General features: G+C 61.0%; 101 protein-coding genes and 1 tRNA gene (1 of these 102 running past the window's edge). 57 read left to right on the forward strand and 45 right to left on the reverse strand.

Annotated elements, in window-relative coordinates; all coding sequences use genetic code 11:
* Positions 1-475 precede the first annotated feature (475 nt).
* Positions 476-1,675 carry a tyrosine--tRNA ligase gene (tyrS, locus tag BLP99_RS03885; RefSeq protein ID WP_072389616.1) on the reverse strand — a complete coding sequence of 400 codons (1,200 nt, stop codon included), beginning with the start codon at positions 1,673-1,675 and terminating at the stop codon, positions 476-478.
* Between the two features lie 210 nt (positions 1,676-1,885).
* Here tyrS and BLP99_RS03890 point away from each other — a divergent pair, with 210 nt between their 5' ends.
* Both BLP99_RS03890 and BLP99_RS03895 read left to right on the forward strand, forming a co-directional pair.
* A complete protein-coding gene (locus BLP99_RS03890) occupies positions 1,886-3,301 on the forward strand; it encodes a peptidoglycan DD-metalloendopeptidase family protein (RefSeq protein WP_072389619.1) in 1,416 nt (471 codons plus the stop codon).
* A 3-nt stretch (positions 3,302-3,304) separates the two neighbouring features.
* Positions 3,305-4,396, forward strand: coding sequence for an anhydro-N-acetylmuramic acid kinase (locus BLP99_RS03895; RefSeq protein ID WP_092179795.1), 1,092 nt, complete (start codon positions 3,305-3,307; stop codon positions 4,394-4,396).
* A gap of 76 nt (positions 4,397-4,472) precedes the next feature.
* Here the strand turns inward: BLP99_RS03895 and erpA are convergent, their stop codons facing one another.
* Both erpA and argC read right to left on the reverse strand, forming a co-directional pair.
* Positions 4,473-4,823 (reverse strand): iron-sulfur cluster insertion protein ErpA, encoded by a 351-nt coding sequence (gene erpA / locus BLP99_RS03900; protein ID WP_053156455.1) that lies wholly within the window; start codon positions 4,821-4,823, stop codon positions 4,473-4,475.
* 158 nt (positions 4,824-4,981) lie between these two features.
* Positions 4,982-6,016, reverse strand: a complete 1,035-nt coding sequence (argC, locus tag BLP99_RS03905; protein WP_072389623.1) for an N-acetyl-gamma-glutamyl-phosphate reductase — start codon at positions 6,014-6,016, stop codon at positions 4,982-4,984.
* A 132-nt stretch (positions 6,017-6,148) separates the two neighbouring features.
* Between argC and hemJ the strand changes: the two genes are divergently transcribed.
* The 6 genes from hemJ to coq7 all read left to right on the forward strand — a co-directional run bounded on the left by hemJ (position 6,149) and on the right by coq7 (position 10,574).
* A complete protein-coding gene (hemJ, locus tag BLP99_RS03910) occupies positions 6,149-6,580 on the forward strand; it encodes a protoporphyrinogen oxidase HemJ (RefSeq protein ID WP_072389625.1) in 432 nt (143 codons plus the stop codon).
* A gap of 36 nt (positions 6,581-6,616) precedes the next feature.
* Positions 6,617-7,585, forward strand: coding sequence for an NAD(P)H-dependent flavin oxidoreductase (locus BLP99_RS03915; protein ID WP_076406107.1), 969 nt, complete (start codon positions 6,617-6,619; stop codon positions 7,583-7,585).
* A gap of 54 nt (positions 7,586-7,639) precedes the next feature.
* Positions 7,640-8,584, forward strand: a complete 945-nt coding sequence (locus BLP99_RS03920) for a DUF805 domain-containing protein (protein ID WP_072389629.1) — start codon at positions 7,640-7,642, stop codon at positions 8,582-8,584.
* A 62-nt stretch (positions 8,585-8,646) separates the two neighbouring features.
* Entirely contained in the window at positions 8,647-9,435 is a 789-nt protein-coding gene (locus BLP99_RS03925) for an SDR family NAD(P)-dependent oxidoreductase (protein ID WP_072389631.1), read from the forward strand.
* Positions 9,436-9,514: 79 nt separating this feature from the next.
* The gene (locus tag BLP99_RS03930; protein WP_072389633.1) at positions 9,515-9,853 is read left to right on the forward strand and encodes a histidine triad nucleotide-binding protein; all 339 of its coding nucleotides are present in this window, start codon (positions 9,515-9,517) and stop codon (positions 9,851-9,853) included.
* Positions 9,854-9,926: 73 nt separating this feature from the next.
* The gene (gene coq7 / locus BLP99_RS03935) at positions 9,927-10,574 is read left to right on the forward strand and encodes a 2-polyprenyl-3-methyl-6-methoxy-1,4-benzoquinone monooxygenase (protein WP_072431971.1); all 648 of its coding nucleotides are present in this window, start codon (positions 9,927-9,929) and stop codon (positions 10,572-10,574) included.
* Between the two features lie 107 nt (positions 10,575-10,681).
* Here coq7 and BLP99_RS03940 read toward each other — a convergent pair whose 3' ends face one another.
* Complete coding sequence (locus BLP99_RS03940; protein ID WP_042730268.1) at positions 10,682-11,104, reverse strand: OsmC family protein; 423 nt, start codon at positions 11,102-11,104, stop codon at positions 10,682-10,684.
* A 245-nt stretch (positions 11,105-11,349) separates the two neighbouring features.
* On the opposite strand from BLP99_RS03940, the gene crp reads away from it, so the two are divergent.
* Positions 11,350-11,994 (forward strand): cAMP-activated global transcriptional regulator CRP, encoded by a 645-nt coding sequence (gene crp, locus BLP99_RS03945; RefSeq protein WP_072389637.1) that lies wholly within the window; start codon positions 11,350-11,352, stop codon positions 11,992-11,994.
* On the opposite strand, the gene BLP99_RS03950 is transcribed toward crp, so the two are convergent.
* The 4 genes from BLP99_RS03950 to BLP99_RS03965 are packed head-to-tail and all read right to left on the reverse strand — an operon-like array spanning position 11,991 to position 15,176.
* Positions 11,991-12,686 (reverse strand): lipoate--protein ligase family protein, encoded by a 696-nt coding sequence (locus tag BLP99_RS03950; protein ID WP_092179797.1) that lies wholly within the window; start codon positions 12,684-12,686, stop codon positions 11,991-11,993. The genes crp and BLP99_RS03950 overlap by 4 nt on opposite strands.
* 4 nt (positions 12,687-12,690) lie before the next feature.
* On the reverse strand, positions 12,691-13,527 hold the full coding sequence (gene trpC / locus BLP99_RS03955; protein ID WP_072389641.1) for an indole-3-glycerol phosphate synthase TrpC: 837 nt from the start codon (positions 13,525-13,527) through the stop codon (positions 12,691-12,693).
* Positions 13,524-14,573 carry an anthranilate phosphoribosyltransferase gene (gene trpD / locus BLP99_RS03960; protein ID WP_092179799.1) on the reverse strand — a complete coding sequence of 350 codons (1,050 nt, stop codon included), beginning with the start codon at positions 14,571-14,573 and terminating at the stop codon, positions 13,524-13,526. The genes trpC and trpD overlap by 4 nt, the downstream gene beginning before the upstream one ends.
* Positions 14,574-14,582: 9 nt before the next feature.
* Positions 14,583-15,176 carry an aminodeoxychorismate/anthranilate synthase component II gene (locus BLP99_RS03965; RefSeq protein ID WP_076406101.1) on the reverse strand — a complete coding sequence of 198 codons (594 nt, stop codon included), beginning with the start codon at positions 15,174-15,176 and terminating at the stop codon, positions 14,583-14,585.
* Between the two features lie 409 nt (positions 15,177-15,585).
* On the opposite strand from BLP99_RS03965, the gene estP reads away from it, so the two are divergent.
* Complete coding sequence (gene estP, locus BLP99_RS03970) at positions 15,586-17,490, forward strand: esterase EstP (protein ID WP_092179801.1); 1,905 nt, start codon at positions 15,586-15,588, stop codon at positions 17,488-17,490.
* 63 nt (positions 17,491-17,553) lie between these two features.
* Here estP and trpE read toward each other — a convergent pair whose 3' ends face one another.
* The 10 genes from trpE to BLP99_RS04025 all read right to left on the reverse strand — a co-directional run bounded on the left by trpE (position 17,554) and on the right by BLP99_RS04025 (position 30,013).
* Positions 17,554-19,035 (reverse strand): anthranilate synthase component I, encoded by a 1,482-nt coding sequence (trpE, locus tag BLP99_RS03975; RefSeq protein ID WP_092179804.1) that lies wholly within the window; start codon positions 19,033-19,035, stop codon positions 17,554-17,556.
* Positions 19,036-19,106: 71 nt separating this feature from the next.
* On the reverse strand, positions 19,107-19,925 hold the full coding sequence (locus BLP99_RS03980; protein ID WP_072389653.1) for a phosphoglycolate phosphatase: 819 nt from the start codon (positions 19,923-19,925) through the stop codon (positions 19,107-19,109).
* A complete protein-coding gene (gene rpe / locus BLP99_RS03985) occupies positions 19,922-20,596 on the reverse strand; it encodes a ribulose-phosphate 3-epimerase (RefSeq protein ID WP_053156412.1) in 675 nt (224 codons plus the stop codon). The genes BLP99_RS03980 and rpe overlap by 4 nt, the downstream gene beginning before the upstream one ends.
* A 78-nt stretch (positions 20,597-20,674) precedes the next feature.
* The gene (locus BLP99_RS03990; RefSeq protein WP_072389655.1) at positions 20,675-21,823 is read right to left on the reverse strand and encodes an iron-containing alcohol dehydrogenase; all 1,149 of its coding nucleotides are present in this window, start codon (positions 21,821-21,823) and stop codon (positions 20,675-20,677) included.
* Positions 21,824-22,025: 202 nt separating this feature from the next.
* A complete protein-coding gene (locus BLP99_RS03995; protein WP_072389658.1) occupies positions 22,026-22,850 on the reverse strand; it encodes an ABC transporter permease in 825 nt (274 codons plus the stop codon).
* Positions 22,851-22,862: 12 nt separating this feature from the next.
* Complete coding sequence (locus tag BLP99_RS04000; RefSeq protein WP_072389660.1) at positions 22,863-24,110, reverse strand: ABC transporter permease; 1,248 nt, start codon at positions 24,108-24,110, stop codon at positions 22,863-22,865.
* Positions 24,111-24,312: 202 nt separating this feature from the next.
* The gene (locus BLP99_RS04005) at positions 24,313-25,356 is read right to left on the reverse strand and encodes an ABC transporter substrate-binding protein (RefSeq protein WP_072431965.1); all 1,044 of its coding nucleotides are present in this window, start codon (positions 25,354-25,356) and stop codon (positions 24,313-24,315) included.
* Between the two features lie 49 nt (positions 25,357-25,405).
* On the reverse strand, positions 25,406-26,530 hold the full coding sequence (locus BLP99_RS04010) for an ABC transporter ATP-binding protein (protein WP_072389664.1): 1,125 nt from the start codon (positions 26,528-26,530) through the stop codon (positions 25,406-25,408).
* A 341-nt stretch (positions 26,531-26,871) separates the two neighbouring features.
* Positions 26,872-27,501, reverse strand: a complete 630-nt coding sequence (locus BLP99_RS04020; RefSeq protein ID WP_072389670.1) for a response regulator — start codon at positions 27,499-27,501, stop codon at positions 26,872-26,874.
* Between the two features lie 115 nt (positions 27,502-27,616).
* Positions 27,617-30,013, reverse strand: a complete 2,397-nt coding sequence (locus BLP99_RS04025) for a PAS domain-containing sensor histidine kinase (protein WP_092179806.1) — start codon at positions 30,011-30,013, stop codon at positions 27,617-27,619.
* A 74-nt stretch (positions 30,014-30,087) separates the two neighbouring features.
* Between BLP99_RS04025 and BLP99_RS04030 the strand changes: the two genes are divergently transcribed.
* Positions 30,088-31,080, forward strand: coding sequence for an alpha/beta hydrolase family protein (locus tag BLP99_RS04030; protein WP_092179808.1), 993 nt, complete (start codon positions 30,088-30,090; stop codon positions 31,078-31,080).
* A gap of 15 nt (positions 31,081-31,095) precedes the next feature.
* Here BLP99_RS04030 and BLP99_RS04035 read toward each other — a convergent pair whose 3' ends face one another.
* The 3 genes from BLP99_RS04035 to BLP99_RS04045 are packed head-to-tail and all read right to left on the reverse strand — an operon-like array spanning position 31,096 to position 33,558.
* Positions 31,096-31,863 carry a TerB family tellurite resistance protein gene (locus tag BLP99_RS04035; RefSeq protein WP_072389689.1) on the reverse strand — a complete coding sequence of 256 codons (768 nt, stop codon included), beginning with the start codon at positions 31,861-31,863 and terminating at the stop codon, positions 31,096-31,098.
* Position 31,864: 1 nt separating this feature from the next.
* Positions 31,865-32,536, reverse strand: a complete 672-nt coding sequence (gene murU, locus BLP99_RS04040) for an N-acetylmuramate alpha-1-phosphate uridylyltransferase MurU (RefSeq protein WP_072389692.1) — start codon at positions 32,534-32,536, stop codon at positions 31,865-31,867.
* On the reverse strand, positions 32,533-33,558 hold the full coding sequence (locus BLP99_RS04045) for an aminoglycoside phosphotransferase family protein (RefSeq protein WP_072389695.1): 1,026 nt from the start codon (positions 33,556-33,558) through the stop codon (positions 32,533-32,535). The genes murU and BLP99_RS04045 overlap by 4 nt, the downstream gene beginning before the upstream one ends.
* Positions 33,559-33,688: 130 nt before the next feature.
* Between BLP99_RS04045 and BLP99_RS04050 the strand changes: the two genes are divergently transcribed.
* From BLP99_RS04050 to BLP99_RS04100, 11 genes are all read left to right on the forward strand, one after another.
* Complete coding sequence (locus tag BLP99_RS04050) at positions 33,689-36,487, forward strand: LPS-assembly protein LptD (RefSeq protein WP_072389698.1); 2,799 nt, start codon at positions 33,689-33,691, stop codon at positions 36,485-36,487.
* On the forward strand, positions 36,468-37,784 hold the full coding sequence (surA, locus tag BLP99_RS04055) for a peptidylprolyl isomerase SurA (protein ID WP_143007929.1): 1,317 nt from the start codon (positions 36,468-36,470) through the stop codon (positions 37,782-37,784). Before BLP99_RS04050 ends, surA begins: the two co-directional genes overlap by 20 nt.
* Positions 37,781-38,770: a 4-hydroxythreonine-4-phosphate dehydrogenase PdxA gene (pdxA, locus tag BLP99_RS04060; RefSeq protein WP_092179810.1), complete on the forward strand. Its 990-nt coding sequence runs from the start codon at positions 37,781-37,783 to the stop codon at positions 38,768-38,770. Before surA ends, pdxA begins: the two co-directional genes overlap by 4 nt.
* Entirely contained in the window at positions 38,767-39,585 is an 819-nt protein-coding gene (gene rsmA, locus BLP99_RS04065; protein ID WP_072389708.1) for a 16S rRNA (adenine(1518)-N(6)/adenine(1519)-N(6))-dimethyltransferase RsmA, read from the forward strand. Before pdxA ends, rsmA begins: the two co-directional genes overlap by 4 nt.
* Before the next feature lie 259 nt (positions 39,586-39,844).
* Positions 39,845-40,225, forward strand: coding sequence for a Co2+/Mg2+ efflux protein ApaG (gene apaG, locus BLP99_RS04070; protein ID WP_072389711.1), 381 nt, complete (start codon positions 39,845-39,847; stop codon positions 40,223-40,225).
* On the forward strand, positions 40,225-41,100 hold the full coding sequence (locus tag BLP99_RS04075; protein ID WP_072389714.1) for a symmetrical bis(5'-nucleosyl)-tetraphosphatase: 876 nt from the start codon (positions 40,225-40,227) through the stop codon (positions 41,098-41,100). The genes apaG and BLP99_RS04075 overlap by 1 nt, the downstream gene beginning before the upstream one ends.
* Positions 41,101-41,133: 33 nt before the next feature.
* On the forward strand, positions 41,134-41,463 hold the full coding sequence (gene glpE / locus BLP99_RS04080) for a thiosulfate sulfurtransferase GlpE (RefSeq protein WP_072389717.1): 330 nt from the start codon (positions 41,134-41,136) through the stop codon (positions 41,461-41,463).
* Between the two features lie 299 nt (positions 41,464-41,762).
* Positions 41,763-43,685, forward strand: a complete 1,923-nt coding sequence (locus BLP99_RS04085) for a PrkA family serine protein kinase (protein ID WP_072389720.1) — start codon at positions 41,763-41,765, stop codon at positions 43,683-43,685.
* Between the two features lie 113 nt (positions 43,686-43,798).
* On the forward strand, positions 43,799-45,070 hold the full coding sequence (locus tag BLP99_RS04090; RefSeq protein ID WP_072389725.1) for a YeaH/YhbH family protein: 1,272 nt from the start codon (positions 43,799-43,801) through the stop codon (positions 45,068-45,070).
* The gene (locus tag BLP99_RS04095; protein WP_072431958.1) at positions 45,067-46,632 is read left to right on the forward strand and encodes a SpoVR family protein; all 1,566 of its coding nucleotides are present in this window, start codon (positions 45,067-45,069) and stop codon (positions 46,630-46,632) included. The genes BLP99_RS04090 and BLP99_RS04095 overlap by 4 nt, the downstream gene beginning before the upstream one ends.
* 64 nt (positions 46,633-46,696) lie before the next feature.
* Positions 46,697-47,923: a multifunctional CCA addition/repair protein gene (locus BLP99_RS04100; RefSeq protein ID WP_072431957.1), complete on the forward strand. Its 1,227-nt coding sequence runs from the start codon at positions 46,697-46,699 to the stop codon at positions 47,921-47,923.
* Positions 47,924-48,074: 151 nt separating this feature from the next.
* Here BLP99_RS04100 and folK read toward each other — a convergent pair whose 3' ends face one another.
* The gene (folK, locus tag BLP99_RS04105) at positions 48,075-48,593 is read right to left on the reverse strand and encodes a 2-amino-4-hydroxy-6-hydroxymethyldihydropteridine diphosphokinase (protein WP_072389736.1); all 519 of its coding nucleotides are present in this window, start codon (positions 48,591-48,593) and stop codon (positions 48,075-48,077) included.
* Positions 48,584-48,937: a dihydroneopterin aldolase gene (gene folB, locus BLP99_RS04110; protein WP_072389739.1), complete on the reverse strand. Its 354-nt coding sequence runs from the start codon at positions 48,935-48,937 to the stop codon at positions 48,584-48,586. The genes folK and folB overlap by 10 nt, the downstream gene beginning before the upstream one ends.
* A 74-nt stretch (positions 48,938-49,011) precedes the next feature.
* On the opposite strand from folB, the gene plsY reads away from it, so the two are divergent.
* Positions 49,012-49,581, forward strand: coding sequence for a glycerol-3-phosphate 1-O-acyltransferase PlsY (gene plsY, locus BLP99_RS04115; protein WP_072389742.1), 570 nt, complete (start codon positions 49,012-49,014; stop codon positions 49,579-49,581).
* An 8-nt stretch (positions 49,582-49,589) separates the two neighbouring features.
* Here the strand turns inward: plsY and tsaD are convergent, their stop codons facing one another.
* Positions 49,590-50,615, reverse strand: coding sequence for a tRNA (adenosine(37)-N6)-threonylcarbamoyltransferase complex transferase subunit TsaD (gene tsaD / locus BLP99_RS04120; RefSeq protein ID WP_072431956.1), 1,026 nt, complete (start codon positions 50,613-50,615; stop codon positions 49,590-49,592).
* A 199-nt stretch (positions 50,616-50,814) separates the two neighbouring features.
* On the opposite strand from tsaD, the gene rpsU reads away from it, so the two are divergent.
* From rpsU to BLP99_RS04200, 16 genes are all read left to right on the forward strand, one after another.
* A complete protein-coding gene (rpsU, locus tag BLP99_RS04125) occupies positions 50,815-51,030 on the forward strand; it encodes a 30S ribosomal protein S21 (RefSeq protein ID WP_002551877.1) in 216 nt (71 codons plus the stop codon).
* Between the two features lie 480 nt (positions 51,031-51,510).
* Entirely contained in the window at positions 51,511-53,469 is a 1,959-nt protein-coding gene (dnaG, locus tag BLP99_RS04130; protein ID WP_076406085.1) for a DNA primase, read from the forward strand.
* Positions 53,470-53,536: 67 nt separating this feature from the next.
* Positions 53,537-55,384, forward strand: coding sequence for an RNA polymerase sigma factor RpoD (gene rpoD, locus BLP99_RS04135; RefSeq protein ID WP_072389752.1), 1,848 nt, complete (start codon positions 53,537-53,539; stop codon positions 55,382-55,384).
* Positions 55,385-55,509: 125 nt separating this feature from the next.
* Positions 55,510-59,253, forward strand: a complete 3,744-nt coding sequence (locus BLP99_RS04140) for a bifunctional diguanylate cyclase/phosphodiesterase (RefSeq protein WP_072389755.1) — start codon at positions 55,510-55,512, stop codon at positions 59,251-59,253.
* 15 nt (positions 59,254-59,268) lie between these two features.
* A tRNA-Ile gene (locus BLP99_RS04145) sits at positions 59,269-59,345 on the forward strand.
* 144 nt (positions 59,346-59,489) lie between these two features.
* A complete protein-coding gene (locus tag BLP99_RS04150; RefSeq protein ID WP_305367268.1) occupies positions 59,490-61,970 on the forward strand; it encodes a YciC family protein in 2,481 nt (826 codons plus the stop codon).
* A gap of 35 nt (positions 61,971-62,005) precedes the next feature.
* Positions 62,006-62,467: an Lrp/AsnC family transcriptional regulator gene (locus BLP99_RS04155; RefSeq protein WP_072389758.1), complete on the forward strand. Its 462-nt coding sequence runs from the start codon at positions 62,006-62,008 to the stop codon at positions 62,465-62,467.
* A 180-nt stretch (positions 62,468-62,647) separates the two neighbouring features.
* On the forward strand, positions 62,648-64,330 hold the full coding sequence (locus tag BLP99_RS04160) for a flavin monoamine oxidase family protein (protein WP_072431941.1): 1,683 nt from the start codon (positions 62,648-62,650) through the stop codon (positions 64,328-64,330).
* Positions 64,331-64,342: 12 nt separating this feature from the next.
* Complete coding sequence (locus tag BLP99_RS04165) at positions 64,343-65,137, forward strand: carbon-nitrogen hydrolase family protein (RefSeq protein WP_072389765.1); 795 nt, start codon at positions 64,343-64,345, stop codon at positions 65,135-65,137.
* Between the two features lie 41 nt (positions 65,138-65,178).
* Positions 65,179-67,620 (forward strand): pyrroloquinoline quinone biosynthesis protein PqqF, encoded by a 2,442-nt coding sequence (pqqF, locus tag BLP99_RS04170; protein WP_072459123.1) that lies wholly within the window; start codon positions 65,179-65,181, stop codon positions 67,618-67,620.
* 157 nt (positions 67,621-67,777) lie between these two features.
* Entirely contained in the window at positions 67,778-67,852 is a 75-nt protein-coding gene (gene pqqA, locus BLP99_RS04175; RefSeq protein WP_053156473.1) for a pyrroloquinoline quinone precursor peptide PqqA, read from the forward strand.
* An 80-nt stretch (positions 67,853-67,932) separates the two neighbouring features.
* Positions 67,933-68,844, forward strand: a complete 912-nt coding sequence (gene pqqB / locus BLP99_RS04180) for a pyrroloquinoline quinone biosynthesis protein PqqB (protein ID WP_072459122.1) — start codon at positions 67,933-67,935, stop codon at positions 68,842-68,844.
* Between the two features lie 202 nt (positions 68,845-69,046).
* On the forward strand, positions 69,047-69,799 hold the full coding sequence (pqqC, locus tag BLP99_RS04185; RefSeq protein ID WP_072431939.1) for a pyrroloquinoline-quinone synthase PqqC: 753 nt from the start codon (positions 69,047-69,049) through the stop codon (positions 69,797-69,799).
* On the forward strand, positions 69,796-70,071 hold the full coding sequence (gene pqqD, locus BLP99_RS04190) for a pyrroloquinoline quinone biosynthesis peptide chaperone PqqD (RefSeq protein ID WP_092179812.1): 276 nt from the start codon (positions 69,796-69,798) through the stop codon (positions 70,069-70,071). The genes pqqC and pqqD overlap by 4 nt, the downstream gene beginning before the upstream one ends.
* Positions 70,043-71,212 (forward strand): pyrroloquinoline quinone biosynthesis protein PqqE, encoded by a 1,170-nt coding sequence (gene pqqE, locus BLP99_RS04195; RefSeq protein ID WP_072389781.1) that lies wholly within the window; start codon positions 70,043-70,045, stop codon positions 71,210-71,212. Before pqqD ends, pqqE begins: the two co-directional genes overlap by 29 nt.
* Positions 71,178-73,004: a S9 family peptidase gene (locus BLP99_RS04200; RefSeq protein ID WP_092179814.1), complete on the forward strand. Its 1,827-nt coding sequence runs from the start codon at positions 71,178-71,180 to the stop codon at positions 73,002-73,004. The genes pqqE and BLP99_RS04200 overlap by 35 nt, the downstream gene beginning before the upstream one ends.
* A 65-nt stretch (positions 73,005-73,069) precedes the next feature.
* Here BLP99_RS04200 and BLP99_RS04205 read toward each other — a convergent pair whose 3' ends face one another.
* The 5 genes from BLP99_RS04205 to BLP99_RS04225 all read right to left on the reverse strand — a co-directional run bounded on the left by BLP99_RS04205 (position 73,070) and on the right by BLP99_RS04225 (position 80,750).
* Positions 73,070-73,228, reverse strand: coding sequence for a YqaE/Pmp3 family membrane protein (locus tag BLP99_RS04205; RefSeq protein ID WP_003177654.1), 159 nt, complete (start codon positions 73,226-73,228; stop codon positions 73,070-73,072).
* Positions 73,229-73,568: 340 nt separating this feature from the next.
* Positions 73,569-75,347 (reverse strand): acyl-CoA dehydrogenase C-terminal domain-containing protein, encoded by a 1,779-nt coding sequence (locus BLP99_RS04210; RefSeq protein ID WP_072389788.1) that lies wholly within the window; start codon positions 75,345-75,347, stop codon positions 73,569-73,571.
* A gap of 195 nt (positions 75,348-75,542) precedes the next feature.
* Positions 75,543-77,339, reverse strand: coding sequence for an acyl-CoA dehydrogenase C-terminal domain-containing protein (locus tag BLP99_RS04215; protein WP_092179816.1), 1,797 nt, complete (start codon positions 77,337-77,339; stop codon positions 75,543-75,545).
* 91 nt (positions 77,340-77,430) lie between these two features.
* On the reverse strand, positions 77,431-78,720 hold the full coding sequence (locus tag BLP99_RS04220) for a GGDEF domain-containing protein (RefSeq protein WP_072389795.1): 1,290 nt from the start codon (positions 78,718-78,720) through the stop codon (positions 77,431-77,433).
* 224 nt (positions 78,721-78,944) lie between these two features.
* A complete protein-coding gene (locus BLP99_RS04225) occupies positions 78,945-80,750 on the reverse strand; it encodes a phenylacyl-CoA dehydrogenase (RefSeq protein WP_072389798.1) in 1,806 nt (601 codons plus the stop codon).
* A 274-nt stretch (positions 80,751-81,024) separates the two neighbouring features.
* On the opposite strand from BLP99_RS04225, the gene BLP99_RS26090 reads away from it, so the two are divergent.
* Positions 81,025-81,417 carry a hypothetical protein gene (locus BLP99_RS26090; protein ID WP_143007930.1) on the forward strand — a complete coding sequence of 131 codons (393 nt, stop codon included), beginning with the start codon at positions 81,025-81,027 and terminating at the stop codon, positions 81,415-81,417.
* A 374-nt stretch (positions 81,418-81,791) separates the two neighbouring features.
* On the opposite strand, the gene BLP99_RS04230 is transcribed toward BLP99_RS26090, so the two are convergent.
* The 6 genes from BLP99_RS04230 to bioB form a co-directional block, all read right to left on the reverse strand.
* Positions 81,792-82,088: a pyrroloquinoline quinone biosynthesis protein PqqE gene (locus BLP99_RS04230; RefSeq protein WP_072431936.1), complete on the reverse strand. Its 297-nt coding sequence runs from the start codon at positions 82,086-82,088 to the stop codon at positions 81,792-81,794.
* Between the two features lie 118 nt (positions 82,089-82,206).
* A complete protein-coding gene (gene bioD, locus BLP99_RS04235; RefSeq protein WP_072389804.1) occupies positions 82,207-82,887 on the reverse strand; it encodes a dethiobiotin synthase in 681 nt (226 codons plus the stop codon).
* Positions 82,884-83,693: a malonyl-ACP O-methyltransferase BioC gene (gene bioC / locus BLP99_RS04240; protein ID WP_092179818.1), complete on the reverse strand. Its 810-nt coding sequence runs from the start codon at positions 83,691-83,693 to the stop codon at positions 82,884-82,886. Before bioC ends, bioD begins: the two co-directional genes overlap by 4 nt.
* Complete coding sequence (locus BLP99_RS04245; protein ID WP_092179820.1) at positions 83,686-84,417, reverse strand: alpha/beta fold hydrolase; 732 nt, start codon at positions 84,415-84,417, stop codon at positions 83,686-83,688. Before BLP99_RS04245 ends, bioC begins: the two co-directional genes overlap by 8 nt.
* Positions 84,410-85,588, reverse strand: coding sequence for an 8-amino-7-oxononanoate synthase (bioF, locus tag BLP99_RS04250; protein WP_092179822.1), 1,179 nt, complete (start codon positions 85,586-85,588; stop codon positions 84,410-84,412). Before bioF ends, BLP99_RS04245 begins: the two co-directional genes overlap by 8 nt.
* 146 nt (positions 85,589-85,734) lie before the next feature.
* Positions 85,735-86,790 (reverse strand): biotin synthase BioB, encoded by a 1,056-nt coding sequence (bioB, locus tag BLP99_RS04255; protein ID WP_072389817.1) that lies wholly within the window; start codon positions 86,788-86,790, stop codon positions 85,735-85,737.
* Between the two features lie 90 nt (positions 86,791-86,880).
* Here bioB and BLP99_RS04260 point away from each other — a divergent pair, with 90 nt between their 5' ends.
* From BLP99_RS04260 to rarD, 5 genes are all read left to right on the forward strand, one after another.
* Entirely contained in the window at positions 86,881-87,621 is a 741-nt protein-coding gene (locus BLP99_RS04260; protein ID WP_092179824.1) for a ComF family protein, read from the forward strand.
* 58 nt (positions 87,622-87,679) lie between these two features.
* A complete protein-coding gene (locus tag BLP99_RS04265) occupies positions 87,680-88,444 on the forward strand; it encodes a TOBE domain-containing protein (protein ID WP_072389824.1) in 765 nt (254 codons plus the stop codon).
* 66 nt (positions 88,445-88,510) lie between these two features.
* Positions 88,511-90,412: a PhoX family protein gene (locus BLP99_RS04270; protein ID WP_072431934.1), complete on the forward strand. Its 1,902-nt coding sequence runs from the start codon at positions 88,511-88,513 to the stop codon at positions 90,410-90,412.
* Positions 90,413-90,574: 162 nt separating this feature from the next.
* Positions 90,575-91,549 (forward strand): serine/threonine protein kinase, encoded by a 975-nt coding sequence (locus BLP99_RS04275; protein WP_092179826.1) that lies wholly within the window; start codon positions 90,575-90,577, stop codon positions 91,547-91,549.
* Positions 91,550-91,753: 204 nt separating this feature from the next.
* Positions 91,754-92,641 carry an EamA family transporter RarD gene (gene rarD, locus BLP99_RS04280; RefSeq protein WP_072430856.1) on the forward strand — a complete coding sequence of 296 codons (888 nt, stop codon included), beginning with the start codon at positions 91,754-91,756 and terminating at the stop codon, positions 92,639-92,641.
* A 217-nt stretch (positions 92,642-92,858) separates the two neighbouring features.
* Here the strand turns inward: rarD and BLP99_RS04285 are convergent, their stop codons facing one another.
* The gene (locus tag BLP99_RS04285) at positions 92,859-93,377 is read right to left on the reverse strand and encodes a glycine cleavage system transcriptional repressor (protein ID WP_072389836.1); all 519 of its coding nucleotides are present in this window, start codon (positions 93,375-93,377) and stop codon (positions 92,859-92,861) included.
* 435 nt (positions 93,378-93,812) lie between these two features.
* Between BLP99_RS04285 and BLP99_RS04290 the strand changes: the two genes are divergently transcribed.
* Positions 93,813-95,990, forward strand: a complete 2,178-nt coding sequence (locus BLP99_RS04290; RefSeq protein WP_072389839.1) for a malate synthase G — start codon at positions 93,813-93,815, stop codon at positions 95,988-95,990.
* A 251-nt stretch (positions 95,991-96,241) separates the two neighbouring features.
* On the opposite strand, the gene BLP99_RS04295 is transcribed toward BLP99_RS04290, so the two are convergent.
* Positions 96,242-96,688 (reverse strand): response regulator, encoded by a 447-nt coding sequence (locus BLP99_RS04295; protein WP_072389842.1) that lies wholly within the window; start codon positions 96,686-96,688, stop codon positions 96,242-96,244.
* Between the two features lie 257 nt (positions 96,689-96,945).
* Between BLP99_RS04295 and BLP99_RS04300 the strand changes: the two genes are divergently transcribed.
* The 8 genes from BLP99_RS04300 (at position 96,946) to BLP99_RS04335 (ending at position 106,045) form a co-directional block, all read left to right on the forward strand.
* Positions 96,946-98,880, forward strand: a complete 1,935-nt coding sequence (locus BLP99_RS04300; RefSeq protein ID WP_305367269.1) for a putative nucleotidyltransferase substrate binding domain-containing protein — start codon at positions 96,946-96,948, stop codon at positions 98,878-98,880.
* Complete coding sequence (locus BLP99_RS04305) at positions 98,877-99,584, forward strand: 3'-5' exonuclease (RefSeq protein WP_072389848.1); 708 nt, start codon at positions 98,877-98,879, stop codon at positions 99,582-99,584. Before BLP99_RS04300 ends, BLP99_RS04305 begins: the two co-directional genes overlap by 4 nt.
* A gap of 147 nt (positions 99,585-99,731) precedes the next feature.
* Positions 99,732-100,250: an RNA polymerase sigma factor gene (locus BLP99_RS04310; RefSeq protein ID WP_072389851.1), complete on the forward strand. Its 519-nt coding sequence runs from the start codon at positions 99,732-99,734 to the stop codon at positions 100,248-100,250.
* Positions 100,247-101,227 carry a FecR domain-containing protein gene (locus tag BLP99_RS04315; RefSeq protein WP_072389854.1) on the forward strand — a complete coding sequence of 327 codons (981 nt, stop codon included), beginning with the start codon at positions 100,247-100,249 and terminating at the stop codon, positions 101,225-101,227. Before BLP99_RS04310 ends, BLP99_RS04315 begins: the two co-directional genes overlap by 4 nt.
* 254 nt (positions 101,228-101,481) lie before the next feature.
* A complete protein-coding gene (locus BLP99_RS04320; RefSeq protein ID WP_076406067.1) occupies positions 101,482-103,920 on the forward strand; it encodes a TonB-dependent siderophore receptor in 2,439 nt (812 codons plus the stop codon).
* Positions 103,921-104,013: 93 nt separating this feature from the next.
* Positions 104,014-105,144 carry a PepSY-associated TM helix domain-containing protein gene (locus BLP99_RS04325; protein WP_072389860.1) on the forward strand — a complete coding sequence of 377 codons (1,131 nt, stop codon included), beginning with the start codon at positions 104,014-104,016 and terminating at the stop codon, positions 105,142-105,144.
* On the forward strand, positions 105,141-105,323 hold the full coding sequence (locus BLP99_RS04330; RefSeq protein ID WP_092179828.1) for a hypothetical protein: 183 nt from the start codon (positions 105,141-105,143) through the stop codon (positions 105,321-105,323). The genes BLP99_RS04325 and BLP99_RS04330 overlap by 4 nt, the downstream gene beginning before the upstream one ends.
* Positions 105,324-105,415: 92 nt before the next feature.
* Positions 105,416-106,045, forward strand: a complete 630-nt coding sequence (locus tag BLP99_RS04335; protein WP_072430861.1) for a glutathione S-transferase family protein — start codon at positions 105,416-105,418, stop codon at positions 106,043-106,045.
* Between the two features lie 22 nt (positions 106,046-106,067).
* Here the strand turns inward: BLP99_RS04335 and BLP99_RS26370 are convergent, their stop codons facing one another.
* From BLP99_RS26370 to rloA2, 5 genes are all read right to left on the reverse strand, one after another.
* The gene (locus tag BLP99_RS26370; RefSeq protein WP_156682190.1) at positions 106,068-106,232 is read right to left on the reverse strand and encodes a hypothetical protein; all 165 of its coding nucleotides are present in this window, start codon (positions 106,230-106,232) and stop codon (positions 106,068-106,070) included.
* Entirely contained in the window at positions 106,229-107,602 is a 1,374-nt protein-coding gene (creD, locus tag BLP99_RS04340; protein WP_072459116.1) for a cell envelope integrity protein CreD, read from the reverse strand. Before creD ends, BLP99_RS26370 begins: the two co-directional genes overlap by 4 nt.
* A 161-nt stretch (positions 107,603-107,763) precedes the next feature.
* Positions 107,764-109,182, reverse strand: coding sequence for a two-component system sensor histidine kinase CreC (gene creC, locus BLP99_RS04345; RefSeq protein WP_072389872.1), 1,419 nt, complete (start codon positions 109,180-109,182; stop codon positions 107,764-107,766).
* On the reverse strand, positions 109,182-109,862 hold the full coding sequence (gene creB, locus BLP99_RS04350; RefSeq protein WP_072389877.1) for a two-component system response regulator CreB: 681 nt from the start codon (positions 109,860-109,862) through the stop codon (positions 109,182-109,184). The genes creC and creB overlap by 1 nt, the downstream gene beginning before the upstream one ends.
* A gap of 69 nt (positions 109,863-109,931) precedes the next feature.
* Complete coding sequence (rloA2, locus tag BLP99_RS04355; RefSeq protein ID WP_072459137.1) at positions 109,932-110,447, reverse strand: retropepsin-like aspartic peptidase RloA2; 516 nt, start codon at positions 110,445-110,447, stop codon at positions 109,932-109,934.
* A 174-nt stretch (positions 110,448-110,621) separates the two neighbouring features.
* Here rloA2 and BLP99_RS04360 point away from each other — a divergent pair, with 174 nt between their 5' ends.
* Complete coding sequence (locus tag BLP99_RS04360) at positions 110,622-111,509, forward strand: acyltransferase (RefSeq protein WP_072389880.1); 888 nt, start codon at positions 110,622-110,624, stop codon at positions 111,507-111,509.
* On the opposite strand, the gene BLP99_RS04365 is transcribed toward BLP99_RS04360, so the two are convergent.
* Positions 111,510-112,088: a DUF2780 domain-containing protein gene (locus BLP99_RS04365; RefSeq protein WP_072430862.1), complete on the reverse strand. Its 579-nt coding sequence runs from the start codon at positions 112,086-112,088 to the stop codon at positions 111,510-111,512.
* A 302-nt stretch (positions 112,089-112,390) separates the two neighbouring features.
* Between BLP99_RS04365 and BLP99_RS04370 the strand changes: the two genes are divergently transcribed.
* Positions 112,391-112,813, forward strand: a complete 423-nt coding sequence (locus BLP99_RS04370) for a DUF3757 domain-containing protein (RefSeq protein ID WP_076406061.1) — start codon at positions 112,391-112,393, stop codon at positions 112,811-112,813.
* A gap of 468 nt (positions 112,814-113,281) precedes the next feature.
* Positions 113,282-113,494, forward strand: coding sequence for a cold-shock protein (locus BLP99_RS04375; RefSeq protein ID WP_072389889.1), 213 nt, complete (start codon positions 113,282-113,284; stop codon positions 113,492-113,494).
* A 96-nt stretch (positions 113,495-113,590) separates the two neighbouring features.
* Here BLP99_RS04375 and fdhA read toward each other — a convergent pair whose 3' ends face one another.
* Both fdhA and purU read right to left on the reverse strand, forming a co-directional pair.
* The gene (gene fdhA, locus BLP99_RS04380; RefSeq protein ID WP_072389892.1) at positions 113,591-114,790 is read right to left on the reverse strand and encodes a formaldehyde dehydrogenase, glutathione-independent; all 1,200 of its coding nucleotides are present in this window, start codon (positions 114,788-114,790) and stop codon (positions 113,591-113,593) included.
* A 175-nt stretch (positions 114,791-114,965) separates the two neighbouring features.
* Positions 114,966-115,343, reverse strand: partial view of a formyltetrahydrofolate deformylase gene (gene purU, locus BLP99_RS04385; RefSeq protein WP_072389895.1) — the end only. It continues 480 nt past the right edge of the window; 378 of the gene's 858 nt are visible here — the last part of the coding sequence; its start codon lies beyond the right edge, outside the window; its stop codon occupies positions 114,966-114,968.

A 115,343-nucleotide genomic window follows, 5' to 3' on the forward strand; every position in this document is an offset into this window, starting at 1 on the left:
AGTAACTTGTGATGCTGATAATCTGTTGACTAGCAGTCTGACTCCACAAGCACCCACACGAATTGCTTGATTCAGTTGTTAAAGAGCGGTGGGTTGAGCCTTTCGTCTCAACCGAGGCGCGCATTCTACAGCGCCCCGTACATCTGTCAAGTGGTTATTTTCAGAAGTTTTCAAAGTTTCCTTTGCAACTTCAACCACTTGCGCTTTCGATCTCTCGTCAGCGGGAGGCGAATTCTACAGCGTTAGCCGCTGCTGTCAACACCTCTTTTCCAGCGTCTTCGATCGCGAAGATCGAAGTGCCGACGGGACTTGACTGCAACCCTGTCGACCCCTTCCGGACTTCGATGACTTGAAGTCCTGCACACCCGAAAACCTCATAACTCATTGAATCTCAAGAAGTTTTCCGTTTCGACTGCGCCGGAAGTGGGGCGAATTATAGAGACTCAGAATCTGCCGTCAACACCTATTTCCAGATTTACTCGGATTTAAGCGTAATGCGTGCAAAAGCCTTCTTTCCGGCCTGACAGACATGCGTGGCGCCCAGCTTATATATAAAGGTGCGATCCACGACCTCCCCATCAACGCGCACCCCACCCGACCCCAGAAGATCTCGCGCCACCGCCGCGTTCTTGACCAGCCCCGCTTTGTTAAGGACAGCAGCAATCGGCATATCCTCACCGGCAGCCAGCTCGATTTCCGGCAAATCATCGGGTAACTCACCATCCTTCATGCGATTGCCTGCCGCACGATGAGCATTGGCAGCCGCCTCCTCACCATGGAAACGGGCAACGATCTCCTCAGCCAACTTGATCTTGATATCCCGCGGATTGGCCCCAGCCTCGACATCAGAACGGAATGCATCGATCTCGCCCATAGAGCGGAAGCTCAGCAATTCAAAGTAACGCCACATTAATGCATCAGGAATGGAAACCAGCTTGCCGTACATAACGCCCGGCGCCTCCTGAATACCGACGTAGTTACCCAGCGACTTGGACATCTTCTTCACGCCATCCAAACCTTCCAGCAAAGGCATGGTTAGGATGCACTGAGCCTCTTGGCCATAACTACGCTGCAGCTCTCGCCCCATCAGCAGGTTGAACTTCTGGTCCGTACCGCCAAGCTCGACATCAGCACGCAACGCAACCGAGTCATAGCCCTGCACAAGCGGGTAGAGAAACTCATGGATAGCAATCGGCTGGTTGGTTGTGTAGCGCTTGTCAAAATCGTCGCGCTCGAGCATGCGCGCAACCGTGTACTGAGAGGTCAGGCGAATGAAGTCCGCAGGCCCCATCTGGTCCATCCAGGTAGAGTTGAATGCGACCTCGGTCCTGGCCGGATCCAGAATCTTGAAAACCTGAGCCTTATAGGTCTCGGCATTCTCGAGCACCTGCTCGCGAGTCAGCGGTGGACGCGTGGCACTCTTCCCACTCGGGTCGCCAATCATCCCGGTGAAATCACCTATAAGGAAGATAACCTGATGCCCCAGTTCCTGAAACTGACGCAGCTTGTTGATCAGTACAGTGTGCCCTAGATGCAGGTCAGGGGCTGTCGGGTCGAAACCAGCCTTGATGCGCAACGGTTGCCCACGCTTGAGCTTTTCGATCAGCTCGGACTCGACCAACAGTTCTTCCGCACCACGTTTGATCAGCGCTAGCTGCTCTTCAACCGACTTCATAACAGACCCGCAAGGCTCAGATTCAAAGGGCCCCAACCATACAAGATCGCACACCAAATACAAAGTTTGACCGGCGCACGACAACCAATCCACGAGCAGAACGCCTGCGGACTTGCTTCGAAGGGGATTTGGTTATATTTTATACAGTTATTTCATCTTCATCATGTCATTCATCTTTTCCAATTCATCTTTTCAAAAGTCAAATTACTCATGACCACAGAACCGTCTAAAGCGCCACCGCTTTACCCAAAGACCCACTTGCTGGCCGCAAGTGGAATCGCCGCCCTCCTTAGCCTGGCGCTCCTGGTATTTCCTTCCAGCGACGTTGAAGCCAAAAAGACGACTCTGAGTCTCGAACTGGAAAGCCCTGCCGAACAACTGACACAAGATCAAGACGCTGCCGAAGCCGTCCAGGCCACAAACGAACAGAGCGCTTCCCCTTTCGCACAGATTGAAGACAGTCCTGAAGACACCGCCGAGACCGCTCAGGTCGAGCCCCCGGTCGTGGAAGAAAAGAAGGAGCCTGGCCATCGTGAGGTGATCGTGGCCAAAGGCGATACCCTTTCCACACTTTTTGAGAAGGTCGGCCTGCCCGCTACCTCGGTCCACGAGATTCTGGCCAGCGACAAGCAAGCCAAGCAGTTCACTCAATTGCAACGGGGCCAGAAACTCGAGTTCGAACTCAATCCGACTGGAGAGCTGACCAGCTTGCACACCAAGCTGAGCGACCTGGAAAGCATTACCCTGACAAAGAGTGACAAGGGTTATGCCTTCAATCGCATTACTGCCAAGCCTACCGTACGCTCGGCCTACGTCCACGGTGTGATCAATAGCTCTCTATCACAATCGGCCGCACGTGCAGGCCTTTCACATAGCCTGACGATGGACATGGCCAACGTATTCGGCTACGACATCGATTTCGCCCAGGATATTCGCCAGGGCGACGAATTCGACGTGATCTACGAGCAGAAAGTGGTCAACGGGAAGGCCGTCGGCAACGGCCCGATTCTCTCCGCGCGCTTCACCAATCGCGGCAAGACTTACACTGCGGTGCGCTACACCAACAAACAAGGCAACAGCAGTTACTACACTGCCGACGGCAACAGCATGCGCAAGGCGTTCATCCGCACGCCGGTTGACTTCGCCCGCATCAGCTCGAAATTTTCCGCAGGCCGCAAACACCCTATCCTGAACAAGATTCGCGCCCATAAAGGTGTCGACTACGCCGCCCCCCGAGGCACCCCAATCAAGGCTGCCGGCGATGGCAAGGTCTTGCTGGCCGGCCGCCGCGGCGGTTACGGCAACACAGTCATCATCCAGCACGGCAATACCTACCGTACGCTGTATGGTCACATGCAAGGTTTTGCCAAAGGCGTGAAGACCGGCGGCAGTGTCAAGCAGGGCCAGGTCATCGGCTATATCGGCACCACGGGGTTGTCGACCGGACCACACCTGCACTATGAGTTCCAGGTCAACGGCGTTCACGTCGATCCGCTTGGCCAGAAGCTGCCTATGGCTGATCCAATCGCAAAATCCGAACGCGCACGCTTCCTGGCGCAAAGCCAGCCCTTGATGGCTCGCATGGACCAGGAAAAGGCCACGATGCTGGCTTCGAGCAAGCGTTAAGCCATGGTGCTTTATATCGGTGTGATGTCCGGGACGAGCCTGGATGGCCTGGATATCGCATTGGTTGAATTGACTCCGGCGATCAGATTGATCGCCACGCACTACATTCCCATGCCCGACTCCCTGCGCAGCGAGTTGTTGGGCCTGTGCACCAGCGGCCCCGATGAGATAGCCCGCTCGGCCATCGCTCAGCAGAACTGGGTACAGCTCGCCGGCCATGGCATCCATGCCCTGCTCGAAAGCCAAAACCTCAAGCCGGAAGATGTAAGAGCAATCGGCAGCCATGGCCAGACCATTCGTCATGAACCGGCCCGCGGCTTTACCGTACAGATCGGCAATCCCGCTCTGCTGAGCGAGCTGACCGGAATTACCATCGTCAGCGACTTCCGCAGTCGCGATGTAGCCGCAGGAGGCCAAGGCGCGCCGCTGGTCCCGGCTTTCCACGAGGCTCTATTCGAGAAACGTGACGGCAACCGTGCCGTACTGAATGTCGGTGGCTTCAGCAACCTCAGCTTGATAGAACCAGGAAAACCGGTCGCAGGCTTCGATTGCGGGCCTGGCAACGTGTTGCTTGATGCCTGGATTCATCAACAACGCAATGAGCAATTCGACCGTGATGGACAATGGGCCGCCAGCGGGACAGTGGAGCCCGCCCTACTCAAGGCAATGCTCAGCGATCCTTTCTTTGTCACCAAGGGACCGAAAAGTACCGGCCGGGAGGTATTCAACCTGCCCTGGCTGACTCGACACCTCTCGCAACTACCCACTCTCGCCGCCGAGAATGTGCAGGCCACGCTGCTTGAACTGACAGCCCTGACTATCGTCGAGTCACTTCAAAATGCCCAGGCGGATACCCGTGAACTGCTGGTATGTGGCGGTGGAGCTCACAACACAGCCCTTATGAAGCGCCTGGCCGACCTCATGCCGAGCACCGAAGTCAGCAGCACAGCAGTCTACGGGGTAGACCCGGACTGGGTCGAAGCGATGGCTTTCGCATGGCTCGCTCATTGCTGCCTTGAATACATTCCAGCGAATCGCCCCAGTGTCACAGGCGCCCGAGGCCTTCGAGTGCTCGGCGCTATCTACCCCGCCTGAGCCAGCCTGATCCCAACAGCAAAAAGCCGCAGTGCCTTGAAGGCTCTGCGGCTTTTTGCTGAAGGTGTCACGACAATCAGATCGAGAAGGATGACCCGCAGCCACAGGTAGTAGTGGCGTTCGGATTCTTGATCACAAAACGCGAGCCTTCCAGACCTTCCTGATAATCCACCTCGGCACCGGCCAGGTATTGGAAGCTCATCGGGTCGACCACCAGGCTGACGCCTTCGCGCTCAACGACTGTGTCATCTTCAGCCACTTCTTCATCGAACGTGAAGCCATACTGAAAACCTGAACAGCCACCGCCCGTCACGAACACGCGCAGCTTCAAACGATCATTCCCCTCTTCGTCGACCAGGCTTTTCACCTTGTGCGCAGCACCGTGGGTGAACTGCAAAGCCGTGGGTGTGAAGGTTTCGACGCTCATGCTGAATATCTCCCGGCGTTGACGCCGCCATAATGCGTGATGGCAGGCATTATCCGCTTCTCCTAGAAAACTGGTCAACTATTTGAAGAGCAGCGGCAGCCACAGGTGTCGAAGCGGACAGCCCGAGTACCAGGCTGGCCGCACATGACAACCACTCCTCAGGGCAACATGCCCGCATGGGAAAGGCCCAGTCGCTCATCCAGCCCAAACAGAATGTTCATGTTCTGCACTGCCTGCCCCGAAGCCCCCTTGACCAGGTTATCGATGACCGACAACACCACGACCAGATCGCCATCCTGTGGACGATGCACGGCGATCCGGCAGACGTTTGCCCCCCGCACGCTACGAGTTTCTGGGTGACTGCCAGCTGGCATCACATCGACGAACGGTTCGTCGGCATAGCGCTTTTCGAACAATGCCTGCAGGTCCACGGAGCGATCAGTCACAGTGGCATAGAGCGTGGAATGAATACCACGGATCATGGGCGTCAGATGCGGCACGAATGTAAGGCCGACCTCCTTGCCTGCAGCCCGGCGCAACCCTTGGCGAATTTCCGGCAGGTGACGGTGCCCTTTCACGGCATACGCCTTGAAGCTCTCCGACGTCTCGCTATACAACGAGCCGACGCTGGCGCCACGACCCGCGCCACTGATACCGGACTTACAGTCAGCGATCAGACGCGAAGCGTCCGCCAGACCGGCTTCGAGCAACGGCAGGAAACCCAATTGCGTCGCAGTCGGATAACATCCCGGGACCGCGATCAGCCGTGCTTGCCTGATTTTTTCGCGATTGACTTCCGGTAGTCCGTAGACCGCTTCGTCCAGCAACTCTGGCGCGCCGTGAGGCTGGCCGTACCACTTGGCCCATTCATCCGCATTCTGCAAGCGGAAGTCAGCTGACAGGTCGATAACCTTGGTTCCGGCGGCCAGCAATTCGCCCGCCAGGGCATGGGCGACGCCATGGGGCGTGGCGAAGAACACCACATCGCAGGCGCCCAGCGTCTTGATGTCGGGAACGCTGAATGCCAGGCCATCGTAATGACCTCGCAGGTTCGGGTACATATCGGCCACGGCCAGGCCCGCCTCGGATCGGGAGGTGATGACCACCACCTCAGCCTGCGGATGTTGTGCCAACAGACGCAGCAGTTCGACACCGGTGTAACCCGTGCCGCCGACGATACCGACCTTGACCATAAACCTGCCCTCAACGAACCACTGGAAAACCGTCGATGATAGGGGCGGCGCGGCGTGGCGACAACCGCCAAGGTGACGTGTGGCGGCTCTAACCTCTACTATCGGGCTACCGTGAATCTGGGAATCGAGAAAATGCTCTATCTTTGGCTCAAAGCGCTTCATATCGTCAGCATGGTCTGCTGGTTCGCCGGCCTGTTCTACCTGCCTCGCCTGTTTGTCTATCACGCTCAGAGCGAAGACAACATCAGCAAGGAGCGCTTCAGCGTCATGGAGCGCAAGTTGTATCGCGGCATCATGGGACCCGCGATGATCGCGACCCTGGTGTTCGGCATCTGGCTGCTCAGCCTCAACGCCAGCGCCTATTTCACCCAAGGCGGCTGGATGCATGCCAAGCTGACACTGGTGGTATTGCTGATTGGCTATCACCATATGTGCGGCGCCCAGCTGAAGCGTTTCGCCCGTGGCGAAAACACCCGCAGCCATGTCTTTTATCGCTGGTTCAATGAAGTGCCGGTTCTGATATTGCTGGCTATCGTAATTCTGGTCGTGGTTCGGCCGTTCTAACTTTCAATCGATGCTTCTTATCCGGGGTACTTCCAGATGTCGCTACCCGCTCTGCTTGAACAACGCCTGCACCTGCCTGTAGTGGCGGCGCCAATGTTCCTGATCTCCAACCCACAGCTGGTACTGGCCTGCTGTCGCAACGGTATCGTCGGCAGCTTCCCCGCGCTGAATCAGCGTGAGAGCAGTGGCTTCAAGGCCTGGCTGGAGGAAATAGAAGCGGGCCTGGCAAGGATGGAGAACCCTGCCCCTTACGCGGTCAACCTGATCGTCCATCAGAGCAACCCGAGGCTCGAGGCCGACCTGGCGATCTGCATCGAACACCAGGTGCCGATCGTCATCACCAGTCTCGGTGCGGTGAAAGAGCTGGTGGACGCGGTCCATGGCTATGGAGGCCTGGTATTTCATGACGTGACCACACGTCGTCATGCCGAGAAAGCAGCCGAAGCCGGTGTCGATGGACTGATCGCCGTGGCTGCGGGGGCCGGAGGGCACGCCGGAACCTGGAGCCCGTTTGCGCTGGTCGCCGAAATCCGGCAGTTCTTCGACAAGACCCTGCTGCTTGCGGGGTGCCTGAACCATGGTCATGAGATTCTGGCCGCTCAATTGCTGGGCGCGGATCTGGCCTACTTCGGAACACGTTTTATCGGTACGACTGAAAGTCATGCGCCTGACGCCTATAAGGAGATGTTGCTCACATCCCGGGCTGCAGACATCGTGCATACTCCCGCAGTTTCCGGCGTACCCGCAAGCTTCATGCGGCAAAGCCTGGAGAAGGCCGGTTTCGATCTGGCCGCTCTGCAACGCAAGGGCGAGGTGGATTTCGGCTCGAAGCTCAAACCGCTCAACGATGAAGCCAAGGCCTGGAAAACCGTATGGTCCGCTGGCCAGGGCGTGGGTGAGATTCATGACTTGCCAAGCGTCGATCAATTGGTCAAGCGCCTGGATGAAGAATATCGCCAGGCACAGGCCCGGGTGGTACAGCTTGGCGGCCAGTGGCCCCGCTGAAACAAACTGATCACGACACAAACACTAAAACTTGAATGACAAGGATGCCCGGCAATGAGCGAACCCCGTTTCAACATCGTATTCGACGGAGCCCTGCTGCCGGGCGTCGATACGACCACAGCCAAGCTCAATCTCGCTGAATTGTTCAAGAGCGACGTCAGCGCCATTGAGCGACTCTTCGGCGGACACAAGGTGGCCCTCAAGAGCAACCTGTCCCAGACCGAGGCGCAGAAATACCTGGAAGCCCTCAACAAAAGCGGAATCGATGCGCGCATCGAAGCAGAGCCTTCTCTGCAACTGAACCTCAGCGAGGTTCAGCATTCGCCCCAGCAGATGCACCCCCAGGAGCCACTCATCGAACCTGCCTCTCCCTATGCGCCACCACGGGCACAGGTTGGAGAGGCCGTTGCCGAGTTCGGCCCGCTCAAGCCGTTCAGCTTCGATGGTCGCATCGGACGGCTGCGATACCTCGCCTGGACCATGTCCCTGACCCTCGTCATGATGCTGGTCATCGGCGTTGGTTTTGCGATTGGCGGAGCATGGTTCTTCACGTCTACCTCAACAGCGGCCATGGTGGTTGGTGGCCTGCTGGCGTTGATCGTTTTCCTCGGCTTTGCCTTTGTCAGCATTCAGTTCAACGTCCAGCGCCTGCATGACCTGGGCTGGTCCGGTTGGCTGTGGCTGCTCACTCTTGTCCCATTCGTGGGCAGCATCTTCCCATTCGTGCTCATCATCGCACCGGGCAACGACGGGCCCAATCGCTACGGTCCACCGCCGCCGCGCAACTCCACTGCAGTCAAGGTCCTGGCGTCGCTCTGGCTGGTGATGATCGTGCTGATTTTCTTCGCTGCGCTGGCTGGTGTCTTCGGCGCTATCGAGGACCAATACGGCAGCAGTTCGCTCAGCAGCTATGAAAGCAGCGAGTACACCGATGACGCTGCTGCAGAACCTGCCGCCGAACCCGCCGAGCCTTCTGTAGACTATGAGGAGGAACAATAAGCGCGCTTCGCGCCGGTGACAGCTCAGTCCACTGGTAGCGGGCCGTTGCGATGGAGAACTGCATGACCCGTTACGCTCTGATCACCGGTGCCTCCAGCGGCATCGGCCTGGCCATGGCCGAAGCCCTGGCCCGGCGAGGCCGCAACCTGATACTGGTAGCGCGCCAGCGTGATCGGCTGGAAAGTATCGCAATAGAACTGACTCAGCGGTTCGGGGTGGAGGTCCTGTTCCGCGCGTGCGATCTGGGGGAGCCACTGAGATTGTCAGGGTTTCTGCTGGAGCTGGAAGAAGGTGAACGGCAGATCGATCTGCTGGTCAACTGCGCCGGCATAGGCACCTGCGGCCCATTCCTGGGTCAGGACTGGATGACTGAACAAGACCTGATCGAAGTCAACATCCTCGCCCTGACACGCCTTTGTCATGCCGTTGGCAATAGCATGGCCCTGCATGGTGGCGGACAGATCCTCAACGTTGCCTCTATCGCGGCGTTCCAACCCGGCCCTTGGATGAGCACCTATTACGCCAGCAAAGCCTATGTCCTGCACTTCTCAGAAGCCCTACGGGTCGAACTGAAGAAATGCGCCATCAAGGTCTCGGTGCTGTGCCCCGGGCCGACCCGGACCGACTTTTTTGCCCGAGCACAACTGGACGAACGGAAACTCATCGACAGTCAGCTACTGATGAGCCCCGAGGAGGTTGCGCTGTATACCGTACGCGCCCTGGACAAGAACCGGGCCATCATCATTCCGGGGCGACGCAATCGCTGGCTGGCCAGGTTGCCACGGCTGGGACCACGTTGGCTGGTCAGGACACTCGCAGGCATGATCAACAAGGCCTACTGCCCCCGCTGATGAAATTTGAAGTGAAGCCGGCCCCGCCAGCCGAACCTTCGGTACACTCGCGTTCCACGACCCCAAGGGAGAAACGACTTTGGATACTCTGTTTTCCAAGATCATCAACCGGGAAATCCCGGCCAAGATCATTTACGAGGATGACCAGGTCCTGGCCTTCCATGACATCGCCCCCCAGGCACCGGTGCATTTCCTGGTCATTCCAAAGAAACCGATCCGCACTCTCAATGACCTGACCGAAGAAGACAAAGGACTGGCCGGGCACATTCTGTTCACTGCCCAGCGCCTGGCGCTTGAACTGGGGTGCGAGGAAGGTTTCCGCGTTGTGATGAATTGCAATGAACTCGGTGGGCAGACCGTCTATCACATCCATATGCATGTGCTGGGACAGCGCCAGATGAACTGGCCACCGGGTTGATACCCTGACTCAACGCAAATCCTGAGCGACCGGTTGGGTTAAACTGGTCGCCATGATTCTTCCGGAGGTAAGCATGACCACCCAACGTCACTACTCGCCGATAGACCGGCTGCTGCTGCAAGCCGATACCGCGATGCGCACGCTGCTGCCCTTCAGTGGCCAGCCATACCGCCCATCACCGGCGATCGTGCAGCCGGACGCGCAACTGAGTGACGAGCAGGCCCGCCACGTTGCCGGGTTGATGCGCATCAATCACACGGGAGAGGTCTGTGCCCAGGCGTTGTACCAAGGCCAGGCCCTGACAGCGAAATTGCCCCAGGTGCGCGAGGCGATGGAGCATGCGGCCGAGGAAGAAATCGATCATCTGGTCTGGTGCGAACAGCGCATTCGCCAGTTGGGCAGCCATACCAGCGTGTTGAATCCACTGTTCTACGGTATGTCATTTGGAATAGGCGCAGTAGCCGGACTGATCAGTGACAAGGTCAGCCTCGGTTTCGTTGCGGCGACAGAACATCAGGTGTGCAAACATCTGAACGAGCATCTCGAACAACTGCCCGCCGAGGATGGAAAGTCCCGGGCGATCCTGGAGCAGATGCGCGAGGATGAAGAACACCATGCCGAAAGCGCCCTCGAGGCCGGCGGTTTCCGCTTCCCGGCACCGGTAAAGTTCGGCATGAGCCTGCTGGCCAAGGTCATGACCAAGAGTACTTATCGGATCTGATCACAGCGTCCCTTTTCAGACCAGGCAGGCCATCAAAAAGGCGACTACCCGGACAGGGCAGTCGCCTTTTTTATCAGGAGCCTGAACACGGCATGTTGCGTACCGCCTCAACCCAACTCGATGATTTCATAGTCGTGGGTGATCTCAACGCCCGCTGCGCCCAACATGATGGACGCCGAGCAGTATTTTTCGGCGGACAGCTCGATGGCTCGCTTGACCTGGGCTTCCTTCAGGGCACGCCCCTTGACCACGAAATGCATGTGGATCTTGGTGAACACCTTCGGATCTTCAGTGGCACGTTCCGCCTCCAGAAAGGCCTCGCAACTTTCGACAGCCTGGCGAGACTTCTTGAGAATGCTGACCACATCGAAGTTACTGCAACCACCCACGCCCAGCAGGAGCATTTCCATGGGCCGGACACCCAGGTTTCGACCACCGGCATCGGGCGGACCATCCATCACGACCACGTGGCCGCTGCCCGACTCACCGAGGAACATGGCTTCGCCAGCCCATTGGATGCGTGCCTTCATCGCCAAGACTCCACTGTCTAAAAAAGGGTCGCCAGCTTAGCACAGCGCTCCCCACGACAGTCTCCAACGTGCGATGCCGGCAAAGCCCCTGCGAAACAGGGCACTAGGTAAATTCTCGAATCAATTTAGAGAGCTCTGTTAAGCTGGCGACCATTCGCTGGCGTATCGCCAGCTTTTAGCGATAGCTATTCGTATCCATAAAAAACCAAACCAACACACACTGCGCCGTCTTTCGGGATACAACCATGGTTGCCATTACTCCCACGTCCAAGATCAAGAATCTCGACAAACTCTTGATGCATTGCCAGCGTCGCCGCTACCCGGCCAAACACAACATCATCTGTGCCGGTGATCGCTCCGATACGCTGTTTTTCATTATCAAGGGGTCGGTCACTATCCTGATCGAGGATGAGGATGGGCGAGAAATGATCATCGCCTATCTCAACTCAGGGGACTTCTTCGGTGAGCTGGGATTATTCGAACAGGCGGGCAAGGAGCAGGAACGCAGCGCCTGGGTGCGGACCAAGATCGAATGCGAAGTTGCGGAAATCAGCTACAGCAAATTCCGGGAGTTGTCCCTCCAGGATCCGGACATTCTTTATGTCCTCGGCGGTCAGATCGCCCAGCGCTTGCGCAATACCACTCGCAAAGTGGGTGACCTCGCCTTCTTTGACGTGACCGGTCGGGTCGCCCGCTGCCTGCTGGATCTGTGCAAGCAACCCGATGCGATGACGCACCCGGACGGCATGCAGATAAAGGTAACCCGGCAAGAGATCGGTCGAATTGTAGGGTGTTCGAGGGAAATGGTCGGTCGCGTACTCAAGGACCTTGAAGAGCGCAACCTGGTAAGCGTGAAAGGCAAGACAATGGTGGTGTTCGGTACGCGCTAGAACAGCTCGTCCGCCAGATTCCGATAAAGCGCCTCAAGCCGCTCCAGCGCATGAGGGTCGGGAAATTTTTCATGCAGGGCGATGTGGCTCTCAGCCCGTACCCGTTGTTCCAGGCCGCAGGCTTCATTGAAGCGGTTGACCGCGGCAACCATCGATTCGCGCTCGTTATCCACTAGCAACGCCCCGTGTACCAGGCCTACGGGGCGCTGTCCGCCCTTGCTCTGGCGCCAGCGTTGAGCGGTGCCAACCATTTTACGGCCGTCGAGATTGACGTTGAACCGACCGTCGCAAAACGCCCCGTCCACCTCCCCTAGCGATGCCACTCCGCCCAGTTCGTCCAACAACTGGCAAATGGGATCACACAACCGACGATAGGCAGTTTCGATCCGGCCATGATCGCCCTCGCTACGTGGAGGTGCATAAACCAGAGCGATATTGACGGTAGCGGCCGACTGCGGCACCGGTTCGCCCCCGGTTTCGCGCAGCAGCACCGGCCAGCCACTGGCAGCCGAGACCTCACAGGCGTACTCGAATCCCGACAAGCGGGCCAGACGGCGCGGCATGACCAACGCGCGGTCGCTGGGCCGCCAGAACAGCAGGCCGAACTCGGCATCGCCGGCACAGACACTGGCCAACAAGTCCTGCTCGGCTTGGAGACCGGCTTCAACGGTCAGGGCGATCACCGGAGCCATCGGCTCAATCAAGCGTCGAGCCGCTCACCGGAACGCCCCGCTCTGGAAAGAACAGGCGTTGCAACTCAGTACCCGGGCTTTCGGCCCGCATGAATGCCTCACCTACCAGGAACGAGTAGACGTCGTTGACTTCCATCAGCTCGACGTCGGCCCGGTTGAGAATACCGCTCTCGGTAATGACCAGCCGATCACGGGGAATGCGGGGCAGCAGGTCCAGGGTCGTTTCCAGGCTGACTTCGAAGGTATGCAGGTTTCGATTGTTCACGCCCACCAGCCTGGTATCCAGGGTTTTCAAGGCCCGCTCCAATTCCTCGCCGTCATGCACCTCTACCAGTACATCCAGCCCCACACCCTTGGCGACAGCCGCCAGTTCGGCCATTTTCACGTCGTCCAGGGCGGAGACGATCAACAGCACGCAATCGGCGCCCAACGCTCGAGCCTCGACGATCTGGTAGGGATCGATCATGAAATCCTTGCGGATGACTGGCAGATTGCACGCAGCACGCGCCTGCTTGAGGTAGTCGTCGGCGCCTTGGAAAAAATCGATATCGGTGAGCACCGAGAGGCAGGTCGCCCCACCCTTCTCGTAGCTTTTGGCGATGTCGGCCGGGACGAAGTGTTCACGGATCACGCCCTTGCTGGGGGACGCCTTCTTGATCTCGGCAATCACCGCCGGCTGCTTTTTCTTCGCCTGGTCGATCAGTGCCTTGGCGAAGCCACGGGGAGCATCAGCCGAACGTGCCAGGTTTTCCAGCTCGGCCAGACTGACCCGGGCACTGCGCTCGGCCACTTCCTCAGCCTTGCGAGCCAGGATTTTTTCCAGAACCGTTGGCACGCTCATCCTTCGTTCTCCACTTTGAATACAGCGGTAAATGCACCCAACTCTTCGAGCTTTTCCCGAGCCAGGCCAGTGTGCAAGGCATCATGGGCCAACTCCACCCCCTGCTTGAGCGTACTGGCGTGGTCGGCGGCGTATAGAGCAGCGCCAGCGTTGAGCACGATCATTTCGGCGGCCTTCTGGCCATTCTCGGTCTTGCGACGTCCCAGGGCATCGCGAATCAGTTCCAGCGACTGCGCCGGCCCATCCACCGCCAGACCGTGCAAGCTCTGGCTCTTCATGCCCAGGTCTTCAGGTTCGACCCAGTATTCGCTGATCTGATCATTCTTTAGTTCAGCCACATAAGTAGGCGCCGCCAGGCTGAACTCATCGAGGCCGTCCTTGGAATGGACCACCAATATGTGCTTGCTGCCCAGACGCTGCAGAACCTCCGCCAACGGCCGGCACAGCGCCTGGCTGAACACTCCGACCACCTGGTGTTTCACGCCGGCCGGATTCGTAAGCGGGCCAAGCATGTTGAACAGGGTGCGCAGGCCCAGGTCACGACGTGGTGCGGCAGCATGTTTCATGGCGCTGTGATGAGTCTGGGCGAACATGAAGCCAATACCGACATTATCGATGCAGCGTGCCACCTGGACCGGCGTGAGGTTCAAGTAAATACCGGCCGCCTCCAACAGATCGGCACTTCCGCTCTTGCCCGAGACCGCACGATTGCCGTGCTTGGCCACGGTGCAGCCGGCGGCCGCGACGACGAACGCCGAGGCAGTGGATACGTTGAAGATATTGGCGCCGTCGCCGCCGGTGCCAACCACATCCACCACGCCATCCAAGGTCTTGAGCTCGACCTTGTCCGCCAGCTCGCGCATGACCGAGACCGCGCCGACGATTTCATCGATGCTCTCGCTCTTCATGCGCATGGCCATCATGAACGCGCCAATCTGTGCGTCGGTGCATTGGCCGGTCATGATTTCGCGCATCACATCACGCATCTCGTCGGTGCTCAGGTCGAGATGACCGACGATACGGCTCAGGGCTGTCTTGATATCCATGAAAAGTCCTTAGCGCGTGCCGCCGGTTTGTTTGAGGAAGTTGGCGAACAGCTCGTGACCCTGTTCGGTGAGAATAGACTCGGGATGAAATTGCACACCCTCTATATTCAATGTCTTGTGGCGCAGCCCCATGATTTCGTCCACCGAACCGTCTTCGAGCTGGGTCCAGGCGGTCACTTCCAGACAGTCGGGCAGCGTTTCGCGCTTGACGATCAGGGAGTGGTAGCGGGTGACGGTGAGCGGCCGGTTCAACCCTTCGAATACACCCTTGTCCTCGTGGAATACCGGGCTAGTCTTACCGTGCATGACTTGCCGGGCACGCACCACGTCGCCACCGAAGGCTTGGCCGATGGACTGATGGCCCAGGCAGACCCCCAGGATGGGCAGCTTGCCGGCGAAATACTTGATGGCTTCGATGGATACACCCGCTTCGGTCGGCGTGCACGGGCCGGGGGATACCACGATCCGTTCGGGTTTGAGCGCTTCGATTTCGGCGATGGTCAGTTCGTCGTTGCGCACGACTCGCACCTCGGAGCCCAGCTCGCCCAGGTATTGCACAACGTTGTAGGTAAAGGAGTCGTAGTTATCGATCATCAGCAACATGGCGTAAGCAACCTTTTGAATTCACTGACTTTTAATTAAAGCCTTCAAGAGAAACCCGCGCGGTGTTGCGCTTGGCGGGCATGTGATGCACCAGCGAAGCGGCTTTCAAGCAGGTAAAGAAGGCAAATCGGTACAGGTCCGGCACAGCCGGCAGGGAATATTCAGGCGCGCCAACGCCAACGGGCGTGTGCCTTGATCATTTGATCCGGAAGCTTGCTGACAATCGACACAGGGGAAGTCTCGTTCATACGTTCCGGCACAGTAGCCTAGCTGAACAGAGCGCGCAATATGACCAACCCCGAAGGGCTTTGAAACAAACGCAATGCCACTGATGGATGGTCGAGCGCCAAGAGTTTTTGGTACTGTCGTTTCGTTTTCTAACAAAAATAAGATCGAAAAGGACCTTCTCATGATCAGGAAAACGCTGTTCGTACCGGTTGCCAGTTGTGTGCTCGCGATGGCCTGCGCCCAGGCGAGTGCCGCTCCAAACCCTTACTCCAGCTTCATTGTCTTTGGCGACAGCCTCAACGACGCAGGCCAGTTCACCGACCCGGATGGACCGGCAGGGTCAACCCAGCGTTTCACCAACCGCACCGGCCCACTCTACCAGGATGGCAGTGGCGAGGCGTATTCCGCCAATTCCACCCAACTGCTGGGCGGCCGCCTGGGCTTCTCCGCCGATGAAACCGCCGCCTCCACCTCCGCGGTGCGTGCCAACGAGGGCTTGGCGGACGGCAACAACTGGGCAGTGGGCGGTTACCGCACCGACCAGATCCTCGATTCGATCACCAGTGTTTCCGACACTGGAGAACGCAGCCGTCCCGGATACCTGGCCAACGGGCGGCGCGCCGATCCGAATGCGCTGTATTACCTCTCCGGTGGCGGCAACGACTTTCTCCAGGGTCTGGTGTTGACCACGGCTCAGGCCCAGGCTGCGGCGGACCGCCTGGCCAACAGCGTCCAGGTGCTGCAAACAGCGGGCGCCCGCTATGTGATGGTCTGGCTGCTGCCGGACTTGGGACTGACCCCCGCCCTCAACGGCACACCTTTGCAGGGCGCCGTGTCGCAACTGAGCAACGACTTCAACCAACAGCTCGTCGCGCGACTGCAAGGTATCGACGCCGAGGTCATTCCGCTGAACATTCCTTTGCTGCTTCGAGAAAGCTTCGCCGATCCCGCGCGTTTCGGCCTCGCCACCGGCGAGAATCTCACGGCAACCTGCTTCAGCGGCAATGGCTGCACGGAAAACCCCACCTACGGCATCAACAGCGCAACACCCGACCCCAGCAAACTGATCTACAACGACTCCGTCCACCCCACCGAGGCCGGGCAGAAGCTGATCGCCGACTACGCCTTCTCCCTACTCGCGGCACCGTGGGAACTGACGCTGCTGCCGGAAATGGCCCATTCGACTCTACGGGCCCACCAGGACGAGCTGCGCAGCCAATGGCAGTCGGATTGGGAAGATTGGCAAGCGGTCGGTCAATGGCGAGCCATCGTCAACGGCGGTGGACAGCATCTCGACGTGGACAGCCAGGGCAGCGGTGCCAGCGCCGACGGCAGCGGCTACAGCCTCAACGTAGGTGGCAGCTATCGCCTCAACGAGGCCTGGCGCGTGGGCATCGCCGCTGGGCTCTACCGCCAGGACATGGAGGCTGGTGACAACGATTCGGACTACAAGCTCAACAGCTACCTGGCCACCGCTTTCGCCCAGTTCCAGCAGAGCCGCTGGTGGGCCGATGCGGCGCTGACCGGTGGCAAGCTCGACTACGACAACCTGGAGCGCAAATTCCAACTGGGCGTCAACGAAGCCCAGGAGAAAGGCGACACCGACGGGCATCTCTGGGCATTCAGTACCCGCGTAGGCTACGACATCGCCCAGCCGGGCAGCGCCTGGCACCTGTCACCCTTCGTCAGTGCCGATTATGCGAGGGTGGAAGTCGACGGCTATTCGGAACAGGGCAGCCGCTCCACGGCCCTGACCTTCGACGACCAGACCCGCGACTCGAAACGCCTGGGCATCGGTCTGCAAGGTAAATACAACTTTACCCGTCAGACCCAGGTGTATGGCGAATACGCCCACGAGCGCGAGTACGAAGACGACATGCAAAAGGTCAATATCGCCCTCAACAGCCTGCCAGCCAATGACTTCACGCTGGAAGGCTATACGCCACAGAGCCACCTGAATCGCCTGAGCCTGGGGGTCAGCCACAAGTTGACCAGCGAGCTGGCGTTGAGAGGGGGTTATACGTTGCGCAAGGATGACGACTTCACCCAGCAAGGGATAAGTCTCGGGGTCAGCCTGGACTTCTGATTCGATGAACCGCAGATGCCTATGGTGAACAAGCTTGTCTGCTCACCATAGGCATGAAGGGTTTCAGTCGTTCGGGGCCTGCTCGGCCAACGCCACCGCGCGGAACATCGCCCGACGCTTGTTCAGCGTTTCTTCCCATTCCAGCGCCGGTACCGAATCGGCAACGATACCTCCTCCGGCCTGTACATGCAGTTCGCCGTTCTTGATGACCGCCGTGCGAATGGCAATGGCAGTGTCCATGTTGCCGTTCCAGGCAAAATAGCCGACGGCTCCGCCGTACACCCCCCGCTTGACCGGCTCCAGCTCATCGATGATTTCCATCGCCCGAATCTTCGGCGCGCCCGACAAGGTGCCTGCGGGCAGGATCGCTCGCAGGGCATCCATTGCCGTCAACCCGGCCTTCAACTGCCCCGTGACGTTGGACACGATGTGCATGACGTTGGAATAGCGCTCGATCACCATTTTCTCGGTGAGCCTCACCGAACCGACTTCCGAGACCCGCCCGGTGTCGTTACGCCCCAGGTCGATCAGCATCAGGTGCTCGGCGATCTCCTTGGCGTCCGACAGCAGGTCCTCTTCCAGGGCGCGGTCAGCCTCTTCCGTGGCACCACGAGGACGCGTGCCGGCAATCGGTCGAACCGTGATCAGGTTGTCCTCGACCCGCACCAATACTTCCGGCGAACTGCCCACGACATGGAAATCGCCAAAATTGAAGAAGTACATGTAGGGCGTCGGATTGAAGCAACGCAGGGCTCTATACAGATCGATAGGCGCTGCCTTGAAGTCGATGGACATTCGTTGCGACGGCACCACCTGCATGCAGTCGCCAGCCAGGATGTATTCCTTGATGGTATCGACCGCTTTTTCATAATCGTCCTGGGTAAAGCTGGAGCGGAATACCGGGTCGGCCGCGGCCTGCTTGCTGAAGTCCAGGCCAGGGCGTGGCGTGATCGGCTGGCGAAGTTTTTCCAACAACGCCTGCAAGCTTTGCAGGCCTTGCTCGTAGGCATCTTCCTGGGACGGGTCGGCCAGCACGATAGCGTGCATTTTACCCGCGAGGTTATCGAAGACCACCACCGCATCGGACACCATCAGCAGGATGTCCGGCACGCCCAATGGATCCGGGTTCGGGCAGGTGCCCAGGCGCTTTTCCACGTAACGCACGCAGTCGTAGCCAAAGTACCCCACCAGGCCACCGTTGAAACGCGGCAGCCCTGGGATGGTGGGTACGTTGTAACGGGCCTTGAAGGTTTCGACGAAGGCCAGCGGGTCCTCGACTTCGAGGCTTTCGATCTCGATGCCGTCATGGGTCACGCTGATGCGATGGTCGTGCACCCGCAGCACTGTGCGGCATGGCAGGCCGATGATGGAATAACGGCCCCACTTCTCCCCGCCCTGTACCGATTCGAGCAGGTAGGAATTGGGCTGGTCGGCCAGCTTGAGGTAGATCGACAGCGGCGTGTCGAAGTCAGCCAGGGTTTCGCAGGCAAGGGGAATGCGGTTATAGCCGGCAGCAGCCAGGCGCAGGAATTCTTCGCGAATCATGAGGGTGCCTCGTGGCAAGAGGAGCTGGAAGTCAGGTATGCAAACACGCCGGATAACCGGCCAGGATCACGTCAGGCGCGCCAACGCCAACGGGCCAGGGCCTTCATGACTTTCATCCAGAGTTTGCGAGTGACCACCACGATGGCGTTCCCAGAAGAGGATTGAACAGCGTCGGGCAACGTTATCTCAGCGGCCGGGTCCAGGCAACCGGGAATTAGCAGTCGCAAATCGTCGATCACCAGGGCGGGGAACTCTTCGGAGATGGGCCGTCCATGATTGTAGCCATAGCTCAGCGCCACGCATTTGACCCCCGCCGCTTTCGCTGCCAGCACATCGCTGCGCGAATCGCCGACGAAGAGCGATTGGGAAGCCGGGATATTGGCCATCTTCATGACGAAAAACAGCGCGGCCGGATCAGGCTTTTTCTGCGGCAGCGTATCGCCGCCAATGATCCAGCGGAAATAGCGGCCGATCTTCATCTGATCCAGTAACGGCGCAACGAAGCGTTCCGGCTTGTTGGTGATCAGCGCCATTTCGACGCCCTGCTTTTGCAGCCACTTGAGAGTGGAGCGCACGCCGGGATAGACCACCGTCAATTCGTGGTTCCCCTCGTAGGCTTCATTGAACAGCTCCAGCGCCTGCTCAGCCTCGGCGTCATCGACACCCTGGGCGTCGATGTGATTGGCCAGGGCCCGGCGCACCAGCATGGGGGCGCCATTACCGACCCACTGGCGCACGGCGTCGATACCGGCTGGCGCGCGCCCCAGTTTGAGCAGCATATGGTCCACGGCTGCCGCCAGGTCTGGAACCGAGTCGACCAGCGTGCCATCGAGGTCGAACATCACCAGACGCGGCAAGCTGCCGGGAAACAACTGCTCGAAGCCGCTCATGGGCGTGCCAGGGCCAGTTCGGCACGCATCTTTTCAATCACCTCTTTGTAGTCCGGCGCATTGAAGATCGCCGATCCTGCGACAAAGGTGTCGGCACCGGCCGCGGCGATTTCGCGGATGTTGCCCACATTCACGCCGCCATCGATTTCCAGGCGGATGTCACGGCCCGAGGCATCGATCAGTGCGCGGGCTTCGCGCAGCTTGTCGAGGGTGGCCGGGATGAACTTCTGCCCGCCGAAGCCTGGGTTGACGCTCATGAGCAGGATCATGTCGACCTTGTCCATCACGTATTTGAGCACGTCCAGGGGCGTGGCCGGGTTGAACACCAGGCCGGCCTTGCAGCCACCTTCACGGATCAACTGCAAGGAGCGGTCGATATGCAGGGTAGCTTCAGGGTGGAAAGTGATGTAGGTAGCGCCGGCCTCGATGAAGTCTCCCACGATGCGATCCACCGGGCTGACCATCAGGTGCGCGTCGATGGGCGCGGTGATGCCGTACTTGCGCAGCGCCGAACAGACCATCGGACCGATGGTCAGGTTAGGCACATAGTGGTTATCCATGACATCGAAGTGAACGATGTCGGCCCCGGCGGCCAGCACGTTGTCCACTTCCTCGCCCAGGCGGGCGAAGTCGGCAGAAAGAATCGACGGAGCAATAGCGAAGGGCTGCATGACGCACCTGTTTTGAGCGAAACCACGATGGCGCGCATTGTATACCTCAAGATTTGGCGCGCCCACCGTGGCCGACGATCAATACGCCGCCAGGTAGATCTTCTCGATATCGGCGGCGCTCAACCTGCGCGGGTTGTTTCGCATCAGCCGCTCGATGCCCGCGGCCTCCGCCGCCATCGAGGGGATCACATCCTCGGTCACGCCCAATCCGCTGAGTCCCTGGGGGATCTCCACGGCGGCACACAAGGCGATCATCGCCTCCACGGCTTCGTCGGCAGCTTCGAGATCGCTCAGGTGTTCGGTCCTGATGCCCATGGCCTGGGCGATGTCCCGCATCCGCTCGACGCAGGCCACCTTGTTCCATGCCATGACATACGGCAGCAGCAAGGCATTGGCGACGCCATGGGACACATGGAAACGGCCGCCCAAGGGATAGGCCAGCGCATGCACCGCTCCGACCCCGGCATTGCCGAACGCCATGCCGGCCATCAGGCTGGCGGTAGCCATGTCTTCACGGGCTTGCAGGTGGGAAGGATTACAGAAGGCCTTGGGCAACGCCCGGGTGATCAGCTTGATAGCTCCGATGGCCAGGGCATCGGTGATCGGCGAGGCGTTGAGGGACAGATACGACTCGATGGCGTGGACCAGCGCATCGACACCACTGGAAGCGGTCACGCTGCGCGGGCACGTGAGGGTCATCTGCGGGCTGACCAGCGCCACGTCCGGCAGCAGGTAGTCGCTGACGATCCCTTTCTTCAATTGAGCGGCCTTGTCGGAAAGGATCGCCACGTTGGTGACTTCCGAACCGGTACCGGCCGTGGTGGGGATGGCGATCATGGGCGGGCCTTTGCGCGGTACCTGGTCGACGCCGAACATGTCCTCCAGTTCGCCGTGATAACCGGCATAGACTCCCACGCACTTAGCGATGTCGATGGCGCTGCCGCCGCCCAGCCCGATCAAGCCGTCATGGCCGCCGTCGCGATAGGCCTGCATGCAGTCTTTGACAATGGCGATTTCCGGGTCCGGCAGCACCCGGTCGAAAATCTCGTAGTCCCGCCCGCCCAGATGCTGCAGCGCCAGCTCCACGGTACCGGACTTGACCAGTGCGGCGTCGGTGACGATCAATGGGTTGTCGACATCCAGCCGTGTCAGCTCGGCCGCCAGTTGCTCGATGGCAGCGGCACCGGTGATCAGTTTGTGGGCGATCTTGAATGAGGAAAGACTCATGTGCGCGGCCTCTTGTTCGAGTGTGGGCTGGCACAAGGATAGCTCGGTATTGAGGGTTGTCTGCCATTCAGCTCATGAATACGCCTCGGGTCGCTGTGGGAGCGAGCTTGCTCGCGATAGCGCACTGACATTCAGCATCGATATTGAATGTTCCACCGCTATCGCGAGCAAGCTCGCTCCCACATTTAAACAACGCTGACCTTCAGACCTGGGTCGTGCGCAGCTTCTCGCTACGCCCGCGCAGCCATTCCAGGGTCAGCAGCAGGATCACCGAGAAGGCAATCAGCAGCGTCGCCGCCGCGGCAATGGTAGGGCTGAGGTTTTCGCGGATGCCGCTGAACATCTGCCGCGGCAGTGTCGCTTGCTCGGGGCCGGCCAGGAACAGGGTCACCACCACTTCATCGAACGACGTCGCGAAAGCGAACAGCGCACCGGAGATAACGCCTGGGGCGATCAACGGCAGCGTCACCCGACGAAACGCCGTCAAAGGCGAAGCCCCAAGACTGGCTGCCGCCCGCACCAGGTTATGGTTGAACCCCTGCAAGGTCGCCGAGACGGTAATGATGACGAACGGTACGCCCAGCACCGCGTGAACCACGATCAGCGAGAAGAAACTGTTCCCCATCCCCAACGGTGCGAAAAACAGATAGCTGGCGACACCGATGATCACCACCGGCACCACCATGGGCGAAATCACCAGGGCCATTACCAGCGACTTGCCCGGGAAGTCCCCGCGGGTCAGGCCAATGGCTGCCAGCGTGCCGAAGACCATGGCCAGCAGTGTCGCGGCCGGCGCCACGATGATGCTGTTCTTCAGTGCCCGCATCCATTCGGCCGAGGCGAAGAAATCGTGGTACCACTGCAGCGAAAAGCCCTGCAACGGATACACCAGGAAACTGCCGGAGTTGAACGACAACGGAACGATCACCAGCACGGGCAGGATCAGGAACAGCAGGATCAGTCCGCAGAGTGTGCGCAAGCAGTAGAACCACACCCGTTCGACGGGGGACATGTAAGGACTAAGCATTTCGATCTCCCCTTAGCTCAGGCGCAGGCGACTGGCGCCCACCAGCCAGCTGTAAATCAGATAAAGCACGATGGTCGCCAGCAACAGCAGCCCACCGAGCGCCGTGGCCATGCCCCAGTTGATGCTGGTGTTGGTATAGAACGCAACGAAGTAGCTGACCATCTGGTCGTTCGGGCTGCCCAGCAACGCCGGGGTGATGTAGTAGCCGATGGCGAGGATGAACACCAGCAGGCAACCAGCACCGACACCGGCATAGGTCTGCGGGAAATACACCCGCCAGAAACTGGCGAACGGATGGCAGCCCAGGGAAATCGCCGCCCGCATGTAGGTTGGCGAGATGCCTTTCATCACGCTGTAGATGGGCAGGATCATGAACGGCAGCAGGATGTGGACCATGGAGATGTAGACACCGGTGCGGTTGAACACCAGCTCCAGGGGCTTATCGATAATGCCCATGGCCAGCAGGGCACTGTTGATCAGGCCGCCCGATTGCAATAGCACGATCCACGCCGCCACTCGCACCAGGATCGAAGTCCAGAACGGCAGGAGCACGAGGATCATCAGCAGGTTGCTCTGGCGCGATGGCAGGTTCGCCAGCAGGTAAGCAAGGGGATAGGCCAGCACCAGGCAGATCGCAGTGATCACCAGGCCCATCCAGAACGTGCGGGCGAAGATATCGAGATAGATCGCCTGGTCGGGCGTAGCCGGCGCCAGTTCACCGAGGTCATCGATGCGGTGATCGACGGCCGCCAGCAGATAATAAGGGGTTACTTCACTGGTGTTGCGACGGATCACCTGCCAGTACGCCGGATCGCCCCAGCGCTCGTCGAGGTTTTCCAACGCCTCTTTATAAGAAGCCGGCTCCGTGGCGAACGGCAACGCCCGGGCGGTCTTGGTCAGCAGGCTGCGATAGCCGGCCAGTTCCATGTTCAGGCGCTTGGACAAATCGCCCAGGGTCTGATTCTTGCGGGCTTCGGCCAGGTCTTCACTGGCGGCCTTGTACACCGGTTCTCCAGGCAGACCACGTCCATCCCACGCCGCGACCGCAGCCACGGTACGCGGCATGGCGCCCACCACCTCCGGGTTGCTGACGCTTTTGAACAACAGCGCCACGATCGGTACCAGGAACACCAGGAGCAGAAACAGAACCAGCGGCGCGATCAAGGCCTGGGCCTTCCAGCGATTGACCCGCTCGGCGTGCTTGAGCCGCTGCTTCAAGGTGGGACTGGTGCCTGCGTTCAGTGGAACGGCGATGGCCATGGCGTACTCCGCAAATCTTCTTGATCGTTACAGGGGCGACGGACCGCCTCTGTTCTGTTGAAACACCCGGTTGGAGCAAGAACCTGCGGGAGTGAGCTCGCTCGCGATGGCTACAGCACATTCAACATTAATGTGTCTGACAAAACGCTATCGCGAGCAAGCTCGATCCCACATGGATCTCATTCAGCCTCAGACAGTCGGGTTACTTGGCCGCCCAGGAGTTGAAACGCTGCTCCAGTTGCTCGCCGTTATCAGCCCAGAAGCTGACATCGATCTGCACCTGGTTGGCGATGTTTTCCGGGGTGGTCGGCATGTCTTTCAGGACATCCTTGGCCAGCAACGGTACGGCCTGGGTATTGGCAGGGCCGTAGGCGATGTTTTCGGAGTAAGTCTTCTGCTGCTGCGGTGCCACCGAGAACGCGATGAACTTCTTCGCCGCTTCAGCCCGAGCCTTGTCCAGGCCACGCGGGATGGCCCAGGCGTCGAAGTCATAGATGCCGCCGTTCCACACCACTTTCAGGTTGCTTTCTTTCTGTACCGCAGCGATCCGGCCGTTGTAGGCCGAGCTCATGACCACGTCACCGGAGGCCAGGTATTGCGGCGGCTGGGCGCCGGCTTCCCACCACTGGATGTTCGGCTTGAGTTCGTCGAGCTTCTTGAACGCCCGATCCTGGCCATCTTTGCCGGCCAGCACCTTGTAGACGTCCTTGGGCGCTACACCGTCGGCCATCAAAGCGAATTCCAGGGTGTATTTGGCGCCCTTGCGCAGACCGCGCTTGCCCGGGAACTGCTTGGTATCCCAGAAATCCGCCCAGCTGGTTGGCGCGGTTTTCAGCTTGTCGGCGTTGTAGGCCAGTACCGTCGACCAGACAAAGAAACCTACGCCGCAAGGCTGGATGGCGCCCTTGACGTAATCTTCGGCCTTGCCGAACAGCGCCGGGTCCAGTTGCTCGAACATGTCTTCGTCGCAACCACGGGACAGCTCCGGAGACTCGACTTCCACCAGGTCCCACGAGACGCTCTTGGTATCGACCATGGCCTTGACCTTGGCCATCTCGCCGTTGTATTCGCCAGCCACGATCTTGCCGTTGCCAGCCGCTTCCCACGGTGCGTAAAAGGCTTTGACCTGAGCCGCCTTGTTCGCCCCGCCAAAAGACACCACGGTCAGGTCCGGGCCCGCCGCCATCGCGTTTGCCGCACCCATCATGCCCAGAGTCAGGGCGGTGAACTTCAGGGATCTCAACATTTATTGTTCTCTCCACGTGCAGGGTTGGTGTTGGTAAAGCAGGGGGCGATCAATTCGCCTCTAGAAGAGGATCGAGCGCACGTACGTGCTCGACCTGCCAGCCAAGCGGAACCACGTCTCCAACCGCCAGCTCGGGATCGAGCTCGGCGATCGGTTGCTTCACGAAGAAGTCGTTCTTGCCGCAGACCTCCAGGCGAACCCGGACGTGGTCGCCCAGATAGATGAATTCCGCCACCCTCCCTGAGAAGCGGTTGACACATTGTTCGCTTGCGCCGTTGAGGCTCACTCGCTCCGGGCGAATCGACAGGGTCACCGGTTCGCCGGGCTTGCCGACATTCACCGCCAGCGCCTCGACCTTCTCCCCGCGCCCCAGCTCTACCAGGCAACGATCGCCGGTCTGGCTGTGCAAGCGGCCACTGAGGCGGTTGTTTTCGCCGATGAAGTTGGCGACAAAGGTATTTTTCGGTTCTTCATAAAGGGTGCGCGGTGGCGCGATCTGCTGGATCTCGCCCTGGTGGAATACCGCCACGCGGTCGGACATGGTCAAGGCCTCGCCCTGGTCATGGGTCACGTAGACCACAGTCACGCCCAGACGCTGGTGCAGATGCTTGATTTCCATCTGCATGTGCTCACGCAATTGCTTGTCCAGCGCACCGAGGGGTTCGTCCATCAGCACCAGCTGCGGCTCGAACACCAGGGCCCGGGCCAAGGCCACCCGCTGCTGCTGGCCACCGGATAATTGCGCCGGGTAACGCTGGGCGAACGTATCCAGCTGGACCATGCTCAAGACCCGCTTGACCCGATCGCTCACGTCGCTTTTGTTCAAGCCACGCACGGTCAACGGGAACGCCAGGTTCTCGGCGACGGTCATGTGGGGGAACAGCGCATAGTTCTGGAACACCATGCCGATGTCGCGCTTATGGGGCGGCACATTGTTGATGGCGCGCCCGGCCAGCTGGATCTCGCCGGCGGTCGGTGTTTCGAACCCGGCGAGCATCATCAGGCTGGTGGTCTTGCCCGAGCCGGACGGTCCGAGCAGGGTCAGGAACTCGCCTTTGCGAATGTCCAGGTTGAGATCCTTGACGATCAGGTTCTCGCCATCGTAGCTCTTCTGCACACCACGAAAGCTGACCAGTACATCACTGGTCCCCGCGCTTGAATCGACCTGGCTCATACCCGCACCTTTTGTATTGATGACTGCTTGTAAATCAAGCCTAGTGGAGCCTCGATCCCACGCAAATCGGGGCGCAGGAGAGAATCGCCTCAGCCGGATGGAAGAGTCGGGGTAGGGATCGCCCTACAAGGATGGCGGGATTGGATAAGGGCAGCGGCACGTTTCAAGCGGCGAGCGGCAGGCAGGGGCAAAAAGCGCTGTTGGGGTGTGTCGCAAATGGATATGCCGAGGAAAAAACCTGTGGGAGCGAGCTTGATCGCGATAGGGAAGTGTCAGCCGACATCAGTCCTGAATGTGCCGCCGTCATCGCGAGCAAGCTCCCACAGAGGACGTGCTGAAGCTCAGAGCAACTTGTGCTCCATCGCATACTTCACCAGCTCGGCCAATGAAGTGACGTTGAGCTTCTGCATCAATCGCGCCTTGTGGGTACTGATGGTCTTGCTGCTCAGGGCCAGTTGCTGGGCGATGTCGTTGACGTTGGCCCCCTGGGCCAGGCGCTCGAACACCGAGAATTCCCGTTCGGACAGCAGCGAGTGCAGCGGCCGGGTGTTGGTCAGGCCGACTTCGAAAACCATGCGGTCGGCCAGATCCGGGTCGATGTAGCGCCCGCCCGCCGCCACCTTGCGAATCGCCATGAGCAGCAAGGCCGGGTCGCTGTCCTTGGTGGCGTAGCCGGCAGCCCCGATCTTCAGGGCCCGGGCGGCCATTTGCGCCTCGTCGTGCATCGACAGGACCAGGATGGCCGGCGGATTGTTCAACGCGCGAATCCGCGGAATCGCCTCCAGGCCGTTGACCCCAGGCATGGAGATGTCCAGCAGTACCACCTCACAGGGCACATGCCGCAAGGTCTCGAGCAACTGCTCGCCGTTGCTCGCCTCTCCGGCCACCACCAGGTCCTTTGCCAGGCCGATCAATTGCTTGATGCCTTCACGGACAATGGTGTGGTCTTCGGCTACCAGTACACGGATCACGTTCTTCTCCAGATTCAGGATTCACCGCCAGCAGGCTCGCTCCCGCGAGGTCATGCGTACATCTCGTCGATTCGGGAGCGAGCCGGCTCACAAAAGGCCTGCCAGGCCGAAACCATCAAGTTTCATTCAACGGCACTCGCACCGACAGGGTCGTCCCCTCCCCCGGCTCACTCTCCAGGGATAACCGCCCCCCCATGATCAACACCCGCTCCCGCATGCCAACCAGGCCAAAGGAGGTCGTTCGTCCGGCAGTGACAATGAATCCTACACCGTCATCGCTGATGGTCAGGCACAATTCATCGCCTTCCCGAGCCAGGGTCAGTTCCACGGTATGCGCCTGGGCATGGCGCATCACGTTGGTCAGCGCTTCCTGGAGAATCCGGAACAGTCCGATGGCCTTGGCATCGCTCAGGGGCGGCAGGTTGTCCGGCACCTGCACCAGGCAAGGGATCTGGGTTCGCGCTTCGAAGCGCCGCGCCTGCCATTCGATGGCAGAGGCGATGCCGGCGTCTAGAATGGGCGGACGCAGCGCCGTCGCCACATCCCGCACCAGCTGGAACAACTGGGCAATCAGGCGCTTCATGCTGTTGAGGCGCTCCTGCAGGCCGGAGTCGAGCTGCGCATAGGCCAGCTCGCACATGGACGTCTCGAGCTTCAATACCGTCAGCATCTGGCCCAGTTCATCGTGGACTTCACGGGCGATCCGGGCCTTCTCCTCCTCCCGCACACTTTCCAGGTGCGCCGACAATTCGCGCAGTTGCTCCCGGGAACTGGCCAGCTCCAACTCGATGCGCTTGCTTTCAGTGATGTCCCAGACGATGCCGTCCCAGACATAGGCGCCGTCCTCGAGACGACGGGTGATGGCCTTGATCTCGGCCCAGCGCTCACGGCCTTCGCGGGTCAGGATACGGCCCTGCCACGACCAGTCACTGTCACTGTCCAGGGCCTGGTCCTGGGTGCGGTGATAATCGGCCTTGTCCTGCGGGTGCACCAGGCTGCGCAAGCCGGTGTCACTGCGCGCAAGGGTCGCGGGGGAGTAACCCACCAGGCTTTCGCTGCCTTCACTGATGTAGGCGAAATCGATCTGCCCGGTCACGGGCGCTCGCTCCAGGCGAAAGACCAGGCCCGGCACGTTGGCGGCGATACCTTGCAGGCGTGCTTCGCTTTCACGCAACGCCGCCAGCGCACGCCGGCGCTCGGTGACGTCGGTGAGGTAGACCACCAGGTACTCGGCGTCGCGAAAGCGCAGGAAGCTCAAGGAAACGTCCGCCGGCAGGATACTGCCATCGGCCCGCACGCATTCGGTTTCGAAACTCTGCGCCCCCTCCTCGCTGGACCTGGCGCGTTTCCACAGGTTGAGCCAGCGGTCCATATGCAGGCCCGGCTCGAAATCGATCAAGGGCCGGTCGATGATCGCCCCTGGCGCATAGCCGAGCATGGTTTCAGCCGCGCGGTTGGCATAACGCACGTGGCTGTCCCAGTTGACCCAGAGGATGCCCACCGTGCTTTGGTCGATGGAAAACTGTGTCAGGCGCAAGGCTTCTTCGCTGGCGGCACGCTGGGCGATGTCTTCGCGCGCGCTACGCAGGCGGCGTTCCAGTTGCCGTTGCTGGCGACGCTGCCAGAACACGATGGCCACACTGCTCAGCAACATGACCAGCATCAACAGCGTCAGGTTCTGCCAGAAACCCGGGGTCTCGGTCAGGCGTGGATACTTGGGCTTGAGCCAGCGACTGTGCAACTGCTCCAGGTCCCTGGCCGGAATGGCCTGCAGCACGTTGTCGACGATGCCGGCCAGTTGCGGCCAATCCCGGCGCGTGGCGACCCGTAGCAGCTGCGGCAGGCCGATATCCCCCACCACCACCAGCCCGGCGAATTCCGGCTCCACCATCAACCGCCCCAGCTCGGCCTCGTCGACCACTGCGTAACGGGCCTGTTGGCTCAACAGCAGCTGCAAGGCCTGGCGCTCCATCGGCACGCCTTGCAGATTCAGCATCGGGTAGTTGCCACGAAGATAGTCAGCCGTGGCACTGGGCATGCGTACGGCGACCCGGGCCTGGGCATCGAGCTTTTCCAGCTCCACCCCTTCGGCTCCCTTCTGTTCGCCAACGATCAGTTGCGGCACGCGCATGTAGGGGTCGGAAAACTGCCAGAGCCTGAGCCCACCGGGCGTCTGGGTCAGGCCCGGGGCAATATCCACCTGGCCGTCGCGCACTGCCGCCTCCAGTTGCGCCAGGTCCTGGAAGTTTCGCCAGGTCAGTTCGACGTTCATCGCCTTGCCCAGCCACTGCATCAGCTCGACGTTGGTCCCGGACAGACGCTGCAGGCGCCGGTCGTACTGCGCATAGGGCGCCTGCAGCACCAGCCCGACACGCAACTGCGGATGTTGCGCCAGCCATTGACGCTGTTCCTGGGTCAATTGCGCGCCATGCGTCGATGGCGCGGGCGCGGCCCACGCCATCAAGGGGAGCCACAAACAGCCGATAACCCACAGGCAGCAAAAACGCATCATTGAAATCTCATGCACTGACAAATACTGACCAACCCATTAGGCTGCCGGAAATACTTCTGGTCATGGAATCTCCAATGTCCTTTGTTTACCGCCTGGCATTGCCAGCATTGTGCCTGTCGCTGATCCTGCCGAGTGCGTTTTCTGCACAGGCTGACGAAACGGCGCCCGCCGCAGCGGATCAACCCGCCGGGAAAAAAACCCTCGAACGCCAACCGTTGCTGGAGCGTAGCCAGGAAGAAGCGGCGGCTCTTGGACGAAAAGTCCCACCACAGGAACAGCAGCAGCTTCAAACCGGCAACGACACCTTCCTGGCTCTCTGGAAACCAGCCAACACCAGCGAACCCAAGGGTGCAGTCATCATAGTCCCCGGCGCTGGCGAAACAGCTGACTGGCCTCAAGTCATTGGCCCTTTGCGCAAGAAATTGCCGGATGTCGAATGGAGCAGCCTGAGTATCACGCTGCCAGACTTGCAAAGCGATGTCATCGCACCACGGGCGGTGGAAACACCAGCCGAGACCAAACCAGCCGATACGGCCGCCGCCGCACCGGACGCCGCCACGGCGGCCCCGATCGAACAGGTGGCGGGTGGCGAGGCGGACGCTGTCGACCCGGTCATGACCGATACGGGCGACGAGCACGACAAGGTCGACGCCGAACGCATCTTCGCCCGCATCGATGCGGCGCTGGCCTATGCCGAGCAGCAGAGCGCTCGCAGTATCGTGCTACTGGGCCACGGCAGCGGAGCTTATTGGGCAGCGCGCTACCTCAGCGAAAAACAGCCTTCGCAGATAGAACGTTTCGTGATGGTTGCCGCGCAGACGCCGGTGACCGCCAAACCCGGGCTGGCCGAACTGACGCCGACGCTGAAACTGGCCACAGCCGACTTCTTCTATCTGGACAAACCCTTGGACCGCAACGCGGCGCTGGAACGCTTGCAGGCGAGCAAACGCTTGAAAGGCTCGACGTTCAGTCAGGTGTCTCTCAAGGCCTTGCCCAATGCATCGGCACAGCAAGAGCAGCTGTTTCGTCGAGTTCGGGGTTGGCTCAATCCACAGAATCCCGACTGAGCCCCGTCAGGGAGCCTAGCGGAAGTCCCGTCGCTCCCTGATCAGCCGATAGGCGTTATGCAGGTCTCGGGTCTTGTCGGTGGCTTCGCGCACCTGCAAGGGCGTCCCACCGCTGCCGGCAATCTTGTCTGGATGATGTCGGCTCAGCAGACGACGGTAAGCCCGCTTGATCTGGGACGGCTCGCTGGTGGGCGAAACCCCCAGCAGGCGCAACGCTTCCTGGTAGCTCACGCCACTGCCGGGCAAGGCTGGTTTCTGCGGTTCGTAATCAACCGCCAGTGCCTGGACCTGTTGCGGTGTCCAACCCAGCCATTTGCCCCATTGAACCAGCAACTCGCGCTCGCTCGTCCCTGCGCGACCGTCAGCCCAGACCATTCGCCAGCAGGCTCGCAGCACGCCTTCAGCCGCATGGGGCTGGGCAGCGAGGCGACGCAGGTAGCCACGCAGACGGTCGTTCCCGGACTTGCCTCGATTGAACGCGGCGATGGCTCGGCGCTGGGCCGATTCGCTCAAGTCCAGCGCACGCATTTCCTGGCGCGCCTGCTGAATATGGCCATCGACCACTCGGCCATCAATCTTCGCCAGACGCCCCAGCAGGACAAACAATAGTTCATCGTTGCGTAACGCCGGACGCCCGCCCAGGCGCTCGCGCAGCTGCGCCCAGCCGTGCAGGTTCAGACGCCTGTCCAGCGCCTGTCCCAGCAATGCCCCCAGCATGGCCCCCGGAATGCTGGCTATGGCAAAGCCCGCTCCGGCTCCGATCAGAGTCCCTGGCCACCACATATCAACGGCTCGCTTCTATCAAGGTTTCGACTTGCGCCAAACGTTCATGAGTTCCAACATCGACCCACTGCCCTTGCAGGCGCTCGCCGCTGACCTGCCCCAGGGCCATGGCCTGTCGGAACAGCGGGGCGAGCTTGAACGCGCCATCCGAGCACCCCTTGAACAGCAAGGGATGCAGGACAGCAATGCCGCTATAAGTCAGTTTGTCGGCAGCCGCGCCGTCATCGTGAATCTTTCCGTGGAGCAGGACAAAATCACCACCCGGATGATGCTCGGGGTTGTCCACCAGCACCAGATGCGCCAAGCCTTGAAGCGGCCGGCGCAAGGCGCTGAAATCGAAATCGGTCCATATATCGCCATTGACCACCACGAACGGCTCGTCCCCCAGCAGCGGTAACGCCCGGAAGATGCCACCACCGGTCTCCAGCGGCTCACCCTCTGGCGAATAACGAATCCGCACGCCAAAACGCGAACCGTCGCCCAGGTGGTCCTCGATCTGCTGACCGAGCCAGGCGTGATTGATCACGATGTCGGTGAAGCCGGCGCTGGCCAGCGCCCGCAGATGGTATTCGATCAAGGGGACACCGCCGACACGAACCAACGGTTTGGGGGTGGTCAGGGTCAGCGGGCGCATGCGTTCCCCCTTGCCCGCCGCCAGGATCATCGCCTTCATGCCATCGCCCCGGCCGGTTGTCGCAGGCTCGAAAGCAGTTCACCCAACGGCGCCAGTTCGGGTCGGCGGGCGACCACTGCATCTATATAGGCAAAGAAGCGCGGCACATCGCCCAGGTAGCGAGGCTTGCCGTCGCGATGGCAGATGCGAGCAAAGATCCCGATGACCTTCAGATGGCGCTGAACCCCCATCAGGTCGCTGGCCCGCAGGAAATCCTCGATATCCGGCTGGACCGCAATGCCAAGTGCCGCAGCCTGGCGCCAGTAGTCTTCCAGCCAACCGCGCACGCGCTCCTCGGGCCAGCTCAGGAACGCATCCTTGAACAGGCAGGTCACGTCGTAGGTCACCGGACCGTAGACCGCATCCTGGAAGTCCAGCACGCCCGGGTTCGGTTCGCTGAGCATCAGGTTGCGTGGCATATAGTCGCGGTGTACCAACACTTTCGGCTGGGCCAGGGCGCTGTCGATCAGCAGCTCGCTGGCCTGCTGCCAGAGCTGCTGCTGTGCCGGATCGAACTCAATCCCCAGTTCACGCTTGACGTACCACTCGGGGAACAACTCGAGTTCGCGACGCAGCAGTGCGACGTCGTAGGAGGGCAGTGGCGCCACCATCGGCAATTGCTGAAAAGCCAGCAGGGCTTGCAGGGCGTCACGGAATAAATCGTCGGCATTTTCGCCATCGATCACGTCCAGATAGGTCCGGTTGCCCAGGTCATTGAGCAAAAGAAAGCCTCGCGCGAGGTCTTCGGCATAAATTTTCGGCACGTTGATTCCGGATTTCGCCAGCAAAAACGCAATGTCCACGAAGGGTTTGCAGTTTTCCTGGGGGGGCGGCGCATCCATCACGATCAGGCTGCGGCCCTCGCCTTCCCAGCGGAAATAGCGACGGAAACTCGCGTCGCTGCTGGCCGCGGTCAATGTGGCCGGGGGCACGGTGCCCCAACCCTGTGCGGCAAAAAGGATCGGGAGTTGCTCATCGAGCCAAACTTTCAGGTGTTGCAGGCGTACATCTTGGTCGGGCATTGCAAGGGTCTCCGACGGCGCTAGCCGTCAAGCGGGTCATGCTTTATTATCCAGCATCTTTTTCAGACCATCGAGAGGCGTGCGGCCCACACCGCGGGCAGATGGCACGCAGGAAGCCCGGACTAATAAGATGGCATTGAAATCCCCCGCGTTTCGTAAAAAATTCCCGTTGCTGGTTACCGGCAGTCTGCTGGCCCTGCAACCCCTGGCCTCTTCATTCGTCGTCGCGGCGCAGCAGTATGACTGCTCCGTCTCCGCAACGGGTGCCTGGGACTGTTCGCCCAAGACGCCGGCCGCAGCCTTGCCGCCACGTCCAGTGCACGACGGCAGTGCGGTTTCCGACAGCAGCGAAGCCCCGGCCGGGAGCACCTCGGTCGAAGAAGCCGGCGACCAGCCGATGCTGGTCACCGAGGCCAAGGGCCGCGGCCTGAAGTCCCGCAGTGAAGACTACAGCCACCTGGACTGGGTTCCACGGGAGAACCTCACACCTGCGCAACTGGCCGAAACCGGTCCTTACTGCTCGGGCGCCTATATCGAGCCGACGCGTCCCGGCATGAACGACAAGACGGCCAAGAGCGATGCCCCGACCTTCCTCGGTGCCAAGGCTTCCCGCTACGAGCAGGAACAACAGGTGGCGACCCTGGCCGGCGACGTGGTCATGCGCCAGGGCAGCATGCAGGTCGAGGCCGACGAAGCCAGCCTGTACCAGGCGGAGAACCGCGGTGAGCTGAGCGGTAACGTGCGGGTTCGCGACAACGGCGCGCTGATCGTCGGCGACCACGCCGATGTCCAGCTGGACACCGGCGAAGCCAAGGTCGACAACGCCGAATACGTGATGCACAAGTCGCGTATCCGCGGTAACGCCCTGTACGCCAAGCGCGCCGAAAACGCGATCATCCGTCTCAAGGACGGTACGTACACTACCTGTGAACCGAACAGCAACGCCTGGACGCTGAAGGGCAACAACATCACCCTGAACCCGGCGACCGGCTTCGGTACCGCGACCAACGTAACGCTGCGGGTCAAGGACTTCCCGGTCCTGTACACCCCCTACATCTATTTCCCGATCGACGACCGACGCCAGTCCGGCTTCCTGCCACCCACCATCGGCAGCGGCAGCGATACTGGCTTCCTGTTGGTCACTCCGTACTACTTCAACCTGGCGCCGAACTACGATGCCACGTTGTACCCGCGCTACATGAGCAAGCGTGGCCTGTTGATGGAAGGCGAATTCCGTTACCTGACCAAGTCCAGCGAAGGTCAGTTCGGTGCCGCGTACCTCAACGATGAAGAAGACGAGCGCGCCAAGCAGTCCGATTACAGCAAGACCCGCTACATGTACAACTGGCAGCACAAGGGCGGCCTCGATTCGCGCGTGCTGACGGAAGTCGACTACACCAAGATCAGCGATCCGTATTACTTCCAGGATCTGCAGACCGACCAGATCGGCGTCGAGTCCAGGGATTACGTGAACCAGCAGGGTGCGGTCAGCTACCGTGGGGATAACTTCACGGCACGGGTGAATGCCCAGGCCTACCAGATGGCGACGATCTCGAAGATCACACCGTACAACCGCCTGCCTCAGATCACCTTCAACGGCACTCTGCCGCAACATCCGTACGGGCTGGATTTCGCCTACAAGACGGAACTGGTGCGGTTTGATCGTGACTTGAGGGATGGCCTCTACAGTGATGAGGATGGGCTCACGACGCCGTGGCTGGATACTCGCGTATGGGGCCTGGCCCGCGCAAACGGCAACCGCATGAACCTGGCCCCGGTCGTCAGCCTGCCGATGAATGCCAGCTACGGCTACATCAAGCCATCGCTCAAGTATCAATACACGCAGTACGACCTCGACCTGGACGGTGAAGGCAAGGCGGATATCGCCTCGCAGTCAGCCGAACAGGACCGTCTGCGAGGCACCTATAGCAGCAACCAGAGCCGCGGCGTTCCTATCGCCAGCATCGACAGCGGGCTGTACTTCGACCGCGACACCCAGTGGTTCGGCACCAATTATCGCCAGACCCTGGAACCACGCCTGTTCTACCTCTACGTACCGGAGAAGGACCAGAGCGACATTCCAGTGTTCGACACCAGTGAGTCGACCTTCAGCTATTCCTCGCTGTTCCGGGATAATCGCTTTACCGGTTCCGACCGTGTCGGTGACGAGAACAAGCTGTCCCTGGGCGTGACCAGCCGCTGGATCGAAGAGAACGGTTTCGAGCGCCAGCGGATCAGTGTCGGCCAGGCCCTGTACTTCAAGGACCGTGAAGTCCAGTTGCCAGGCATCGACTTCAAGACCCGCGAAGACGCCAAGTCGGACGTATCCCCGTATGCGCTGGAATACGAATACCGCTGGAACCGCGACTGGCGCACCACCGCCACCTACAACTGGGACCCGGACACCCACAGCCCGCGCTCGGGTAGTGCGATGTTCCACTACCAGCCGGAAGACAACCCGAACAAGGTCATCAACGCCGGTTATCGTTATCGCAACGACCAGGTCCGTTACGACGAGGCCACCGGTCAGTGGCAAGTGGGGGGTGGCGACTACGGTACGCCGGGCACACCTGGCTACGTGAAGGACTACTACAAGATCAAGCAGCACGACTTCTCCGTCATCTGGCCTGTCGTGCCGCAATGGAACCTCATCAGCCGCTGGCAATATGACTACAACCGCAACCGTACCCTGGAAGCCTTCGGTGGTTTCGAATACGACAATTGCTGCTGGAAACTGCGCCTGATCAACCGTTACTGGGTCGACTATGAAGAATTCAGTCAAGCCGCCCCGGAAAACGAAAAAGGCGACCACGGCGTCTTCCTACAAATTGTCCTGAAGGGACTCGGCGGCCTCACCGGCGCCAAGGTAGAGAGCTTCCTCGACAAAGGCATCCAAGGTTATCGTGAACGTGAAGACCAAGCTTTCTGATTGTCTGCGCCCGCTGATGCTGGGCGCGCTGTTCCTGGGTACCGCGGCCAACGCCGCGGTACAGTCCATCGATAAAGTGGTGGCCATTGTCGATAACGATGTGGTCATGCAGAGCCAACTGGACCAGCGCGTCCATGAAGTGCAGCAAACCATCGCCAAGCGCGGCGGCGGCCTGCCGCCACCGGGCGTGCTGGACCAGCAGGTGCTCGAGCGCCTGATCGTCGAGAACCTGCAACTGCAGATCGGCGAACGCTCTGGCATTCGCATCACCGATGAAGAGCTGAACCAGGCAGTCGGCACCATTGCCCAGCGCAACAACATGACCATCGACCAGTTCCGTGCGGCCCTGGCTCGTGACGGCCTTTCCTACGAGGATGCCCGGGACCAGATCCGTCGCGAGATGATCATCAGCCGCGTACGTCAGCGCCGGGTGGCCGAACGTATCCAGGTTTCGGAGCAGGAAGTGAAGAACTTCCTGGCTTCCGACCTGGGCAAGATGCAGCTCTCCGAAGAGCTGCACCTGGCCAATATTCTGATTCCCACACCTGAAAGCGCCAACTCCGAGGCGATCCAGAGCGCCTATCGCCAGGCCATGGATGTCTACCAGCAGCTCAAGCAAGGAGCAGACTTCGGCCAGATGGCCGTCGCCCGCTCCGGTAGCGAAAACGCCCTGGAAGGTGGTGACATGGGCTGGCGCAAGGCCGCTCAACTGCCACCGCCGTTCGACCGCGAACTGAGCGCCATGGCCGTGGGCGATATCACCCAGCCTGCTCGCACCCCTGGTGGCTTCATCATCCTGAAGCTGCTGGAGAAACGCGGCGGCGGCACCCAAGTCCGCGACGAAGTGCACGTTCGCCACATCCTGATCAAGCCAAGTGAAATCCGCAGCGAAGCCGAGACCCAGCGCCTGGCCGAGAAGCTCTACGACCGCATCGAAGCGGGCGAGGACTTCGCCGAACTGGCGAAGAGCTTTTCGGAAGACCCGGGTTCCGCCCTCAACGGTGGCGATCTGAACTGGGTCGATCCGAACGCACTGGTGCCGGAGTTCCGCCAGGTCATGGCCGAAACGCCGCAAGGCCAGCTGTCCAAGCCATTCAAGAGCCCTTATGGCTGGCATGTACTGGAAGTCCTTGGCCGTCGCGCCACCGACAGCACTACCCAGGCACGCGAACAGCAGGCGATGACGGTATTGCGTAACCGCAAATACGACGAAGAACTGCAGACCTGGCTACGTCAGATCCGCGATGAAGCCTACGTCGAGATCAAACTTCCTGGTGCAGACCAGGCAGCGCAGTGAAACCCAAGCGTTTCGCGCTGACGCCCGGCGAGCCTGCCGGCATCGGTCCCGACCTGTGCCTGCTGCTCGCTGCGCATCCCCAGCCTCATCCGCTGATTGCCATTACCAGCCGCGACCTGCTCCTCGAACGGGCCGCGCAGCTGGGCGTGGCCATCAAGCTGCTCGAGGTCCTGCCGAACGCCTGGCCGGACACGCCAGCACCGGCTGGCAGCCTGTATGTCTGGGATACGCCGTTGGGCGCCCCGGTCGTCACCGGGCAACTGGACAAGGCCAACGCCGGGTTCGTCCTGCAGACCCTGACCCGCGCCGCCCAAGGCTGCCTGGACGGAACGTTTGGCGGCATGATCACCGCACCAGTGCACAAGGGCGTGATCAACGAATCAGGTATCGCCTTTTCCGGACACACCGAGTTCCTCGCTGACCTGACCCATACTCCACAGGTGGTGATGATGCTCGCCACCCGTGGCCTGCGCGTCGCCCTGGTGACCACGCACCTGCCCCTGCGGGACGTGGCCGACGCCATCACCCCGGAACGCCTGGAGCGTGTCACACGAATCCTCCATGCAGACCTGCAAGAGAAATTCGGTATCGCTCATCCTCGCATCCTGGTGTGCGGACTCAACCCCCATGCCGGTGAAGGCGGGCATCTGGGCCGTGAAGAAATCGATATCATCGAACCCACATTGGAGCGCTTGCGCAGCGAAGGCATTGACCTGCATGGCCCGCTGCCCGCCGACACTCTGTTTACCCCCAAATATCTGGAGCACTGCGATGCGGTGCTGGCGATGTACCACGATCAGGGGCTGCCCGTGCTGAAGTACAAGGGCTTCGGCGCTGCGGTCAACGTGACCCTGGGCCTGCCGATCATCCGCACCTCCGTGGACCACGGTACAGCCCTGGACCTGGCCGGCAGCGGCCGGATCGACACCGGCAGCCTGCAAGTCGCACTGGAAACCGCCTACCAGATGGCCGAGACCCATTTATGACCGAGCAATACCAACACCGCGCGCGCAAGCGCTTCGGCCAGAACTTCCTGCATGACGCCGGCGTGATCGATCGCATCCTGCGCTCCATCAATGCCAAGCCCGACGACCGCATGCTGGAAATCGGCCCAGGCCAGGGCGCCTTGACCGAAGGCCTGCTTGGCAGCGGCGCGCAGCTGGACGTGGTGGAACTGGACAAGGACCTGGTTCCGATTCTCAACCAGCAATTTGCCGGCAAGAGCAATTTCAACCTGCACCAGGGCGACGCGCTGAAGTTCGACTTCAATAGCCTCAACGCCGCGCCGAACAGCCTGCGTGTCGTGGGGAACCTGCCGTACAACATCTCCACACCCTTGATTTTCCACCTGCTGAACAATGCCGGCCTGATCCGCGACATGCACTTCATGCTGCAGAAAGAAGTGGTCGAACGCCTTGCCGCCGGTCCTGGCGGCGGTGATTGGGGTCGCCTGTCGATCATGGTCCAGTACCATTGCCGGGTCGAACACCTGTTCAACGTCGGCCCCGGGGCCTTCAATCCGCCACCGAAAGTCGATTCGGCCATTGTCCGCCTGGTTCCTCACGCGGTCCTGCCGCATCCGGCCAAGGATCATCGCCTGCTCGAGCGCGTGGTACGCGAAGCCTTCAACCAGCGCCGCAAGACGCTGCGCAACACCCTGAAGCTATTGCTCGGCAGCGCCGATATCGAAGCTGCCGGCGTCGACGGCAGCCTGCGCCCCGAACAGCTGGACCTGGCGGCGTTCGTGCGCCTGGCCGACAAGCTCAGCGAACAGGCCGCAGCGAAAGCCGACGCCAACTGACGGGCCAAGGACTTCATCGGGTGGATGCCCTCTGGTTTACCACCCGATATTTGGCCTAGACTGACTCCGTCAGCCGCGCCCGCGCCCCACCTTTCCCAGGGTTCACCCGGGATTCACCGAGTGGCGATAAGGCAAAACAGGCATGAGGCATGGAAGTCCCTTTCGACTTCGACGTCCCAAACGAGCATCCCGAGCCTGTTTTCAACGCAGCGTGAGCGGCGCGCAGGCATTTTCCATACGAAGCCCAAGGCCTTTTTGCATGTCCGATCCTCGTTACCAGGTCGACGTCAGCGTCACCACCCGTTTTCTGGCGGAACAATCGCAACCCGAGCACAACCGCTTCGCCTTCGCCTACAGCATTACGGTGCGCAACAATGGCTCGCTGCCAGCCCGGCTGCTATCCAGGCACTGGATCATTACCGACGGCGATGGACAAGTGGAAGAAGTGCGCGGCGAAGGCGTGGTGGGCCAGCAACCGCTGATCGACGCCGGTAAAACCCACAGCTATACCAGCGGCACCGTGATGACCACCAGGGTGGGCACCATGCAAGGCTCCTATCAGATGCTGGCCGAGGACGGCCAACGCTTCGACGCGATCATCAAGCCCTTCCGCCTGGCGGTGCCCGGAGCGCTGCACTGATGGCTACCTATGCGGTTGGCGATCTGCAAGGCTGCCTCGAACCGCTCAAGTGCCTGCTGGAGCGCGTGGCCTTCGACCCAGGGCGTGACACCCTCTGGCTGGTCGGGGACCTGGTCAACCGCGGCCCGCAATCACTGGAAACCTTGCGCTTTCTCCATGGCATTCGCCAGTCGCTGGTTTGCGTGCTGGGCAATCATGACCTGCACCTGCTGGCCGCCTGGCAGAACATCGAGCGCCTGAAAAAATCCGATACCCTGAAGGAAATTCTCGACGCCCCTGACTGCGTCGAACTGCTGGAGTGGCTGCGTCAGCAAAAACTCATGCACTACGACGAGCAGCGCAACCTGGCGCTGGTGCATGCCGGCATCCCGCCCCAGTGGTCCCTGCGCAAGGCACTCAAATGCGCAGGCGAAGTGGAACAGGCGTTGCGCGACGACAACCTGTTCATCCCTTTCCTGGACGGTATGTACGGCAATGACCCGGTCAAGTGGAACAACGATCTCTCCGGCACCGCCCGCCTCCGGGTCATTACCAACTATTTCACCCGCATGCGCTTCTGCACACAAGACGGCAAGCTCGATCTCAAGAGCAAGGAAGGCATCGAGACCGCGCCGCCCGGCTACGCCCCCTGGTTCAAACACAAAGAGCGCAAGACCCGTAACCTTAAGATCATTTTCGGTCACTGGGCATCGCTAGAAGGACAATGCGACGAGCCAGGCGTGTTCGCCCTCGATACCGGTTGCGTGTGGGGCAGCGCAATGACCTTGATGAATATCGACACGGGCGAGCGACTGCGTTGCGATTGCGACGAGCGGGGCCACGCCAAATCCCATCATCCGGCCACGGCGCCATTGCCGGTCGGCACTGCCGTCTGAGCGGCGCCGCGTTCAAGGCCACAGGAGTCCTACATGACCGAATTCAAACGCATCCAACCAGAACAAGCCCAAGCCCTGCGCGAACAAGGTGCCGTCGTGGTCGACGTCCGCGATGCGGCGACCTTTGCCGCTCTCCATATCAAAGGCTCCCTGCACCTGGACAATCACTCACTGCATGACTTCATCACCCATGCCGATCTCGATGCGCCGCTCGTGGTGGTTTGCTATCACGGCAATTCCAGCCAGAGCGCAGCCGCCTATCTGGTCGGCCAGGGCTTCAGCGATGTCTACAGCCTGGACGGAGGTTTCGAGCTGTGGCGTACGATCTATCCTGCGGAAACGTCGCAAAGCACTTCCGAATAATTTTTTATGTTCGCTCAAGCCCGCGTAATCCGCGGGCTTGAGCGATGGCGGACGAACGGTCTGCCATAACTTATTACGCATTCATCCTGTGCCTCTCCGATTCCGAACTATTCTTAGCCTCAGGCCATCCAAAACAGGGGAGAGCCGGTACACCGGCGCGCGGGTCATCGGGAGTAAGCTTTCAGAAGCCTGCATTCTGGAAGCATTCTGGGGGGTAAACGGCAGCTGGGTTCCCAGCGGCTGGCCAGCATCGACTGATTGATCCGACACCGGCTCCACGTATCGAGCGAGGTGACGTCATGAGTATTTTTAGCCACTTCCAGCAACGTTTCGAGTCCACGCGGCAGGAGGAATACTCGCTGCAGGAATACCTCGAACTCTGCAAGCAGGACCGCAGCGCCTATGCATCGGCTGCGGAGCGTCTGTTGCTGGCCATCGGAGAACCGGAACTGCTGGACACCTCGACCAATTCGAGGCTCTCGCGGATCTTTTCCAACAAGGTGATTCGCCGCTATCCGGCCTTCGAAGACTTCCACGGGATGGAAGAATGCATCGACCAGATCGTGTCCTATTTCCGCCATGCCGCCCAAGGCCTGGAAGAGAAGAAGCAGATTCTCTATCTGCTCGGCCCGGTGGGTGGCGGTAAATCGTCCCTGGCCGAGAAACTCAAGCAACTGATCGAAAAAGTGCCCTTCTATGCCATCAAGGGCTCGCCAGTGTTCGAATCGCCCCTGGGGCTATTCAACGCCACCGAGGACGGCGCGATTCTCGAGGAGGATTTCGGCATCCCACGTCGGTACCTCAACACCATCATGTCGCCATGGGCGACCAAGCGCCTGGCCGAGTTCGGTGGCGATATCAGCCAGTTCCGGGTGGTCAAGCTCTACCCATCGATCCTCAACCAGATCGCGGTGGCCAAGACCGAACCCGGAGATGAAAACAACCAGGACATTTCGGCACTGGTGGGCAAGGTCGATATCCGCAAGCTGGAAGAATTCCCACAGAACGACGCCGACGCCTACAGCTACTCGGGTGCCTTGTGCCGGGCCAACCAGGGCCTGATGGAATTCGTCGAGATGTTCAAGGCGCCGATCAAAGTGCTGCACCCTTTGCTGACCGCCACCCAGGAAGGCAATTACAACAGCACCGAGGGCCTTGGAGCGATTCCGTTCAGCGGCATCCTGCTTGCCCACTCCAACGAGTCGGAATGGCATACCTTCCGCAACAACAAGAACAACGAAGCCTTCATCGACCGGATCTACATCGTCAAGGTGCCGTACTGCCTGCGTGTCACCGATGAGGTGAAGATCTACGACAAGCTGCTGTTCAACAGCTCCCTGTCCAAGGCCCATTGCGCTCCGGACACACTGAAGATGCTGGCGCAGTTCACCGTGCTGTCGCGCCTCAAGGAGCCGGAGAACTCCAACATCTATTCCAAGATGCGGGTGTATGACGGTGAAAACCTCAAGGACACTGATCCGAAGGCCAAGTCGATCCAGGAATACCGTGACAACGCCGGTGTCGACGAAGGGATGAACGGGCTGTCCACACGCTTCGCGTTCAAGATCCTGTCCAAGGTCTTCAACTTCGACCCTCACGAGATTGCCGCCAACCCGGTACACCTGCTGTACGTGCTGGAACAGCAGATCGAGCAGGAACAATTCCAGGCCGAAACCCGTGAGCGCTATCTGCGTTTTCTCAAGGAATACCTGGCGCCGCGTTATATCGAATTCATTGGCAAGGAGATCCAGACCGCTTACCTGGAGTCCTACAGCGAATACGGCCAGAACATCTTCGACCGCTACGTGCTGTACGCAGACTTCTGGATCCAGGACCAGGAATATCGCGATCCGGAAACCGGTGAAATCCTTAACCGCGTTGCGCTCAACGAGGAGTTGGAAAAGATCGAGAAACCCGCTGGCATCAGCAATCCGAAGGATTTCCGCAACGAAATCGTCAACTTCGTGTTGCGCGCCCGGGCCAACAACAACGGCAAGAATCCGACCTGGCTCAGCTATGAAAAGCTGCGAGTGGTCATCGAGAAGAAAATGTTCTCCAACACCGAGGATCTGTTGCCGGTCATCAGCTTCAATGCCAAGGCCAGCAAGGAGGACCAGCAAAAACACAACGACTTCGTCACACGCATGGTTGAACGTGGCTACACAGACAAACAGGTACGACTGCTCTCCGAGTGGTATCTGCGGGTCCGGAAATCGCAGTGAAGCAGTGAAGCAGCGGCAGGCTTCAAGCCACGAGCTGCAGGGGCGCCCTACGCCCTTGCGCTCCCGGCTTGCAGCCTGAAGCTGAGAACTTGAAGCTGCCCGGAGGGCTCCTCATGAGCTACGTGATCGACCGACGCCTCAATGGCAAGAACAAGAGCACGGTGAACCGCCAGCGGTTTCTGCGGCGTTACCGTGACCATATCAAGAAGGCCGTCGAAGAGGCGGTCAGCCGCCGCTCCATTACCGACATGGAGCACGGTGAACAGATCAGCATTCCCGGCCGCGATATCGACGAGCCGGTGCTTCATCATGGGCGCGGCGGCAAGCAGACTGTCGTGCACCCTGGCAACAAGGAATTTACCAGCGGCGAGCATATCCCCCGCCCACCGGGTGGAGGCGGCGGCCGAGGCCCCGGCAAGGCCGGAAACTCGGGCGAAGGCATGGACGAGTTCGTCTTCCAGATCACTCAGGAGGAATTCCTCGAATTCATGTTCGAGGACCTGGAACTGCCGAATCTGGTCAAACGCAACCTGACCGGCACGGACACCTTCAAGACCGTGCGCGCCGGTATCAGCAACGAAGGCAATCCATCGCGGATCAACATCATCCGCACCCTGCGTTCGGCCCACGCCCGGCGCATCGCGCTGTCCGGCAGCAGCAGGACGAAACTGCGGGAGGTGAAGGAAGAACTGGCCCGCTTGAAACGCGAAGAACCCGACAACTTCGGCGATATTCAAGAACTGGAAGCGGAAATCGAGAAACTCAGCGCACGCATTCACCGCGTACCGTTCCTCGACACCTTTGACCTGAAATACAACCTCTTGGTCAAGCAGCCCAATCCCAGCTCCAAGGCGGTGATGTTCTGCCTGATGGACGTTTCCGGCTCCATGACCCAGGCCACCAAGGACATCGCCAAGCGCTTCTTCATCCTCCTGTACCTGTTTCTCAAACGGAACTACGACAAGATCGATGTAGTGTTCATCCGCCACCACACCAGCGCCAGGGAAGTGGATGAAGAGGAGTTCTTCTATTCCAGGGAGACCGGCGGCACCATCGTCTCCAGCGCCCTGAAGCTGATGCAGGAGATCATGGCCGAACGCTACCCGGCCAATGAATGGAACATCTACGCAGCCCAGGCGTCCGACGGTGACAACTGGAACGACGACTCGCCGATCTGCCGTGACATCCTGATCAACCAGATCATGCCGTTCGTCCAGTACTACACCTATGTGGAAATCACCCCGCGGGAGCACCAGGCCCTGTGGTACGAATACGAACGCATCGCCGAAGCCTTTTCCGACACATTTGCCCAACAGCAATTGGTCTCGGCCGGGGATATCTACCCGGTCTTCCGTGAACTCTTCCAGCGCAGGTTAGTGACATGACCGCCAAAAAAGAGCAGAAACGCCAGCCAATCTCCACCGGCTCCGAATGGACGTTCGAGCTGATCCAGGCCTACGACCGCGAAATCAGCCGTATCGCGGATCGTTATGCCCTCGACACCTACCCCAACCAGATCGAGGTGATCACCGCCGAACAGATGATGGACGCCTACGCGTCAGTCGGCATGCCGCTGGGTTATCACCACTGGTCCTACGGCAAGCATTTTCTGAGCACCGAGAAATCCTACACTCGTGGCCAGATGGGGCTGGCCTACGAGATCGTGATCAACTCCGATCCATGCATCGCCTACCTGATGGAAGAAAACACTATCTGCATGCAGGCGCTGGTGGTGGCACACGCCTGCTATGGCCATAACAGCTTCTTCAAGGGCAATTACCTGTTCCGCACGTGGACCGACGCCAGTTCGATCATCGATTACCTGGTGTTCGCCAAGCAGTACATCATGCAATGCGAGGAACGCCATGGCATCGACGCGGTGGAGGACCTCCTGGACTCCTGCCATGCCTTGATGAACTACGGGGTGGATCGCTACAAAAGGCCATATCCGATCTCTGCCGAAGAAGAACGGCGGCGCCAGAAGGACCGCGAAGAACACCTGCAGAAGCAGATCAACGACCTGTGGCGGACCATTCCCAAGGGCGCCGACAAGTACAGCGAGAAGGACAACGCACGCTTCCCGGCCGAACCCCAGGAAAACATTCTCTACTTCATCGAAAAGCACGCACCGCTGCTGGAACCGTGGCAACGGGAAATCGTGCGCATCGTGCGCAAGATTGCCCAGTATTTCTATCCACAGCGCCAGACGCAGGTCATGAACGAAGGCTGGGCCACATTCTGGCACTACACCCTGATGAACGACCTGTACGACGAAGGGCTGGTTACCGACGGCTTCATGATGGAGTTCCTGACTTCTCATACGAGCGTGGTGTTCCAGCCTGGTTTCGACAGCCCCTATTACAGCGGCATCAACCCTTACGCACTGGGCTTTGCCATGTACCGCGATATCCGCCGCATGTGCGAGAACCCCACCGAAGAGGACCGTCGCTGGTTCCCTGAAATTGCCGGTTCGGACTGGCTGTCCACCCTGAAGTTCGCCATGAGCAGCTTCAAGGACGAGAGCTTCATCCTGCAATACCTCTCGCCCAAGGTGATCCGCGACATGAAGCTGTTCAGCATCCTCGATGATGATCAGAAGGATGACCTGGTGGTGCCCGCCATCCACGATGAAAGTGGCTATCGGATCATCCGTGAGACCCTGGCTGCGCAGTACAACCTGGGTAATCGCGAACCCAACGTGCAGATCTACAGCATCGACCGTCGAGGAGACCGCTCGCTGACCCTGCGCCATCAGGCACACAACCGTAAACCGCTGGGCGATTCGACCGATGAAGTGCTCAAGCACCTGCACCGCCTATGGGGCTTCGACATCCACCTGGAAACCCTGCAGGGTGACCAGGTAATGAAAACCCACCACGTACCACCCAGGAGCGAGCAAACCGAGGGGGACTACGGCCGCCTGGACCTGGCTGTCATTCATCTTTGATTTCGTTTTCCACCTCCGAAGACCGGGCGCAAGGGTTATCCTGTCGGGTCAACGGAGGTTTTTTATGCAGATCTATAAAGTCGGCGGCGCGGTGCGCGATCGCTTGCTGGGCATTCCCGTCACGGACATCGACCGGGTCGTGGTGGGAGCCACCGCCGAGGAAATGCTCGCCAAGGGATTTCGTCCCGTGGGAGCTGACTTCCCAGTCTTCCTGGACCCGAAAACGGGAGAGGAATACGCCCTCGCCCGCACCGAACGCAAAAACGGCCGCGGCTATGGCGGCTTCGTGTTCCACGCCAGCCCGGACGTGACGCTCGAGCAAGACCTGATTCGCCGGGACCTGACTATCAACGCCATGGCCGAGGACGATAACGGCCATGTGTTCGACCCTTACCACGGCCAGCGCGACCTCGAAGCTCGGGTGCTCCGTCACGTTTCCCCCGCATTCGCCGAAGACCCTCTCCGAGTCCTGCGAGTGGCCCGCTTTGCCGCACGCTATGCCCCGCTGGGCTTCAAAGTGGCGGACGAAACTCTCGAACTGATGCGCCAGCTAAGCGAATCCGGAGAGTTGGAGGCATTGACGGCCGAGCGTAGTTGGAAGGAAATTTCCCGCGCGCTCATGGAACATCAGCCTCAGGTATTCATCCAGGTGTTGCGCGACTGCACGGCCCTCAGGGTCCTGATGCCCGAGGTGGACGCGCTGTTTGGCGTACCGCAGCCTGAGGCCCATCATCCGGAAATCGATACCGGCGCGCACACGTTGAGCGTGCTGGAGCAGGCCGCTCGGCACCGACAACCACTGACGGTCCGCTGGGCATGCCTGTTACACGACCTGGGAAAAGGACTTACGCCCGAACACGAATGGCCAAGACACATCGCCCATGAACACAAGGGGCTGAAGCCGATCAAAGCGCTCAACGAGCGCTTCAAGGCGCCACGCGATTGCCAGGAACTGGCGCTGCTGGTTGGGCAATACCATACCCATGGCCATCGCGCGCTTGAATTGAAAGCGTCCACCTTGCTCGAGCTGTTGCAGAGTTTCGACGTTTACCGCCGACCACAACGCTTCGAGGAATTCATTGCCGCCTGTGAAATGGATGCGCGGGGGCGCAAAGGGCTGGAAGACAGAAGTTATCCACAGGCGGATTACCTGCGGGGCGCAGCAGCCGCTGCCCGTGGAGTGGCGGTGCAACCATTGCTGGAAAAAGGCTTCAAGGGGCCGGAGCTGGGTGAGGCGATCAAGCGCGAGCGTCTCAAGGCATTGAAAGCCTACAAGGAAGCGGCGAGCTGAAGGAAGCGTGATGGCAAGTTGGATTGGCCCTGCATAAGCCATCTATCGCAATCAGGCGCCGCGCTCCCCACGGTGGATCTCGCTTGAACACCTGACCGATATCATCCGAGAAGATCGATGTGGGAGCGTGCGGACGATAACGACGTTCGCTTCACAGCATGGTCGACGGCGTAAGCTGCTGGCCTCGCCATTCGAAAGCCACCGGTGCCAGTACCTGATCGATCTGGGCTTCCTCCCACAGAGCGGCGAAGCTCTTGCCTACGCCCGGATGTATCCGATCCGGCGCCATCAGCGATAAAGGCCACAAGACGAAGGCGTTCTTGAGGATTTCCGCGCGCGGCAGGATCAGCCCGTCGAAGTTGCCCACCTGCTCGCCATACAACAACACGTCGATATCCAGCGGCAGCCCCTTGCGATCCGGCGCATAACGACCATTGTCCGCCTCGATGAACTTGAGACGACGATCCAGCTCCATCAGCGGCAGATCCGTGAAGGCCGACACGACAAAATTGAAGAATGGCCCGCTCTTGATGCCCACTGGCTGGCTTTCGAACACTGCCGAACAGCGAATGTCCACCAGGAAGCCCGCAAGGGCTTCAAGCCCGGCTCGCAAATGGGCTTCACGCTCGATATTGCTGCCGAGCCCGAGAAAAACCTGTGTCAGCGACATCCGCGCTCGATCTCCACGCCAACGCCGCTGGCCGCCGGGACGGCACCAGGCTTGGTGACCTTCAGACGCAGCCAGGTAATCTTGAACTCGTCCATCAGCTCCTGGGCCAAGCGTTCGGCAAACGTCTCGACCAGCTGGAACCGGGCCTGTCCGGCAAATGCCTGGATGCGTGACGATACGCTGGCGTAATCGAGTGCCAGGCTCAGGTCATCGCCGGCAGCGGCCGGACGATTATCCCAGGCGAAACTCAGATCAAGCCGCAGGCACTGTCGGATGTCTCGCTCCCAGTCGTAGGCACCAATTACCGTGTCGACTTCCAGGCCCTCGATAAACACTCTGTCCAAGCACTCTTCTCCGCAGCACGACAAGGGCGCAATGCGCCGTTAGAATCAGGGCGTCCTCGCCCGGAATAGTTAGCATGTTTTGGTTACTGGCGATCCTCGCCTACCTGCTCGGCTCGCTGTCCTTCGCCATTTTGCTCAGCCGCCTGACGGGTCGCCCCGATCCGCGAACGAGTGGTTCAGGCAATGCCGGTGCCACCAACATGCTGCGCCTGGCCGGACGCAAGCTTGCCATCCTGACCCTGCTCGGCGACCTCTGCAAAGGTCTTGTACCGGTCCTGATCGCCAGCCTTGCAGGGCTTTCCCTGGAGCAACAGGCCTGGATCGGTGTCTGCGCGGTCATCGGCCACCTGTTCCCGCTGTACTTCCGCTTTCGCGGCGGCAAGGGTGTCGCCACCGCCGCCGGGATGTTGCTGGGTCTCTACCCGCCCGCCGCCTTGCTGGCCGTTTCGGCCTGGCTACTGATGTTCTACCTGACCCGCACCAGCTCACTGGCCGCACTGATCGCCACACCATTGACCCTGCCGCTGCTGGCCTGGCAGGAACCGGCGGCCCTGTTGCCCATGACAGCGCTCGTGGCGCTGATCGTCTGGCGCCATCGGGGCAATCTACGCGACCTCTTCGCCGGGCGCGAACGGCATTTTTAAATGACGCTTCACAGGGGCGACAACTGCTCCATGGGCCAGCGCGCCTGCACGCTGATCGCAAGACTTTCCTGCTGGCCGGCCTGCAGTCGCTGGCATCCAGCAAAAGCGATCATCGCGCCGTTATCGGTGCAGAACTGCGGCCGCGCGTAGTAAACGTCGCCCTTCATGTCGCCGAGCATTTTCTCCAACGAGAGCCGCAAGGCCTTGTTCGCACTGACTCCACCGGCGATCACCAGGCGCTTGAGCCCGGCCTGCTTCAGGGCGCGCTTGCACTTGATGGTCAAAGTCTCCACCACGGCCTGCTGGAACGCCAGCGCGATGTCGCAACGGGCTTGCTCACTGTCGTCCCCGGCGCCAACGCATTGTTGCCAGGTATTCAAGGCAAAGGTCTTCAAGCCGCTGAAACTGAAATCCAGTCCGGGTCGGTCGCACATCGGGCGCGGGAAAACGAAACGCCCCTCCACGCCCTGAGCCGCAAGCCGGGCGATTTCAGGGCCGCCAGGATAATTCAGGCCCATCATCTTCGCGGTCTTGTCGAAAGCCTCACCGGCCGCGTCGTCCAGGGATTCGCCCAACAGCTCGTATCGACCGATGCCGTCGACCCGGACCAACTGCGTATGACCGCCGGAGACCAACAAAGCGACGAACGGAAACTCCGGCGGCTGCGCCTCCAGCATCGGCGCCAGCAGGTGGCCTTCCATATGATGCACACCCAGGGCCGGCACCCCCCAGGCAAAGGCCAGTGCCTGGGCGCATGAGGCGCCCACCAGCAAGGCCCCCACCAGGCCGGGACCGGCGGTGTAGGCCACGGCGTCGATCTCGGTTGGGGCGCAGTCGGCTTCGGCCAGGACCTGGCGAATCAAGGGCAGCATGCGCTTGACATGATCACGGGACGCCAGCTCCGGCACCACGCCACCATAGGCACGATGCAGATCGATCTGGCTGAACAGCGCATCGGCCAGCAGGCCGCGTTCGCTGTCGTAAAGCGCGACGCCGGTTTCGTCGCAGGAAGTTTCTAATCCCAGTACTAGCATGGGTTTGCGCCTTGTGGAGGCTGAATTCGAAGGCGCGCATAATAGTCGCCGCGTGGTGCCCCGACCAGCGGTTTTCGATCAGAGGCTTTGCATTCCGAGCGTTGAGGGGTTAACATCCGCAACCCTTAAAAACCGACGTCTTCAAGTGCTCTTTTGCCGCGAGGATGTTGACCCCGGTAATGAATGAAGGTAGCTCTGGATGCCAGCCGTCAAAGTAAAAGAGAACGAACCCTTCGACGTAGCTCTGCGTCGTTTCAAGCGCTCCTGCGAAAAAGCCGGTGTTCTGGCTGAAGTTCGTAGCCGCGAATTCTACGAGAAGCCGACTTCCGAGCGTAAGCGCAAAGCAGCAGCTGCTGTTAAGCGTCACGCCAAGAAAGTTCAGCGCGAACAGCGCCGCGCCGTACGTCTGTACTGATACACAGACGTTCGTAGCAAGCTTCTGCCAAGCCCGGCCCTCAAGCCGGGCTTATGGCATTTGCGGAACAACGCTTGAGTTTCATCGTCAAAGCCGCAGACGCGACCGAGACAACTGCTTTACCGCGTCAGACCTGGCTTTTTGGCCAGCGGTGCACGTCTCTCCTGACGAGCCTTCCGAGGCTACTGACGAGCACACCCTGATTCCTCTAACGACGATCAGCCCAAGGCACCTGCTTGCGTGCCCGCTCCATGAGCTATCCGAGGCCTGACCGGCCGTTACCGGACTCAGCGCAATATTATTCAGACCGTCGAATACTGACAGTAATTAACGTCAGTGGATTATCGGCAGATACACTTCCCGACAGCAATGACGCAGATGACCCGGTCGAGCCACCGCTTCAACAGTGCCTCTAGATCTTGAACCGGTTGCGCCTGCCGATTTCGGGGCCTTATTTCACGCAGTGACGACGAGAACGCCATGGCCGGGTTGATTCCCCAGAGCTTTATTGACGACCTCCTGAACCGCACCGACATTGTCGACGTGGTCAGCTCTCGCCTGCAGATGAAGAAAGCCGGCAAGAACTACACTGCCTGCTGCCCGTTCCACAAAGAAAAGACCCCTTCCTTCAGCGTCAGTCCCGACAAGCAATTCTACTATTGCTTCGGCTGCGGTGCTGGCGGCAATGCCCTCGGCTTCATCATGGACCACGACAACCTGGATTTCCCCCAGGCGGTCGAAGAACTGGCCAAAGCCGCTGGCATGGAGATTCCTCGGGAGGAAAGCGGTCGAGCGCGCAAGCCGCGTCAACCAACGGATTCACCGCTGTACCCCTTGCTGACCGCCGCGGCCGACTTCTACCGCCAGGCCCTCAAAAGCCATCCGGCTCGCAAGGCCGCCGTGGATTACCTCAAGGGCCGCGGCCTGACTGGCGAAATCGCCCGGGACTTCGGCCTCGGCTTCGCCCCGCCCGGCTGGGACAACCTGTACAAGCACTTGAGCAGCGACACGCTCCAGCAGCGCGCCATGATCGACGCGGGCCTGCTGATCGAGAATGCCGAGACCGGCAAGCGCTACGACCGTTTCCGTGATCGGGTAATGTTTCCGATCCGTGATACTCGGGGACGAATCATCGCCTTTGGGGGCCGTGTCCTGGGCGACGACAAGCCCAAGTACCTGAACTCGCCGGAAACTCCGGTATTCCATAAGGGCCAGGAGCTCTATGGCCTGTATGAGGCGCGCAAGAACAATCGCAACCTCGACGAGATCATTGTCGTGGAAGGCTACATGGACGTTATCGCCCTGGCTCAGCAAGGCCTGCGCAATGCCGTGGCGACCCTGGGAACAGCCACCAGCGAAGAGCACATGAAACGCCTCTTTCGCGTGGTGCCCAGTGTGCTGTTCTGCTTCGACGGCGACCAGGCCGGCCGCAATGCCGCCTGGCGCGCACTGGAAGCGACATTGCCGAGCCTGCAGGATGGCCGCCGGGCGCGCTTTCTGTTTCTACCCGAGGGAGAGGACCCGGACACCCTGGTGCGTTCCGAAGGGACCGACGCCTTCCGCGCCAGGATCAACCAGCACGCACAACCATTGGCCGATTATTTTTTCCAGCAGTTGACCGAAGAAGCCGATCCGCGCTCCCTCGAAGGCAAGGCCCACATGGTCACGCTTGCAGCGCCGTTGATCGACAAGGTGCCCGGCGCCAACCTGCGCACGCTGATGCGCCAGCGGCTTACCGAAATCACCGGGCTCAGTAGCGAGACCGTCAGTCAGATGGCCCACAGCGTCCCACAGGAGGCGCCACCGGCTTATGACCCAGGCATCGATTACGACGCGATGCCGGATTTCGCCGACTATCATCAACCTCAACAGGACTACGCGCCGCAACAGGAATGGACGCCGAAGAAAACCGGCAGCGGTGGCAAGAAATGGGACAAGAAACACTGGGACAAGAACGGCAAGCGCGGTGATCGCGACCAGCCACGTGCCCCGCGCGTGCCGGCCGCCGTCGAACCTCCGACGCTGGCCGCCCTGCGCACCCTGCTGCATCACCCGCAACTGGCCGAAAAGGTCGAGGATGCGGGGCACTTCGCCGCCGAGGACCACAGCAACACGCAATTACTGGTCGCACTCCTTGAAGCCGTGCAGAAGAACCCCCGGTTGAACTCCTTCCAGTTAATCGCACGGTGGCACGGTACGGAGCAGGGGCGCTTGTTGAAGGCCTTGGCCGAAAAGGAATGGCTGATTGATGGAGATAACCTTGAACAACAGTTTTTCGACACCATTACTAGCTTGTCCGCCCGCCAACGCGAGCGAAACCTGGAGCAGCTTCTGCGAAAAGCTCGTCAGAGCGAGTTGACCAGCGAAGAGAAAAACCAATTGCGCGACTTACTCAGCCGCAATGTTTGCGCATCAAACCCGACCTCAACTGGCGCGTGAGGTCACAGCTCAGGTATAATCCTCGGCTTGTTTTTTGCCCGCCAAGACCTTCAGTGGATAGGGTGTTATGTCCGGAAAAGCGCAACAGCAGTCTCGTATCAAAGAGTTGATCCTATTGGGTCGTGAGCAGGGCTACCTGACTTACGCGGAGGTCAACGACCACCTGCCGGAGGATATTTCAGATCCGGAACAGGTGGAAGACATCATCCGCATGATCAACGACATGGGGATCAACGTATTCGAGGTTGCGCCAGATAAGGATGCCCTTATGCTGGCCGACGCCGATACCGACGAGGCGGCCGCGGAAGAAGCGGCAGCAGCGTTGGCGGCGGTCGAGACCGACATTGGTCGCACCACCGACCCCGTGCGCATGTACATGCGTGAAATGGGTACGGTAGAACTCCTCACACGCGAGGGCGAGATCGAAATCGCCAAGCGTATTGAAGAAGGCATCCGCGAAGTGATGGGCGCAATCGCGCACTTCCCTGGCACGGTTGACCATATTCTCTCCGAGTACACCCGCGTCACCACCGAAGGTGGTCGACTGTCCGACGTCCTGAGCGGCTATATCGACCCGGATGACGGCACCACGCCGCCCGCCGCCGAAGTACCGCCCCCCCTGGACGCGAAAGTCGACAAGGCCGACGACGACAGTGATGACGAGGACGCCGAAGCCAGCGAAGACGAGGAAGAGGCCGAAAGCGGTCCCGATCCGGTCATCGCCGCACAGCGTTTCGGCGCCGTGGCCGAGCAGATGGAAATCACTCGCAAGGCGCTGAAAAAGCACGGGCGTGACAACAAGCAGGCGATTGCCGAGCTGTTGGCGCTGGCTGAGCTGTTCATGCCGATCAAGCTGGTGCCCAAGCAATTCGAAGGCCTGGTCGAACGTGTTCGCAGTGCCCTGGATCGCCTGCGTCAGCAAGAGCGCGCGATCATGCAGCTGTGCGTTCGCGATGCCCGCATGCCGCGTGCCGACTTCCTGCGTCAGTTCCCTGGCCACGAAGTCGACGAGAGCTGGACCGATGCCCTGGCCAAAGGCAAGACCAAATACGCTGAAGCCATTGCCCGCCTGCAACCGGACATTATCCGTTGCCAGCAGAAATTGAGCGCGCTGGAGGCCGAAACCGGCCTGAGCATCGCCGAGATCAAGGACATCAACCGTCGCATGTCGATCGGTGAGGCCAAGGCCCGCCGCGCGAAGAAAGAGATGGTCGAAGCGAACCTTCGTCTGGTGATTTCCATCGCCAAGAAGTACACCAACCGCGGCCTGCAATTCCTCGACCTGATCCAGGAAGGCAACATCGGCCTGATGAAGGCAGTGGACAAGTTCGAATACCGTCGCGGCTACAAGTTCTCGACCTATGCCACCTGGTGGATCCGTCAGGCGATCACCCGCTCGATCGCCGACCAGGCCCGCACCATCCGTATCCCGGTGCACATGATCGAGACGATCAACAAGCTCAACCGCATTTCCCGGCAGATGTTGCAGGAAATGGGTCGCGAACCGACCCCGGAAGAGCTGGGCGAACGCATGGAAATGCCTGAGGACAAGATCCGCAAGGTACTGAAGATCGCCAAAGAGCCGATCTCCATGGAAACGCCGATCGGTGACGACGAAGACTCCCATCTGGGTGATTTCATCGAAGACTCCACCATGCAGTCTCCGATCGATGTCGCCACCGTCGAGAGTCTCAAGGAAGCGACTCGCGAAGTACTCTCCGGCCTCACCGCCCGTGAAGCCAAGGTACTGCGCATGCGCTTCGGGATCGACATGAATACCGACCACACCCTTGAGGAGGTCGGTAAGCAGTTCGACGTGACCCGTGAGCGGATTCGCCAGATCGAAGCCAAGGCGTTGCGCAAGTTGCGCCACCCGACGCGAAGCGAGCACCTGCGCTCCTTCCTCGACGAGTGACCCTGGAAAACCCCGGCCCTGCCGGGGTTTTTTTCATGTGCAGATAAAATCCCCTCCGTTACGCCCCCTACCCTGTTGCCCGTCTACACTCGAAACATCCTCCCCAAAATCATGACGAGACCGTGATGCCCAGACTGACGGCCATGCTCTTGCTGTCATTGTTGACCTGGACCGCAACGGCTGGCGCGTTGACGCTCACCGACGAAGAGCTGCGCTGGCTCAAGGACCATCCCAACCTGCGCCTGGGCGTGGATGCGTCATGGCCACCGTTCGAGTTTCGCGACGACCAAGGCCGCTATCAAGGACTGGCCGCTGATTACGTCGACGTCATCCGGGAGCGGCTCGCCGTCACGCTCACGCCCATCGAGCCAGCCAGCTGGACCGCCGTGCTGGAGCAGGTGGCACAGGGCAAGATCGACCTGCTACCGGGCATCATGTCCACCCCGGAGCGCCAGAATTACCTGGCTTTCACGCGGCCCTACCTCGACTTCCCGATAGTGATCCTGTCCCACCGCGGCGGAGCCCAGCCTCATGATCTCCAGGATCTGTATGGGTTGAAAATCGCCGTCGTGGAAAACTATGCCCCTCACGAACTGCTACGCAACCATCATCCCGACCTGAATCTGGTGGCGCTGCCTAACGTCAGCTCAGCCCTGCAGGCCCTGGCAACCGACCAGGTGGATGCTGTGGTGGGCGACCTGGCGTCCAGTGTCTGGAGCCTGCGCCAGCTCAAGCTGGAAGGGCTATATGTCAGCGGCGAGACCCCTTATCGCTATCAATTGGCGATGGCCGTTCCGCGTGACAACAAGATACTGGTCAGCATCCTGGACAAGGTCATCGCGGACATGAGCCCGGCCGAAGTCAGTGAAATCCAGGAAAAGTGGATCGGCAACGTACGCGATTATCGACAGCTCTGGTCGGACCTGCTGTTCTACGGCTTGCCCGGGGTGCTGATCCTGGTCGGCATTCTCGCCGTGGTGATCCGCATCAACCGTCGCCTCAGCTCGGAGATCGCCCGTCGAGTCGAACTGGAACAGGAGCTGCGCAGTAGCGAATACCACTACCGCGGCCTGGTGGAGAGCCTTTCGGCGATAGCCTGGGAAGCCAGGGTCAGCGACTTCACCTACAGCTACGTGTCGCCCCACGCCGAAGACCTGCTCGGCTATCCCTTGGCCCATTGGTTGATCCCGGGGTTCTGGCGCAACATCATTCATCCCGCCGACCTGATCCGCGCCCAGACTTATTGCGACCAGGAGGTACTCGCCGGCCGCGACCATTGCATCGATTACCGAGTGATCACCGCCGATGGCCGCTGCCTGTGGGTTCGGGATATTGTCAGCTTGATCCAGCACGGCCACGAACCGGTGATGCGCGGGCTGATGATCGACATCAGTGAAGCCAAGCGCACCGAGGAGGCGCTGCGATTCTCGGAACAGAAATTCGCGTCGGTATTCAGGCAGTGCCCGGACATCCTGGTGATCGCGCGCCTGATGGATGGATGCCTGCTGGAGGTCAACAAGGCCTTCGAGGAACAGATCGGCCTGGGTGCCGAAGATGTCGTAGGCCAGACCGCGACCGAACTGAACATCTGGGGCATTCAGGGCGTCGGCCCGGGCCTGCTGCAGCGTTTGCAGGCCGGCAGCATCCGTAACCTGGAGATGCCCTTTCGCCGTAGCAACGGCCAGGTATTCACCGGCCTGATCTCCGCCGAACCCTTCGATCTCGACACGACGCCGGCCCTGGTCGTGGTGGTGCGTGACATCAGCCAGCTCAAGCAAACCCAGCAACAACTGCAGATTTCCGAGGAGAAATTCGCCAAGGCCTTCCATGCCTCACCCGACGGCCTGTTGCTGTCCCGCCAGAGCGACGGCCTGCTGATTGAGGTCAATGAAGGTTTCAGTCGTATCACTGGCTTCAACAGCGCGCTATCGGTGGACCGCTCGACCCTGGACCTGGGTATCTGGGTCAACCTCAACGAACGCAAGCAGATGCTCGACCTGCTGCAGCGGGATGGTTTCGTGAGGGATTTCAGTTGCCATATTCGTCGCAACGACGGGCAGATAAGACTGTGTGAGGTGTCCAGCCGTCCACTGCCGATCGGCAACGAGGACTGCATGCTGACCATCGCTCGGGACATCACCGAACGCCACCTGATGCAGGAAAAACTGCAGCAGGCCGCCACGGTGTTCGAAAGCACGGCAGAAGGCGTGTTGATCACCGATACACAGCAACACATCAGCGCAGTGAACCGCGCCTTCACCGAGATCACGGGCTATAGCGAAACCGAGGCCCTGGGCCATACGCCGCGCTTATTGGCTTCCGGCCTGCACGACAGCGCGTTCTATGCCGCCATGTGGCATCAACTGACGGCGGAAGGGCATTGGCAGGGAGAGATTTCCAACCGGCGCAAGAACGGCGAGTTGTACCCCAGTTGGCTCACCATCAGCGCAGTACGCAATCGTGATCAGCAAATCACCCATTTCGTGGCGGTATTCGCTGACATCTCCAGCCTCAAGCATGCCCAGGCCAAACTCGACTACCAGGCCCACCACGACCCTCTCACCGGGCTGCCGAATCGCACGCTGTTCGAAAGCCGCTTGCTCACGGCCTTGAACAGCCAGCAGGAAAATGGCGGTCAGGGCGCGGTGCTGTTTCTGGACCTGGACCGCTTCAAGCACATCAACGACAGCCTCGGGCATCCGGTCGGCGACCTGCTGCTCAAGGGCATTGCCGTACGCCTGCGCGAGCAGTTGCGGGACATCGACACCGTGGCGCGGCTGGGCGGCGACGAGTTCATCATCCTGCTCCCGGGGCTGCAGCAACCCAGCGACGCCGAACACATCGCCATGAAGCTGCTGAATTGTTTCGCCGCGCCGTTCCAGGCCGGCGAGCACGAATTTTTCATCAGCGCCAGCATCGGCACCAGCCTTTATCCCCAGGACGGTTGCGATGTCGCCACGCTGGTCAAGAACGCCGATGCGGCCATGTATCGCTCCAAGGCCAAGGGCCGCAACCGGGTGGAAAGCTATACCCGCGACCTCACCGCCCAGGCCAGCGAACGCGTGGCCCTGGAACACGAGCTGCGGCGGGCCATCGAGCGCAGCGAGTTGTCGCTGTCCTTCCAACCCAAGATCAGCCTCGCCGACAACCGACTGGTAGGTGCCGAGGCATTGATTCGTTGGACTCACCCCACATTCGGCGATGTGCCTCCAGAGCACTTCATTCCCCTGGCGGAGGAGAACGGGATGATCCTGCAAATCGGCGATTGGGTGCTGGAACACGCCTGCCGGCAGCTGTGTGAATGGAACAGCTCCTGCGAGAGCTTCGGCCCGCTTTCGGTGAACCTCGCCGGGGCCCAGCTGCGCCAACCCAACCTGCTGGGACGCATCGAGCAATTGCTGCGGGAGCACCATCTCAAGCCCGGCCTGTTGCAACTGGAAATTACCGAAAACTTCATCATGAGCCAGGCCGAAGAAGCCCTGACGGTCCTGCACCAGCTGAAGAAGCTTGGCGTTCAACTGGCCATCGATGACTTCGGCACGGGCTATTCCTCCCTGAGCTACCTCAAGCGCCTGCCATTGGACATCCTCAAGATCGACCAGTCCTTCGTCCGCGGCCTGCCCGACGACCCCCACGATGTGGCCATCGTACGAGCAATCATTGCCCTGGGCCGCAGCATGCAGTTCTCCATCATCGCCGAAGGCGTCGAAACCCTGGCCCAGCAGCAATTCCTGGCCGAAGAAGGCTGTGAGCAGATCCAGGGCTACATCATCAGCCTCCCCCTCTGCGCCGAAGAGTTCGCCGCGACGTTTCTACGCATGACCGTATCGGATTTTTCGGATAGCACAGCCGAGAAACCGTCGCTATAATCCGCGGCCTACTGAGGGCCTATAGCTCAGTCGGTTAGAGCAGAGGACTCATAATCCTTTGGTCCACGGTTCGAGTCCGTGTGGGCCCACCAACTTGAAAGCCGCGCATTGCGCGGCTTTCGCGTTTCCGGCGTTCGGCTTTCGAGGCTTCGTCGCATTCCGGCTCGGCCTGATTCGCCCTCAGAATGTCCACACCCGTTTTTCGAAAAAAGCCATCTTCCCGGCATTGTCCGGGGATGGCTCGATCAACCACTATAGATCCCTCGACGGCCTACCCTTTCAACGAGACTGCCATCATCGCCACGCCTACCCTCCCCCGACTTTTCCTTGAGCTGTTCTGGCAACTCGGCATCCTCTTGGTGCCTGGGTTTTTCGTCGCCCTGATGCCTCCCGCGCTGGCGTTCCTGGCGGTGCTGCTCTTCGGTTTGCTCATGGGCCTCGCGGCGCGCCTGGGTCGCTTATCGATTGGGCGGGGTCTTGCGCGGTTGATGATCAGCGCCGTGTTCGGCCTTGGTTTCAGCGTGGGCAGGGCGCTGCCCGAGGTGTGGGGCATCATCGCGGCCATCGTCATCATTTTCGCTGGGCTCGCTTGCGTAAGCACCTGGGAGCGACGGCTTGGCCTGGCAGCGAAGTCTGTCACCGGGCCGAGCGCCTGGGGAGGGGCCGAGCCGACCCTGACCCCGGAGGGCGAGCCGATACGGACGTTCAACCAGGGGGAAATCGCCATGGGTGGCCCCACCTATTGCGACTACCTGTTCCCCGATGGCGTACTCCTGCAAGGCCTTGGCTCCTCGGCGCTGTTTTCCAGCGATGAACGTTACTTCGCGGCGACAGTGCCGTCCCGGCAGCGCTGGGGGCTGGTGGTCCTGGATCGTCAGCAGCGCCAGCTGTATCGCTGCGACACCAGTGAGTTCTGGGAACTGGACGCCTTGGACCTCGACGGACTGAGCGGCCGTTACAGCCCGTTGGTGGACAACAGCGCTCGCCAGAGTCGACTCGATGAGTTGTTGCAGACCGCCAGTAGGGTCGATCTGGTCCCCATGGCCGACCTTTGGCTGGAGTGGGACCCAAACGACATCGTGCGTACCTTCCAGCGGCGCTCGGCGAATGGACAGCACTGCCTGGCAGGCAGCCTCTCCCTGCCCTCGACGTTTCGCGACCTGCCACAGCCATTGGAGCCACTGCTTTCTCCACGCTACACCATCAGCATCGACGGGCACCCCTGCGGCTTGATCATGGCCGCCGATGCCCCGCTGGTGTGGAGCTCCGACCAGCGCGCCCTGGTGTGCCAGGCCCGGGAGCAGTCCGACAGCCGGGATGGCGACCGATACTGGTTGTGGCATGAGGAGCAGGGCTGGCGAGCGCTCCCCGCCCCCTGGATAGGCAGTGACGCAGAACCCTCTTTTTATTGGTACGAGGTGTCGAGCCTCGATGCAAATCATGTGCGTATCGCGTCATACCTCGACTATCCTCGCCCAGGCTCCGGCCGCCACGGCTACCGCCTCGACAGCATTCACAGCGATACCGACATCCAGGCCGGCCACGACGCCCAGGGTCGTGTGCAAGTCGCTGAATTCCAATTGACCCGCACCACCATCGCGATGCCGCTGGACAGCCAGGGGCGACGAGGCGATTCGTTCATCGAAACGCAGCCCCTGCAGGACGATGTGCCTGCCCAGTTGATCTGGCTTGGCGACAGCCAAGAAGGTCTCGGAGCCTACCGCTGCCAGATCGGCGACTGGCAATTGCCGGGGCGCTGGCGGCTGGATCACCGGGTCTGCGGCTGCGGACGCTATCTGGCACTGCTGCCCTTTACCGAGTCGACACCCCTGGCTACCCATGCGGTAGTGGTCGATGTGAAGGTTCGCCGCCTGATGGAAGGCCCCGGAATGTGGGCGGCCCGAATACTTGATTTTCGTGATGGACGGCTGAGCCTGGCAGTGGTTGCCGGTGCGCTCGACGAGGGCCTGGAAAGCACTGCACTGCGACGTTTCAACCGCCCTGCGCCGCCCATCGGCGATGACCCAGGGTTCTTTCTCCCCAACGACCGCTACCGGCTGTTCTACAACACAGTGGAGCTGCAGGTGACTGATTCGCAGCTATCCAGCGTGGCCCCTTGGCGCCTGGTGGATCGTCCGCAAGTTGCCAATGCCGACGGCGATTTCATCCAGCCCGCACCCGATCACCAAGATGCCGCCTGGTTGTTCGGCAGCGAGACGGAATATGCCGACAGTTGGGTACGAGCCGATACGCCTCGGCTCGCAGGCCATCTGTTGACGGCGTCCGGCTGCGCCTTGACCGACCTGGCGCCTTCGATGATCTGGTCGAAGGATGGCCGCTATCTGGCCCTGACCTCCCTCAGGACGGATGTGACCGAGCTCTGCGCAAGCTACCGGGGCTGGCAATTGCTGCTGCTCGATGTCCAGGCGCACAGTTTGCGAGTGCATGGACAATGGCTGGGCAACCGCCCACTGTTCGAAGGGTTCGACCAAGACCGGTTGCAGGTACGCTGCTTCGAGCGGGATTGGGCAGCCGAAGGGGACGACGATGCAGGTTCGGTCCAGGTCTATTCCCTGGAAAGCTTGCTGCAATCGCCTGCGGAGCAACTGGTCTGCGAGGACGGTTTCTGGCTTCGGGCTTCGCAAGTCCATCTGGCACCGGCCTGGCGAGCACTGACTCGGCCAGCCATTGGCTATTTCGAGCACAAGAGCCTGTAACATGCCCACCATCGATACCCGCACCGGAGCCCACCTTGCCTGACACCCGCCCTCCCGTCCTCGACGAAATCGACCGCCAATTGATCGCGGCCCTGCAGATCAACGCCCGGGAAAGTGTCGCCATGCTTGCCCGGCAGTTGGGCATCGCCCGCACTACCGTGACCTCGCGGCTGGCGCGGCTGGAGAAGACCAGGGTGATCACCGGGTACGGTGTACGCCTGGGGCAGCGGGTGGTCGATGGAGGATTGCAGGCCTATGTCGGTATCAAAGTGCAGCCACGCTCGGGCAAGGATGTTCTGCGCCGCTTGAGTGCCATGGCCCAGGTCCAGCAGCTGTGCGCAGTCAGTGGCGAATTCGACTACGTGGCCTGGCTGCGCACGGACTCACCGGAGCAGCTGGATCAATTGCTGGACCAGATCGGAGGCGTGGATGGGGTTGAAAAAACCACCACCTCGATCATCCTCAGCAGCAAGATCGATCGGGGCCAACCGGTCTGAAGCCCTCGCCTCTTCGAGGCTTTTTCGTCATTAGCTTCTATTAACTCGTCAGAATGACTGGACAGCGCTCAAAACGACGACACATTGCGTCTTATTAACGTGTTTCACGCTCTCTAGAATGGCTGCCATCTTTCCTATACTCAGACGCGATACCGCGTCGAGTCGCCATCAAGGTCAGCCATGAACAAGAACAATCGCCACCCCGCAGACGGCAAGAAACCCATCACCATTTTCGGACCGGACTTCCCCTTCGCCTTTGACGACTGGATCGAGCATCCGGCCGGCCTGGGCAGTATTCCGGCCCACAACCTGGGGGCTGAAGTGGCGATCGTCGGTGCCGGCATCGCCGGGCTGGTGGCGGCCTATGAACTGATGAAGCTTGGTCTCAAGCCCGTGGTCTATGAGGCTTCGAAAATGGGCGGGCGCCTGCGCTCCCAGGCATTCAACGGTGCCGAAGGCGTGATCGCCGAGCTGGGCGGCATGCGCTTTCCGGTGTCGTCCACCGCGTTCTACCACTATGTCGACAAGCTGGGCCTGGAGACCAAGCCCTTCCCCAACCCACTGACCCCAGCCTCCGGCAGCACCGTCATCGACCTGGAGGGCCAGACCTACTACGCAGAAAAAATGGCGGATCTTCCTGCGTTGTTCCAGGAAGTGGCCGACGCCTGGGCCGATGCATTGGAGGACGGCTCGCGCTTCAGCGAGATCCAGCAGGCCATTCGCGACCGCGACGTGCCACGCCTGAAGGAGTTGTGGAATACCCTGGTGCCTCTCTGGGACGATCGGACCTTCTACGACTTCGTCGCCACTTCCAAGGCGTTCGCCAAACTTTCTTTCCAGCACCGCGAGGTATTCGGCCAGGTCGGTTTCGGCACCGGTGGCTGGGATTCCGACTTCCCCAACTCGATGCTGGAAATCTTCCGTGTGGTGATGACCAACTGCGATGACCATCAGCACCTGGTGGTCGGCGGCGTCGAGCAAGTGCCCCACGGTATCTGGAAACATGTGCCGGAGCGTTGTGTGCACTGGCCGCAGGGCACCAGCCTGAGTTCATTGCACCTGGGGGCGCCTCGCAGCGGGGTGAAACGCATTGCTCGCGCCGAAGATGGTCGCTTCAGCGTGACCGACGTGTGGGGGGACACCCGTGAATATGCCGCAGTACTGGTCACCTGCCAGAGCTGGTTGCTGACCACCCAGATCGAATGTGAGGAGGCGCTGTTCTCGCAGAAAATGTGGATGGCCCTGGATCGCACCCGCTACATGCAGTCGTCGAAGACCTTTGTCATGGTCGACCGGCCGTTCTGGAAGGACAAGGACCCGGAAACCGGCCGCGACCTGATGAGCATGACCCTCACCGATCGCCTCACCCGCGGCACTTACCTGTTCGACAACGGCGATGACAAGCCGGGCGTCATCTGCCTCTCGTACTCCTGGATGAGCGATGCGTTGAAAATGTTGCCGCACCCGGTGGAGAAACGCGTGAAGCTGGCCCTGGATGCCCTGAAGAAGATTTACCCCAAGGTGGACATCGCCGCGCGCATCATCGGCGATCCGATCACCGTGTCCTGGGAAGCCGACCCGCATTTCCTCGGGGCATTCAAGGGCGCGCTGCCCGGCCACTATCGCTACAACCAGCGCATGTACGCACATTTCATGCAGGATGACATGCCGGCCGAACAGCGAGGGATCTTTATCGCTGGCGATGACGTCTCATGGACACCGGCCTGGGTTGAAGGCGCGGTACAGACCTCGCTCAATGCCGTGTGGGGAATCATGAAGCATTTTGGCGGTGAGACTCACCCCGAGAACCCGGGTCCTGGCGACGTGTTCCACGAGATCGGCCCGATCGCCCTGCCCGAATGAAAGGAGTTGTCGATGCGCGTAGCCCTTTATCAATGCCCGCCGCTGCCGCTGGATCCGGCCGGTAACCTGCAACGCCTGCACCAGGTGGCGCTGGAAGCCAGGGGCGCCGATGTGCTGGTACTGCCGGAAATGTTCATGAGCGGGTACAACATTGGCGTCGACGCGGTGAGCGTATTGGCCGAGGTCTACAACGGCGAGTGGGCGCAGCAGATCGGCCGCATCGCCAAGGCGGCCGGCCTGGCGATCCTCTATGGCTACCCCGAGCGCAGCGAAGATGGGCAGATCTACAACTCGGTTCAACTGATCGACGCCCAGGGTGAACGCCTCGCCAATTACCGCAAGAGTCACCTGTTCGGCGATCTCGATCATGCCATGTTCAGTGCCGGCGACGCGGCGCTGCCCATCGTGGAGCTCAATGGCTGGAAGCTCGGATTCCTGATCTGCTACGACCTGGAATTCCCGGAAAACGCCCGGCGCCTGGCCTTGGCCGGCGCCGAATTGATCCTGGTACCGACCGCCAACATGCAGCCCTACGAATTCATTGCCGATGTCACCGTGCGCGCCCGCGCCATCGAGAACCAGTGCTTCGTGGCCTACGCCAATTACTGCGGACACGAGGGTGAGTTGCGATACTGCGGCCAAAGCAGCATCGCCGCGCCGGACGGCAGCCGCCCCGCACTCGCCGGCCTGGACGAGGCGCTGATCGTCGGCGAGCTGGATCGACAGCTGATGCAAGCGTCCCGCGAGGCTTACAACTATCTGCATGACCGTCGCCCCGAGCTTTACGGCGACTTGCACAAACACTGACCATATCCGAGCATGAGCGCTCCTCTGCCCTGGAAGCGCTCATGCCGGCCCCCGATTCCCTTCGCCCTTTTACTCAAACCCTGGCTAACGGCTTGCGGGTGACGCTACGCCATGCACCCGACCTGAAACGCAGTGCCGCCGTGTTGCGAGTGGCGGTCGGCAGCCACGATGCGCCACTGGCGTGGCCGGGAATGGCGCACTTCCTCGAACATCTCTTCTTCCTGGGCACCGCGCGATTTCCCCCGGAACAGAACCTGATGGCCTACGTGCAACGGCACGGCGGCCAGGTCAATGCCCGTACCAGCGAGCGCACCACAGACTTCTTTTTCGAGTTGCCGCCGGCGGTCTTCGCCGGCGGGCTGGAACGTCTGTCGGATATGCTCGCTGATCCACGCCTGGCCGAAGCCGATCAATTGCGGGAGCGGGAAGTACTGCATGCGGAGTTCGTCGCCTGGTCCCAGGATGCGGCGGCCCAACGACAGGTCGCCTTGCTGGCGGGGCTATCGGCCGCCCACCCGTTACGCGGTTTCCATGCGGGCAACCGCGACAGCCTGGGCGTATCCCGGCCCGAATTCCAGAAGGCCCTGCGAGACTTCTACCGAACGTTCTACCAACGCGGCCAGATGACCTTGAGCCTGGCCGGCCCGCAAAGCCTGGAAGCGTTGAGAAAACTGGCTGAAGAATTCGCCCATGAATTGCCTGCGGGCGAAGCGGTCGCCAGACCATTGCCAACCGCGTTGATGACAGCGTCGGTGCCCTGCTATCGGATAGCCGACAAGGATCGACTCGACTTGCTGTTCGCCTTCGAACAGTTGCCGGTTGCCTCGCCTCAAGCCCTGGCTTTCCTTTGCATGTGGCTGAACGCCGGCAAACCGGGGGGCTTGCTGGACACCCTGCGCCGGCTCGGCCTGGCGGATACCCTCAAGGCCACACCACTGTATGAATATACCGGGCAGGCCCTGCTGCACATCGAATTCAAGCGTGTCCAGGGACGAGCACATAACGACATCCAGCGGTTGCTGCACGATTGGTTGGGCTTTTTCGCCCGCCAGGACGACTGGCAGCCGTTGCGCAAGGAGTTTGAGGCCCTGCTGCGTCGTGGCCAGGAGACAGCCTCGGCGTTGCAACTCGCCCACCTGGACAACGAAGGCCGGCAGGCACCGCTGTCAGAAAACGACCTCCACAGGCTCAGGGAAATCCTCAAGCAAGCCCAACCGGCGGACCCCGTCGTGGAAGAGTGGCAACTGCCCGCGCCCAACCCATTCCTGCAGTCGCCAGTGGAACCGCCTCGCGCCGGGCTGATCCGTGGCCAGACCAGCGCCCACCGAGGCCTGCGCACCTTCGCCCAGGACCGCTCCAGGGGCCGACGCGAACGCTCGCCCATGCAGTTCAGCCAGGCATTGGCGGATAGCGCTCGGGAAGGCGCGCTGTACCTGCGTTGGCAGCTGATGACGCAAGCCCCCCAGGACCTGCAATCCAGGCTCGAGCGGCACCTGCGTGACGTCTGCGGTGAAGCCGGCCAGGCCGGCGTGGACGTGACCTTCGAAGCCAGCGGCGACCGATGCCTGCTCAAGTTGCTCGGCGTGCAGGCGGCCATGCCGCCGGTACTCGAACACATCCTGGCCAGACTGGAACAGCCGCTGCCTGCGTCCGAGCCAGGCAGCGACGCACCGTTGATGCCAGTTCGACATTTGCTGAAAGAATTGCCGAACCGCAGCCAAAGAAAATCGCCATCGACGTCGGTAGCGGCGTCCGACGACTATCGGAGCCTCTGGACCACTGCCCAATGGGACGGCTTGGCCGTAGGCCTGTCGGCCGCCACCCAAGGTGCGATGGGGACAGCATTGGCCCGGGTGCCCGGCGCCCCAGGCCATCCGGTCGAGCCCATGGTGTCCTCTGCGCAATGGACCTGGGACAGGCTTGCGACCCCACAGAGCGAAGAACAGGCCGTGTTGCTGTTCTGTCCGACGCCCACTCGGGACCTTTTCGACGAAGCTTGCTGGCGATTGCTGGCGCAGTTGTGCCAGACACCGTTTTACCAGCGCCTGCGGGTCGACTTGCAGCTGGGTTACGCGGTGTTCAGCGGCTTGAAGCAAATCAATGGGCAAACCGGCCTGTTGTTCGGCGTCCAGTCCCCCAGCGTCTCGGCGGCGCAACTGGCTGCGCATGTCGAACAGTTCCTGGGCGAGCTGCCGGACTTGATCCATCAGCTCGACGATTCAACCTTGCACACCCAGCAGCAGGCCCTCGCGGCCCAGTTCCAGGGTGACGCCCTCCCCTTCGCCCAAGCGGCCGACCTGCTCTGGCAAGGCAAACTGGCTGGCCGGCCATCGAACTATCTCCGGCAGTTGGTCGAAGCCCTATGCCTCCTGGATCGCAAGCAACTGCTGGACGCGGCTCGACGCCTGGCCGCCGCTGATGGTGGACGTCTCTGCCTGAGCAACGGCACATGTCCGGACACACGCTGGAAAACGGCGCAGTGATCGTTACAGCCTCGGTAATGAGCTTTCTCGGAGAATCACCGCGAACGAAAATGTCAGATTTAGTAACATAGCCGCCTAAGCATCTGAACATCTCCGCATGGAGGTGGACTAAATGTATAGATCCAACCTGTCCCACCCCAACCAAAGGAGTATTTCCATGTCCTGGTCCAAACCCGCATATATCGACCTGCGTATCGGTTTCGAAGTCACCATGTACTTCGCCAACCGTTAATTGCTGCAGGCGGTTGAACGTGCAGCAAACGCCTCGGCCAGCCGGGGCGTTTTTTATTTCGGTTTGCAGATGGAGCGGCCATGTTCGTCCAGATTCTAGGTTCCGCCGCAGGTGGCGGTTTCCCTCAGTGGAACTGCAATTGCGTCAATTGCGCAGGTTTTCGCAACGGCACCCTGAGGGCCCAGGCCCGGACCCAGTCGTCCATCGCGATTTCCGATGACGGTGTGAACTGGGTGTTGTGCAATGCCTCCCCGGACATCCGTGCCCAGCTCCAGAGTTTCGCTCCAATGCAACCGGGCCGGGCCCTGCGGGACACCGGTATCGGCGCCATCATCCTGATGGACAGTCAGATCGACCACACCACCGGCCTGCTCAGCCTGCGGGAAGGTTGCCCGCACCAGGTCTGGTGCACCGACATGGTCAACGAAGACCTGAGCACCGGTTTTCCGCTGTTCAACATGCTGACCCACTGGAACGGCGGGCTGAACTGGAATCGCATCGAGCTCGACCAGGGCTTCACCGTCCCGGCCTGTCCGAACCTGCGTTTCACCCCGTTGCCCCTGCGCAGCGCCGCCCCGCCCTATTCGCCGCACCGTTTCGACCCGCACCCGGGAGATAACATCGGCCTGATCGTCGAAGACCTGCGCACGGGCGGCAAGCTGTTCTACGCGCCAGGCCTGGGCAAGGTGGACGCGCCCCTGCTGGAAATAATGGCCGGCAGCGACTGCCTGCTGGTGGACGGCACGATGTGGGATGACGACGAAATGCAGCGTCGTGGCGTCGGCACCCGCACCGGACGAGAGATGGGCCACCTGGCGCAGAACGGTCCTGGTGGCATGTTGGAAGTGCTGGAGCAGTTGCCCGAGCAGCGCAAGGTCCTGATCCATATCAACAACACCAATCCGATCCTGGACGAAGACTCGCCGGAGCGGGCCGAACTGGTACGCCGAAGGATCGAAGTGGCCTACGACGGAATGAGTATTGAGTTGTAGGAAGGTCAGAACCAATGTGGGGTGGGCTTGCGGTGTATCAGTCGACATTGGTGCCGGCTGATAGGACGCTATCGCGAGCGAGCTCGCTCCCACAGTAGTCCTGATATCTGATTCACAGCACAACCCGTGCGGGAGCGAGCTTGTTCGCGATGGGGCCAGCCCTGACGCCACCGAAACCAACGGTTATTCCCCGGAGACCGAAATGACTGATGTCCCCCTGTCACCCGCCGAGTTCGAAGCGGCCCTGCGCGCCAAAGGCGCGTATTACCACATCCATCACCCCTATCACGTGGCGATGTATGAAGGCCGCGCCACTCGCGAGCAGATCCAGGGCTGGGTCGCGAACCGCTTCTATTACCAGGTGAATATTCCGCTCAAGGATGCCGCGATCCTGGCCAATTGCCCGGACCGTGAGATTCGCCGCGAGTGGATTCAGCGCCTGCTCGACCATGACGGCGCGCCCGGTGAAGATGGCGGTATCGAAGCCTGGCTGCGACTGGGCCAGGCGGTGGGTCTGGACCCCGACCAGTTGCGCTCCCAGGAGCTGGTGTTGCCGGGCGTGCGCTTCGCCGTGGATGCCTATGTCAATTTCGCCCGACGGGCCAGTTGGCAGGAAGCCGCCAGCAGCTCGTTGACCGAGCTGTTCGCCCCGCAGATCCATCAATCGCGCCTGGACAGTTGGCCGCAGCATTATCCCTGGATCGACCCGGCCGGATACGAATACTTCCGTACCCGCCTGAGCCAGGCCCGACGCGACGTGGAACATGGTCTGGCCATCACCTTGCAGCACTACACCACCCGCGCAGGACAGGAGCGCATGCTGGAGATTCTCCAGTTCAAACTGGACATCCTCTGGAGCATGCTCGACGCGATGAGCATGGCCTACGAGTTGAACCGCCCGCCCTACCACAGCGTGACCGGGCAACGGGTGTGGCATAAAGGAATCAATCTATGAGCTTCGATCGCAGCAAAATCCCTCGCTGGCGTCCCGGCTATCGCTTTCAATACGAACCGGCACAGAAGGGCCACGTGCTGCTCTATCCTGAAGGCATGATCAAGCTCAACGACAGCGCTGCGCTGATCGGCGGGCTGATCGACGGTGAACGGGATGTCGCGGCCATCATCGGCGAGTTGGCGCAGCAGTTTCCCGACGTGCCGGAACTCGGTGACGACATCGAGCAATTCATGGAGGTCGCCCGTGCAGAGCACTGGATCGAACTTGCCTGAGAACACCGGGCTGCCGGCCACGCCTGGAGTGGGCTTGCCACTCTGGTTACTGGCCGAGCTGACCTATCGCTGCCCGCTGCAATGCCCGTATTGCTCCAACCCGCTGGACTTCGCCGAGCAAGGCAAGGAGTTGAGCACCGAGCAGTGGTTCAAGGTCTTTCGCGAAGCCCGTGAAATGGGCGCCGCGCAACTGGGCTTTTCCGGTGGCGAGCCGCTGGTGCGCCAGGACCTGGCCGAATTGATCGGCGAAGCGCGCAGATTGGGTTTCTATACCAACCTGATCACCTCCGGCATCGGATTGACCGAACAGAAAATCAGCGATTTCAAGAAAGCCGGCCTGGACCATATCCAGATCAGCTTCCAGGCCAGCGACGAGCAGGTGAACAACCTGCTGGCCGGCTCGAAGAAGGCCTTCGCGCAGAAACTGGAAATGGCTCGTGCGGTAAAAGCCCATGGCTATCCCATGGTGCTGAACTTCGTCACCCATCGGCACAACATCGACAAGATCGACCGCATCATCGAGCTATGCGTTGCCCTCGAGGCCGACTTCGTCGAGCTCGCCACCTGCCAGTTCTATGGCTGGGCGCAGCTCAACCGCGTCGGACTGCTGCCCACCCAGGAACAACTGGTGCGCGCCGAGCAGGTCACCAACCAGTACCGCGCCAGGTTGCAAGCCGAGGGCAATCCCTGCAAGTTGATCTTCGTGACCCCGGACTACTATGAAGAGCGCCCCAAGGCCTGCATGAACGGCTGGGGCAGCCTGTTCCTGACGGTCACGCCGGATGGTACCGCACTGCCTTGCCACGGCGCCCGACAGCTGCCCGTGCAATTTCCCAACGTACGCGACCACAGCATGCAACACATCTGGTACGACTCCTTTGGCTTCAATCGCTTCCGCGGTTATGACTGGATGCCCGAGCCGTGCCGGTCCTGTGATGAAAAAGAACAGGACTTCGGCGGTTGCCGCTGCCAGGCGTTCATGCTCACGGGCGATGCCAGCAATGCCGACCCGGTGTGCAGCAAATCCGAACATCACGGGATGATCCTGCAGGCACGTGAAGACGCCGAGCACGCCACCCAGACCATCGAGCAACTGGCTTTCCGTAATGAACGAAACTCACGCCTCATCGCCAAGGGCTGAACCGCTCAGCGCCGCCGAGGCTGTTACCGCCGGCATCGATTTCGCCGAGCTGCAGGTCGGCCCCCTTGGGCTGTTCTGGAACGAGTACCGCCCGCAAGACGGCGCCTGCCGGATCTGGCAATGGCGCAATGCCAAGGCCCGATGCCTGACCCCGGATGGGTTCAGCGCTCGCAGCCGGGTTTATGAATATGGCGGTGGATCGTTCTGCCTGAGCGACGACGGGGTGCTGTTCGTCAACGAGGCAGACCAGCAGCTGTATCACCAGCCACTGACCGACAAGCCCCCCATGGCACTGACCTCGGGCGACTGCCGCTACGCAGACCTTGGCTTTGCCGGCGGCCAGGTGTTGGCGGTGGAGGAACACGCCAACCAGCATCGCCTGGTATCGATTGGGCTGGCGGATCGGCAGCGCCGTGTGCTGGCTGAAGGCGCCGATTTCTACGCCTCGCCGGTGTTGAGCCCGAACGGTCGACGACTGGCCTGGATCGAGTGGAGCCGTCCTCATCAACCGTGGACGGCAACGCGGTTGATGCTGGCCGAACGCAACGCTTCAGGGTGGAATGAACCGCGCTGCGTGGCGGGTGATGCTGAAGAGGAATCCATCCAGCAACCACGCTTCGACGATGCCGGCCGGCTGTATTGCCTGACCGACCGTGGCGGCTACTGGCAACCATGGGTTGAATCGGTCCACGGCCTGGAACCACTGCCCTGCGCTGAAGCCGACCACGCCCCGGCGCCCTGGCAGTTGGGTGGCCGTACCTGGCTGCCCCTGGACCGGCATACGTATCTGGCGAGCTGGACCGAGGCGGGATTTGGACGCCTGGGACTGTGCCGCGACGACCAGACCGAGGACTTTACCGGCACCTATAGCCGGTTTCGCAGCCTGGCGCTGGATGAGCAGTTCGTTTACGCCATCGTGTCATCGCCGACCAGCCCGTCGGCCATCGTCGCAATCGGGCGGCAAAACCATGAGGAGGTGGTATTGGCCGGGGGCGTGGCACCGCTACCTACCGATCTGATCAGTCGCCCCCGGACACTGCGTTACCCCAGTGCGTCGAGGCAAGCCCATGGTTTCTTCTATCCGGCCATGCATGCCAAGCATAAACCGCCACTGGTGGTGTTCATCCACGGTGGGCCGACTTCGGCCTGTTATCCCCAGTTCGACCCGCGCATCCAGTACTGGACCCAGCGCGGCTTCGCCGTCGCCGACCTCAACTATCGCGGCAGCAGCGGCTACGGCCGGGCCTACCGCCAGGCCCTGCACTTGAATTGGGGCGTTGTGGATGTCGAAGATGCCTGCGCGGTGGTGCGCTACCTGGGCGAACATGGCCTGATCGACCCCCAATGTGCATTTATCCGCGGTGGCAGCGCCGGTGGGTATACGACGCTTTGTGCCTTGGCGTTCCACGATGTCTTCCGTGCCGGCGCCAGCCTCTACGGCGTCAGCGATCCTGTCGCCTTGGGTCGAGCCACGCATAAATTCGAAGGCGATTACCTCGACTGGCTGATCGGCGACCCGCAGCAGGACGCCGAACGCTACCGCACCCGCACCCCCCTGCTACACGCTGATCGGATCCGCGCGCCGGTGATTTTCTTCCAGGGAGAGTTGGATGCCGTGGTCGTGCCGCAGCAGACTCGGGACATGGTCAGGGCCTTGAAGGCGAATGGCATTACGGTCGAAGCACACTATTACCCGGATGAGCGCCACGGCTTTCGCAAGGCGGCGAACCAGGCGCACGCGCTGGAGCATGAGTGGCTGTTCTATCGCAGGGTGATCGAGGACAGCCTTTAGACAGAGGAAAAAACTGAGGGAGCGAGTTTGCTCGCTCCCTCAGGGTTTGACCGTGCACCCAGCCTTCAGCGCTTGGCGATGATATACACCGCATGCACGATGCCCGGGATATAGCCCAACAGAGTCAACAGGATGTTCAGCCAGAAGGCCCCGCCGAAACCGACCTGCAGGAATACGCCAAGGGGCGGCAAGAGAATGGCGATGATGATACGAATGAAATCCATGGATGGCTCCTGATCTGCAATGGCTACGTTGCCATATAGCTCATTGACACCTGACCGCTCGTCAGGGTTCAAGACACTGTCCAGAAAGACCGCCCGAACGGGCCCGAGAACGAAAGACAAAAAACGCGGGCAAAAGAAAACCCCGCCGAAGCGGGGCTTTGCAGACTGTTTCCCTGACATCCCTTTCACTCCACCATCCTGGCGGAATCCTACGTGTCCGTGTTGTTTCTCTGCGCATCCTGCGCGACGTCCATGTGAAGTAGATTAGTCCTGGATCCAATCTGCCGATAGAGGGAAATCGGCATCACGTTGTGTAAGCATTTTCTTACAATCACCTGCCTCAGAATTGCCCAGGCTCCAGCAGGAACAGCGATTCGCTACCCGCCCTCACCGATGCATCCAGGGAATGGAGACGCGGCAACAGGCGCGCGAAATAGAACCTCGCTGTTCCCAGCTTGCTCGCGTAGAAGTCATCCTGGCTTTCCTTGCCCAGCGCAGCCTTGGCCATCAACGCCCACATATAGGCGTAAGCGGTGTAGCCAAACGCTTGCAGATACTCCACCGATGCCGCGCCGATTTCATTCGGGTTCTGCTTGGCCTGATCCAGCAGCCACGCAGTCAAGTCATCCAGGGTATCGACAGCCTTGCCCAACGGCTTGGTGAACTCCGCCAGGTCATTGCTCGCCGTATGGATGAAATGGCGAATTTCCTCCGCGAACAGTTTGTAGAATGCACCGCCGCTGCCAACGATCTTGCGCCCCACCAGGTCCAGCGCCTGGATGCCGTTGGTGCCTTCGTAGATCTGGGTGATGCGCACGTCCCGGACCAACTGTTCCTGGCCCCATTCACGGATATAACCGTGGCCGCCGAAGATCTGCTGGCCGTGGACCGTGGTTTCCAGGCCCAGGTCGGTCAGGAAGGCCTTCGCCACCGGGGTGAGCAAGGCCACGAGATCTTCGGCGCGCTTGCGCGTGGCAGGGTCTTCGCTGAACTTGGCGGTGTCCAGCTGCATCGCCACGTAGGTGGAAAACGCTCGGCCGCCTTCGTTCGAGGCTTTCATGGTCAGCAGCATCCGACGCACGTCCGGATGGACAATGATCGGATCGGCGATCTTGTCCTTGTTCTGCGCACCGGTGGGCGAGCGGCTTTGCAGGCGGTCACGGGCGTATTCGATGGCGTTCTGGTAAGAGCGCTCACCAGAGGCCAGGCCCTGGATACCGACCCCCAGGCGTTCGTAGTTCATCATGGTGAACATCGCCGCCAGGCCCTTGTTGGGTTCACCTACCAGGTAACCCACGGCCTCGTCGAAGTTCATCACGCAGGTAGCGGAAGCCTGGATACCCATCTTGTGTTCGATCGACCCGCAATTGGCCGCATTACGCGCCCCCAGGCTGCCATCGGCATTGACCATGAACTTGGGCACCAGGAACAGCGAGATACCCTTGGGCCCCGCCGGCGCGTCCGGCAGCTTCGCCAGCACCAAGTGGATGATGTTCTCGGTGAGGTCGTGTTCGCCGCCGGTGATGAAAATCTTGGTGCCGCTGACCTTGTAGGAACCGTCGGCCTGGGGTTCGGCCTTGGTACGAATGATCCCCAGGTCCGTACCGGCATGCGGTTCGGTCAGGCACATCGAGCCGGCCCAGATGCCGGCGTACATGTTCGGCAGGTAAGCCGCCTTCAACTCTTCGCTGGCGTGCGCGTTGATCGACAGACAGGCACCGGCGGTCAGCATCGGGTACAGACCGAAGGACAGGCTGGCGGAGTTGACCATTTCCTCGACCTGGGCCGAAACGGCCTTGGGCATGCCCATGCCGCCGTATACCGGATCGCCACCGACGCCGACCCAACCGCCTTCAGCATAAGTCTTGTAGGCCTGTGGGAAACCCGCCGGCGTGCTGACAGCACCGTCAGCCCAGTGGCAACCTTCCTCGTCGGCGGCACGGCTGAGGGGGGCAATGCTTTTGCTGGTGACCTTGCCGGCTTCTTCCAGAATCGCTTCGACGGTTTCGGCGTCCACGGTTTCGGCCAACGCCGGCAGTTGAGCCCAGAGTTTCGCGACCTCGAATACCTCGTTGAGGACGAAGCGCATATCGCGCAGGGGCGCTTTGTAGTCAGCCATGGCAAACCTCGCAGGATCTAAACAGTTGGTTCGTAAGAAACGGTTTGAGTATGGCCCGAGTGTACCTCAACAACTTTTACGACACATAGGGTCAACCCATGACTGATTTGTTATTTTTAGTCATCGTGATGAAGCCGCAGGTTTCGCCAGCCGCCACAGGGCCTGCGGGATCGGGTGAAACCTGGTCTGGGTCGTTTAGAACGCGAACAAGTGCGCTGGCAGCTTCATCAGGCAATCGCTTCCGGCCTCGACGGCGGTCCGATGGGCAGCCGTGCGAGGCAACAAGCGCTTGAAGTAGAACTCACAGGTCGCCAGCTTGGCCTGGCAGAAATCCGCGTCACCAGTGCCACTGTCGAGTTGCGATCGGGCCACCAGTGCCATGCGCAACCACAGGTAGGCCAGGATGATGTAGCCGCTGTACATCAGATAATCCACGGAGGCAGCCCCCACTTCATCCGGGTTCTTCATGGCCGCCATACCAACCTGCGTGGTCAGTTCGCCCCATTGCTGGTTGAGCCCGTTCAGTTGTGCGACGTAGCCCTCAAGCTGCGGATGATCGGCATTCGCGGCGCAGAACCTGTGCACGATCCGAGTGAACCCGCGCAGCAGCTTGCCCTGGCTGCCCAGCACCTTGCGCCCGAGCAAGTCCAACGCCTGGATGCCGTTGGTGCCCTCATAGATCGGTGCTATGCGGCAGTCGCGTACCAGTTGCTCCATGCCCCATTCACGAATGAAGCCATGGCCACCGAACACCTGCATCCCGTGGTTGGTCACCTCCAGCCCGGTCTCGGTCATGAACGCCTTGCAGATCGGCGTGAGAAACGCCAGCAGATCCTCGGCCTCCTGGCGAGCGCTTTCTTCGGTGGCCAGGTGCGCGGTATCCAGCAACTGCGCGGTGAAATACGTCAGTGCCCGGTTGCCTTCGTTGAAGGCTTTCATGGTCAGCAACATCCTGCGCACATCGGGATGGACGATGATCGGATCGGCGACTTTTTCCGGCGCCTTGGGACCGGTCAACGAGCGCATCTGCAAACGGTCGTTGGCGTACCTGATCGCGCCCTGGAAGCTCGCTTCCCCCAGGCAAAGACCCTGCATCCCGGTGCCGAGCCGGGCATGGTTCATCATGGTGAACATGCAATTGAGTCCCTTGTTCGGCTCGCCGATGAGAAAGCCCTTCGCGCCATCGAAATTCAGCACACAGGTGGCCGACGCCTTGATGCCCATCTTGTGTTCGATGGAGCCACAGCTGACACCATTGCGCTCTCCCGCTTCGCCGGTGGCATCGGGCAGGAACTTGGGCACGATGAACAATGAGATGCCCTTGGTGCCGGCGGGCGCGTCGGGCAGCTTGGCGAGCACCAGATGAATGATGTTTTCACTCAGGTCGTGTTCGCCGGCGGAGATGAAGATCTTGCTGCCGCTGATCGCGTAACTGCCATCTGCCTGGGGCAAAGCGCGAGTCTTGATGATGCCCAGGTCCGTACCGCAATGGGCTTCGGTGAGGCACATGGTGCCGGTCCACTGGCCCGCGGTGAGTTTGCTCAGGTAGGTCTGCTTCTGCTCTTCGGTACCATGGGCATGGATGGCCGACATGGCGCCATGGGTCAGGCCCGGATACATGCCCCAGGAGGTATTGCTGGAGCCGATCATTTCGCTGATGACCAGGCCCAGGGAGCTGGGCAGTCCCTGGCCGCCATATGCCGGATCCGCCGCCAGGCCATGCCAGCCACCCTCCACATACTGGGCAAAAGCCTCTTTGAATCCCGCAGGCGTCGTGACGACGCCCTTGTCGAAGTGACAACCCTCCTCGTCGCCGGAGCGGTTGAGTGGCGCCAGTACGTTCTCACAGAAACGGGCGCCTTCCTCGAGGATTGCGCTGACCATGTCCGGGCTGGCGTCATTGGCCCCCAGCTCGGCATAACGGCCGTGGAAATCGAAGACGTGGTCGATCAGAAAGCGCATGTCGCGCAGGGGGGCTTTGTACTCGGGCATGGTGGTTTTCTCCGGTAGCAGATCATTCAAACCTACTGCCGGCCACCGGTGCTCACAATCACAGTCCAGGCGCTGAATGCGCCGTCATCACTCAACCCGCTGCAGTTTCCATGCGCACCGCGCCCCGCCGGTTCTGACCGAAGGCAACCACACAATTGCGCCCGGCCCCCTTCGCGTTATAGAGCGCCTGGTCGGCGGACTTGAGCACTTCTTCGGGGGTCCGTTGCTCGACGCGCTCCGCCACGCCGATGCTCACGGTTACCGACACGCTGGATGTGCCGGCGCCGGAACGCCGCTGGCGACCTTGCTGGTCATCCTGAGGACGACTGTCCGGATTACGCAATTGGATGCTGTAGGTCTCGATGGACTGGCGGATGACTTCCAGGTGAGGCATGCACTCGTCGACAGTCTTGCCCGCAAACACCAGGGCAAACTCTTCACCGCCATAGCGATATGCCCTGCCGCCACCGCCGATCTTCGACAGCTTGCTGGCCACCAGGCGCAACACCTGGTCGCCGACGTCGTGGCCGTGAGTGTCGTTGAATTTCTTGAAGTGGTCCACATCACTCATCGCCAGCACATAGTTGCGCCCCAGGCGCTGCATGCGCTCGTTCAACGCCCTGCGCCCCGGCAGCCCGGTCAGTTCGTCACGGAACGCCATCTGATAGGCCTCATGGGCGACCGCCGCCGCGATCATCAACATCACCTGGCTGCACATGATGTTCAGGGTGAATGGCAGGATGAAGGTTTTCGGCAGCATCCAGAACAACCCCAGCAGGCCTACCAGTTGCGCGGCGTGCAGGGGACGGGGGTTGCGCCAGTATTGCCAGGCCAGCAAGAGGAACGCTGCGGCGAACACCGGGTAGGCCAGCTGGATCAGGCTCATCCAGGCACCATGCAACGCCGGCCAGCGGATCTCCGAAAGCCACACCAGCAACGCCTGGGGATATCTCTGCTCCAGGGCTAGGGCCACGCTGCCGAAGGCCAGCAGTACCGCGAAACGCGCCACCATGTCCTGGAACAGATGGGTACGCTCCTGCCATGCTGCGAACAGGCCAAACAACAAGGGCAGCAACAGGCAAACAAGGTGGAACACCACCGCCGCGTCTTCGCGCACCTTGCCGTTGTCGCGGTAGAAGTCGGTCTGGGTGTCCAGCAGGAAATAGGCGATGTACACCGTGACCATCAGGAACAGTTCACGCTGGCGTCGATAGACCGCGCAGTAGGCTCCGCCCAACAGCAGCACCAAGGTTGGAAGAACGTTGAACAACGACGTGAAGAAGACGTTGAGATCCTTGACGTAGGCGGCCGCAAGCCCCGCCAGCAATAGCAGCAATGACGGCAGGAAATGGCTGAAACGTACAGCGGAAGAACGCGGCAAGGGTAGAACTCCGACCCGGCTGATCAAAGATGGCATTGTGCCTGCTATTGGCACAATAAGGCACGGAAGATGTGACAGATGTCACACTGCCATCCCTGTAACGGCAGGAAGGAATGTTTTCTTAGGGTTCAGCTCGATGAATGTTTTTTCAAGATATTGGCACCCATGAAAAAGCCGCTGCTTCGCAAGGAAGCAGCGGCTTTTTCAGGAGAAACGCGTAAGGCTTAGTAGCCCAGCGCGAAGTCCTCTTCTTTCATGTCCATCAGGTTGTTGGCGCCCGACAGCATGGCGGCCACGTGGGTACGGGTACGTGGCAGGATGCGCTGGAAGTAGAAACGCGCGGTCTGCAGCTTGGCGGTGTAGAAGGCTTCTTCGGTGGTGCCGGCGGCGAGTTTTTCCGCTGCCAGGCGCGCCATGTCGGCCCAGAAATAGGCCAGGCAGGCATAGCCCGAGTACATCAGGTAATCCACCGAGGCCGCGCCGACCTCTTCGCGGTCCTTCATGGCAGCCATACCGACCTTCATGGTCAGCTCGCCCCATTCCTTGTTCAGCGCAGCCAACGGCTCGATGAACTCCTTGACCGCTTCGTTGCCTTCGTTGCCCTGGCAGAACTTGTGAACGATCTTGGTGAAGCCCTTCAGCGCCTCGCCCTGGGTCATCAGCACCTTGCGGCCCAGCAGGTCGAGGGCCTGGATGCCAGTGGTGCCTTCGTACAGCATCGAGATACGGCTGTCGCGAACGTTCTGCTCCATGCCCCACTCGGCAATGAAGCCGTGGCCGCCATAGATCTGCACGCCGTGGTTGGCCGCCTCGAAACCGACTTCGGTCATGAATGCCTTGGCGATCGGAGTCATGAAGGCCAGCAGTGCATCGGCCTTTTTCTTCTCTTCTTCGTCCACGCCATACTTGACGATGTCGACCTGCTTGGCCGTGAAGTACACCATCGCCCGGTTACCTTCGGCGAAGGCTTTCATGGTCAGCAGCATGCGACGCACGTCCGGATGGACAATGATCGGGTCGGCAGCCTTGTCCGGTGCTTTCGGACCGGTCAGGGAACGCATCTGCAAGCGATCGCGAGCGTATTTCAGGCCGCCCTGGAAGCCGATCTCGGCGTGGGCCAGGCCCTGCAACGCGGTGCCCAGGCGAGCGGTATTCATGAAGGTGAACATGCAGTTCAGGCCTTTGTTCGCCGGGCCGATCAGGAAACCGGTGGCCGCGTCGAAGTTCATCACGCAAGTGGCGTTGCCGTGGATACCCATCTTGTGTTCGATCGAACCGCAGCTCACCGCGTTGCGCTGGCCGATGGAGCCGTCGGCTTGAGGCAGGAACTTGGGCACGATGAACAGCGAGATGCCCTTGGTCCCGGCCGGTGCGTCCGGCAGGCGCGCCAGGACGATGTGGACGATGTTGTCCGCCATGTCGTGCTCACCGGCGGAAATGAAGATCTTGGTGCCGGTTACCTTGTAGGAACCATCGGCCTGGGGTTCGGCCTTGGTGCGAAGCATGCCCAGGTCGGTCCCGCAATGCGGTTCGGTCAGGCACATGGTGCCGGTCCACTCGCCGGAAACCAGCTTGGTCAGGTAAGCCGCCTGTTGCTCGGGCGTGCCGTGCTCGGAAATGGTGTTCATCGCACCGTGGGACAGGCCTGGGTACATGCCCCACGACCAGTTGGCCTCGCCGACCATCTCGCTGACTGCCAGCCCCAGGGATTCCGGCAGCCCCTGGCCGCCATGCTCGACGTCGTGGGCCAGGCTCGGCCAGCCGCCCTCGACAAATTGCTTGTAGGCTTCCTTGAAGCCGGTCGGGGTCTTCACGCCGGACTCGCTCCAGGTGCAGCCTTCGAGGTCGCCCACGCGGTTCAGCGGAGCCAGCACCTGCTCACAGAACTTGGCGCCTTCTTCGAGAATGGCGTCAACCATGTCCGGAGTTGCGTCCTGGCAAGCCGGAAGGCTCTGATAATGCGCTTCGTAGCCGAGCAGTTCGTCACGAACGAAGCGAATATCACGCAAGGGGGCCTTGTAGTCAGGCATAGCGATAAACCTCTGCTGATGTAACCGGGAATGAACGACCGCGAGGATTTGTTGTGGCGGTCAAACAGTTGTTTGAAACATACGTTTACGCCCAAATCTTGTCAAGCGTCGATCCGTTACCACTCGTCCTTCGCCTTGAAATTCATCGAGCCTGACTTGAACCAACGCCACCACTGTCAACCTTTACAGGTTCGGCGTTACGGGAAAACTGACGTACCGGCCAGGAGGCACAGAGCCGTTTCGGTCAAGACTAGCTCCCCCTGGAAGAAAGCACATGGCCACCCAATCCGCAGGAGACAGCTCGACTCGCATTCCAGGCGAACCGGACTGTAAATCTGATACAGACGGTTCTATCAGCTTCAATGGACGAGGTAGCGTCACCACTATCGCTCACGATGGAGAAGCCGGATTGATCTTTGCCTTGCAACTCGAAGATCGTTTTGCACTGACGCGCTACCTGCCTGACGGGATCAAGGACAGGGCCTTCCACGAGCTTGGTTGGAATTTCCTGGATGGCGACAAGAGTTTGCCGACACGCGTACGGATATCGTTAACCGCGTGTTGGTCCAGAATGACGACAAGATTCTCGTCGCCGGTTACGCAAATGCGCCAGACGACCTGCAAAGCGGCTTACTTGTCAGGTCGGAAGCGAACGGTGAGAGGATGACAGTTTCAATAACGGTGAACCGCTGTTGATTTCCGCACGTTGAACAAACTGAGCCACAACTCGATGGGCCTGCAACCGGACGGCAGAATCGTGGTGGTAGGTACCGCCGTCTCGGCTGGTGTAAAGGTGCAGCAGTACGAGCGCGTGACTCGGAGCGGACAGTTAGAGGGCTTCCTGTTGGCGCAAAGCCCCGGAGACTGCGCAGAGGTAACAGTCCAACCCTTGGGACGGGTTGTCATTGCAGGCAGCTCTGGGGCTGGCAGCGCAATTACCCCAACGGTCTGGGGCTACATCGCAAGTTCATGAGACACCCTGGAATGCACGACAGCCACGAATCGGGTGCACTTCTCTCCACGGCGCCAATGAACGCAAGATCAGGCGAAGGTATCGATCAACGTTCCCAGCATTTCATCGGACGCCTTGGCCACATTGACGCCCAGTTGTACCTGGAACTTGCCTTGGGCCATCTCGACCATGTTGCTGGCCAGGTCTGACTGCTGGCTGCGATCCACCGAACGCAGGCGATCGACCTGTATGTCGGACGACTGGCTGGTCAGCGAACGTTCGATCGTATTGCTGGCGATCTGGCCTGATGCCAGATCGACGCGGCCCTGCCCTGTCTGAATAGTGCTCAGACCGGCGTAGAACGCGGTATTTCCTGAGATTTCCATGGCAGGACTCGTCTTCTTGAAGGATCGACGGTGCTATTGAAGCAGAAGCCCTGGAAAAAGGCCCGTCAAAAACACTAATGGCACAGTGCCGCCTCATAGGCAAAACCTTGGCATGTCTTCATTCCAGCAAATCCAGATGCAGATGCCCAGCCACGATTTCGGCTGTCACGCCCTTGATTCTCGGCACACGACCCAGGCAGGGCGCGGGAAGGCGCTCGGCCAGGGTGGCCAGGTTTTCTTCCAGGCGAGAGGTTTTGGGGTCGATGATGTTCGCCACCCATCCGGCCAGTTGCAACCCATCGCGGGCAATCGCCTCGGCGGTTAGCAGGGCGTGGCTGATGCAGCCCAGGCGCACGCCCACTACCAGGATCACCGGTAGGCCCAGGGCCATTGCCAGGTCCGAGAGATTGTCCTGATCGGCCAGCGGCACGCGCCAGCCACCCGCCCCCTCGATCAAGGTGAAATCGGCGTTCAAGGCCAGCACTTCACGCATCGGCCCCAACAACGATTGAACTGTCAGTGCCACGCCCGCTTCCCGGGCCGCCAGGTGCGGTGCGATGGCCGGCTCGAAGGCCACCGGATTGACCTGTGCGTAACCGAGCGGCATCGAACACTCGGCCAACAACGCCAGAGCATCGGCGTTGCGCAGACCTTTGGGAGTGATCTCGCAGCCGGAGGCCACGGGCTTGCCGGCAGCCGTGCTCATACCGGCCTGCCGTGCGGCGTGCAGCAGCCCAGCGGCGACGGTGGTCTTGCCCACATCGGTGTCGGTGCCGGTGATGAAATAAGCCTGGCTCATAGCGGTTTTTCCAAAATGGCGTACACCACCTGATAAGTTGCCGGCAACCCCTGGGTCTGACGGAACCGCTCGTACGCTTCGACCAGCGCCAGGATCCGTGCCCTGCCCGTCAAGCCACCCGGTCGACCGGGGTTCAGATTGTGGGCGCCCAATGCCTTCAATTCATGAGTCAGGCTGCGCACATCGGGGTAATGCAATACATGGGGGTGTTTTTCGAGATTGACTACAGACAATCCGCTGGCTGCACACAGCTTTCGATAAGTCTCGAACTCGCGGAACCGGTTGACATGCACCAGGCCATCCACCTGACGCCAGCTGTCGCGCAACTCATGCAGGGTGCCCACGCAAAGACTGGTGAAGGCAAACACGCCTCCCGGCTTCAAGACGCGATAAGCCTCGCTCAGCACCGAGTCGAACGCTTCGCACCACTGCACCGCCAGGCTGGAGAACATCAGATCGCAACTCGCTGCCTCAAGCGGCAGTCGCTCTGCGTCGCCGGCAACGAAATACGCGGCGCCCCCCTGGGGCCGGGCGTGCCTGAGCATACCCTCGGCGATATCCAGCGCCAGGCCGTTGGCTTCACCGAAGCGTGCGCCCAAGGCCCGGGTGAAATAGCCAGTGCCGCAACCCAGGTCCATCCAGCGTCCCGGCACCATAGGTGGCAACCGCTCCAGCAGAAGCTGGCCCACGTCGCGCTGCAGTTCGGCCACGCTGTCATAGCTGGCCGCCGCCCGGGAAAACGAGGCTGCCACCTGACGCTTGTCGGGCAGGGCCGAAGGCAGTTTGGGTAGAGACAGATCAGTCATCGGCGGACTCATGCAAGAAAGCCTGGATCGCCCCCGCCACACCGTGGGGATCCTCCAGAAGGAATCCATGGCCGGCCTGTTCGATCAGGCCGACTTCGACGTCCGGCAACAATGCCAGCAAGTCACTGGCCACTTCGGCCGGTACGAGGGCATCGAGCCCGGCGAACAAGTGCAGTTGCGGACCGCGAAAGCGCTGCAACGCGACACGGGTGTCCAACTGTGCCAGCACTTGCAGCCCAGCCAGCAAGACTTCGGGCGACAGGGATGGCGCACCGGCCAGCAGTAACCGCGACAGCCCGCGTGGATCGCCGCAACCCTGGGCGCACAGCAGGCTGAAGCGCTTGAGGGTCTGGCGTGGATCGGCCACGCACCCGGCGAGGAACCCGTCGAAGGTCGACCCGGCCATCGCGCTCGGCCAGTGCTCCCGGACCACGAATGACGCATTGCTCGCCAGGGTCAGCAGACCGCAGCAATGTTCGCCCCGGCGCGCGGCCAATTCCGCGGCCAGCATGCCGCCCAGGGACCAGCCGCCCAACCAGGCGTCCTGGGGTATGGTCGCGTCCAGCTCATCGAGCCATTGGCCAAGATCGCTTGACGCCAGCGTCGGCAGCGGCTCGATTTCCACCCGCAGGTGTTCATCGAGCCCATGCAGCGCGGCCGCCAACGGCTCCAGCGGCGATACACCCAATCCCCAGCCGGGCAGCAGAATCAGTCGATCACGCATGGCTTGGCTCCGGTCCCAGTTGGGCAAAACACTCGGCCAGTGCATTCAACAATAGCTGCACCTGGGCTTCGCTGTGGGCAGCGGTCAGTGTCACGCGCAAACGGGCACTGCCAGCCGGCACGGTTGGCGGGCGGATCGCGGTCACCATCACCCCCCGCTCACGCAGCATCCGCGACAACCGCATTGCCCGCCCGGCATCGCCGATCATGATCGGCTGGATCGGTGTGAAGCTGTCCATCAACTGGAGTCCGATCTGCTCGGCCCCCTGGCGAAACTGTCGGATCAGCATCTGCAGATGCTCGCGTCGCCAATGCTCGCGACGCAGCAGTTCGAGGCTCTTGAGCGTGGCGCAAGCCAGGGCTGGCGGCTGGCTGGTGGTATAGATGTAGGGCCGCGCGAACTGGATCAGGCTTTCGATCAGCTCTTCGCTTCCGGCGACAAACGCCCCAGCAGTACCAAAGGCCTTGCCCAGAGTGCCCACCAGCACCGGTACATCCTCCTGGCCCAGGCCGAAATGCTCGACGATACCGCCTCCGTTGGCACCCAACGGGCCAAAGCCGTGGGCATCATCGACCATCAGCCAGGCCCCTCGGGCCTTGGCCTCCCGGGCCAGGGCCGGCAGGTCGGCAACGTCGCCATCCATGCTGAATACCCCATCGGTCACCACCAGGGTGTTACCGGTGGCTTTCTCCAGACGCTTGGCCAGGCTTTGCGCATCGTTGTGCAAGTAGCGATTGAAACGCGCGCCCGACAACAGCCCGGCGTCGAGCAGCGAGGCGTGATTGAGCCGGTCCTCCAGCACGGTGTCACCCTGCCCCACCAGTGCGGTCACGGCGCCAAGGTTGGCCATGTAGCCCGTGGTGAACAACAGCGCACGGGGACGGCCCGTGAATTCGGCCAGTGCTTGCTCCAGTGCATGATGCGGGCCGCTGTGGCCGATCACCAGATGCGACGCGCCGCCCCCTATACCCCACTGGGACGCCCCGGCGCGCCACGCTTCGATCACCTGCGGATGATTGGCCAGCCCCAGGTAATCGTTGTTGCAGAACGCCAACAAGGATTGGCCGTCCACCACCACTTGCGGCCCCTGTGGGCTTTCGAGCAGTGGGCGCTGGCGATAGAGATTGTCGGCACGACGGGCAGCCAGGCGTGCGGCGAGATCGAAAGGCATGCAGGCCTCGGGTGACACTATTCAAAGACTCAGGGGTTTTCCTGTGGGAGCGGGCTTGCTCGCGAATGCGGCGTGCCAGTCCAAGCATTGTGGCCTGACGCACCGCATTCGCGTGCAAGCCCCGCTCTCACAGGTTTTGCGTCGATTCAGACAGCCGCGTTGTAGAACTGCTCGCTGCTCTTTTGCTCCACCAGCGCCTGTTCGATCGCCGCCTGGTGGACCTCATCGGCATGTTCTTCACGGGCCTCGGGCTGGATACCCAGGCGCGCGAACAGTTGCATGTCCTTGTCGGCCTGCGGGTTGGCGGTGGTCAACAGTTTGTCGCCGTAGAAAATCGAGTTGGCCCCGGCCATGAAGGCCAACGCCTGCATCTGCTCGTTCATCGCCTCGCGCCCGGCCGACAACCGCACGTGGGACTTGGGCATCAGGATCCGCGCCACGGCGAGCATGCGAATGAAATCGAACGGGTCGACATCCTCGGCATTCTCCAGCGGCGTGCCGGCGACCTTCACCAGCATGTTGATCGGCACCGACTCCGGATGCTCCGGCAGGTTGGCCAGCTGGATCAGCAGGTTGGCGCGATCGTCCAGGGACTCGCCCATGCCCAGGATGCCACCGGAGCAGATTTTCATCCCCGACTCACGCACATAGGCCAGGGTCTGCAGGCGCTCGCTGTAGGTGCGGGTGGTAATGATATTGCCGTAGAACTCCGGCGACGTGTCGAGGTTGTGGTTGTAGTAGTCCAGGCCAGCCTTGGCCAGCGCCTCGGTCTGCTCCTGGTCGAGACGCCCCAGGGTCATGCAGGTTTCCAGGCCCATGGCCTTCACCCCCTTGACCATCTCCAGCACGTAGGGCATGTCCTTGGCCGACGGATGCTTCCACGCCGCGCCCATGCAGAAACGGGTCGAACCGATGGCCTTGGCGCGGGCGGCTTCTTCGAGGACCTTCTGCACTTCCAGCAGCTTCTCCTTGTCCAGGCCGGTGTTGTAGTGACCGGACTGCGGACAATATTTGCAATCTTCCGGGCAGGCGCCGGTCTTGATCGACAGCAGCGTGGAGACCTGGACGCGGTTAGGGTCGAAGTGCGCGCGGTGCACGGTCTGCGCCTGGAACAGAAGGTCGTTGAATGGCTGGACGAAGAGTGCTTTGACTTCGGCCAAAGACCAGTCATGACGCAGGTTGGCAGTGGTGCTGGCGCTCATGGGCAATTCCTTGATTATGCTTGGCTGGCGCCTGGGCAATGCAATACCCACAGGCGCGACACGGATGTTCGGCATATTTAAGGAAGAGTCATGAGCTGTCAACCGCAATACAAAAGCCAGGTTTACATCTGGTTAAAAAACAAACAATCCTGCCTGTTATGCGGGGAAACCACTGACACCCCCCAACCCATCTGTACGCCCTGCGAAAGCGAATTGCCCTGGCTCGGCGACCAATGCGGCAGATGCGCCCTGCCGCTGCCCATGGCCGACCTGCTGTGCGGACAGTGCGCCACCCGGCCACCGGCCTACGAACGGGTCTTGGCGCCCTGGGCCTACGATTTCCCGATAGACAGCCTGATCACCCGATTCAAGCATCAGGCCAAATGGCCCCTTGGCCGATTACTGGGCCAATTGCTCGCGCTGTCGCTACAGCACCACTTCGATGAAGGCCTGGAACGCCCCGACGCCTTGGTACCGGTGCCTCTGACTACTCGACGCTTGCGCCAGCGAGGGTTCAATCAGGCGAGCCTGTTGGCGCGCTGGCTCGGCACCGTATTGCAGATCCCTTGTGCAGAAAACCTGTTGCGGCGTGTCCAGGACACGCCAGCCCAGCAGGTGCTCGACGCCCGGGCACGCCGACAAAACCTGCGCCAGGCATTCGCCATGATGGCCGATGCCCCGGTCCGCAATCGGCACCTGGCCCTGGTGGACGATGTGCTGACCACCGGCGCCACCGCCCAGGCCCTGGCCCGGCTGTTGCTCGACGCCGGCGCTGCACGGGTCGATGTGTATTGCCTGGCCCGTACGCCAAAACCGGGTGAGCCGGCTTGACGCGCCAGGCCCAAGGCGCCAACGTCCTTGCATTCACTCTTTCGCACGGTTTTGCGTCATGTCATTGCCCACGCTTCTGACCCAGCACATCGTCCGGCGCCCGCAGCGCATCGCCCTGTTGCAGCATATCGCCGAACAAGGCTCGATCACTCGCGCGGCGAAGAGCGCGGGCCTGAGCTACAAGGCCGCTTGGGATGCCATCGACGAACTGAACAACCTGGCGGATCAGCCGCTGGTGGTGCGCAGTGTCGGCGGCAAGGGCGGGGGCGGCGCACGGCTATCGGAAGAAGGCCAGCGCGTGCTGCGCCTGTACCTGCGCCTGCAAGCCCTGCAGGCGCAGTTGCTGCAGGCGAGCGAGGACGCAGGTGACCTGGGCCTGCTGAGCCGGCTCATGCTACGCACCAGCGCCCGCAACCAGCTGCACGGCACGGTCCTCGGCATCGAGGCCCAGGGCCATAACGATCGGATACGCCTGGAGCTGGCCCGAGGCCTGGTGATCGAGGCGCAGATTACCCATGACAGCACGATGCGCCTGGAGCTGGAGACGGGGACCGAAGTGGTCGCCCTGATAAAAGCCGGCTGGCTGGAGCTGTTCCCCATCGGCCAGGCGCAAGCGCCGGACGACAACGTGCTGCAGGGCCTGATCGAGGAGATCGCCAATGCCAGCGACGGTCCCAGCGAAGTGCGCATCGGCCTGCCCAATGGCCAGACCCTGTGCGCCCTGGCCGACCCGCTCCGGTTGCAGGCACGCCAATTGACGGTGGGCTCAGCGGTGCACGTGGTGTTTTCGCCGACAAATGTGCTGCTCGGCACACCGTTGTAGCGCGCTGAAACAATAGCTTCATCGACCGGCTTTAAGGTGTCTGCCAAAACCAGCAGGGAGCCTGAGATGAGCCTATTAGAAGAAAACCAATCCACCGACCTGGAAAAAATCGTTGGCCTGAGCCGACGCAGCTTCATCAGCGCCGGCGCCCTGTGCGGGGCGGCGATGTTCCTGGGTGGCAACCTGCTGAGCCGCAGCGTGCTGGCCGCCGCCGTGAGCGAAGGCAACAGCAGGCTGCTGGGCTTCGACAGCATCGCCGCCACCAGCGCTGACACCATCACATTGCCGCCGGGCTACAAGTCCTCGGTATTGATCAGTTGGGGCCAGCCGCTGCAAAGGAATGCGCCGGCCTTCGACCCCAGTGGCAACGGCACTGCCCGGGCCCAGGAAATGCAGTTCGGTGACAACAACGACGGCATGAGCCTGTTCCCGTTCCCCGGTGACAACAACCGTGCGCTGATGGCGATCAACAACGAATACACCAACTACCGCTACCTCTTCTCCCATGGCGGCCTGCCGCAGTCCGCCGAAGACGTGCGCAAGGCCCAGGCCAGCGAAGGCGTCTCGGTGATCGAAGTCCAGCGTCGCCGTGGCCAATGGCAGTTCGTCCAGGAGTCGCGCTATAACCGCAGGATCCACGGCAACACGCCAATCCGCCTGCGCGGCCCGGCTGCCGGACACGAGCTGATGAAGACCAGCGCCGACAAGAGCGGCAAGAAAGTGCTCGGTACCTTCCAGAACTGCGCCAACGGCATGACACCGTGGGGCACCTACCTGACCTGTGAAGAGAACTTCACCGATTGCTTCGGCAGCAGCAAGCCCGACCTGCAGTTCGACGAAGCGCAGAAGCGCTACGGCGCCACCGTTGCCAGCCGTGAGATCAACTGGCACCTGCACGACCCACGCTTCGACCTGGCGAAGAACCCCAACGAGCTCAATCGCCACGGCTGGGTCGTGGAAATCGATCCATTCGATCCAGACTCCACGCCGGTCAAACGTACGGCCCTGGGCCGCTTCAAACATGAGAACGCCGCCCTCGCCCAGACCAATGACGGCCGCGCCGTGGTGTACATGGGCGACGACGAACGTGGCGAATTCATCTACAAGTTCGTCAGCCGTGAACGCATCAACCATCGCAATGCCAAGGCCAACCGCAACCTGCTGGACCACGGCACGCTGTACGTGGCGCGCTTCGATGCCGGTGACGGCAACCCGGACCATCCGAAAGGCAAGGGCCAGTGGATCGAACTGACCCATGGCAAGAACGGCCTCGACGCCAGCAGCGGCTTCGCCGACCAGGCCCAAGTGCTGATCCACGCACGCCTTGCCGCCAGCGCCGTTGGCGCCACGCGCATGGACCGCCCGGAGTGGATCGTGGTCAGCCCGAAAGACGGCCAGGTCTACTGCACCCTGACCAACAACTCCAAGCGCGGCGAGGAAGGCCAGCCGGTGGGCGGACCGAACCCTCGGGCCAAGAACGTCTACGGACAGATCCTGCGCTGGCGCACCGACCGCGACGACCATGCCTCCAAGACCTTCTCCTGGGACCTGTTCGTCGTCGCAGGCAACCCGACGGTGCATGCCGGCACGCCAAAGGCCGGTTCATCCAACATCAATGCGCAGAACATGTTCAACAGTCCCGATGGCCTGGGTTTCGACAAGGGCGGACGGCTGTGGATTCAAACCGACGGCGACTCCAGCAACACCGGGGATTTCGCCGGCATGGGCAACAACCAGATGCTCTGCGCCGATCCTGACAGCGGCGAAATTCGCCGCTTCATGGTCGGGCCAGTGGGTTGTGAAGTGACCGGCATCAGTTTCTCGCCGGACTACAAGGCCATGTTCGTCGGGATCCAGCACCCGGGGGAAAACGGCGGTTCGACATTCCCTGAGCATCAGCCCAATGGCAAGCCACGCTCCTCGGTGATGGTGATCACCCGGGAAGACGGTGGAGTCATCGGCGCCTGACAGGGCCTCATCGCGAGCAAGCTCGCTCCCGCAATGGTTCCGCTATCCCTGTGGGAGCGAGCTTGCTCGCGATAGCGTCAGCACAGCCGCCACCTATCTGCCTCTGTCTGCGCTACCATGCCGGGCCGGACGCGGCAGCCCTGCCGCTGCGCAGGAGTCAGCATGTCCCATCCATTTGAAAACCTCACCCCCGACCTGGTACTCGATGCCGTTGAAAGCATTGGCTTTCTCAGCGACGCCCGGGTAATGGCCCTCAACAGCTACGAAAACCGGGTCTATCAGGTGGGTATCGAGGATGCCGAGCCGCTGATCGCGAAGTTCTATCGCCCCCAGCGCTGGACCAACGAAGCGATTCTCGAAGAGCACCGCTTCACCTTCGAACTGGCCGATTGCGAAGTGCCGGTGGTGGCTCCACTGATCCACAACGGCACCAGCCTGCATGAACATGCCGGATTCCGTTTCACCCTGTTCCCCCGTCGCGGCGGTCGTGCACCGGAGCCGGGCAACCTCGATCAGCTCTACCGCCTGGGGCAACTGCTCGGGCGCCTGCATGCGGTGGGGGCCACTCGCCCCTTCGAACATCGTGAACCCTTGGGCGTGAAGAACTTCGGCCATGATTCGCTGACCACCGTATTGGAAAGCGGATTCATCCCCCGCAGCCTGCTGCCCGCCTACGAGTCGGTGGCCAGGGACCTGCTCAAGCGTGTCGAAGAGGTCTACGCCGCCACACCCCACCAGAACATCCGCATGCACGGTGACTGCCATCCGGGCAATATGATGTGCCGCGACGAGGTCTTCCACATCGTCGACCTGGACGATTGCCGCATGGGACCGGCAGTGCAGGACCTGTGGATGATGCTGGCCGGTGATCGGCAGGAATGCCTGGGACAGTTGTCGGAATTGATGGACGGGTATCAGGAGTTCCACGACTTCGACCCGCGGGAGCTGGCCCTGATCGAGCCCCTGCGCGCGTTGCGCCTGATGCACTACAGCGCCTGGCTGGCGCGGCGCTGGGATGATCCGGCTTTCCCTCGCAGCTTCCCGTGGTTCGGCAGCGAACGCTACTGGGGCGACCAGATACTGGCGTTGCGCGAGCAACTGGCGGCGCTCAATGAAGAGCCGCTGAGGCTGTTCTGACGACCGCCGCGGATCCCTTGTGGGAGCGAGCTTGCTCGCGATTACGCGCGAACATTCGACGCCCTTGTCGACTGACCCACCGCTATCGCAAGCAAGCTCGCTCCCACAGGGGATTGCAGTGAAACGCTCACAAAGGTTCACAGCACAACCCGAAAAATCTCCTTACAATCACGCCTTTGTTAGCTGCCTAAGCAAGGATTCTGCATGCAAGCCGCCAACCCGCGCCGCGGGTATATCCTGGGCCTGAGTGCCTACATCATCTGGGGTCTGTTCCCGATCTACTTCAAGGCCATCGCCAGCGTGCCGTCGGTGGAGATCATCATCCATCGGGTGCTGTGGTCGGCCCTGTTCGGCGCGGCGTTGCTGCTGGTCTGGAAACACCCGGGCTGGTGGCGCGAACTGCGGGACAACCCACAGCGCCTGGCGATCCTGGCCCTGAGCGGGACACTGATCGCGGCCAACTGGCTGACCTACGTCTGGGCGGTGAACAACGAGCGCATGCTCGAAGCCAGCCTGGGTTACTACATCAACCCGCTGGTGAACGTATTGCTGGGCATGTTGATCCTCGGCGAGCGCCTGCGCCGCATGCAATGGCTGGCGGTGGGTTTGGCGGCGGTCGGCGTGGCGCAGCAGGTCTGGCAAGTGGGCAGCCTGCCCTGGGTGTCACTGGTGCTGGCGCTAACCTTCGGCTTCTACGGATTGATCCGCAAGCAGGCACCGGTCAAGGCCCTGCCAGGGCTGGTGGTGGAAACCTGGATGCTGGTGCCGATCGCCATCGCCTGGTTGTTGTTCAATCCCACGGCCACCAGTGCCCAGGCGGCGTTCTGGACCACCTCCGAAGCCTGGTGGCTGGTGGCGGCAGGCCCCGTGACGCTGGTGCCGTTGGTGTGCTTCAACGCCGCAACACGGCATTTGCCCTACACTACCATCGGTTTTCTCCAGTACATCGCGCCGACGCTGGTGCTGCTGCTCGCCGTAATGCTGTTTGGTGAGCACCTGTCGCCCAGCACACTGGTGGCGTTCCTGTTTATCTGGGCCGGGCTGGCGGTGTACAGCGTCGATGCGGTGATCAGCATGCGTCGACGCAGCTGATCAAAAAACGCACAACCATCTACAGGCCACGTCTGGCGTGGCCTGCGCTCATCCTTCCCAAGGTTATCCACAGCGTGATCCCCGCCGTTTGTGCACAAGCCCTTGAAAACTGATGATTTTTTGAGCATTCCTCGCTGAGGCCCGGCGGGCTTGGGCTGGAGCCGGGTCTCTACAGGTTATCCACAGGCAGGCGCAGTTTTTCCTTGGATAACCTTCGTCACGCTTCGTCGCTGAGCTTGAGCTCCACCATCAACTCATCGGCTAGGGTTTCCAGGCGTTCCTGCAAGGTGTCCAGCGACAGGGTCAACGGCACGCCCAGGATCGCTTCGGCGTGAAACAACAACTCGCTGCTCATCGGCGCCGGCCCGACATGGGTCACCAGGCGCTCGACGTTGACACCCTGCTCGCTCAGCAATCGAGTGATGTCCCGCACGATACCGGGACGGTCGTTACCCACCAGTTCCATGGCAATGGGTTTCCAGTCGCAGGATTGCTCCACCGTGCTTTCTGCGATCAGGACGCGAATGCCATTCACCGACAGCCCCTGCAAGGCTTCGATCAACGCTTCCTGGGATTCGGCCGGGGCGCTGATGCGCAAGATCCCGGCGAACTGCCCGGCCAGGCGCGACATGCGGCTTTCCAGCCAGTTACCCCCATGCGCGGCGATGCAGTCGGCAATGCGCTCGACCTGCCCGGGCCGGTCCGGGGCAAAAACTGTGATGACCAAGTGGTCCATGGCGCAGCCCTCTTGTTGTGAGAAGCGAAAGTATAGGCAGAGCACACACTCCTGCGACACATGCGTCCAGATGGACATCTGGCAAATCGTGTACAGTTTTTTATTTTTATCTGGAACAATTCATCTGTTTTTTGAGAACATCTCATACCTCGCCGTGACTGTACTGCTTTAGTCGGTCGCGGAACGACGCAATTAGTCTAATTTTCACAACCGCAACTGATCATGTAGTATTCCGCAGCGCGCACTACATAATGTTGGACCGATGTCGGCTCAAGGCGCAGTCGCATCCCTGAAAAGCCCTATCCGCAAGGCTTGATACCCAGCCGCCAGTGATGGCATGTACTGGTTCCGGGGTTTGTGCTTTAAATGTCCCGAGGCTTCATTGTCAAATTCGAGAGCTGAAAAGCGAAATAGCTGAGCAGAGTGAGGCAAGCAATGACTGAACACGTTCAAGTCGGTGGCCTTAAGGTCGCCAAAGTCCTGTTCGACTTCGTGAATAACGAAGCCATTCCCGGAACCGGCCTCACCGCCGACGCGTTCTGGGCCGGTGCCGACAAGGTCATCCACGACCTGGCGCCGAAGAACAAAGCCCTACTCGCCAAACGCGACGATTTCCAGGCACGTATCGATGCCTGGCACCAGGCACGTGCCGGCCAGGTCCTTGATGCCGTGGCTTACAAAGCCTTCCTGCAAGACATCGGTTATCTGCTGCCAGAAGCAGCGGATTTCCAGGCCACGACGCAAAACGTCGATGACGAGATTGCCCGCATGGCCGGCCCGCAACTGGTGGTGCCGGTCATGAACGCCCGCTTCGCCCTGAACGCCTCGAACGCCCGCTGGGGCTCTCTGTACGACGCCCTGTACGGCACCGACGCCATCAGCGAAGCCGATGGCGCGGAGAAAGGCAAAGGCTACAACAAGGTACGCGGCGACAAGGTCATCGCCTTCGCACGCGCCTTCCTCGACGAAGCCGCTCCCCTGGCGGCAGGCTCTCATGTCGATTCCACCGCTTATAAAATCGTCGACGGCAAGCTGGTCGTCACCCTCAAGGGTGGCAGCAACAGCGGCCTGCGTGACGATGCCCAACTGATCGGTTTCCAGGGCGACGCCTCGGCTCCGGCGGCCGTGCTGCTCAAGCACAACGGTCTGCATTTCGAAATCCAGATCGACGCCAGCACCCCGGTTGGCCAGACCGACGCCGCCGGCGTCAAGGACATCCTGATGGAGGCCGCACTGACCACCATCATGGACTGCGAAGACTCCGTCGCGGCGGTGGACGCCGACGACAAGGTGGTGATCTACCGCAACTGGCTCGGCCTGATGAAGGGCGACCTGTCGGAGCAGGTGTCCAAGGGCGGCCAGACCTTCACCCGCACCATGAACGCCGACCGGGCGTACACCGCCGTCGACGGTTCGAGCCTGACGCTGCATGGCCGTTCGTTGCTGTTCGTGCGCAACGTCGGCCACCTGATGACCATCGACGCAATCCTCGACAAGCACGGCAACGAAGTGCCGGAAGGCATCCTCGATGGCCTGGTTACCAGCCTGGCGGCGATCCACAACCTCAACGGCAATACCTCGCGGCGCAACAGCCGTACCGGCTCTATCTACATCGTCAAGCCGAAGATGCACGGCCCGGAGGAAGCAGCTTTCACCAACGAGCTGTTCGGTCGCATCGAAGATGTGCTGAACCTGCCGCGCAATACCCTCAAGGTCGGCATCATGGACGAGGAGCGCCGTACCACGGTCAACCTCAAGGCCTGCATCAAGGCCGCCAGCGAGCGTGTAGTGTTCATCAACACCGGCTTCCTGGACCGCACTGGCGATGAAATCCACACCTCCATGGAAGCCGGTCCGATGGTGCGCAAGGCGGATATGAAGGCCGAGAAGTGGATTGCCGCCTACGAGAACTGGAACGTCGACATTGGCCTGAGCACCGGCCTGCAAGGTCGCGCCCAGATCGGCAAGGGCATGTGGGCCATGCCGGACCTGATGGCCGCGATGCTCGAACAGAAGATCGCCCATCCGATGGCCGGGGCCAACACCGCCTGGGTACCGTCGCCGACTGCCGCGGCCTTGCACGCACTGCACTACCACAAGGTCGACGTGTTCGCCCGCCAGGCCGAACTGGCCAAGCGCGCCCGCGCCTCGGTGGATGACATCCTGACCATCCCGCTGGCCGCGAACCCGAACTGGACGCCGGAGCAGATCAAGAACGAACTGGACAACAACGCCCAGGGCATCCTGGGTTATGTCGTGCGGTGGATCGACCAGGGCGTGGGGTGCTCGAAGGTGCCGGACATCAACGATGTCGGCCTGATGGAAGACCGCGCGACCCTGCGTATTTCCAGCCAGCACATCGCCAACTGGCTACGCCATGGCATCGTTACGCAAGACCAGGTGATGGAAAGCCTCAAGCGTATGGCCCCGGTGGTGGATCGCCAGAACGCCAGCGACCCGCTGTACCGCCCGCTGGCGCCGGACTTCGACAGCAACATCGCCTTCCAGGCGGCGGTCGAGTTGGTGATCGAAGGCACGAAGCAGCCCAACGGCTACACCGAGCCGGTGCTGCACCGCCGTCGTCGCGAGTTCAAGGCAGCCAATGGGTTGTGATTGAGCGGTAGAGACGCAACGCAAAAAGCCCTGATCGAAAGATCAGGGCTTTTTCATTGGAAGTAACAACAATGCCAACACCGGTAATAACGCCAAGCGCTGCTTTTGTGGCGAGGGATACCGCTGGGTTGCCAGGCAACCCTGAAGCCTGTCGGCTCGGCGTGTCAGGTTAATTGGAATCAGCTTGCGGGGCTGCTGCGCAGCCAGCGGGGATGAATTTTCTCACCACCGTTCAGGTTCCACTGGCGACCTCAAAGATCCATCCCCAACTCATGCTTGACCAGCCCCAGCAACTTCTCGGTGTCGATGGGCTTGAGCAGGAAGTCCACCACGCTCAGATGCATGGCCTCAATGGCATCTTTCACGTCGGCATCGCCGGACACGATGATGATCGGCAACGCGGCCCGCTCGGACTCGCGCACCAGGCGCACCAGCTCCAGTCCATCGACATTGCCCATGCGAAGATCCGTGATCAGCAGGCCGATCGACGGCTTGGTCTCCAACATCTTGAGCGCGGTTTCCCCGCTGGCCGCGGTCATGCAGCGGATGCCGTCCAATGCCAGGATTTCCGACAGCAATTCGCGGGCATCCTTGTCGTCGTCGACGATCAGGACGCGCTGCGGCGGCAGGTCAGGTTCCAGCATGACGGCATTCAGCGCCTCGCGCTCGGCGTCACTCAAAATATCGTGGTCGGACATGATGCTCTCTACGTTCTTGAAATCGATCCCCTGGCTCAGTGGTCAGACATCGTTCGGCAGCGCTTCAATGTGCACTTCGTCGGATTTTTTTCCAAGAAGATTCAATGAAGTTTTTTTCAGGGCGCCGCGCGGGCTTCTCCCGTCATGGAGGTCCTTTGCCCAGACCTAGACTTACGTCCAATGGGCACCCCACCCGCAGAGGTTGACCATGGGGAACAGATCCGACCACAACAATTCAAAAAAGACTCGCAATGGTTATGAAAAAAGCGGACGCCTTCATCCAGGCAGGGAAAACCGCGGTGTTGCAGAACATCCAGGGCACATTGCAGTTTCTCCAGCGCTTTCCCCCGTTCAACCAGATGGAGAACGCTCACCTGGCTTATCTGGTGGAGCAATGCCTGCTGCGGTTCTACGCCCCGGGCGAAACCATCATCAAGCCGGCCGATGGACCGGTGGAGCATTTCTACATCGTCAAGCAGGGCCGGGTAGTGGGAGAGCGTCCACATTCGGCCAAGGGTGGCACCGAGACTACGTTCGAAATCACCACGGGCGAGTGCTTTCCCCTCGCCGCGCTGCTGGGCGAGCGCGCAACACGCACCGAGCACCGGGCTGGCGAGGACACCTTCTGCCTGCAATTGAACAAGCAGGCTTTCATCAAGCTGTTCGCCCTTTCCAGCCCCTTTCGCGATTTCGCCCTGCGTGGGGTCAGCAGCCTGCTCGACCAGGTCAACCAGCAAGTCCAGCAGAAGTCCGCGCAGGCCCTCGGCACCCAGTACTCGCTCAATACGCGCTTGGGTGAGCTGGCGATGCGTCATCCGGTCAGTTGCAGCCCTGACACGCCGCTGCGGGAAGCCGTGAAGCTGATGCACGAGCAGCAGGTCGGCAGCATCGTGGTGGTGGATGAACAGAAAGCGCCGGTGGGGATCTTCACCCTGCGCGACCTGCGCCATGTGGTGGCCGACGGTTCCGGGGATTTTTCCCAGGCCATCGCGGTGCACATGACCCAGACCCCGTTCTACCTGACGCCGGACCACAGTGCCTTCGATGCGGCCATCGCCATGACCGAACGCCACATCGCCCATGTCTGCCTGGTCAAGGAGCATCGGCTGTGCGGGGTGGTCTCGGAGCGGGACCTGTTTTCGCTGCAACGAGTCGACCTGGTGCACCTGGCACGGACCATTCGCAACGCTCCGCGCGTGGAGAACCTGGTAGGCCTGCGCGGCGAGATCGGCCAACTGGTGGAGCGCATGCTGGCCCACGGCGCATCGTCGACCCAGATCACCCACATCATCACTTTGCTCAACGACCATACGGTGTGCCGGGTCATCGAGCTGACCCTGGCCGACAAGGGCGACCCGGGCGTACCGTTCAGCTGGTTATGCTTCGGCAGTGAAGGTCGACGGGAGCAGACCCTGCACACCGACCAGGACAACGGCATACTCTTCGAGGCCCGGGACGCGGCCCATGCGGCGCAGATTCGCGGCCTCCTGTTGCCCATCGCCCAACAGATCAACCAGAGCCTGGCGCTCTGCGGCTTCGCCCTGTGCAAGGGCAACATCATGGCCGGCAACCCCGAGCTGTGCCTGTCCCGCGCCGAATGGGCCCGGCGCTTCGCGGCGTTCATTCGCGAGGCGACGCCGGAAAACCTGCTGGGATCGAGCATCTATTTCGACCTGCGAGTGGTCTGGGGCGATGAACAGGGTTGTGAACAGTTACGCCGGCAGATTCTCGACCAGGTGGCCGATAACCGCCTGTTCCAACGCATGATGGCCGATAACGCCCTGCGCCATCGGCCACCGGTGGGGCGTTTCAGGGATTTCGTGCTGAGCCGCAAAAACGGCGAAAAAGCCACCCTCGACCTGAAAGTCCAGGGCCTCACTCCCTTCGTCGATGGGGCCCGCCTGCTGGCGCTGGCCAATGGCATCGAGGCCAACAACACCCTGGAGCGCCTGCGGCAGCTGGTGGCCAAGGGTGTGATCGAAGCGCTGGACGGCGCGGCCTATGAAGAGGCGTACCACTTCATCCAGCAGACCCGCATGCAACAACACCAATTGCAGACCCGCGAAAACCTGCCTTATTCCAACCGGGTCGATCCCGACAGCCTCAATCACCTGGACCGTCGCATCCTGCGCGAATCCCTGCGCCAGGCCCAACGCCTGCAAAGCAGCCTGACGCTGAGGTACCAGCTGTGAACCTGTTTTCCTGGCTGCGTCCGGCCCCGCCAATGCTTGCGGACTCGTTGCAGCGACGCCTGGCGGAACTGCCGACGCCCACGCCCCTGGGCGAGTGCAGCTTGCGGGAGCAGCGCTGGGTGGTGGTGGACCTGGAAACCACCGGCCTGAACCTGAACAAGGACCAGGTGTTGTCCATTGGCGCGGTAGTGATCGAAGACGGCGCCATCGACTTCAGCCAGCAGTTCGAACGCACCCTGCAATGCGAAAAGGAAAAACTGGGCCCCAGTGTGCTGATCCATGGCCTGGCGCCCAGTGCCATCGCCGCCGGGAGCGACCCGGCCGAGGCGCTGCTGGCCTTCATGGAGTTCGTCGGCGACAGTCCGCTGCTGGCTTTTCACGCACCGTTCGATGCTCACATGCTCGGACGCGCACTGAAGGACTACCTGGGCTACCGCTTGCAGCACCCGTTCCTGGACGTGGCGGACCTGGCGCCGATGCTCACCCCCCAAGCCCACCTGCGCAAGGCCGGCCTGGATGAATGGGTCGACTGGTTCAAGCTGCAGGTTTTCGATCGCCACAACGCCAGTGCCGACGCGCTCGCCACCGCCGAGCTGGCGCTGATCCTGTTCAGCCGCGCTCGCCAGCAACAGATCCAGAGTCCGCTGGACCTGCAGCAGCGCCTGGGCCAATGGAAACGGCGACAACAGGCCCCTTCGCTTTGACCTGAGCTGGCGAACACGCTGCGCTTGTGAGAGCCAGCCCTCATGCAGGATGTGCAACACCACCCGATCGGCGCCAATTGCTTTCCCGCCCCCGCCTCTGCCACAATCGCGAACAATTCTCGTTACTTAAAACATCGGTGATACTCCGTGTCGTCAATTCCTGGCCCTCACAGTGATCTGGTTGGTGCGCTGTACCGTGACCATCGTGGCTGGCTATTGGCCTGGTTGCGGCGCAACGTCGCCTGCCCGCAACGGGCCGAGGACTTGAGCCAGGATACGTTCGTGCGCCTGTTGGGCCGCGAGCAATTGAAGGCACCCCGCGAACCCCGGGCCTTCCTGGTGGCGATCGCCAAGGGGTTGCTGTTCGACTATTTCCGTCGGGCGGCACTGGAGCAGGCCTATCTCACCGAACTGATGCTGATTCCAGAAGGCGAGCAGCCATCGCCGGAAGAACAGCACTTGATCCTCGAGGACCTCAAGAATATCGATAGGCTGCTCGGCAAACTGTCGAGCAAGGCTCGCGCCGCGTTCCTCTACAACCGCCTCGACGGCCTCGGCCACGCCGAGATCGCCGAGCGCCTGGGCGTTTCGGTTCCCAGGGTGCGCCAGTACCTGGCCCAAGGCATGCGTCAGTGCTACATCGCACTTTACGGAGAACCGACATGAACCCGGTCCATTCCAAACCGGTTTCGTCCAGCGTCCTGGACATGGCCATCGCCTGGCAACTGTCCCTGGACTCGGGCAGCGGCACTCCCCAGGACCGCGAGGCCTTCGCCCAATGGCATGCCGCCGACGAAGAACACGCCCGGGCCTGGCGGCAACTGGGCATGCTCGACCAGCGTTTCAGCGTGGCCAGCGGGCCGGCGCGGGCCGCGTTGCTGCAGTCGCGGGTCAGCATCCGGCGTCGGTTGCGCAAGGTAGGCAGCGGCCTGGCCAGTATTGTCGCGGTGATCGGCCTGGCGCTGTTTGCCGGGGAGCGTTACCTGCCGCTGGACTACTGGCTGGCCGACAAGCGCACCGCCACGGGCGAACAACGCACCCTGCGCCTGGCTGACGGAACGCTGATCAACCTCAACACCCACAGCGCCCTCGATGTGCGTTTCGACGATAAGCAACGGCGCATCATCCTCCAGGAAGGCGAGATCCTGGTGGAAACCGGCCACAACGATCCGCGTCCGTTTATCGTGCAGACTCGCGAAGGCAGCCTGCGTGCCCTGGGTACGCGGTTCCTGGTCAAGCGCGAGGAGGACGCCACGCGCCTGAGCGTCCTGCAGTCCGCCGTGGCGGCCCATCCCGAGGCAACACAGCAGGAACAGATTCTTCGCGAAGGCCAGCAGGTGCTGATGCGCCGCAACGGCTTCGGGCCGACGGTGGCCTTGAGTCCCGGTGCCGATGCATGGACCCGTGGCATGCTGGTGGTGGACAACGCCCGTCTGGAAGAGCTGGTCCATGAACTGGGGCGCTACCGTCGCGGCTACCTGGGCGTCGAACCACAAGTGGCGGATTTGCGCATCACCGGCAGCTTCCCGTTGCACGACACCGACCTGGCCTTGACCGCGCTGCTGCCAACCTTGCCGGTACAGATAGAGCATCACACCCGCTGGTGGGTCATGGTGCAACCGAAGACCGAAGCCAAGCCGTGAGAGGACGGGTTTTCGGCGGATAGCTCAATATGAGCAGGCTCGCTCCACAGTGACCCGGGTGACCCCACCATTGCGGGCCACGCAGCCTCTTGTGGGATGAGCCTGCTCGCAATGAGACCACCTGAGCGCCGCCTGAACCGACAGGTGGCATCCATCCAATCTGAATCTAAATTATTTTCATCCAGCCCTATCACTTTTCGACTTTCATCCGGCATCCAGGCAATTGAGAAATATTTCCATTCAGGAGCCGCCGTATGTCCCGTCCGCTAGACACCCTGTTGCGCCCCAGCCTGTTGGCCGTCGCCATTGCCTTTGCCGTCCCGTTGGCCAGCGGCCCGTTGCTGGCAGCCGAACAGGCTTCCAGCGTGCGCGCCTACAACCTGCCTTCCGCGCCATTGGCCAGCACCCTTAACCAGATTGCCAGCCAGGCCGGCCTCGCCTTGAGCCTGAGCCCTTCCCTGGTCTCAGGTAAGCAGTCGGCTCCGGTCCAGGGCCAGTTCGATGCCATCGGCGCATTGCGTGAAGCCTTGCGCGGCACCGGCCTGCAACTGGAACAAAGCAGCGCCGGCACCTACAGCCTGGCCGCCGTGCCCGAGGGCGTCATGGCCCTGCCGGAAACCAGCGTGATCGGCGCGGGCATCAGCGAAACCGCGTGGGGCCCGACCGAAGGTTATGCGGTCACCCGCACCGCCGCCGGCACCAAGACCGATACTCCGATTGTCGAACTGCCACGCTCGGTTTCCGTGGTCACGCGCCAGCAAATGGAAGACCGCTCCGTCCTCAACCTCAACGATGCCCTGCGCTACACCGCCGGCGTACAGAGCAGCGGCTACGGTTCGGACTCGCGTAACGACTGGCTGCTGGTGCGCGGTTTCGTACCGACCCAGTTCCTCGATGGCCTGCCGCTGCCCAAGGGCAACTACGTCACGCCGAAAATCGAGACTTGGAACCTGGAGCGCATCGCCGTGTTGCGCGGCCCCGCATCTTCGGTCTACGGCCAGACGCCGCCGGGCGGCCTGCTGGACATGGTCAGCCGTCGCCCACAGGCCGAGAGCAGTCATGAAGTGGAAGTACAGGCCGGCAGCTACGAGCACAAGCAGATCAATTTCGACAGCACCGGCAAGGTCGATGACGAAGGCCAGTTCCTTTATCGGGTCAGCGGCACCGTGCGCGACAGCAATTCCCAGGTCGATCACATTCCGGACAAGCGCTACAACCTCGCGCCGAGCCTGACCTGGAATATCAACGATGACACTCGCCTGACCTTCCTGACCCAGTTCACCCGCGACGACACCGGTATTACCGGGCAATTCCTGCCATTACAGGGCACCAAGCTGTCTTCGCCGGCGGGCAAGATTTCCCATCACAAGAACCTGGGGGATCCAGAGTGGGAATTCTATGACCGCACCTATTACGCACTCGGCTACGCGTTCGAACATCGCCTGAACGATACCTGGCAGTTCCGCCAGAACCTGCGCTATACCAAGAGCGACCTGGAGACCCAGGGCATCTCCGCTGGCGGACAATTCTGGCCAGCGGGGCCTGACGAGGCGGTAAGCGCCGATGGCACCATCAAGCGCAGCGCCAGTGTCATCGATGAAGACATCAGCCAGTTCGCTGTGGATAACAACTTCCAGGCCGACTTCCAAACCGGCGTTCTCAGCCACACCCTGCTGCTGGGCCTGGATCACCAGCGCTCGAACAGCAATGCGCGCTGGGACTGGGGTTCGAACGGTGTGCCGACCAGCAATATCCACAACCCGATCTACGGACAGGATTTCTCCAACGTCCAGTACTTCACCATGTATGACTACAACCAGAAGACCAACCAGACCGGCCTCTACATCCAGGACCAGATGGCCCTGGACAACTGGCGCCTGACCCTTGGCGGACGCGAGGACTGGGTCCACACCGGCACTGAGTTCCACAACCTCAACAACGTCACCAACACTCAGCGGGACAAGAAATTCAGCGGCAACGCCGCCCTGAGCTACGTCTTCGATAACGGCGTGACACCTTACATTTCCTTCGCACAGTCGTTCCAGGCCGCGGCAGGTTCAACGGTCAACAGCACCGATGCGTTCAAACCGACCGAGGGCGAACAGTACGAGGCCGGGATCAAGTACCAGCCCCCCGGCACCAGGACCTTGCTGACCGCCGCGGTGTTCGACCTGACCCAGAAGAACAACTCCGTGACCGAAAACAACGTCACTCGCCAGGTGGGCGAAGTCCAGGTCCGGGGCCTGGAGCTGGAGGCTTCGGGCAACGTGACCGACAACCTGAAACTCGTCGGCTCCTACACCTACAACGACAGCGAAATCACCAAGGGCACCGCGGCCGAAAAAGGCAAGCGCATGGCCCAGGTCCCGCGTAACCAGGCCACGGCGTGGGCCGACTACACCTGGCACAACGGCCTGCTGGACGGCTTCGGCGTGGGCGCAGGCGTGCGTTATGTCGGCGACACCTACGGCAACACCACCAACACCGACTGGGGCCATGTCGGCTCCTACACCGTGTACGACGCATCGGCCCATTACGACCTGGGCCGCCTGAACAAGACCCTCAAGGGGGTTACGGTGGCGGTGGACGCGAAGAACATCTTCAACAAGGACTACCTGTCCACTTGCGATGGTTTCTATTGCTACTACGGCGACCAACGCAACGTCGTTGCCAGCGTGAATTACAAATGGTAATCGGTTAGCCTTTGCGGCAAACCTTTCGAGGGTCAGCCGTGGCGAGGAATTTTCCTCTCGCCACGACCGGTCTCTTTTGCATCCGGATCCTTCATGAAAAGCAAAACCATCCGCCGCTGGTCGTTCATCCACACCTGGACCAGCCTGATCTGCACGGTGTTCCTGCTGATGCTGGCGATCACCGGGCTGCCGTTGATTTTCCATCATGAAATCGAGCACCTGCTGGGCGACGCCCCCGAGTTCCGGGAAATGCCCGCCGACACGCCACACCTGGACCTGCAACAGTTGGTGGAGAAGGCCAAGGCCCATCGTCCGGGTGAAGTGGTCCAGTATTTCGGCTGGGACGAAGACGACCCCAACGGTGTCATCACCATCATGGCGCCGACACCGGACACCGAGCCCAATTCCTCACACACCTTCATGCTCGATGCACGCACCGGCGAGGCGCTGGAAATGCCCTCGGCCAACGGTGGTTTCATGATGGTCATGCTGCGCCTGCACGTGGACATGTTCGCCGGGTTGCCCGGCAAGCTGCTGCTGGCGTTCATGGGGCTGTTGTTCGTGATCGCCATTGTCTCCGGCGTGGTCCTGTATTTGCCGTTCATGCGGCGTCTGAAGTTCGCCACGGTGCGCCAGGACAAATCCACGCGCCTGCGCTGGCTCGACCTGCATAACCTGATCGGCGTGGTCACGCTGGTCTGGGCGCTGACCGTCGGCGTCACAGGTGTCATCGCCGCGTGCGCCGACCTGATCATCGCCGCCTGGCGCAACGACAGCCTCGGCGCCATGGTCGAACCCTACCGCAACGCCCCGCCCCTGACCCAACTGGCGCCGGCCACCCGCCTGCTCGACATTGCCAGGCAAGCCACGCCAGGCATGGAGCCCAGTTTCATTGCATTCCCCGGCACGCTGTTTTCCAGCCAGCACCACTACGGTGTGTTCATGAAGGGCAATACCCACCTGACCTCTCACCTGCTGACCCCGGTGTTGATCGACGCCAGCACCCTGGACGTCACCGCCGTGGCCGAGCGACCCTGGTACATGGATGTCATGAGCCTGTCCTTGCCGCTGCACTTCGGTGATTACGGCGGCAGGCCGATGCAGATCTTCTGGGCGACCCTCGATGTGTTGACCATCATCGTCCTCGGCAGCGGGGTCTACCTGTGGCTGGTGCGGCGCAAGGCAGCCAAACGTGCGAGCGTCGGCGCGCAGGTGGTGTCGTGAGGCCCCGGCAGTCGAACTTCTGGAAAGTCTTTGGCGCTCCCGTGCTGATCGGTGTCCTTTGCGCCGGCGGACTGTTCTCGGCACTGTTGGGTGACGGTGCGTGGGACGCGGTGAGTTGGGTGGGCCTGGGACTGCCGACCCTGCTGGGCACCTGGGGGTTGTTCAAGCGCAACGGATAAGCTGCGCAGGGGGGCTCGCCAGTCGCGTCTGAACTGTCTAGGCTGTGCGAATCCCGGGTCTGAACCCTGTCCCCCCTCTCGAGACCGACTCCATGGCCACCCCCAGCATGACGCTGTTTCAAAATCCCGCTTCGCCCTTCGTCCGCAAGGTGCTGGTGCTGCTGCACGAAACCGGCCAGCAGGACCGCGTGGCGTTGCAGCTCAGCCAGCTCACCCCGGTCAGGCCGGACCAGAAGCTCATCGATGAAAACCCGTTGAGCAAGATCCCTGCCCTGCGCCTGTCCAACGGAACGGTGATCCATGACAGCCGCGTCATCCTCGATTACCTGGACCACCAGCACGTCGGTAATCCGCTGATTCCCCGTGAAGGCGCAGCCCGCTGGCGACGCCTGACCCTCGCGTCCCTGGCCGACGGGATCATGGACGCGGCAGTACTGATCCGCTACGAAACCGCCTTGCGTCCCGTGGAAAAACACTGGGACGAGTGGCTCGACGCGCAACGGGACAAGATTCGCCGCGCCCTGACCGTGCTCGACACCGAGGCGGTCGCCGAACTGGCCAGCCACTTCGACGTGGCGTCCATCAGCGTGGCTTGCGCCCTGGGTTACCTGGACCTGCGCCACCCGGACCTGGAATGGCGCGAGACCAATCCGCAGCTGGCGCAGTGGTTCGCCGAGGTGAGCCTGCGGCCTTCAATGATTGAAACAGTGCCCCGGGTCTGACGCTGCGCCAGCTGTCCCGGCCTCATCGCGAGCAGGCTCGCTCCCACATCGAATCGTGTCGCACCTTGGGGGAGCGAGCCTGCTCGCGATGGCAGCGCACCGGATCCAGCGGGAACAACCCGGCAATGCGCATTACCAACAGTTCGCGTACCCGCTGATCCTCGCGCAACCCCAACGAGCGACTCATTTCACTTCCCCCAGATCGAACGTCATGGTCGCCGCCGGTTTCGATCCGACCCCGTACCAGTCCAGCTTGCGGGTCAACACCATGAACACGCCCAGTAGACCGAACAGCAACAGCGAGCCCATCAACAACGCATAGTCCTCGGCGCTCAGCAAGCCGTAGAGCAATGCATACAGCGCCGCCAGCCCTGCCGAAAAACCCAGGCCATGGCTTACGCTGCGCAACACATGACAGACGTAGAACCCCACCAGCGACACACAGGCACTGGCCGACAACAGGTACGCCAGGGCAAAGCCGATGTGTTCCGACAGCGATAGCAAAAGCAGGTAAAAGAACGCCAGCGCCACGCCCACCAGGGCGTACTGGACGGGGTGCACGGCCAGGCTCTTGAGCACCTCGAAAAGGAAGAAACCGGCGAATGTCAGGGCAATGAACAGCAGGGCATATTTGATCGCCCGATCGCTCTTGAGGTACTGGTCCACCGGATCGATGAAGCTCACGCCGAAGGCACGGCTGCGGAACGTTTCACAGCTGTCGCTCGCCACGCAGTTCTGCAACGCTTCTTCAAGGTTGGTGGAGAAGAACGAGGTCTGCCAGTCGGCACTGAAACCCTGTTCATTGATGTCGCGATTGACGGGCAGGTAGTTGCCGATGAAGCTCGGGTGCGGCCAGTCGGCGGCCAGGTGCACCTTGCTGGTCTTGCCCACCGGCAGGATCTGCAGTTCACCGGTGCCCTGCAGGCGCAGATCGAAACCGAAGGTCAGCTCGGCGCCATTCTGGCCGTTGACCATGGGCAATGGCACATGCACCCCCTGCCCCAGCCAACCGACCCGCGAACCGGGCAGGAAGTCGACGGTCTGCTCATTGAGTTTCAGCACCAGCGCACTCTCGATGCCACGGATGTCGCTGATGCCTACGCTCAGGTACGGCTCGTCGAAGCGATAATCGGCCGCCTCCTTGACGGTCAAGCCATAGCGCTCGGGCAACTTGAAGCGACCATCGATCCGGCTGTCGGCGTGGAACAACCGAGCCTCGTAGATGCCCCGGGCACGGGTTTCGGTGCGGACCTGGCCATCGAGTTCGAACTGATCCGGCAGAAAATACAATTCACCGCTTTGCTCGACGGTTTCCAGGAAACGGACACCGGTCTTCTCATTGGTATTCCAGACACGCACATCCTTGCGAAACGGCACCACGATCATCGGCCCGATGAGCTGCTGGCTGTGGCTGGAACTGCTGGCGATCTCCTGCAAGACGCCGTCGCGCAGCGCCTGGCGATCATCGATAAGGCCGTTGATCATCAGCAACGGAATCATCAGCAAGAGGATCAGTAGGGCAATCATGCCCAGTTTCACGGCGAGGCTGCGGTTCATGTGGAAGCTCCCTGTTTGAATGAGGGAGATTCTGGAGCGGCTGTGTGGGCTGTTTATGAGGCGAATGTGGAGTTTGTGTGGAAAACGGGCGAGCCCTTGTTGAGCAGCCCGCCTTCATGTGGACCGTGGCGAACCCGTGCGAGTGGGCCGTGCCATGGATCTCAGGGCAAGCGCAACACCACTTCCACGCCGCCCTCGACATTGCCGATCGCGAATTCCCCGGCATGCAGCTGCACCACTTCTTCCACAAAGTTGAGTCCCAACCCGGTGCTCTTGCGTCCGCTGTCCGGGCGCGGCAGTGAATAGAAACGCTCGCTCAGGCGCGGCAGGGCGTAGTCGGGAATCGGCTCGGCCTGATTGAACAACCGGATCTCGACAAGGTTGCCGATGCGCTCGGCGCTGATTCGCAGCAATCCGTGGGCAGGGGTGAAGTCCAGGGCGTTTTCCAGCAGGTTGCCCAATGCCTGGCGCAACAGAAATGCCTCCCCGGTGAGGATCAGGTCGGCGCCAACCTGCCGTTCGATCCGCAACTGTCGCTGTTCGATCCAGCCACCTCGGGCTTCAAGCAATTCGTCCAGCAAGGGCGCCAGGGGAACCGCCACCTGCTCCTCCAGCCCCTGGCGCTGTTCGACCTGGGCCAGGTTGAGCAAACGCTCGATCAGTTGCTGCATGCGTACGCTTTCATTGTCGATGTTGCTGACGAACCGCTGGTGCTGGGCCGCGGGCATATCGCTCTGCAGCAACTCGGCGGCACCGCGAATCGCCGCCAGCGGGCTCTTGAGCTCGTGGGTCAGGGTGTGCACATAGCGCTCGACATATGCCTTGCCTTCGAGCTGGGTGCGCATGTGCTCCAGGGCATGCGCCAGTTGCTCGAACTCGCCGCCGCGATAATGCGGCACCTCCACCCGTTGTCCCTGGCTGACGGCCTGGGCATACCGGGTCAGGCGTCGCAGCGCCGAGCTGAGCCACCACGACAGCAAGGCCCCGAGCAGCAGGCCCAGGCCAATCAGCCCGGCGCCGTAAAGCAGCAGGCGCCGCTCCGTGCGGTCGATGTAAGGCTGCAGCGAGCTGTTGGGCTTGGCCACGGTCACCACGCCGATGATCCGGCCGTTATCGCGGATCGGTGCCCCGACATGCATCACCGAGGAGGTCGGGTCATCGGCGACGCTGCGGGTCGAGCGTGCCCCGTACTGGCCACGCAGGGTCAGGTAGACGTCGTTCCAGCGCGAGTAATCCTGCCCCACCGCCACACCGCTGGAATCGAGCACCACGATGCCGTCGGCATCCGTGACGTAGATGCGATGGCTGACCTGGTTCTTCGGCAAACCCCAGATCGTGGCCCCCGGCTGGCGTTCGCCATAAGCCTTGAGCAACTGCGGCCAGCGATTCTGGCTGAGGGTGCCGGCCTTGAAGTCGTCGCGCAGGATCTCGGCCATCAGGTTCGCCGTGTCCACCAGGGTTTCCTCGGTGGACTGGCGAACACCGGGCCGGATCTGTTCGATCACCGTGCCGAGCACGAAATACCCGGTCAGGCCGATGAACAGCACATAGACCAGGAAAATGCGCAGCCCCAGCGGCATCAGCTGTTCCCCGGGCTGTAGCTGTAGCCGAGGCCGCGATGGGTCTGGATCGGCTCCGCCTCGGCCCTGACCAGCCTCAGCTTGGCGCGCACGCTCTTGATATGGCTGTCGATGCTGCGTTCGTAACCGGCATCGCTGGCCACGCCCAAGGCATCGAGCAATTGTTCGCGGCTGAACACTCGCTCGGGCTGTTCCAGCAGACAGTTCAGCAGGCGAAACTCGTGACGTGTCAGGTTCAGTGGCTTGCCGCGATAGCTGATCTGCACGCGGTCGCCGTCCACCTGGAACAGCGCCGTACCCAGCTCCGTGGCGGGTCGCGGCGCCACCCGCTTGAGGATCGCCCGGACCCTGGCGGCGACCTCCCGCGGGCTGAAAGGCTTGACCACGTAGTCGTCGGCGCCGATTTCCAACCCCACCACCCGATCAATCTCGCCATCCCGAGCCGTCAGAAAGATGACCGGCACCTCGCTGAAACGTCTGAGATTCTTGCAGGTCTCAAAACCGCTGATATCCGGCAGGCCTACATCGAGGATGATCAGGTCCGCCGGTGTGTTTTTCTGGTGTTCGAGCGCCGCGGCGCCAAGGCTCAGCCAAGTGGTGTCGAAACCTTCGCCTTGCAGGGCAAATACCAGCGTATCGGCAATGGCGGCTTCGTCTTCGACAATCAGAATATGAGGCATGGCTTGAGAGCCCGACAATAAAGTTGCCGGAACGGTGCCCCAACCCTGGAGGCGCGTCAATCGGGTAAATCAGCAGTCCGGCTTGTCCGCCGTGAAACGTCGGGCCGGGTTCACCGCGGCATCGAATTCGCGCAGAGCCTTGGCGCCAATCAACAGCGGATAATTGAAACCGCTGCGGTCGGTCAGGTTGACCTCCACGGTGCGCTTGACGTTGCCCAGGCACATCTCCAGTTCCACCACCGGACGCTTGCTGGGTGCGGCCGACTCGCCTTCGTCTTCATCTTCTTCGGAGCGGGTCTTGATCTTGCTGATGCGCGCCACCTTGTGTTCATAGATCTTGTTGCTCGCATCCTTGGTGGCCAGGCGGAACCGCACCCAGTCGTCTCCGTCGCGGGTGAAGGTTTCGATGTCCTTGGCCGACAACGAGGCCGTGAGGGCGCCGGTGTCCATCTTGGCCTTGAGGACTTCACCGCCGATTTCCGGCAGCGCGATGTATTCGTACCGTCCGTACAGGGTCGGCTCGGCGGCCAGCGCCGGAAGGGCCAGCAGGGAAAGCAGGGAAAGCAGGGCAAGGGTTGATTTCATGGTCATGAGGCTTCCTGTGTGAAGTGGTTTTTTAGACCGTGGCCTGGCCATTGGTTTCATTGCGCAGCGATGGCAGCCTACCCGAAGCGATGTGAAACAATCGTCCACGGCGGATTTGGCCTACCGCCCGAAGCTGCTTATCATGGCCCGCCTAACTGCTTGCAAGAGTCTTCTATGCGCCGACTGCTCACCGGCTGTTTCGTCACCCTGCTGCTGTTGCTCAACACCCTGGTGCTGTTCGGGCCGCTGATGGTGTTCGCACTGCTCAAACTGGTCCTGCCCGGGCGCTTTCGCGACTATGCCTCCTGGGCGGTGATGTGGATCGCCGAAACCTGGGCCGAAATCGACAAACTGATCTTCGCCCTGTGCATCCCCACCCGCTGGGACATTCGCGGCGGCGAGGACTTGCGTGGCGATACCTCCTACCTGGTCATCAGCAACCACCAATCCTGGGTAGACATTCCCGCCCTGGTCCAGGCACTCAATCGGCGGACACCTTTCTTCAAGTTCTTTCTCAAGAAAGAGCTGATCTGGGTGCCGTTCCTGGGCCTGGCCTGGTGGGCGCTGGATTATCCGTTCATGAAGCGCTACACCAAGGCCTTCCTGGCGAAAAACCCGGAGCTGGCGGGCAAGGACCTGGAAATCACCCGGGCGGCCTGCGAGCTGTTCAAGCGCCAGCCGGTCACCGTGGTGAACTACCTCGAAGGCACCCGGTATACCGCCGCCAAGAGCCAGCAGCAGCAATCGCCCTTCACCCATCTGCTCAAGCCCAAGGCCGGTGGCGTGGCGTTCGTCCTGGCGGCCATGGGCGAACAGCTGGATGCGGTACTGGACGTAACGGTGGTGTACCCCCAGGAACGGATTCCCGGTTTCTGGGACCTGATCAGCGGCGCGGTGCCCAGGGTCATCGTCGACATCCAGACCCGAGCGCTGGATCCGGCGCTATGGCAAGGCGACTACGAAAACGACCCGGTTTTCCGGCAGCACGTCCAGGAGTGGGTCAACCAGCTCTGGACCGAAAAGGACCGGCGCATCGCCGCCTTGCGCAACGAACGCGACTGATCAGATCCCCGCGCCCGGGCTCCAGATGCCGCTCAGGCTCTGGAGCAATGAACCGGCCACGCCCTGTTGGCCGAGGTACTCAAGGATCACCGGGGCAAACTGACCGATCATGCCGCTGTCCATGCCCAGTGCGCTGAAGGTGTTGTTCAGGTCCTGGGTGTCCTTGACATTACCCAGCAGGCCGTCGAGCAATGCGTTCCTTTCCGATCCGCCCCCCAGCAGGCCGCCCAGGCCATTGAGTCCGCCAATGGCGCTGTTGCCAGCAATCTGGTCCAGGCCCGGCACACTTGCGCTCAATTCGGAAAACTGCGGTTCGCTGAGCCGGTTCTTCGCCAGCCCCAGCATCGCACCGGCACCGCCGATGGCCTGCTCCGGCGTGATGTTCAACTGCGATCCCAACGTATTGAGCAACCCGGCGGCTTTAGGCGCAGCCGCGATGGCGCCCTCTTGCTGCCCAGGCTGATTGCCTTGCATTGCCGCCACTGCATCGACTGCATCACTGAGGCTGAACTGCGCGAAGGCTGGACTGGCGGCCAGTGACAGCAGGCAAGACAGTGCAAAACCGCGTGGAACCTTCATCCCAACATCCTCTGAAACCCTGACAAGCCACCCGGTAAGGAAGTAGCGCAAACCGTGGGTTGGACGAAGGTTGACGGCGATTGTTCCGGGCCGGATTAAAAATCAGATAACACTAATGGAAAATTCCTTCAGAACAATCAGAAACAACTGGCTTTTAAAAAACCAGAACTGAATTAGCCCAAAAACTCTAAAACACCTGCTCATAATTCAGAATTGACATAATCAACTGTCAACCTTGACAGTAGCCCGCCCCGCCGTAGTTGCGACCATAGGCTTGATCGAGTTATTTGGAGCCCTGAAAGATGCAAAGGATACTGGCTGGGTGCGCGGGGTTATTCCTGTCATTGAACGGATACCTGCATGCAGGTGAAATAATCTGCCCTGCTGTTACCGATATTCATAGAAACATGGAGACCGCAGACGACACCTACTCGGTGGAAGTACGGGATGATCGCGAATGGGCGAGCCAGCAATTGGTAGAGGAAGTCAATCCGGCGTTGCTGGAATTCAGCGGCGCCGAATATGTACTTCATGAACCCGATGGTGACGAACAGACTCCGACGAGGGCCACCATTATCTGCCGGTATGGCCAGCTGAATCTGACATTGGAGCATCTGCAAGTACAGGAGCCCTTCTTTTCAGAGTGGGCGGACAATCGTTGTGAAAGTTTGGATCCGTCGGTGTGCAGACTGATAAACGCGGACTATTTCAATGTGACCTTCTAATATGACGCTTTGTAACTTGACCCACACTTAGTCCGGACTCCAGCCGCTCACTCCAGACATCCCGAAACTCCGTCGGCACTTCCCGCCCCTCTCTGCAGCCGTGGGTGACCTGGCTTCCTCTGTGCCAGAGCATCTTGCAGCGCTGCATTGAACAGCGACGCCCCGGCATGGACCCTACAGCGAATGTCGAAGCATGAATGCCCAGGCGTTCTACCGCGGTTTCTGCGAGCGGCTTCACAGTCACGGTGATCCGGCACTGAATACAGCCTCACCTTTGATAGCAATCCTGCTGAAGAGGCGATCTCTCTGGAACCTTACCCAGGCGCATTCTTATTCCCTCTCGGTATTATCCGCTGTCAACTCTGACAGTAGGCAACGACCGGCCCCGATCCTAAGCTCCCAATGCGTCAACAAAACAAGACTATGGGCCCCCAGTCTTTATCCACTCGGGCAGGCAGGACGAAAGACATGAGCGATCGACTCAAAGGAACCGTCAAATGGTTTAACGATGCAAAGGGCTACGGCTTCATTACCTGTGGCGACAGCGGCAAGGAACTGTTCGTGCACTTTTCAGCCATCGATGGGGAGGGCTACAAGACCTTGAAGGAACGACAGACCGTCTCTTTTGAAGTTGAACAGGGAAGCAAGGGCGTCCAGGCCGCGAGAGTGACACTGGAATAAACTTCGCGACGCAGCAACAGCCCATCCACTCAATGGGTATCAGTGACCGCAGAGTCCAAAGAAAAGGGCGACATCTCTGTCGCCCTTTTTTTCGCCTTATGCGGCGCTGAACAGCTTGTGCGGATCGATCACGAATTTCTTCGGCACACCGGCATCGAACTCGCCGTAGCCTTTTGGCGCGTCGTCCAGGCTGATGACCTGTACGCCGACGATTTCCGCGATGTTGATGCGATCCCACATGATGGCTTGCATCAGTTGACGGTTGTACTTCATGACCGGGGTCTGGCCGGTGTGGAAGCTGTGGGACTTGGCCCAACCCAGGCCGAAGCGGATGCTCAGGGCACCGATCTTGGCGGCGGCATCGACCGCGCCCGGATCTTCGGTCACGTACAGGCCTGGAATACCGATCTTGCCGGCAACGCGGGTCACCTGCATCAGGGAGTTGAGCACGGTGGCCGGGGCCTCGTGCTTGACGCCTTCATGGCCATGACCACGGGCTTCGAAGCCCACGGCATCGACGGCACAGTCGACTTCCGGCTCGCCCAGCAGGTCGGCGATCTGCTCGTGCAGTGGCGTGTCCTTGGACAGGTCGGCGATTTCGAAGCCCTGCGCCTTGGCATGCGCCAGGCGAACCGGGTTGACGTCACCGACGATGACGACCGCCGCACCCAGCAGGCGCGCAGAAGCCGCTGCCGCCAGGCCCACCGGACCGGCGCCCGCGATGTACACAGTGCTCCCTGGGCCGACACCGGCGGTGACAGCGCCGTGGTAGCCGGTAGGCAGGATGTCGGACAGGCAGGTCAGGTCACGGATCTTCTCCATGGCCTTGTCGCGGTTCGGCAGCTTCAACAGGTTGAAGTCGGCGTAGGGCACCAACACGTACTCAGCCTGGCCACCGGTCCAGTCGCCCATGTCGACGTAACCGTAGGCACCGCCGGCACGGGCCGGGTTGACGGTCAGGCAGACGCCGGTGTGTTGCTCCTTGCAGGAACGGCAGCGCCCGCAAGCCACGTTGAATGGCACCGAAACCAGATCGCCGATCTTCAGGTTCTCGACGTCGCTGCCCTTCTCGATCACTTCACCGGTGATTTCATGCCCCAAGACCAGGCCGGTCTGGGCAGTGGTGCGGCCGCGAACCATGTGCTGGTCGGAGCCGCAGATGTTGGTGGATACCACGCGCAGGATGACGCCGTGCTCGATCTTCCTGCCACGCGGGTCCTGCATTTTTGGATAGTCGATTTTCTGTACTTCGACCTTGCCTTGGCCGAGATACACGACACCACGATTACCGGACATGCTTTCACCTCGCTGTTGTTTTTATGAAACTGCGTCGCCCAGGCAGGCAGCGCGTTGATTGCTCGGGTTAATGCTTGTGTCTTGTTTCTGTCTTCTTTGGGAGGGCCTCATCGTGATCAGGCTCGCTCCCCTATTGGATCTCTTTGTTGTCGTCGAGCCTGCTCGACCAGAGGCGCTACAGGACGACCGTACGATTGGCGTTCAGAAATACTCGCCTTTCAATGTGATACCCCACTGCCCGGGCCAGGGTGAGCCCTTCGATGTCCCGGCCCTTGGCGATCAGGTCCTCGGGATAGTGGCTGTGGTCCACCACTTCCACGCCCTGGGCGATGATCGGGCCTTCGTCCAGGTCGTTGTTGATGTAGTGCGCCGTGGCGCCCACCAGTTTCACGCCTTTGTTGTAGGCCTGGTGGTACGGCTTGGCACCCTTGAAGCCCGGCAGCAGGGAGTGGTGGATGTTGATCGCCTTGCCATCGAGCTTGCGGCACAACTCCGGAGACAGCACCTGCATGTAGCGGGCGAGAATCACCAGCTCGGCACCGGTGTCTTCGAT

This window comes from Pseudomonas sp. NFACC32-1, from assembly GCF_900101215.1.
Lineage (GTDB): Bacteria > Pseudomonadota > Gammaproteobacteria > Pseudomonadales > Pseudomonadaceae > Aquipseudomonas.

What these genes read in the sequence shown, in the direction of transcription:
- BLP99_RS04075 (WP_072389714.1), top strand. Translation starts at nt 40,225, where the DNA reads ATGGCTACCTATGCGGTTGGCGATCTGCAAGGCTGCCTCGAACCGCTC.
- folK (WP_072389736.1), bottom strand. Translation starts at nt 48,593, where the DNA reads ATGTCGCTGACACAGGTTTTTCTCGGGCTCGGCAGCAATATCGAGCGT.
- BLP99_RS04285 (WP_072389836.1), bottom strand. Translation starts at nt 93,377, where the DNA reads ATGGACCACTTGGTCATCACAGTTTTTGCCCCGGACCGGCCCGGGCAG.
- BLP99_RS03965 (WP_076406101.1), bottom strand. Translation starts at nt 15,176, where the DNA reads ATGTTGCTGATGATCGATAACTACGACTCCTTTACCTACAACGTTGTG.
- erpA (WP_053156455.1), bottom strand. Translation starts at nt 4,823, where the DNA reads ATGAGCGTCGAAACCTTCACACCCACGGCTTTGCAGTTCACCCACGGT.
- BLP99_RS04265 (WP_072389824.1), top strand. Translation starts at nt 87,680, where the DNA reads ATGTCATTGCCCACGCTTCTGACCCAGCACATCGTCCGGCGCCCGCAG.
- pqqD (WP_092179812.1), top strand. Translation starts at nt 69,796, where the DNA reads ATGAGCTTCGATCGCAGCAAAATCCCTCGCTGGCGTCCCGGCTATCGC.
- rsmA (WP_072389708.1), top strand. Translation starts at nt 38,767, where the DNA reads ATGACCGAGCAATACCAACACCGCGCGCGCAAGCGCTTCGGCCAGAAC.
- BLP99_RS03995 (WP_072389658.1), bottom strand. Translation starts at nt 22,850, where the DNA reads ATGCTTAGTCCTTACATGTCCCCCGTCGAACGGGTGTGGTTCTACTGC.
- BLP99_RS26090 (WP_143007930.1), top strand. Translation starts at nt 81,025, where the DNA reads ATGGCCACCCAATCCGCAGGAGACAGCTCGACTCGCATTCCAGGCGAA.
- BLP99_RS04290 (WP_072389839.1), top strand. Translation starts at nt 93,813, where the DNA reads ATGACTGAACACGTTCAAGTCGGTGGCCTTAAGGTCGCCAAAGTCCTG.
- BLP99_RS04050 (WP_072389698.1), top strand. Translation starts at nt 33,689, where the DNA reads ATGGCATTGAAATCCCCCGCGTTTCGTAAAAAATTCCCGTTGCTGGTT.
- glpE (WP_072389717.1), top strand. Translation starts at nt 41,134, where the DNA reads ATGACCGAATTCAAACGCATCCAACCAGAACAAGCCCAAGCCCTGCGC.
- BLP99_RS04140 (WP_072389755.1), top strand. Translation starts at nt 55,510, where the DNA reads ATGCCCAGACTGACGGCCATGCTCTTGCTGTCATTGTTGACCTGGACC.
- BLP99_RS04270 (WP_072431934.1), top strand. Translation starts at nt 88,511, where the DNA reads ATGAGCCTATTAGAAGAAAACCAATCCACCGACCTGGAAAAAATCGTT.
- rpsU (WP_002551877.1), top strand. Translation starts at nt 50,815, where the DNA reads ATGCCAGCCGTCAAAGTAAAAGAGAACGAACCCTTCGACGTAGCTCTG.
- creC (WP_072389872.1), bottom strand. Translation starts at nt 109,182, where the DNA reads ATGCCGCTGGGGCTGCGCATTTTCCTGGTCTATGTGCTGTTCATCGGC.
- BLP99_RS04365 (WP_072430862.1), bottom strand. Translation starts at nt 112,088, where the DNA reads ATGAAGGTTCCACGCGGTTTTGCACTGTCTTGCCTGCTGTCACTGGCC.
- rloA2 (WP_072459137.1), bottom strand. Translation starts at nt 110,447, where the DNA reads ATGAAATCAACCCTTGCCCTGCTTTCCCTGCTTTCCCTGCTGGCCCTT.
- BLP99_RS04205 (WP_003177654.1), bottom strand. Translation starts at nt 73,228, where the DNA reads ATGGATTTCATTCGTATCATCATCGCCATTCTCTTGCCGCCCCTTGGC.
- BLP99_RS04275 (WP_092179826.1), top strand. Translation starts at nt 90,575, where the DNA reads ATGTCCCATCCATTTGAAAACCTCACCCCCGACCTGGTACTCGATGCC.
- creB (WP_072389877.1), bottom strand. Translation starts at nt 109,862, where the DNA reads ATGCCTCATATTCTGATTGTCGAAGACGAAGCCGCCATTGCCGATACG.
- BLP99_RS04200 (WP_092179814.1), top strand. Translation starts at nt 71,178, where the DNA reads ATGAACGAAACTCACGCCTCATCGCCAAGGGCTGAACCGCTCAGCGCC.
- coq7 (WP_072431971.1), top strand. Translation starts at nt 9,927, where the DNA reads ATGACCACCCAACGTCACTACTCGCCGATAGACCGGCTGCTGCTGCAA.
- BLP99_RS04260 (WP_092179824.1), top strand. Translation starts at nt 86,881, where the DNA reads ATGAGCTGTCAACCGCAATACAAAAGCCAGGTTTACATCTGGTTAAAA.
- plsY (WP_072389742.1), top strand. Translation starts at nt 49,012, where the DNA reads ATGTTTTGGTTACTGGCGATCCTCGCCTACCTGCTCGGCTCGCTGTCC.
- BLP99_RS26370 (WP_156682190.1), bottom strand. Translation starts at nt 106,232, where the DNA reads ATGAGTCGCTCGTTGGGGTTGCGCGAGGATCAGCGGGTACGCGAACTG.
- bioC (WP_092179818.1), bottom strand. Translation starts at nt 83,693, where the DNA reads ATGACTGATCTGTCTCTACCCAAACTGCCTTCGGCCCTGCCCGACAAG.
- creD (WP_072459116.1), bottom strand. Translation starts at nt 107,602, where the DNA reads ATGAACCGCAGCCTCGCCGTGAAACTGGGCATGATTGCCCTACTGATC.
- BLP99_RS04030 (WP_092179808.1), top strand. Translation starts at nt 30,088, where the DNA reads ATGTCCTTTGTTTACCGCCTGGCATTGCCAGCATTGTGCCTGTCGCTG.
- BLP99_RS04165 (WP_072389765.1), top strand. Translation starts at nt 64,343, where the DNA reads ATGCGCGTAGCCCTTTATCAATGCCCGCCGCTGCCGCTGGATCCGGCC.
- BLP99_RS04360 (WP_072389880.1), top strand. Translation starts at nt 110,622, where the DNA reads ATGCGCCGACTGCTCACCGGCTGTTTCGTCACCCTGCTGCTGTTGCTC.
- BLP99_RS04230 (WP_072431936.1), bottom strand. Translation starts at nt 82,088, where the DNA reads ATGGAAATCTCAGGAAATACCGCGTTCTACGCCGGTCTGAGCACTATT.
- rpe (WP_053156412.1), bottom strand. Translation starts at nt 20,596, where the DNA reads ATGCAGCCCTTCGCTATTGCTCCGTCGATTCTTTCTGCCGACTTCGCC.
- BLP99_RS04025 (WP_092179806.1), bottom strand. Translation starts at nt 30,013, where the DNA reads ATGATGCGTTTTTGCTGCCTGTGGGTTATCGGCTGTTTGTGGCTCCCC.
- BLP99_RS03990 (WP_072389655.1), bottom strand. Translation starts at nt 21,823, where the DNA reads ATGAGTCTTTCCTCATTCAAGATCGCCCACAAACTGATCACCGGTGCC.
- estP (WP_092179801.1), top strand. Translation starts at nt 15,586, where the DNA reads ATGATCAGGAAAACGCTGTTCGTACCGGTTGCCAGTTGTGTGCTCGCG.
- BLP99_RS03925 (WP_072389631.1), top strand. Translation starts at nt 8,647, where the DNA reads ATGACCCGTTACGCTCTGATCACCGGTGCCTCCAGCGGCATCGGCCTG.
- BLP99_RS04045 (WP_072389695.1), bottom strand. Translation starts at nt 33,558, where the DNA reads ATGCCCGACCAAGATGTACGCCTGCAACACCTGAAAGTTTGGCTCGAT.
- BLP99_RS03895 (WP_092179795.1), top strand. Translation starts at nt 3,305, where the DNA reads ATGGTGCTTTATATCGGTGTGATGTCCGGGACGAGCCTGGATGGCCTG.
- BLP99_RS03890 (WP_072389619.1), top strand. Translation starts at nt 1,886, where the DNA reads ATGACCACAGAACCGTCTAAAGCGCCACCGCTTTACCCAAAGACCCAC.
- murU (WP_072389692.1), bottom strand. Translation starts at nt 32,536, where the DNA reads ATGAAGGCGATGATCCTGGCGGCGGGCAAGGGGGAACGCATGCGCCCG.
- BLP99_RS04300 (WP_305367269.1), top strand. Translation starts at nt 96,946, where the DNA reads ATGAAAAAAGCGGACGCCTTCATCCAGGCAGGGAAAACCGCGGTGTTG.
- BLP99_RS04010 (WP_072389664.1), bottom strand. Translation starts at nt 26,530, where the DNA reads ATGAGCCAGGTCGATTCAAGCGCGGGGACCAGTGATGTACTGGTCAGC.
- rarD (WP_072430856.1), top strand. Translation starts at nt 91,754, where the DNA reads ATGCAAGCCGCCAACCCGCGCCGCGGGTATATCCTGGGCCTGAGTGCC.
- BLP99_RS04210 (WP_072389788.1), bottom strand. Translation starts at nt 75,347, where the DNA reads ATGGCTGACTACAAAGCGCCCCTGCGCGATATGCGCTTCGTCCTCAAC.
- rpoD (WP_072389752.1), top strand. Translation starts at nt 53,537, where the DNA reads ATGTCCGGAAAAGCGCAACAGCAGTCTCGTATCAAAGAGTTGATCCTA.
- BLP99_RS04225 (WP_072389798.1), bottom strand. Translation starts at nt 80,750, where the DNA reads ATGCCTGACTACAAGGCCCCCTTGCGTGATATTCGCTTCGTTCGTGAC.
- BLP99_RS03980 (WP_072389653.1), bottom strand. Translation starts at nt 19,925, where the DNA reads ATGAGCGGCTTCGAGCAGTTGTTTCCCGGCAGCTTGCCGCGTCTGGTG.
- argC (WP_072389623.1), bottom strand. Translation starts at nt 6,016, where the DNA reads ATGGTCAAGGTCGGTATCGTCGGCGGCACGGGTTACACCGGTGTCGAA.
- bioB (WP_072389817.1), bottom strand. Translation starts at nt 86,790, where the DNA reads ATGAGCGCCAGCACCACTGCCAACCTGCGTCATGACTGGTCTTTGGCC.
- BLP99_RS04245 (WP_092179820.1), bottom strand. Translation starts at nt 84,417, where the DNA reads ATGCGTGATCGACTGATTCTGCTGCCCGGCTGGGGATTGGGTGTATCG.
- crp (WP_072389637.1), top strand. Translation starts at nt 11,350, where the DNA reads ATGGTTGCCATTACTCCCACGTCCAAGATCAAGAATCTCGACAAACTC.
- bioD (WP_072389804.1), bottom strand. Translation starts at nt 82,887, where the DNA reads ATGAGCCAGGCTTATTTCATCACCGGCACCGACACCGATGTGGGCAAG.
- tyrS (WP_072389616.1), bottom strand. Translation starts at nt 1,675, where the DNA reads ATGAAGTCGGTTGAAGAGCAGCTAGCGCTGATCAAACGTGGTGCGGAA.
- BLP99_RS03940 (WP_042730268.1), bottom strand. Translation starts at nt 11,104, where the DNA reads ATGAAGGCACGCATCCAATGGGCTGGCGAAGCCATGTTCCTCGGTGAG.
- BLP99_RS04160 (WP_072431941.1), top strand. Translation starts at nt 62,648, where the DNA reads ATGAACAAGAACAATCGCCACCCCGCAGACGGCAAGAAACCCATCACC.
- BLP99_RS03915 (WP_076406107.1), top strand. Translation starts at nt 6,617, where the DNA reads ATGTCGCTACCCGCTCTGCTTGAACAACGCCTGCACCTGCCTGTAGTG.
- fdhA (WP_072389892.1), bottom strand. Translation starts at nt 114,790, where the DNA reads ATGTCCGGTAATCGTGGTGTCGTGTATCTCGGCCAAGGCAAGGTCGAA.
- BLP99_RS04095 (WP_072431958.1), top strand. Translation starts at nt 45,067, where the DNA reads ATGACCGCCAAAAAAGAGCAGAAACGCCAGCCAATCTCCACCGGCTCC.
- trpE (WP_092179804.1), bottom strand. Translation starts at nt 19,035, where the DNA reads ATGATTCGCGAAGAATTCCTGCGCCTGGCTGCTGCCGGCTATAACCGC.
- pqqF (WP_072459123.1), top strand. Translation starts at nt 65,179, where the DNA reads ATGCCGGCCCCCGATTCCCTTCGCCCTTTTACTCAAACCCTGGCTAAC.
- BLP99_RS04035 (WP_072389689.1), bottom strand. Translation starts at nt 31,863, where the DNA reads ATGTGGTGGCCAGGGACTCTGATCGGAGCCGGAGCGGGCTTTGCCATA.
- BLP99_RS04090 (WP_072389725.1), top strand. Translation starts at nt 43,799, where the DNA reads ATGAGCTACGTGATCGACCGACGCCTCAATGGCAAGAACAAGAGCACG.
- BLP99_RS03950 (WP_092179797.1), bottom strand. Translation starts at nt 12,686, where the DNA reads ATGGCTCCGGTGATCGCCCTGACCGTTGAAGCCGGTCTCCAAGCCGAG.
- BLP99_RS04315 (WP_072389854.1), top strand. Translation starts at nt 100,247, where the DNA reads ATGAACCCGGTCCATTCCAAACCGGTTTCGTCCAGCGTCCTGGACATG.
- apaG (WP_072389711.1), top strand. Translation starts at nt 39,845, where the DNA reads ATGTCCGATCCTCGTTACCAGGTCGACGTCAGCGTCACCACCCGTTTT.
- hemJ (WP_072389625.1), top strand. Translation starts at nt 6,149, where the DNA reads ATGCTCTATCTTTGGCTCAAAGCGCTTCATATCGTCAGCATGGTCTGC.
- trpC (WP_072389641.1), bottom strand. Translation starts at nt 13,527, where the DNA reads ATGAGCGTGCCAACGGTTCTGGAAAAAATCCTGGCTCGCAAGGCTGAG.
- dnaG (WP_076406085.1), top strand. Translation starts at nt 51,511, where the DNA reads ATGGCCGGGTTGATTCCCCAGAGCTTTATTGACGACCTCCTGAACCGC.
- BLP99_RS03920 (WP_072389629.1), top strand. Translation starts at nt 7,640, where the DNA reads ATGAGCGAACCCCGTTTCAACATCGTATTCGACGGAGCCCTGCTGCCG.
- pqqC (WP_072431939.1), top strand. Translation starts at nt 69,047, where the DNA reads ATGACTGATGTCCCCCTGTCACCCGCCGAGTTCGAAGCGGCCCTGCGC.
- BLP99_RS04375 (WP_072389889.1), top strand. Translation starts at nt 113,282, where the DNA reads ATGAGCGATCGACTCAAAGGAACCGTCAAATGGTTTAACGATGCAAAG.
- BLP99_RS04085 (WP_072389720.1), top strand. Translation starts at nt 41,763, where the DNA reads ATGAGTATTTTTAGCCACTTCCAGCAACGTTTCGAGTCCACGCGGCAG.
- tsaD (WP_072431956.1), bottom strand. Translation starts at nt 50,615, where the DNA reads ATGCTAGTACTGGGATTAGAAACTTCCTGCGACGAAACCGGCGTCGCG.
- BLP99_RS04335 (WP_072430861.1), top strand. Translation starts at nt 105,416, where the DNA reads ATGGCCACCCCCAGCATGACGCTGTTTCAAAATCCCGCTTCGCCCTTC.
- bioF (WP_092179822.1), bottom strand. Translation starts at nt 85,588, where the DNA reads ATGCCTTTCGATCTCGCCGCACGCCTGGCTGCCCGTCGTGCCGACAAT.
- BLP99_RS04000 (WP_072389660.1), bottom strand. Translation starts at nt 24,110, where the DNA reads ATGGCCATCGCCGTTCCACTGAACGCAGGCACCAGTCCCACCTTGAAG.
- BLP99_RS04325 (WP_072389860.1), top strand. Translation starts at nt 104,014, where the DNA reads ATGAAAAGCAAAACCATCCGCCGCTGGTCGTTCATCCACACCTGGACC.
- trpD (WP_092179799.1), bottom strand. Translation starts at nt 14,573, where the DNA reads ATGGATATCAAGACAGCCCTGAGCCGTATCGTCGGTCATCTCGACCTG.
- BLP99_RS04005 (WP_072431965.1), bottom strand. Translation starts at nt 25,356, where the DNA reads ATGTTGAGATCCCTGAAGTTCACCGCCCTGACTCTGGGCATGATGGGT.
- pqqB (WP_072459122.1), top strand. Translation starts at nt 67,933, where the DNA reads ATGTTCGTCCAGATTCTAGGTTCCGCCGCAGGTGGCGGTTTCCCTCAG.
- BLP99_RS04100 (WP_072431957.1), top strand. Translation starts at nt 46,697, where the DNA reads ATGCAGATCTATAAAGTCGGCGGCGCGGTGCGCGATCGCTTGCTGGGC.
- BLP99_RS04215 (WP_092179816.1), bottom strand. Translation starts at nt 77,339, where the DNA reads ATGCCCGAGTACAAAGCCCCCCTGCGCGACATGCGCTTTCTGATCGAC.
- BLP99_RS04150 (WP_305367268.1), top strand. Translation starts at nt 59,490, where the DNA reads ATGGCTCGATCAACCACTATAGATCCCTCGACGGCCTACCCTTTCAAC.
- BLP99_RS04295 (WP_072389842.1), bottom strand. Translation starts at nt 96,688, where the DNA reads ATGTCCGACCACGATATTTTGAGTGACGCCGAGCGCGAGGCGCTGAAT.
- BLP99_RS04370 (WP_076406061.1), top strand. Translation starts at nt 112,391, where the DNA reads ATGCAAAGGATACTGGCTGGGTGCGCGGGGTTATTCCTGTCATTGAAC.
- BLP99_RS04320 (WP_076406067.1), top strand. Translation starts at nt 101,482, where the DNA reads ATGTCCCGTCCGCTAGACACCCTGTTGCGCCCCAGCCTGTTGGCCGTC.